The sequence below is a fragment of the Streptomyces sp. NPDC091682 genome (assembly GCF_044756625.1).
Taxonomy (GTDB): domain Bacteria; phylum Actinomycetota; class Actinomycetes; order Streptomycetales; family Streptomycetaceae; genus Streptomyces.
Map to the genome: position 1 here is coordinate 1 of NZ_JBIVTH010000009.1, position 111,577 is coordinate 111,577.

Below are 111,577 nucleotides of genomic sequence, written 5' to 3' on the forward strand. Positions count from 1 at the left end.
GCGGTGCGGCATGTCGCGGTGGTGCTCGGTGGTGCGCGCTCGTCCTGCGGGGACACTCCGGCGTGTCCCCGCCCCACGGCAGGGCTCCGACAGTGCCCCGAAGCCGCCCCACGGCGTACTCCACCAATGGACCGAAGCCCCGCCCCGTGCTCCTGCAGTGCCTCGAAGCCGCCCCGACGCGTGGGGAGCGGGGACGGGGAGGGGTGTCCCCGCAGGACGAGCGCGCAACCACCGCGCACAGCCGAGACCTGCCCGCCTGGCGCGAGCCGAGGAGACACCCCTCCCCGGCACCGCGCACCAGCCCACACCGCGCCGGGATCCCGGCCCGCAGGCAGACCCGGACCCGCCCCGCGGGGCCTAGGTGGGGAGGAGGCGGCCGGAGAGCAGGCCGTGGAGGGTGTGGGCGGCGGCCAGGAGCCAGGCGGTCAGCAGGCCGAGGAAGAGGGCGGTGGCGAGCCAGGCGAAGGCGGTCAGGCCGGTGTGGTGGGCGAGGCCGGTGGCGCCGGTGACGCAGGTGCCGACGGGGAAGGTCAGCGCCCACCAGGTCATCGCGAAGCCCATGCCGCCCCGGGCCGCTCGTACCAGCATGGCGACGGCCAGGGCCAGCCACAGCAGGGCGAAGCCCATCACGGGGACCCCGTAGACGACGGCGAAGGCGCCCAGTGCGCCGGCGTAGGTGCCCTCGATCGACTGGGGGGCGACGTCGGCGAGCTGGTTCACGGCGGTGGTCGACTGGCCGAGGGGGCCCAGGACCAGGAACAGGGTCGGGGTCAGGGCCAGCGGGAGGGGGCCGCCCACGATCAGCCGGCCGAAGATCAGGGGGAGCATCAGCAAGGTGGCCAGCAGGCTGATGCCGAACATGGCGTAGCAGGCGAGCAGCAGGGTCTCGCGGGGCTGGCCGGCGGGCAGGTGGGGTATCAGGAGCGGGCCCAGGGCGGCGGAGACCATCGGTGCGACGAGGGGGAGCAGCCAGACGGGAGTGGCCTGTTTGGGCTCGACCTTGTGCCGTACGACCATCAGGTAGGGCACGGCCACGGCCATGAACAGGCCGATCGCGGTGCCCGCGGTGAAGAGCACGGCGTCCACGGCGACGGCGGCGCCGGTGCCGATGAGGTCCTTGCCGACGACGAGGGCGCCGCCGCCGACGGCCAGCAGCGCCATCGACAGGCACCCGTAGAACGGGGCGACGGCCGGGTCCAAGAGGTGGGCGCGGGCCTGGTCGCGGTGGTGGATCCAGTGCCCGGCCCGGGCCGTGAGCAGGACGGCGAGGAGGATGGCGGACAGACCCCAGAACAGCTGACAGGCCACGCGCTGGCCGGGGAGCTGGTACGGGAGGGTCGCGCCGGCGTTGGCGAGGATCGCCGTGCCCATGACGCAGGCGTACCAGTTGGGGCCGAGGTGCCGCAGTGCGGGGGCCTTGTGGGCCCGGACCGCGGGAGTGGTGTGAGTGCGGGGTCGCACGAGGGTGGTGGCCATGGATCCAGCCTCGCGCCGGGGCGGGCGGGGCGGCAGAGGCCATCTCCCTATGAGGTCATAAACTGATGTTATGGGTAATGAGGAGTGGGTTCCGCTGGCGCACCGGGTGCCGGACCTCGGTGCGCTGGAACTGCTGCTCGCCGTCGCGCGGGTCGGCAGCCTGAGCGGTGCGGCCCGGCGGCTCGGCATCACCCAGCCCGCGGCGAGCAGCCGGATCCGGGCGATGGAGACCCGGCTCGGTGTGGCCCTGGTGGACCGATCGCCGCGGGGGTCGACACTGACGGCCGAGGGCGCGCTCGTCACGGACTGGGCCCGGCGGGTGGTGGAGGCGGCGGAGGCCTTCGATGCGGGTGCGCAGGCGCTGCGCGGACGCCGGGACTCGCGGCTGCGGGTGGCCGCCAGCATGACCATCGCGGAGTACCTGCTGCCTGGTTGGCTGATCGCCCTGCGCGGGCAGCGCCCGGACACGGCGGTGTCCCTGCACGCCGGGAACTCGGCGGTGGTGGCCGAGCGGGTCCTCGCCCACGAGGCCGACCTCGGCTTCGTCGAGGGGCTGACCGTGCCCGAGGGGCTGGATTCGGCGGTGATCGCGCAGGACCGCCTGGTGGTGGCGGTGGCCCCGGGGCACCCGTGGGCGCGCCGCACCCGGGGGGTCGCGGCGGCCGAGTTGGCCTCGACCCCGCTGATCCTGCGCGAGCGGGGCTCGGGCACGCGACAGGTCCTGGACGCCGCGCTGGCCTCGGCCGGCGGGCTTGCCGCGCCGCTGCTGGAACTGGCGTCGACCACGGCGGTGAAGGCGGCGGCGCTGGGCGGTGCCGGGCCGTGCGTGCTGTCGGAGCTGGCCGTGGTGGACGAGCTGGCGGCGCGCCGGCTGGTGGAGGTGCCGGTGTCGGGCGCCGGGCTCGGCCGGGCCCTGCGGGCGGTCTGGCCCGCGGGTGCCCGCCCGGCCGGCCCGGCCCGGGACCTGCTGTCCCTGACCCGGGGTACCCCCTAAGAGAGCGGGCGGACCGTGAGGATCTGTTCGGCTTGGCCGACCGGGCCGTCGGCGTCGTGCAGGACGCTGCTGGTGAGCCCCTGCCCGGACGGGCCGAAGGCCACGGTGGTGTCCAGGCCGGTCCACGGGCCGCGGGGCCGGCGGTGCAGGTGGACGGTCAGGTCGAGGTTCGGGAACATCCACGCGGTGGGGTCCTGCTGGACCGCGATGCCGTTCGCGGTGTCCACCAGCGCCATGTACGAGGCGAGGGCGCCGACCGGCTCGCCCGCGACCAGGGCGACGGACGAGGACACCCAGGCCGCGGCCCGGCCCCGGCGGGAGGGGGGCGTCCGGCGCACCTCGACGGAGGAGACGTAGCCGCCGTTCCACTCCTCGTCCATCGCCCAAACGTCGAGTTCCTCGGGGGCGGGCAGCCGCTCGTGGGGGCTGTCGGCCACGGAGGAGGAGTCCAGGGTGGCCAGCAGCCAGGCGCGGGCGCGGACCACCGGACGGCCGCCGATGACCACGCTCGCTTCCAGGAGCTCGATGGTCCGGCCCGGCCGGAGGGTCTCGACGGTGATCTCGCACTCATCGAGGGCGATGCGGCCGAGGATGTCGTAACTGATCCGCGCGAGCGCCAACGGCTCGGGCCGCTGCGCCAGGTGTCCGTCGATCGCGTGCACCACGAGGCCGGCGAGCGGGCTGAAGTGCTGCTCGTCGGTGTTCCACGCGCCGCCCGCGTGGGCGGTGGGCTTGAAGCTGTGCTCGCCCGTCCGCTCGTAGTAGCTCTCGGGTGCGGCGGCGCCGGTGGTCACGGGATCTGTCTCCTCGGATGGGTGTATTGATCAAGCATCGTAGGAGGTGCCGTTCCTCCCGTCACTGTGATCCGGCGGACACGGGGGCGGGAGTCGTGCGCCCGTTCGGGCGAGGAGGGAACGATTCGCCGCGGCGCGGAGGGTGACCCCGGGCGGACCCGCAGGAAAGGTGGCTCCCGCACGCGTCCCCCCACGAGGAGAACCCTGATGCGTCTTCGCCATGCCGCCCTCGCCGCCTTCGGCGCCTTCACGCTCCTGCTGACCGTCCCGGCCTCGGCCTCGGCCGCCACGGGAGAGTTCCAGTACACGGTCTCCGGCCTCGACGGCAGCCCGCTGAGGGTCGTGCTGGAGGACCCGGCGAGCGGGGAGTGCATCACCCTCCCCGAGGTCGCCGATCCCTCGGCCAGCTCCCCGGCGCACTCCCCGCGCAACCGGACCGACGAGGTGGCGATCGTGTTCACCGAGCCGGACTGCACGGGCAGGGAGTTCAGGCTGCGGCCCCGCACGGGCTACGGCACGGAGCGGCTGGAGCTGCGGTCGGTGCTCTTCGTCCGCCCCGAGTGAGGGACGGCGCCCAGGTTCGGTGCCACGCGGGGAGGCTCAGCTCTCCGAGCTGAGCCGCTTCGTCAGGAGCGAGCCCACGACGATCAGGGCCACGCCCAGCCACCACATGTTGTCGAAGATGAGGACGGCGATCCCGACCGGCACCAGCAGGCCCGCGAGCGGCAGCAACAGGCTGGCCCGGCCGGGTGGTTCGGGGCCCTCGCCGGTGGCCTCGCGCACTGCGCGGGCGCGGACGACGTCCGGGTACCAGGCGGTGAACTTCAGCGCGGCGACGATGGCCAGGATCTGGATGATCCAGCCCGTCCAGATGTTGTTCGGGTTGTGCAGGACCAGGTCGCCGTAGGCGCCCGCGGCGGCCGCCACCAGGAAGGCCATCCCCCACACGCCGGTGATCATGTAGTTGGTCCGCAGGAAGGCCGGAGTGTGCCAGATCGACGGATCCACCTGTTCCCGGGCGTACTGGATCGTGAAGGGCATCCGCACGGCCATCGACCCGAAGGCGATCACGGCGAGGGTGATGTTCGCGACCTCGCCCGCGTACGTCTCCAGCCAGCGCAGGGTCCCGTCGCTCGCCAGGGCTCCGACGACGGCCATCGAGGCGAAGAACACCACGTCGGCCAGTTCCAGGATCTTCCAACTGCTGCCGCGGTTGACCAGGTGGCTCGTCGCGATGAGCGCGACGGCCGTGGCCAGCGCCAGGCCGACCGCGAGCTCGAACCGCCCCGGGCCGACCAGCAGGGAGAAGACGATCCACGGCGCCATTCCGATGACCGGGTTCTCCAGGATCTTGGAGACCGGGCCGGATGCCTTGCCCTCCGCTTCGGTCTGCATCCTTCCAGCCTGCGCGCCCGGCGGAGGACCGGCCATTCGGGACGGGCGTTCACGCACCCCGCCCGTCCCCCGCGCATCGTCGTGCGCGGGGGACGGGCGGGGTACGGAAGCGGGAAGGGCGCGGGCGTCAGCCCACCGGTACCGCGGTGCGGACGGAGGCCGCCTCCACCAGGGCGGACATCACGCGCGTGTCCGTGTCCCGCTCCGGGTGCCACTGCACGCCCAGCACCCAGCGTTCGGGGTCGGGCACTTCGATCGCCTCCACCGTGCCGTCGACCGCGTGGGCCGAGACGACCAGGCCGTGGCCCAACCGGTAGACGGCCTGGTGGTGGTAGGTCGGGACCTGGGCCTCCTCCGGGACCAAGTCCGCGTACCGGGTGCCCGGGACCGGACGGACCGGGTGCCGGGACATGACGCCCGGGGTGTCGACGTGGCCGTCGATGTGCTGGATCAGCGTGCCGCCCAGGGCCACGTTGAGGGCCTGCATGCCCCGGCAGATGCCGAGCAGGGGCAGGTCCGCGTCCAGTGCGGCGGCGATCAGGGCCAGTTCCCAGTGGTCGCGGACCGTGGCGGGGGCACCCGTACGGGAGTCGCGCGCGGCTCCGTAGTGCACCGGGTCCAGGTCCGGACCGCCCGCGACGACCAGGCCGTCCACCCGGCTCAGCACCTCCGCCGCCGACCCGGGCTCGTCCGGCGGGAGCAGCACGGCCGCGCCGCCCGCCGCCTGGACGAGTTCGTAGTACCCGGTCGGTACGAGGGACGTCGGCAGGTCCCACACCCCGTAGCGGGTGGAATCCTCGACGTAGGTGGTGATGCCGATGAGCGGCCTGGGCACGTTCGTAACCTCCAACAGGGGCGGAGCAGGGCAGGAACAGGGTTTCAGTCGCGGGTCAGTTCCGCCTCGGCTTCCGCGAGAGCCGCGAACTCCTCCTCCGGGGCCGAGGCCACCAGGTGGTGCCGGCTGTAGAAGGCGAAGTAGGCCAGGGCGACGGCGTACACGGCCAGGGCGATGAACGCGGCGTCCTTGTCCACCAGGAAGGTGGCGACCAGGGCCGACAGGGCGAGTGCGAAGGCCACCGAGGAGGTCAGGATCCCGCCCGGGGTGCGGTACGGGCGCTCCAGGTCCGGCTCCCGGCGGCGCAGCACGATGTGCGAGAGGGCCATCAGGGCGTAGGAGATGGTGGCGCCGAAGACCGCGATGTTGAGCATGCGGGCCCCGTCACCGGTGGCCGCGGCGAGGGCGAAGCCGATCGCGCCGGGGATGATCAGGCCCAGGTACGGGGCCTTGCGCTTCGAGGTGAGCGAGAGGAAGCGGGGCAGGTAGCCGGCCCGGGAGAGGGCGAAGAGCTGGCGCGAGCCCGCGTAGATGAGGGAGAAGAAGGAGGCCACCAGGCCGGCCAGGCCCGCGTAGTTCACGAAGCGGCTGAGCGCGGTCGGACCGCCGTCCCCTTCCAGGGCCACGACCAGCGGGTTGCCGGCGGCCTTGACGGCGTCGGCGCCCTGGGCGCCGGTCGCGGCGAAGAAGGTGATCAGGGCGAGCAGGGCGAGGATGCCCATGGAGATGGAGAGGGCCTTCGGCATCGAGCGGACCGGGTCCTTGGCCTCCTCGGCCGCCAGCGGTACGCCTTCCACGCCGAGGAAGAACCACATGCCGAAGGGGAACGCGGCCCAGATGCCCAGCACGCCCAGCGGCAGCCAGGAGTTCGAGCCGAAGGCGTCCGCGTCGACGGGGATGTCGTTCAGGCCGGAGGCGTCGAACTCGGTGAAGGCCCCCACGGCGAAGATCAGCAGCGCGGCGACGGCGATCGCGGTCACGACGAGGCTGAAGCGCAGTGCTTCGCCGACGCCCCACAGGTGGACGCCGATGAAGATGACGAAGCAGCCGAGGTATACGGGCCAGCTGGAGGTGAGTCCGAAGAGGCCGAGGGACTCGACGTAGTCGCCGATGAAGATGACGATCGCGGCCGGGGCCAGGATGTACTCGATGAGGATGGCGGTGCCGGTGAGGAAACCGCCCCACGGGCCGAGCGCGCGGCGGGCGAAGCCGTAGCCGCCGCCCGCGGTCGGCAGGATGGTGGACAGCTCGGCGAGCGAGAAGACCAGACAGGCGTACATCGCGCCCATCAGGACGGTGGCGATGGCGAGGCCGCCGAAGCCGCCCTTGTCGAGGCCGACGTTCCAGCCGGAGAAGTCCCCGGAGACGACGTAGGCGACTCCGAGACCGGTGAGGAGCAGCCAGCCGGCGCTGCCGCGGCGCAGCGTCCGGCGCGCGAGGTATTCGTCGGGGCCGTCCCCGCCGTCGGGGGACGTGGTGGGTGCGGGTACGGCGGCGAGCCGTGCCTCGATGTCGTCGGCCATCGTGCGCTCCTGCCTCAGGGCAATGGTTGTGGGGCGTACCTTTGCCGTAGAGGAGTGGAGTGCGCAAGACCTCTGCGTTAAACAGAAGTTACGAAACCCTCTCGGGCGTCCCCGGCGTCGCTCAGGTCAGGAAGCCCCGCAGGAGCGCCGCGGTGCCGCAGCAGTGCTCGCGCATGGTCTCCCGGGCCCCGGCCGCGTCGCCCTCCAGCACCGCCTCCACGAGCGTGCTGTGCTGCTGCTGGGAGTGCTCCAGGTTCCGTACGAGCAGCGGGATGCAGTCCAGCAGGTCGTTGACGGTGGCCCGGACGGCGGCGTACTGGGCCGTCAGGGTGGCGGACCCGGCCAGTTCGCACAGGGTGAGGTGGAAGAGCGTGTCCTGGCGGCGGTAGTCGGCCAGCGGGGCGTCGTGGGTGGCGGCCAGGGCGCCGAGCAGCCGTTCCGCGCCCTCCTCGGTCAGGCCCTGGGAGGCGCACAAACCGGCCGCCCCCACCTCCAGGACCTCGCGGAACCGCAGGACGTCCTCGATGTCCACCCCCGCGACGCGCCGGCGCAGCTCCTCTTCGGCGCCGCCGGCCGGGGTGTCGGGGCGGGACAGCACGAACGTTCCGCCGTACCGTCCGCGCCGGGCCTCCACGAGCCCCTGGTCCTGCAGCACCTTCAGCACCTCGCGCAAGGTCACCCGGCTGATCCCCATGCGCTCGGCCAGCTCGCGCTCCGGCGGCAGCCGTTCGCCGCCCGGCACCAGACCCAGCCGGACCACCTGGAGGATCTGCTGCAGCGCTTCCTCGAAACCGTTGCCCGCCCGCACCTGCCGCAGCACGGGATTCAGTCGCGCGACGGCGTCGCCTTCGCTGGTCGTATCGGTCATCTTGACTTCTCCCCTTCCCAAGCAATGGTTCTATTCAATACCTTAGGCCTCCTCGGCTCACCGAAGGAGAGATTCCAGTGGTAGACCGCAAGCCGCCGCTCGCGCCCGAGGAGCTCCGCTCCCTCGTCGCCAGTGGTGAGATCGACACAGTGGTCCTGGCCTTCCCCGACATGCAGGGGCGGCTCCAGGGCAAGCGGTTCGCCGCACAGTTCTTCCTCGACGAAGTCCTCGAGCACGGTACCGAGGGCTGCAACTACCTCCTCGCCGTCGATACCGACATGAACACCGTCGACGGTTACGAGATGTCCTCCTGGGACCGGGGCTACGGCGACTTCGCCATGCACCCCGACCTCGCCACCCTGCGCCGCATCCCCTGGAACCCCGGCAGCGCCTTCCTCCTCGCCGACCTCGCCTGGAACGACGGCTCGCCCGTCGTCGCCGCGCCCCGGCAGATCCTGCGCCGCCAGCTGGAGCGCCTCGCCGAGGCCGGCTACACCGCGATGGTCGGCACCGAGCTGGAGTTCATGGTCTTCCAGGACACCTACGAGCAGGCCTGGAACTCGGGCTACCGCGACCTGACCCCGGCCAACCAGTACAACATCGACTACTCCGTCCTCGGGACCGGCCGCATCGAACCCCTGCTGCGCCGGATCCGCAACGAGATGCAGACCGCGGGCCTGATCGTCGAGTCGGCCAAGGGGGAGTGCAACCTCGGTCAGCACGAGATCGCCTTCCGCTACGACGAGGCGCTCACCACCTGCGACCAGCACTCCGTCTACAAGACCGGAGCCAAGGAGATCGCCTCCCAGGAAGGTGTCTCGCTCACCTTCATGGCCAAGTTCGACGAGCGCGAGGGCAACTCCTGTCACATCCACCTCTCGCTGGCCGATACCGACGGACGCAACGCGATGGCCGGGGACGGTCCAGGCGGAATGTCACCGGTGATGCGACACTTCCTGGCCGGCCAGCTGGCCGCGCTGCGCGACTTCTCCCTTCTCTACGCCCCGAACATCAACTCGTACAAGCGTTTCCGGCCGGGTTCCTTCGCGCCGACCGCCGTCGCCTGGGGCGTGGACAACCGGACCTGCGCGCTCCGGGTCGTCGGCCACGGCCGCTCCATGCGCTTCGAGAACCGCCTCCCCGGCGGCGACGTGAACCCGTACCTCGCCGTCGCCGGCCTGGTCGCCGCCGGGCTCTACGGCATCGAGAACCGCTTGGAACTTCCCGAGGTCTGCGCCGGCAACGCCTACACCGCCGACTACGCGCACGTCCCCGCCACCCTGCGCGAGGCCGCCGAGCTCTGGGAGAACAGCGAGATCGCCAAGGCCGCCTTCGGCCCCGAAGTGGTGGCGCACTACCGGAACATGGCCCGCGTGGAACTCGACGCCTACGACTCCGCGGTGACCGACTGGGAGCTGCGCCGCTCCTTCGAACGCCTGTAGCCACCGCACTCCACCGAACGAAACTGTGAGGCACCACGTGTCCGATGCGCTGGCCCCCTTCAATCTAGAAGTGTTGAATCCGGCCACCGAGGAAACCGTCGCCATCGTCCCGGCCGCCACACGGGACGATGTCGACGCCGCCGTCGCCCGGGCGGCCGCCGCCCAGCGGGGCTGGGCGGCGGCCGCCCCGGCCGACCGGGCGCGGCTGCTGCGCCGATTCGCCGCGGTCGTCGACGGCCACATCGAGGAACTGGCCCAGCTGGAGGTCCGCGAAGCCGGCCACACCATCGGCAACGCCCGGTGGGAAGCCGGCAACGTACGCGACCTGCTCGACTTCGCCGCCGGGGGAGTGGAACGGCTCTCCGGCCGCCAGATCCCCGTCGCCGGCGGCATCGACGTCACCTTCCTCGAACCCCTCGGCGTCATCGGCGTGATCGCCCCGTGGAACTTCCCCATGCCGATCGCCGCCTGGGGCCTGGCCCCGGCCCTCGCCGCCGGCAACGCCGTCATCCTCAAGCCCGCCGAGACCACCCCGCTGACCGCGCTGCGCCTCGCCGAGCTCGCCCTCGAAGCCGGGATCCCCGAGCACCTCTTCCAGGTGCTCCCCGGCCGCGGGGACGTCGCCGGCGACGCGCTCGTCGAACACCCCGGCGTCGCGAAGATCGTCTTCACCGGGTCCACCCGCGTCGGCAAGCAGATCATGGCCAAGTGCGCCGACCGGGTGAAGCGCGTCACCCTCGAACTCGGAGGCAAGAGCCCCAACATCGTCTTCGCCGACGCCGACCTCGAAGCAGCGGCGGCCGCCGCTCCCATGGCCTTCCTCGACAACACCGGCCAGGACTGCTGCGCCCGCACCCGGATCCTCGTCCAGCGCTCCGCCTACGACCGCTTCCTGGAGCTCGTTGCCCCCGGCATCGCGGCCGTCACCGTGGGCGACCCGCTCGACGAGAAGACCCAGATGGGCCCGTTGATCTCACGGACCCAGCTGGACCGCGTACGGTCCTTTGTCACCGACGACCTCACCGCGATCCGCGGCACCGCCCCCGAGGGCCCCGGCTTCTGGTACCCGCCCACCCTCGTCACGGACGTCGCCCCCACCGCCCCCGTGGCCGCCGAGGAGGTCTTCGGGCCGGTCGCCGTCGTCCTGCCCTTCGAGGACGAGGAGGACGCCGTGCGCCTGGCCAACGCGACCGAGTACGGCCTCTCCGGCTCCCTCTGGACCCGCGACATCGGGCGGGCGCTGCGCGTCTCGCGCGCCGTCGCCGCCGGCAACCTGTCCGTCAACTCCCACAGCAGCGTCCGCTACTGGACCCCCTTCGGCGGCTACAAGCAGTCCGGGCTCGGCCGCGAGCTCGGACCCGACGCCCTCACCGCTTTCACCGAGACCAAGAACGTCTTCATCAGCACGGAGGCCTGAGAACCCATGTCCAGCCAGAACAACGAAGAGATCGTCTGCCGCCGCCTGGTCGGCCGCACCGCCGTCATCACCGGAGCCGGCAGCGGCATCGGCCTGGCCACCGCCCGCCGCCTGGCCTCCGAAGGCGCCAACGTGGTCTGCGCCGACATCGACGAGACCGCGGGCAAGGCCGCGGCCGAAGAGGTCGGCGGCACCTTCGTCAAGGTCGACGTCACCAGCCCCGAGGAGGTCGAGGCGCTCTTCAAGACGGCCTTCGACACCTACGGCTCCGTGGACATCGCCTTCAACAACGCGGGCATCTCACCCCCGGACGACGACTCCATCCTGACCACCGGCCTGGAGGCGTGGAAGCGCGTCCAGGACGTCAACCTCACCTCCGTCTACCTGTGCTGCAAGGCCGCCCTGCCCTACATGCAGCGCCAGGGCCGAGGCTCCATCATCAACACCGCCTCCTTCGTCGCCATCATGGGCGCCGCCACCTCCCAGATCTCCTACACCGCCTCCAAGGGCGGGGTCCTGGCCATGTCCCGCGAGCTCGGCGTGCAGTTCGCCCGCGAGGGCATCCGCGTCAACGCCCTGTGCCCGGGGCCCGTGAACACCCCCCTGTTGCAGGAACTGTTCGCCAAGGACCCCGAGCGCGCCGCCCGCCGCCTCGTCCACATCCCGCTGGGCCGCTTCGCCGAGCCCACCGAGATCGCCGCGGCCGTCGCCTTCCTCGCCAGCGACGACTCCTCCTTCATCAACGCCACCGACTTCCTCGTCGACGGCGGCATCTCCGGCGCGTACGTGACCCCGCTGTAGGTCGCACCGGCGCCACCACGGCGCCGTACGCCGGCCGGGGGGGGCCCCCCCCGGGGGCCCCCCCGGCCCCCCCGGGGGGCCCCCCCCCAAAGGGGCGCCCACAGAGAAAAAATGGCCGCCCCCCCCCCCCCCCCCCCCGGGCCCCCCCCCCCGGGGGGCGGGCCCCGGGGGGGGCCCCCGGCCGGTCCCTCAGGGCTGTCCCGAACTCGAAGGAGCAGCATGCAGAGAAAATGGGCAGCCCCCCTCGCCCTCGTCGCGGTCACCGGATCCGGCCTCCTCGCGGCCCCTCCGGCCGCGGCCGCGCACACCCCTTGTCCCCGGGTCACCATCAGCTCCGGCTGGTACGGGGACAACCAGGCCCGCCTCCAGCGGCTGATCGACCAGTACGGCAGCTGCAACCCGTACCGGCCCAGCCGCACCAAGCCCGTCGCCGTCTTCGACTGGGACAACACCGTCGTCAAGAACGACGTCGGCGACGCCACCATGTTCTGGCTCCTGCGCAACGGCCGGATCCGCCAGCCCGCCGCCGGAGACTGGTCCACCACCAGCCGCTTCCTCACCCCCGCCGCCACGAAGGCCCTGGCCGACGCCTGCGCCGCCCTCGCCCGCCCCGGCACCCCCCTGCCCACCGGAACCCCCGCCGGAACGGCCTGCGCCGACGAGATCAACGCCGTCTACGGCACCGCCGCGACCCGCGCCGGCGCCCCCGCCTTCGCCGGCTGGGACCGCCGCACCACCGAACCCTCCTACGCCTGGCTCCCCCAGCTGATGCAGGGCTGGACCGCCCGCGAGATCCGCGGCTTCGCCGCCGCCGCCCGCACCGAGAACCTTGCCGCGCCCATCGGCAGCACGCAGCAGGTGGGCAGCACCACCGCCACCGGCTGGGTCCGCTACTACGACCAGCAAAAAGACCTGGTCAAGGGACTCCAGAAGGCCGGCTTCGACGTGTGGATCAGCTCCGCCTCCCCCCAGCCCGTGGTCGAGGTCTGGGCCCGGGGCGTCGGCATCACGGCCGACCACGTCATCGGCATCCGCAACACCACCACCCACGGCGGGAAGTTCACCCCCCACCTCCAGGGCTGCGGATCCGTCCGGGACGGCGCCGACACGATGATCACCTACATCGACGGCAAGCGCTGCTGGATCAACAAGGAGGTCTTCGGCGTGCGCGGCGCGGCCGCCGAGAAGGTCCAGCCCGCCGCCCGCCGCCAGGTGTTCGCCGCCGGCGACTCCGACACCGACATCTCGTTCCTGCGCGACGCCACCGCCCTGCGGCTCGTCGTGAACCGCAACAAGAACGAGCTGATGTGCCGGGCCTACGACAACAGCGACGGCCGCTGGATCGTCAACCCCATGTTCATCGAGCCGAAGAAGCAGAAGACCGACCCCTACCCGTGTGCGACGACCGGCTACGTCGACCACGACGGCAGCAAGGGACCGGTCCGGCGGGGCGACGGCAGCGTCGTCCCCGACCAGACGGACGTCGTGTACTAGAGGTGCACTTAGAGGAAGGTGCGCCCCTCACCCCGGTAGGTGGGCGCGCTGGCGGTGACCCGGTCGCCCTCGATCAGGTGCAAGGTGTCGAACCGCTCGCACAGCTCACCCGCCTTCGCGTGCCGGAACCAGACCCGGTCGCCGATCAACAGATCGTCGGCCGGGCTGCCCAGCAGCGGGGTCTGCACCTCGCCCGCGCCCTCCTGGGGGTCGTAGCGCAGCCCCTGGGGCAGGTACGGAACCGGAAGCCGGTCCGCCCCGGCCGCCCCGGAGGCCGGATAGCCGCCCCCGAGCACCGTCACCACACCCACCCCGGGCCTGCGCACCACGGGCTGGGCGAACAGGGCCGCCGGACGCCCGCTGAACGACGTGTAGTTGTCGAACAGCCGGGGCACGTACAGACCCGAACCCGCCGCTATCTCGGTCACCGCGTCCTCGGCGGCCGTCTGCTGCACGCTGCCGGTACCACCGCCGTTGACGAACTCCAGATCCGGCACGACGGCCCGCACGGCCCGCACCACCTCGGCCCGCCGCTCCGCCAGCTCCTTGCGGGCCGCGCCCTGCATCAGCCGGATCGCCCGGGACCGCAGCGGGCGACCTGCCAGCGAGTCCCCGACCCCGGCGACATGACCCTCGTACGCCATCAGCCCCACCACCCGGAACCCCGGACGGTCGGCCACCGCCCGGGCCAGCCCGGCCAGTTGCGCGGGCTCGCGCAGCGGGGACCGGCGCGCCCCGATCCGCACCCGGCCGCCGAGCAGCCGCAGGGACGTGTCCAGCTCCAGACAGACCCGGATCTCCTCGGCGCCGCCGTCCCGGGCAGCGTCGACCAGGTCCAGCTGCGCCGGATCGTCCACCATCACCGTGACCGCGCCGGCCAGTTTGGCGTCGTTCGCCAGCTCGCCGAAACCGGCCCGGTCGGTGGAGGGATAGGCGAGGAGCACGTCCTCGAACCCGGACCGGGCCAGCCAGAGCGACTCGGCGAGGGTGTACGACATGATCCCGGCGAACCCGGGGCGGGCGAGGACCCGTTCCAGGAGCGCGCGGCACCGGACCGACTTGCTCGCGACCCGGACCGGCTTGCCGGCGGCGCGGCGGACGAGATCGTCGGCGTTGGCGTCGAAGGCGTCGAGATCCACGATGGCCAGCGGCGCGTCCAGGTGCGCGGTCGCCCGGTCGTACCGGGCGCGGTCGGTGGCGGGGGAGTTCATGGGCGGCAGCTTGCCAGAGGTCTCTACCGGTGGGTAGGGGTTCCCCGCCCCGCCCTCTCTCCGTTTCCCGGGGCGCCGCCCCGCACCCCGCGCCTCAAACGCCGGCGGGGCTGGAAGGTGCGGTACCCGCAAGCACTGCTTGCCGTCGACGCCGTAGAGTACGGGCAGGCAGCCGTACGGAACGGGGGGCGGAGCCGCCGGATGACCACGACGACACCGCGGACCGCAATCCTGGGCGAGCCCGAACCGACCGCCGAACCCGCGCACGCGGACACGCGCCGCCACCCCGCACGGGTCGTCGCCGCCACGCTCTGCGTCCTCCTCGGCAGCGGCCTCGTCGGCGGGGCCGCCCTCACCACCTGGGCCGAACACCGCGCCGCGGCCCGCCCCCTCCCCGCCGACGCCGCCTACCGCAAGGCCGGGTCGCTGTGGCGGGCCGCCCCCGTCGACAGCCTGCTCCCGCCCGTCCTGACCGGCCCCTCCGCCGGCCCCGGCGGCTCCGACCGCACCTGGACCCGGATCGCGCTCGCCCCCGACGCCGACTGTTCGGCCGCCCTCGCCGCCGACTGGCAGGCCGTGCTGGCCGCCACCGGCTGCACGCGCGTGCTGCGCGCCACCTACACGGACGCCACCCGCAGCTCCCTGATCACCGTCGGCATGGTCTTCACCCCCGCCGACGCCCCCGAGATGACCGCCCTCAAGGGCCGGATCCCCGCCCCGCCCGCGTACGGGTTCACCGACGCGCAGCGCGCTGCCTGGGCCACCTCCGTACTCACCGAGGCACCCGTCGTCGTCTACACCGTCTCCGCGTTCTCCGACGGCCGTCACCCGGACGCACTCCGCCCCGCCGAGGACCTGATGAAGAAGGACGCCACGGGAGCCGCCGCCCAGGCCGGCCTCGGCCACGAGGCCCGGGCGCTCGCCGACCGCGTCGGCCGCGGCCTCGCCTTCCTCGCCGCACCTCCCGCACCGTCCACCACGCCCGCACCGACCCCGACCACCCCGGAGAGCACCCGATGATCTGCCGGGCCTCCGGGCGGGCGGCCACCGCCCTGCTCGCCGCGACCCTCCTCGTGTCCGCCACCGCCACCCCCGCCGCCGCCGACAACATCCGCGACCGCCAGTGGGGGTTGCTGGCCCTGCGAGCCGAGGAGGCCTGGGGCACCACCCGGGGCGCCGGGGTGACCGTCGCCGTCCTCGACACCGGCGTCGACGAATCCCATCCCGACCTCTCCGGCCAGGTCCTCGCCGGCACCGACCTCATCGGTATGGGGGCCGGCCCCGGCGACCGCGCCTGGGCCCGCCACGGAACCGCCATGGCGAGCATCATCGCCGGGCACGGCCACGGTCCCAGCCGCCGCCAGGGCGTCCTCGGCATGGCCCCGCAAGCCCGGATCCTGCCCATCAGGGTGATCCTCGAAGAGGGCGACCCGGGCCGCTCGCAGGCCCGCGACAGCAAGGGCGGGGCCCTCGCCGAGGGCATCCGCTGGGCCGCGGACCACGGCGCCGACGTGATCAACCTGTCCCTCGGTGACGACAGCGACTCCGCCCACCACGAGGCGGGGGAGGACGAGGCCGTCCAGTACGCCCTCGCCAAGGGCGTGGTCGTCGTGGCCTCCGCAGGCAACGGCGGCGAGGCCGGCGACCGCGTCTCCTACCCGGCCGCCTATCCGGGGGTCATCGCCGTCACCGCCGTCGACCGCCGCGGCAAGAAGGCCAAGTTCTCCACCCGCAACTGGTACGCCACCGTCAGCGCCCCCGGCGTCGACGTCGTCATCGCCGACCCCGACCGCTCGTACTACGAGGGCTGGGGCACCAGCGCCGCGGCGGCCTTCGTCTCCGGCACCGTGGCCCTCGTCCTGGCCGCGCACCCCGACCTGACTCCGGCCCAGGTGAAGAAGCTGCTGGAGGCGACCGCCTCCGACTCCCCGGCCGGCGGCCGCGACGACGCCCGCGGTCACGGGCTGGTCGATCCCGTCGCCGCCCTCCAGGCCGCCGAGGGGATGCGCCCGGAGGCTCCGGCGCCCGTGCCCGCCGCGGCCACGAGCACGTACTTCGGCCCCGGCCCCGAACCGGTCCGCCCGCGCGAGCGGGGCGCCCGGCTGGGAGCCCCGGCGGCAGCGGTCGCGGGGGCGGTGCTGTTCGCGCTGGCCGCCGTACTCGCGCGACGCCCGCGCCGGGGCGCGCGGGGCCGTGACCCGGACCCGGACGCGGCACAGTAGGGTCGGGTAACTGTGGCGAACATGGCGAACAAGAACATTCCCGACCCCGGTTTCTCCGATGACGACGGCTCCGCCGATCCCCGGCTGAGCGCGGCCCTGGCCGCCTGGTCCGAGGACCGGACGAAGGAGCCGGAGGTGCTGGCCGCCCTCAAGGGCGCCCGCCTGCTCGTTCCGGTGGTCGCCGTGCTCGGAGAGGTGGAGACCGACCCGGAGACGGGCCTGAGGCGCGAGAAGACCAGCGACATGGCCGTCCCGACCCTACGGGCGGGCGACCGGCGGGCGCTGCCCGCCTTCACCTCGATCGCCTCGCTCGCCCTGTGGGACCCCGCGGCCCGGCCGGTGGCCGTCCCGCTGCACCAGGCGCTGGCCGCCGCCGCGCACGAGAAGGCCGACACCGTGGTCCTGGACCTCGCCGGCCCCGTCACCTACCAGCTCACCGGCTCCGCGCTACTCGCGCTCGCCGAGGGCCGCACCGACGCGGACCCGCTGGCCGACCCCGCCGTGCGGGAGGCCGTACGGGCCGCCGTGTCCGCGGAGCCCGCCGTCCTGCGCGCCCACCTCGGTCCGGGCGGCGCCGGCTCCGACGGCACCCTGGCGATCGTGCTGGCCGGGGGCGCGCAGGCGTCCGCGGCGGCCCGGCGGGTCGCCGAGGCGCTGGCGGCGGACACCACCCTGCGGGCCCGGCTGGTCCGCGGACTGGACCTGGCACTGCTCCCCCCGGACGCGCCGGCCCCGCCCGGCGAGCCCCTGTTCACCCGCTGACCGCGAGCCGCGGCCCCGCGTCCCCCGGACACGACGACGGCCGGTACACCCCGCACGGGGTGTACCGGCCGTCGTCGTACGTCCTCGCGGTACGGGCTCAGCCGAAGACGGGACCCGTGAACTTCTCGCCCGGCCCCTGGCCCGGCTCGTCCGGCACGATCGAGGCCTCGCGGAAGGCCAGCTGGAGCGACTTCAGGCCGTCGCGCAGCGGGGCGGCGTGGAAGGAGCTGATCTCGGTGGCGCTCGCGGTGACCAGGCCGGCCAGGGCCGTGATCAGCTTGCGGGCCTCGTCGAGGTCCTTGTGCTCGGAGTCCGGCTTGTCCAGGCCCAGGTTGACCGCCGCGGCGCTCAGCAGGTGCACGGCCACCGTGGTGATCACCTCGACGGCGGGCACGTCCGCGATGTCGCGGGTCATGGTGTCGTAGTCGGGGGCGCCGTCGGCAGTGGGTTCGGTGGGGGGTGTCGCGTCAGTCATGCGCCCCACGATATGCCGTGCGGCGGGCTTGCGGCACGGGTGCTAGTATGTACTTCGACCGGCCGGACACTTATGTGCCCGGCCCACAAGTGGAGGCTCCGTTCTCCCACCTGACTGCCCTCCGGGGCGGCGGGTCACCGGTCAGGCGGCATCCATCGTTCCGTACGGACGATGGAAAGCTGCCCGAGTCTACGCCCCGCGGTTCGCACGCGGCGGTGTTCCGGTTGTTTTGGAGCCCCTGCCTGTGCCCGGCGGGGCTTTTTTCATTCTCCCGCTGCGGTCGGTCTGACGGAAATACACGTCAGCGGCTGTCTGCCAGGCAGCCGTGTGGTGCTACCGAGGAGGATCCATCAGCACCGAGCCCCGCATCAACGACCGGATTCGCGTTCCCGAGGTACGGCTTGTCGGTCCCAGCGGCGAGCAGGTCGGCATCGTGCCGCTTGCCAAGGCGCTTGAGCTCGCGCAGGAGTACGACCTCGACCTGGTCGAGGTCGCGGCGTCCGCACGCCCGCCGGTCTGCAAGCTCATGGACTACGGCAAGTTCAAGTACGAGTCGGCCATGAAGGCCCGTGAGGCGCGCAAGAACCAGGCGCACACGGTCATCAAGGAAATGAAGCTCCGGCCGAAGATCGACCCGCACGACTATGACACCAAGAAGGGTCACGTCGTTCGGTTCCTCAAGCAGGGCGACAAGGTCAAGATCACGATCATGTTCCGTGGTCGCGAGCAGTCCCGGCCGGAACTCGGCTACCGACTGCTGCAGCGTCTCGCTTCGGACGTCGAGGAGCTCGGCTTCATCGAGTCGAACCCGAAGCAGGACGGCCGAAACATGATCATGGTCCTCGGTCCGCACAAGAAGAAGACCGAGGCGATGGCCGAAGCCCGCGAGGCGCAGGCCGCCCGCAAGGCGGAGCGCCAGGGTGTCGCTCCCACCGAAGGCGAGGCTCCTTCCGAGGACGCCGCCGTCGAGGTCGATGACACCACCGAGGTCGCCTCCGCCGAGGCCACCGACGCCGCTGCCGAAGAGGCTCCGGCCGACGAGGCGAACGCCGAGGCCTGATTCCAGGACACCCGTCCCGGATCACCCGACACAACTGACGCTCCCGTAAGACCGGTCCCGTACCGGACCGGTGGGAGCGCCACCGACGAGGAGATAACGGCGCCATGCCGAAGAACAAGACGCACAGCGGTACCAAGAAGCGCTTCAAGGTCACCGGCTCCGGCAAGGTGCTCCGCGAGCGCGCCGGCAAGCGCCACCTGCTCGAGCACAAGTCGTCCCGTGTCACCCGCCGCCTCACCGGCAACGCGGAGATGGCCCCCGGCGACGCCGCGAAGATCAAGAAGCTTCTCGGCATCTGACGTCTCCGCTCCCCCCACCGGGAGCGGATGCACGTCGAGACCGGGACCCCATCGAATTTTCGGGTCGTGTGAAGACACCCACGGCCCCGCTACAAGGAGTTAAAAAGTGGCACGCGTCAAGCGGGCAGTAAACGCCCACAAGAAGCGCCGGGCGATCCTCGAGGCGGCCTCCGGCTACCGCGGTCAGCGTTCGCGCCTGTACCGCAAGGCCAAGGAGCAGGTCACCCACTCGCTGGTCTACAACTTCAACGACCGCAAGAAGCGCAAGGGCGACTTCCGTCAGCTGTGGATCCAGCGCATCAACGCCGCTGCCCGCCAGAACGGCATGACGTACAACCGCCTCATCCAGGGTCTGAAGGCCGCCAACATCGAGGTGGACCGCAAGATCCTCGCGGAGCTGGCCGTCAACGACGCCAACGCGTTCGCCGCGCTCGTCGAGGTCGCGCAGAAGGCGCTTCCGGCCGACGTCAACGCCCCCAAGGCCGCTGCCTAAGGGCTAGCCGGCCCAGCTCACCCGGGGCCGGCCCCCACGGACCCGCAGGCATTCGCCTGCGGGTCCGTGTGCTTTCCGCGCCGCGCCGCCCCACCCCCGCGCAGCCCCGTCCCGCCCGGAACCCCGAGCCCGGAACCCCGAGAGAGAACCGCACACACCATGGGTCACCCCGACGAGCTGATCTCCCCGCGATCCCCGCGGGTGGCCGCCGCCAGGCGCCTGGCGCGGCGCAACTTCCGCACCAAGGAGCGCCGCTTCATCGCCGAGGGCCCGCAGGCCGTCCGCGAGGCCGTCGAGCACCGCGGTCGCACCGGCGCGTCGACCCTGATCGAGCTGTTCGCCACGGTCGAGGCCGCCGAGCGCTACTCCGGGATCATCGAGGCGGCCCTGGACGCGGGGGCCCGCGTGCACTACGCCTCCGACGAGGTGCTCGCCGAGGTCTCCCAGACGGTCACCCCGCAGGGCCTGGTCGGTGTCTGCCACTTCCTGGACTCCCCGTTCGAGGAGATCCTGAGCTCCCGGCCCAAGCTCGTCGCCGTCCTCGCGCACGTCCGCGACCCCGGCAACGCCGGTACGGTGCTGCGCTGCGCGGATGCCGCGGGCGCCGACGCGGTGGTGCTGACCGACGCGTCCGTGGACCTCTACAACCCCAAGTCGGTACGGGCCTCCGTGGGCTCCCTCTTCCACCTCCCGGTCGCGGTCGGCGTTCCGGTCGAGCAGGCCGTCGAGGGGCTCCGGGCGGCCGGCGTACGGATCCTTGCGGCCGACGGCGCGGGCGCGGACGACCTCGACGCCGAGCTGGACGCGGGCACCATGGGCGGGCCCTCCGCCTGGGTCTTCGGCAACGAGGCCTGGGGCCTGCCGGAGGAGACCAGGGCCCTCGCGGACGCCGTCGTACGGGTCCCGATCCACGGAAAGGCGGAGAGCCTGAACCTGGCGACGGCCGCCGCCGTGTGCCTCTACGCGTCCGCCCGTGCACAGCGGGCGCCCGGAGGGTGCCGCTCTGTGACCCCCAGCTAGTAGTGTGGCGGCCCGGGGGGCCCACTGCGCTACTCGGAGATGTGGGGTACGGGGACATGACCGTCGGTACGAACAGCTCGCCGGGGGCCGGCACCACGGCCGGTCCGCCGTTGCCGGTCGGCCCCTGCGCCCGTACGGGCGGGGCCGCCGATGCCGTGCCCCCCGTACATCCCTCCGAAGCGCTGCGCGGGGTACCGCCACAGGGCGCGGCCCGCGGGGCGGTCCTGGGCGGCGGCGCCCCCGGTGAGGGGCTCGCCTTCGGGATCGACCCCGACTGCCTGCCCGACGGGCTCGTCGTCGCCGACGCCACCGGGCACGTGATCTGCTTCAACCGGGCCGCGGCCCGGATGACCGCGACCGAACCCGCGCAGGCGCTCGGCAGGCGCATCGAGCGGGTGCTCCCGCTGGAGGACCTCGAAGGCCGCCGCTGGTGGACGCTGACCGACCCGTACGGGGGCCTCGCCACCCGCCGCGGGCAGCCCGAGCGGAACCTGCTCCTCCCCGGCGGCCGCGAGGTGCTGGTCTCCGCCAGCTACGTCCGTACGCACCCCACCGGCCCGCTGCGCCGCCTCGTGGTCACTCTGCGCGGTACCGAGGCCCGCCGGCGCACCGAGCGCAGCCACGCCGAGCTCATCGCCACCGTCGCCCACGAGCTGCGCTCCCCGCTGACCTCGGTCAAGGGGTTCACCGCCACCCTGCTCGCCAAGTGGGAGCGGTTCACCGACGACCAGAAGCGCCTGATGCTCGAGACCGTCGACGCCGACGCCAACCGCGTCACCCGCCTCATCGCCGAGCTCCTCGACATCTCCCGCATCGACTCCGGCCGCCTGGAGGTGCGCCGCCAGCCGGTGGACATCGCCACCGCCGTCGGCCGCCACGTGCAGGCGCTCACCGCGAACGGGCAGGACCCCGAGCGGTTCCTCGTGAGCGTCAGCCGCCCGCTCCCCGATCTGTGGGCAGATCCGGACAAGATCGACCAGATCCTCGGCAACCTCCTGGAAAATGCGGTGCGCCACGGAGAGGGAACGGTCACCATCGGTGTGTCGCCGCACGAGAAGGGAACCGCCGTCACCGTGACCGACGAAGGCCCCGGGATCCCCGAGGAGTCGATGGGCCGCGTCTTCACCCGCTTCTGGCGGGGGAGCAAGCGCGGCGGCACCGGCCTGGGCCTGTACATCGTCAAGGGCATCGTGGAGGCGCACGGCGGGACCATCACGGTCGGCCGCGGCCCCGGCGGCGGCGCCGAGTTCCGATTTATCCTGCCCGTGAGCGCCCCCGCGTACCTCACGCAGTAGCCCTGCGGAGCGTCTCGGCAGGCGGCCCACGGGCTCCGCAACCCCCAGCGACCTTTAGACTCGTCCTTTGGCACCTTTGCGTCCTTGTGCCGAGCGCGTCCTGCGCGTCGCGCGGGGGACCCAACCAGCCAGCCATCGGAAGTACGGGAAGAGATGTCGGCACCGAACAAGTCGTACGACCCTGTCGAGGTCGAGGCACTGAAACCGGAAGAGATCGAGCGCATGCGGGACGAGGCGCTCGCCGCCTTCGCGTCCGCCGGCGACCTCGACGCGCTGCGCGAGGCGAAGACCGCGCACATGGGCGACCGCTCGCCCCTGGCGCTCGCCAACCGCGAGATCGGCGCGCTGCCCCCGCAGGCCAAGGCCGAGGCGGGCAAGCGCGTGGGCCAGGCCCGCGGCGCCGTGAACAAGGCCTTCGGGGCCCGCACGGTCGCGCTGGAGGCCGAGCGCGACGAGCGGGTGCTGGTCGAGGAGGCCGTGGACGTCACGCTGCCCTACGACCGCGTCCCCGCGGGCGCCCGGCACCCCCTGACCACGCTGATGGACCGCATCGCGGACATCTTCGTGGCCATGGGGTACGAGGTTGCCGAGGGTCCCGAGGTCGAGGCGGAGTGGTTCAACTTCGACGCCCTCAACTTCACGCCCGACCACCCGGCGCGCCAGATGCAGGACACCTTCTTCGTCCAGGGGCCCGAGGGCACCCAGGGCGACGAGTCCGGCGTCGTGCTGCGCACCCACACCTCCCCGGTGCAGGCGCGCTCGCTGCTGGAGCGCAAGCCCCCCGTCTACATCGTCTGCCCGGGCCGGGTGTACCGCACCGACGAGCTCGACGCGACGCACACCCCCGTCTTCCACCAGGTCGAGCTGCTCGCCGTGGACGAGGGCCTGACCATGGCGGACCTCAAGGGCACCATGGACCACATGGTCCAGGAGCTCTTCGGCGAGGGCACCACCACGCGCCTGCGCCCGCACTTCTTCCCCTTCACCGAGCCGTCCGCCGAGATGGACATGCAGTGCTACGTGTGTCGCGGCGAGTCGGTGGGCAACCCCGACCGCCCGTGCCGCACCTGCTCCAGCGAGGGCTGGATCGAGCTCGGCGGCTGCGGCATGGTCAACCCCAAGGTGCTCGTCGCCTGCGGCGTGGACCCCGAGAAGTACAGCGGATTCGCCTTCGGGTTCGGCATCGAACGGATGCTGATGTTCCGCCACAACGTCGAAGACATGCGAGACATGGTCGAGGGTGACGTTCGTTTCACCCGGCCGTTCGGGAGTGAGATCTGATGCGCGTCCCGCTTTCTTGGCTGCGGGAGTACGTCGACCTCCCCGCGGGTGAATCCGGCCGCGACGTGGCGGCCAAGCTGGTCGACGCCGGCCTCGAGGTCGAGACCGTCGAGCAGCTCGGCGGCGGCCTCAAGGGCCCCCTCGTCGTCGGTCAGGTGCTGACCATCGAGGAGTTGGAGGGCTTCCGCAAGCCGATCCGCTTCTGCACGGTCGACGTCGGCTCCGCCAACGGCACCGGTGAGCCGCAGGAGATCGTCTGCGGCGCCCGGAACTTCGCCGTCGGCGACAAGGTCGTCGTGGTGCTGCCCGGCGCGGTCCTGCCCGGCGACTTCGCGATCGCCTCGCGCAAGACCTACGGCCGCACCTCGCACGGCATGATCTGCTCCGGCGACGAGCTGGGCATGGGCGACGACGGCACGCACGGCATCATCGTGCTGCCGCCCGAGCACGAGGTCGGCACCGACGCGATCGAGCTGCTCCAGCTCGTCGACGAGGTCCTCGACATCGACATCACCCCGGACCGCGGCTACTGCATGTCCATGCGCGGTGTCGCCCGTGAGGCGGCCACCGCCTACGGCCTGCCGCTGCGCGACCCGGCGCTGCTCGACGTGCCCGCGCCGAACTCGTACGGCTACCCGGTCAAGGTCGACGACCCGGCCGGCTGCGACCGCTTCACCGCCCGCACGGTGACCGGTCTCGACCCCGACGCGCGCTCCCCGATCTGGCTGACCCGCCGCCTGCAGAAGGCGGGCATGCGCCCGATCTCGCTCGCCGTGGACATCACCAACTACGTGATGCTGGAGCTCGGCCAGCCGCTGCACGCCTACGACCGCTCGTCCATTGAGGGGACGATCGGTGTGCGTCGGGCTGAGCGGGGTGAAGAGCTGATCACCCTTGACGGCGTCAAGCGCACGCTCGACGCCGAGGACCTGGTGATCACCGACAACAGCGGCCCCATCGGGCTCGCCGGTGTCATGGGCGGCGCCAACACCGAGATCGCCGACTCCGTCACCACTGTGTTTGATCCCTCTGGGTCGACGGGCGCCGTCACCGGTACCACGGACGTGGTCATCGAGGCCGCGCACTTCGACTCCGTGTCGATCTCGCGCACCGCACGTCGCCTGAAGCTGTCCTCCGAGGCCTCCAAGCGCTTCGAGCGGGGCGTCGACCCGCAGGCCGCCGCCGCGGCCGCGCAGCGGACCGTCGACCTGCTCGTGCTCCTCGCGGGCGGTACCGCCGAGGCGGGCGTCACCGAGGTCATCGCCCCGGGCGCGCCGCGCACCATCGCCATGCCCGCGGACCACCCGGACCGGGTGGCGGGCATGGAGTACGGCCGCGAGACCGTCGTGCGCCGCCTCCAGGAGATCGGCTGCGACGTCTACGGCCAGGACGAGCTCGTCGTCACCGTTCCCTCGTGGCGGCCCGACCTCGCAGCGCCCAACGACCTCGCCGAAGAGGTCATCCGGCTGGAGGGCTACGGGAACCTCCCGTCGACCCTCCCGCAGGTGCCCTCCGGCCGCGGTCTGACCGCCCGGCAGCAGTTGCACCGCCGGGTCGGCCGCGCGCTGGCCGGTGCGGGCTACGTGGAGGCGCTCAGCTACCCGTTCATCGGCGAGGGCGTCTTCGACCAGCTCCAGCTCCCCGCGCACGACGTCGCCCGCCAGGTCGTCAAGCTGGTCAACCCGATCTCCGACGAGGAGCCGGCGCTGCGCACCACGCTGCTGCCGGGTCTGCTCGGCGCGCTGCGCCGCAACGACAGCCGGGGCAGCCACGACCTCGCGCTCTTCGAGACCGGTTCGGTCTTCCGGGCCGCCGCCCAGCCGGGCGTCGCCGTACGGCTGCCCGTGGACCGGCGTCCCACGGACGAGGAGATCGCCACCCTGAACGCGGCCCTGCCCGCGCAGCCGCGGTACGCCGCGGTCGTGCTGGCCGGTGCGCGCGAGCAGGCCGGCTGGTGGGGCAAGGGCCGTCCGGCCGACTGGGCGGACGCGGTCCAGGCGGCCCGCGCGCTGGCCGTCGAGGCCGGCGCCGAGCTGGTGGTCCGCCAGGGCCAGTACGGTCCCTGGCACCCGGGCCGCTGCGCCGAACTGGTCGTCACCCTCGGCGGGGTCGAGCAGGTCATCGGCCACGCCGGTGAACTGCACCCGCGCGTGGTCAAGGCGATGGGCCTGCCGGCCCGCACCAGCGCGATGGAGATCGACCTGGACCGCCTCGCGGCGGCGGGTGGCGAGGCCCTCCAGGCGCCGCGGATCTCCTCCTTCCCGGTGGCGACCCAGGACGTGGCGCTGATCGTCGACGCCTCGGTTCCGGCGTCCTCGGTGGAGGCCGCGCTGCGCAAGGGCGCGGGCGAACTCCTCGAATCGCTGAGGCTGTTCGACGTGTTCACCGGTGAGCAGGTCGGCGAGGGCAAGAAGTCCCTGGCCTACGCGCTGCGCTTCCGTGCGGCCGACCGGACCCTGACCGCCGAGGAGTCCACGGCCGCGCGCGACGCGGCGGTGGCCCTGGCGGGCGAGCGGACCGGGGCGGTGCTCCGGGGCGCGTAGCCGCTTCGTACCCGCGTGAGGGGCACGTCCGGACCACCGGACGTGCCCCTCACTCGTTCGGGTGAGAACCCCGGTGGCCCGTGTCCGGGGCACCGGCCGGTCGACACAATCGATCCGGCCGGAGGGGAGTCCTACGGATGATCACGCGCGGGGAGATGCCCCTGGTGCGCCGGGTGTGCGTCCTGGCCTGGGCCGGCGCCGCCGTGTCCTGGGAGTTGTCCAGGCCCGGGCGGTTGGTCCCGAGCCTGGCCACCTGTGCGGCCTTCCTGCTGTTGGCCACCGGGTGCGCGCTGCTCATCCGGCGCGAGCTGTTGGCCGAGCTGGGCCGTGCGCAGGAGATCGCGGGCGCCGCGCAGCGGGTGCTGTTGCGGCCGCTGCCGGTACGGATCGACGGTCTGATGCCGGCCGCGGCGCTGCTCTCGGCGAGCCGGGGCGCGGCGGTGGGCGGGGACCTGTACGAGGCCGTGCCGACGGCGTACGGGATGCGGGTGGTGATCGGGGACGTCCGGGGCCACGGCCTGCCCGCGCTGGGCACGGCCGCCGCCGTGCTCGGGGCCTTCCGCGAGGGGGCGTACGACGAGCCCTCGCTGGACGGTGTGCTGCGGCGGATGGAGCGGGCGCTGGGCCGCCACGTCCGTGACCGGGCGCGGGCCGATCCGCAGTCCCCGGTGGCGGAGGAGTTCGTGACGGTCCTGCTCCTCCAGATCGCCCGGGACGGCATGCTGTTGGCGCTGAACTGCGGCCATCCCTGGCCCTATCTGATCGGTCCGGCTCCGGTCCCGGAACACTGCGGTGCGCGCAGCCGGGGCTCCGCACCGAACCCCGCGCCGCCGTCGGGGCCGGAACGTGCAGCCCGTTCGGCGTGCGAGGACCGGGTCAGAGCGGCGCCCCGTTCCGTGCGGCGGGCTCGGGTGGGGGCGCTGGTCGGCGGCGAGACCTTGCCGCCGCTCGGGGTGGTGCCCGTGCCGGCGGACGTGCGGCCGCGCGCCTGCGGGGAACTCCGGCCCGGGGAGACGCTGTTCCTGTACACCGACGGGGCCGAGGACGCCCGCGACCGGGCCGGTCGGTTCTTCGATCTGGCGGGCGTCCTCGCACGGGGGGCGGCGGCCACGCCCGCGCGGCTGGTGGCGGACGTGCACGCCGCTCTGCTCCGGCACACCGGCGGGCGGCTCGCCGACGACGTCGCCCTACTGGTGCTCCGCAACGACCGGTCCTGACCACCGGCCCCGGACACGCGCGCCGGGCCCGGTGGATGAGCCCGGCGCGCGCTCTCGACCCGGCCCCTGCCGGGGCGCGGCGACCAACCGGGCGCCGGCGGGGCCGGAACGCGCCGCCCGCCTGCCATGGAGTGTCGGGCAGACGGCAGAACGGGCGGCGCGGTGACGGGTCGTCGCACTGTACGAGGGGGAGCCGACGACCCGAGCTACCTCTTGGCGAGGCTCTTCAGTGAAGCGCCTCCAGGGGTCCGTGCGGCAGAGTGCGCATCGCATTTATGCGCGTACTCGGTTCACACCCCGTGTGAACCGTGCACCCACTAGCCTGAGAACGACGAGCCCTTGGAGCGGCCCATGCAGCCCAATGTCCTGCTCGATGCCCTCCTCGCCGAGGCGGGTATGTCCCACGCCGGACTCGCCGCGTACGTGAACCAGGCGGGCCGCACCCGCGGACTCGCCCTGCGCTACGAACACACCGCAGTGACGCGGTGGTTGAAGGGTCAGCGGCCCCGGGGTCAGGTCCCCGACCTGATCTGCGAGGTGCTCGGCGGGCGGCTGCGGCGTCCCCTCGGGCTCGACGACATCGGGCTCGGCGCGGCCGACCAGCCCGTTCCGCTGCACGCCTCGCCGCTCAGCGGGTTCGTGGACCGGGCCGCGGCCCTGTGGCGTTCCGACGTCCAGGCCCGGCCCCAGCTGCTGGCCGCCGGGGCGGTCACCGGGACGCCCGCTGTCATCCCGGTGTGGGAATGGGAGAATCCGCCCGAGGACGCCGACGTCTCCCGCGAGGGTCCGCACCCGATCGGCCCCGAACACATCGAGATCCTGAAGGCCGCCCGCGCCCACTACGAGCTGATGTACCGCCGGGCCGGCGGTCTCGCCACGCGGGACCGGATCGTCCGCTTCCTGGGCAGTGAGACCGCGCCCATGCTGCGCGGGAGCTACTCCGACGACCTCGGCCGCCGGCTGCACCGGGCCACGGGGTCCCTGGTGGCGGTGGCGGGGATCTGCGCGTACGACTCGGACGCGCACGGCCTGGCCCAGCGCTATTTCCACCAGGCCCTGCGCCTGGCCAAGGCGAGCGGGGACCGGGGGCTCGGCGCGTACGTCATCGCGCTGATCGTCAACCAGTCCCTGCACCTGCGGGAGTACCGCCAGGCCGTCGCCTTCGCCGAGGCCGCGCTGCGGGCCGCCGGGCGGCACACCACCCCGGCGCTGGCCGCCGACCTCTACGCGATGCAGGCCAAGGCGTACGCCCAACTCGGCGACACCCCTGCCGCACTGGCCTGCATCCGCAGGGCGGAGGCGGCCGCCGAGCGGATCCGCCCGGGCAGCGAACCGGACGAGACCGGCTACGTACAGCCGGGGCTCGTCAACGTCCAGGTCGCCGAGGCGCTGCTCAGCCTGGGCGATCTGGAATCCGCCCGGGTCCAGGCGACCGCCGCCGTCGGCACCCCGGCGCACGACCGCGGCCGGGTGCACCGACTGGCGATGCTGTGCGAGATCCAGCTGCGCCAGGGGGAGGCGGACCGGGCCGCGGCGTCCGCGGCCGAGATGGCCGAGCGGGCCAAGGGCATGGAGTCGCTGCGGCTGCGCGACCGGCTGCGGGCGGTCCGCGAACAGCTCCTGACCAGCGGTTGTACCGGCGCGGAGGAGACCGCGCGGCTCATCGACGGGGCGCTGCGCGTTCCGCTGTGACGGGCGGAAGTGCTGCCATGTTGCCACCTACTCGAACGGAAGAAGGTGGCACAACCGTGCAGTGGACGAACCTGAGCGAGCAGACCGTGTACAAGAACCGTTGGTTCGACGTGAACCTCGCCGATGTGGAACTTCCGGACGGCCGGCACCTGGACCACTTCGTGATCCGGCTGCGGCCGGTCGCCGTCGCCACGGCCGTCAACGAGGCCGACGAGGTACTGCTGCTCTGGCGGCACCGCTTCATCACCGACAGCTGGGGCTGGGAACTGCCCGCCGGGGTGGTCGAGGACGGCGAGGACATCGCGGTCGCGGCGGCCCGCGAGATGGAGGAGGAGTCGGGCTGGCGGCCCGGCCCGCTCCACCACTTGATGACCGTCGAGCCGTCGAACGGACTGACCGATGCCCGGCACCACCTCTACTGGGCGGACGGGGCCACCCACATCGGGCACCCGGAGGACGACTTCGAGTCCTCGCGCCGGGAGTGGGTCCCGCTGGGGCTCGTGCCGGACATGATCGCCCGGGGGGAGATCCCGGCCGCCAACATGGCGGCCGGGTTGCTCCTGCTGCACCACCTGCGGCTCGGCCGGCCGTAGGGTGGCCGGACGGATCAGCCGTAGGGGTAGAAGCCCGCGCCCGTCTTGCGGCCCAGGCGGCCGGCGTCGACCATGCGCTGGAGCAGCGGGGGAGCGGCGTACAGCGGCTCCTTGTACTCCGCGTACATCGAGTCGGCGATCGACGCGATGGTGTCCAGGCCGATCAGGTCGGACAGCTTGAGCGGGCCCATCGGGTGGGCGCAGCCCAACTCCATGCCGTTGTCGATGTCCTCGCGGCTGGCGATGCCCGACTCGAACATCCGGATCGCGGACAGCAGGTACGGGACGAGGAGCGCGTTGACGACGAACCCGGACCGGTCCTGGGCGCGGACCGCGTGCTTGTTCAGCACGTCCCGCACCAGGGCCTCGGCCCGCTTGACCGTCTCCTCGCCCGTGGTCAACGCCGGGATCAGCTCGACGAGCTTCTGGACCGGGGCCGGGTTGAAGAAGTGGATGCCGATGACCTGGTCCGGCCGCGAGGTCGCGACGGCCAGCTTGACGAGCGGGATCGAGGAGGTGTTGGAGGCCAAGATCGCGTCCGGGCGGGTGATCACCTGATCGAGGATCTGGAAGATCTCCGTCTTGACCTGCTCGTTCTCGACGACGGCCTCGATGACGAGGTCGCGGTCGGCGAACTCGCCGAGGTCGGTGGTGAAGGTGAGGCGGGCCAGGGTGGCGTCCCGCTCCTCCTCGGTGATCTTGCCGCGTTCGGCGGCCTTGGTCAGGGAGTTGTGCAGCCGGGTACGGCCGATCTCCAGGGCTTCGCCGGTGGTCTCGGCGACCTTGACCTCAAGGCCACTGCGGGCGCACACCTCGGCGATACCCGCGCCCATCTGGCCACAGCCCACTACGCCGACCCGTGTGATGTCGGAAGGGAGGTCAGTCACTTCGTGCCTTTCGCAGCTCATCCGTCGGCGGGTCCCCCGTACGATTCCGGCGCCCGCCACGCCCCCCGACGTTACTCCCGACCTTGCGCGGGGCGGCGGGCCGGGGCGGGCATGCTGGGCGGACACCGTGCAATGTCACTCAGTGAAACGGAGTCGTCACATGACGTACATCGACCGACGGGCACTGTTGGCCGGAGCCTTGGGGGTGATCGCCGCCGCCACGGCCGGTTCGGCGGCCGCGGCGCCGCGGGCGTCCGCGAGGGCCTCCGGGGGGCGGGCCACCGTCGACTTCCGGGGGATGTGGATCGCCTCGGTGTCGAACGTGGACTGGCCTTCCGAGAGCGGACTCTCCGCGGCGCGGCAGCGGTCGGAGCTGCTCGCCCTCCTCGACGCCGCCGTCGAGCGCCGTCTGGGCGCGGTGGTCCTCCAGGTCCGGCCGGCGGCGGACGCCCTGTGGCCCTCGAAGCTGGAGCCCTGGTCCCAGTGGCTGACCGGGAAGCAGGGGGCCGATCCCGGTTGGGACCCGCTGGGCACGGCCGTCAAGGAGGCGCACGCCCGGGGGCTGCAGCTGCACGCCTGGTTCAACCCGTTCCGCGTGGCCAACCACACCGACCTCGACCGGCTGGTGTCCACGCACCCGGCGCGCCGCAATCCCGGCTGGACGGTGGAGTACGGCGGCAAGCTCTACTACAACCCGGGCCTGCCCGAGGTGCGGCGCTTCGTCCAGGACGCCATGTTCGACGCGGTCTCCCGCTACCCGCTGGACGCCGTGCACTGGGACGACTACTTCTACCCGTACCCGGTGGCGGGGGAGTACTTCGACGACGACGAGGCCTTCGAGGAGTACGGGGCGGGCTTCGCCTCGCGCGCCGCCTGGCGCCGGGGCAACATCGACACCCTGGTCCGCGAGATGTCCGCGCGGCTGCGGGCGCTGAAGCCGGCGGTCCGCTTCGGGATCAGCCCGTTCGCGGTGTGGCGCAACTCCGACCGCGACCCGACCGGTTCGCCGACCCGGGCGGGCCTCGGGACGTACGACGACCTCTACGCGGACACCCGCAAGTGGGTCAGGGAGGGCTGGATCGACTACATCGTGCCGCAGGCCTACTGGCACATCGGTCACCCGACCGCCGACTACGCCGACATCGTGCCCTGGTGGGCGCGGACCGTCGCCGGGACGAAGGTGGACCTGTACGTGGGGGAGGCCCTGTACCGCTGCGACGAGGACAGCCCCACCGAGGCCTGGCGCGATCCCGGGGAGCTGTCGAAGCACCTGACGTTCGCCCGCGGCTACCCGGAGGTCCGCGGCCACGTCTACTTCTCGGCGAAGCAGGTGGCCGCGGACCCCAACGGAGCGATGGCCCGGGTGGTCGCCGACCACTACGGCACGGCGGCGTCCCGGCGCTGATTCAGTGAGTGGGCTCGGAGGGGTGGCGGACCGTGCAGTCGGGTCCGGGAGCCATGAGTGCCTCGTGTCCGTCCTGGAAGCGGACCCGGTACGGGGGGGTTCCGTTCTCGCCCAGGACCTGGGTGATCTCGCCCACCTTGTCGTGCTGTCCGACGATCCTGCCGTGCTGCACCAGCTGGTCGCCCTCGGTCGCGCGCATAACTGACCTCCTCGGTGGCGGTCCGATCCGGTGCTTGCAGTTTAGGTCGTCATGCGGCTATTTGACCCGTTGGGTCACCGCGATGCAGACGAGGACGGCGCAGGCGGCGGCCGGTGCGGCGGGGGAGAGGTGCTCGCCCAGCAGCGCCACCGACCAGACGAGGGTCAGCAGCGGCTGGGCGAGCTGGAGCTGGCTGGCTCGCGGTGCGCCGATCTCGGCCATGCCCCGGTACCAGACGTACAGGCCGAGGAAGGTGGAGCCGGCCGCCGCCCAGACCAGCCCGGCGAGCCCGTGGAAGCCGAGGTGCACCGGCTCGTGCGCGAGCCCGACCGCGGAGCCGGCCAGGCTGAGCGGCAGGCACAGGACCAGCGCCCAGCCGATCACCTGCCAACCGGGCAGCAGTCGGGCGAGGCGGCCGCCCTCCGTGTACCCGGCGGCGCACACCAGGAGCGCGCCGAACAGGTACGCGTCGCCCGCCGAGAGGGCGCCGCCGCTCTGCGCGAGCGTGAACGCGATCACGACCGCGGCCCCGGCGAGGGCCGCGGCCCAGAAGGCGCGCGAGGGGCGGGCTCCGGTGCGCAGCGCGGACAGCGCGGCGGTGGTGAGCGGCAGGAGGCCGACCACCACGGCGGCGTGCGAGGTCGTGGAGGTCGTCAGCGCGAGGGTGGTGAGCATCGGGAAGCCGACGACCACTCCGGCGGCGACGACGGCGAGCCCCGCCCAGTGCTCACGGGCGGGCAGCGGGACCCGCCGGGCCAGCAGGAAGCCCCCGGCGATGGCGGCGGCGAGGACGCTCCGCAGCGCGACCAACGACCACGGGCCGAAGCTCTCCAGTCCCCAGGCGGTGGCGGGGAAGGTCAGCGAGAAGGCGACGACGCCGAGCAGGGCGAGGGCGGTACCCCGGCGCACCGGGTTCTTGACCGCTATCGTGGTCGGGAGAGTAGCGCTATTCTGTGCTGTCATGTATGAGCGTAGCAGTGTGGCGGAGCTCGCCGAATCCTTGCGGTCCGAACTCAACCGCTACTCGGTGGGTGGAAAGCTCCCGTCGAGTCGAGCCCTGGTCGAGCGCTACCGGGTCAGCCCGGTCACCGTCTCCCGGGCCCTTGCGCAGCTCGCCGCCGAGGGCCTCGTCGTCACCCGGCCCGGTGCAGGGGTCTTCCGTGCCGCACCGCGTACGGCGGCCCCCGCCCCCGGGGACACCTCCTGGCAGGAGGTCGCCCTCAGCGCCGAGGGTGCCGGGGACGTCGTCCCGCGCTCGGTGGACGCCTCCGGGGTGCTGGCCTGCCTGGCCGCACCGCCGCCGTCGGTGATCGCCCTCAACAGCGGGTACCTGCACGCCTCCATCCAGCCCGAGCGGGCCATGGCCGCCGCGCTCGCCCGGGCCGGACGGCGTCCCGGGGCCTGGGACCGGCCGCCGGTGGAAGGGCTGCCCGAGCTCCGCGACTGGTTCGCCCGCGAGATCGGCGGGGCGGTCGGGGCCGCCGACGTGCTGGTGACCGCGGGCGGGCAGAGCGCGCTGACCACCGCCCTGCGGGCGTTGGCCCCGCCCGGCGCGCCGATCCTGGTGGAGTCCCCGACCTACCCCGGGCTGCTGGCCATCGCCCGGGCCTCCGGTTGCCGGCCCGTGCCTGTACCGGTGGACGCCGAGGGGGTCCGGCCGGAGCTGCTGGCCGCCGCCTTCGAAGCGACCGGCGCGCGGGTGTTCGTCTGCCAGCCGCTCTTCCAGAACCCGACCGGAGCGGTGTTGGCTCCGGGGCGGCGGGCCGAGGTGCTGCGGATCGCGCGGGCCGCCGGGGCCTTCGTGGTCGAGGACGACTACGCCCGCGCCCTCTCCCACGACGACCGCGGGCCGCTGCCCGCGACCCTGGCCGCCGAGGACCACGACGGGGTGGTCGTGCACGTCAGGTCCCTGACCAAAGCCACCTCGCCCAGCCTGCGGGTCGGCGCGCTCGCCGCCCGCGGCCCGGTGGTGGACCGGCTGCGCGCCGTCCAGGTCGTGGACTCCTTCTTCGTGCCCCGGCCGCTCCAGGAGGCGGCGCTCGAACTCGTCGGCGCGCCCGCCTGGCCGCGCCACCTGCGCACGGTGGCCGCCGAACTGCGCCACCGGCGGGACGTGCTCGCCGGCGCGCTGCGGCGGGAGCTGCCCGGCCTGACCGTGCCCCATCTGCCCTCGGGCGGCTATCAGCTGTGGGCCAGGATGAGCGAGGGCGACGACGGATCCTTCGCGACCACGGCCCTGCGCGCCGGAGTGGCGGTGGCTCCCGGCCGCCCCTACTTCTGCGCCGAACCCCCGGCCCCGTACGTCCGCCTGAGCTTCGCCGGGGTTTCCGGCCCGGGCGAACTGGTGGAGGCCGTCCAGCGGCTGCGCACCGGCCTCGCGGACGGCTTCGGTCCGCACGCTTGACCCACCGCGCTGTGCGGATCACCATCGCCGCATGCATGTTCGGGTTTCGCTCGTCGCCGCAGCCCGTAGTTCCTCGCTGCTCGCCGAGCGCTTCGACGACGACCGCCCGTTGGACGGACCCGGCTGGCGGTCGGTGGAGTCCGCCGCGCAGGGCCTCGTACCCCTGGGCGCGGCCGAGCTGCGCTACTGCTCGCCGACGCCGCGCAGCCGCGCCACGGGCGAGGCCCTCGGGTACGCGCCCCTCGCCCAGCCCGCACTGCGCGAGTGCGACATGGGCCGCTGGCGGGGGCTGACCCTGGCCGAAGTGACCGCCCACGAGCCCGGGGCGGTGGAACTGTGGCTCACCGATCCGCGGTCCGCCCCGCACGGCGGCGAGTCCCTGCTCGACTTCATCTCCCGCATCGGGGGCTGGCTCGACACCCGGCCGGCCGACGACGGGGGCGCGATCGTCGCGGTCGCGGAGCCCTCGGTGGTCCGGGCGGCCCTGGTGTACGCACTGAAGGCGCCCCCGCTGACCTACTGGAACGTGGACGTCCGGCCGCTGTCCACGATGACCCTCACCGGCTGGTCCGGTCACTGGCACCTGTGCCTGCAGGCCCCGGCGTGAACCGGTCGGGCCGGTCGCCTAGCCTGCGGGAATGACCGAGATACACATCACCACGCTCGCCGAGCGGCCCGAACTGGCCGACCGGCTCGGGGACATGGACGACCCGTGGCCCGAATTCGCCGGCCACGACGCCCTCGCCTGGCTGCTGTACCCGCGGATGACGACCGAGCTGGCGGACTACGTCCTGGTCGCCACGGACGGGGACGCGGTGGTAGCCCGCGGCTACAGCGTGCCCTTCGCCCTGCACCTGGCCGGCCGCGACGGGGTGCTGCCCGCGCAGGGCTGGGACCGCGTGCTCATGTGGGCCTTCTCCGACCTGCACCGCGGGGTCCGGCCCGACACGGTGAGCGCGATCGAGATCACCGTGTCCGGCGACCGGCAGGGCGAGGGCCTCTCGGGACGCATGCTGGCCGCGATGCGGGACAACGCCCGGGCACGCGGCTTCGCCGAGGTGGTCGCGCCCGTCCGACCCAGCGGAAAGCCGGCCGAGCCGGACACCCCGATCCACGCGTACGCGTACCGGACCCGCGAGGACGGGCTCCCGTACGACCCGTGGCTGCGCGTCCACGTCCGCGCGGGCGGCGTCATCGACTCGGTGGCGCCGCTGTCGATGACGGTCACCGGCTCGCTCGCCGAGTGGCGCGAGTGGACCGGGCTGCCCTTCGACACGGCCGGACCCGTGCGCGTACCGGGCGCCCTGGTGCCCGTGCGGTGCGATCCGGAGCAGGGCTATGCGGTCTACGTGGAGCCGAACGTATGGGTCCGGCACCGCCTCGTCGACGGGACGGAGTCCGTCCGGCCGTAGGGGCCGCGGCCGGGCGCCGGTCTCCGACGGCCCGACCGGTCCCGGCCGCACCCGACGCTACCGGCGGAATCGCCGCCGCGGCCGGGTCTTTCCTGCTAGACATCTCCTGGAAGCCCCGTGTGCCGGATCCTTTTGTACAACCCTCCCTCCGAGATCGAAGGCGTTGCATAAACGTGCGTAAGTACGTATAGTCATGCCATCGATGAGGAGGGTCCGATGGTGGTACGTGTAGCGGTGGCCGGAGCGAGCGGGTACGCGGGCGGAGAAGTCCTGCGCCTCCTGCTCTCGCACCCCGAGGTGGAGATCGGCGCCCTCACCGGCAACTCCAACGCCGGACAGCTCCTCGGCTCCCTGCAACCGCACCTCGTACCGCTCGCGGGACGCACCCTGGAGGCGACCACCCCCGAGGTCCTCGCCGGCCATGATGTCGTCTTCCTCGCCCTCCCGCACGGCCAGTCCGCCGCCGTCGCCGCCCAGCTCGGCGAGGACGTCCTCGTCGTCGACATGGGCGCCGACCACCGGCTCAAGGACTCCGCCGACTGGGACGCCTTCTACGGCGCCCCGCACGCCGGTACCTGGCCCTACGGACTCCCCGAACTGCCCGGCGCACGCGAGGCGCTGACGGGGACCAAGCGCATCGCGGTCCCCGGCTGCTTCCCCACGGCCGTCTCCCTCGCGCTCTTCCCCGCCTACCAGGGGAAGTTCGCCGAGCCGGAAGCCGTGGTCGTCGCCGCCACCGGAACCTCCGGTGCGGGCAAGGCCCTCAAACCGCACCTGCTCGGCGCCGAGGTGATGGGCTCGGTGACTCCGTACGGCGTCGGCGGCGGACACCGCCACACGCCCGAGATGGTGCAGAACCTGAGCCCGCTCGCGGAAGAGCGCGTCAGCGTCTCCTTCACGCCGACCCTCGTGCCCATGGCGCGCGGCATCCTCGCCACGTGCTCGGCCAAGGCGCTCCCCGGCACCACCGCCGCATCGCTGCGCGCCGCGTACGAGAAGGCCTACGCCGACGAGCCCTTCGTCCACCTGCTGCCCGAGGGCCGGATGCCGTCCACCAAATCCGTCCACGGTTCCAACGCCGTCCACGTCCAGGTCGCCTACGACGAGTCCGTCCGGCGGATCATCGCCGTCAGCGCCATCGACAACCTGACCAAGGGCACCGCGGGCGGCGCGGTGCAGAGCATGAACATCGCCCTGGGGCTCGACGAGGGCCTGGGTCTTTCGACGATCGGAGTCGCACCGTGAGCGTCACGGCAGCACAGGGATTCACGGCAGCCGGCATCGCCGCCGGGATCAAGGCCAACGGCAACCCCGACCTGGCCCTCGTGGTCAACAACGGGCCGAGTCTGGCCGCCGCGGGCGTCTTCACCTCCAACCGCGTCAAGGCCGCGCCCGTGCACTGGTCCGAGCAGGTCCTGCGGGGCGCCGCCGTCAGCGCGGTCGTCCTGAACTCCGGTGGCGCCAACGCCTGCACCGGCCCCAAGGGCTTCCAGGACACCCACGCCACCGCGGAGAAGGTCGCGCAGGTGCTCGGCGGGGACTTCAACGCCGGGGAGATCGCGGTGGCGTCCACCGGCCTGATCGGCGTCCTGCTCCCCATGGACAAGCTGCTCCCCGGCATCGAGACGGCGGCCGCGGCCCTGTCCGCGGACGGCGGCGAGGCCGCCGCCATCGCCATCAAGACCACCGACAGCGTGCACAAGACGGCCACCGTCTCGCAGGGAGGCTGGACCGTCGGGGGCATGGCCAAGGGCGCGGGCATGCTCGCCCCGGGCCTGGCCACCATGCTCGTCGTCATCACCACCGACGCCGACCTGGACAGCGCCACCCTGGACAAGGCGCTGCGCGCCGCCACCCGCACCACCTTCGACCGGGTCGACTCCGACGGCTGCATGTCCACCAACGACACGGTGCTGCTGCTCGCCTCCGGAGCCTCCGGCCAGGTACCGGCGTACGAGGAGTTCGCCGAGGCCGTCCGCAAGGTCTGCGACGACCTGGCCCGCCAGCTCATCGGCGACGCCGAGGGCGCCAGCAAGGACATCCGCATCGAGGTCATCGGTGCGCTCACCGAGGACGACGCGGTCGAGGTCGGCCGGTCCATCGCCCGGAACAACCTGCTCAAGTGCGCCATCCACGGCGAGGACCCGAACTGGGGCCGGGTGCTCTCCGCGATCGGCACCACCAAGGCAGCCTTCGACCCGGACCGGCTGGGCGTCGCCATCAACGACGTCTGGGTCTGCCGCAACGGATCGGTCGGCGACGACCGCGACCTGGTCTCCATGAAGGGCCGCGAGGTCCGCATCACCGCCGACCTGTCGAACGGCAGCGAGTCCGCAGTGATCTGGGGCAACGACCTGACCGCCGAGTACGTCCACGAGAACAGCGCCTACTCCTCATGAGCGACGAGAAGGCCGGCCAGCCCGGCACCTCCGGCGGCACCGCCCGCAAGCACACCGCCCTGCCCAAGGCGGAGATCCTCATCGAGGCCCTGCCGTGGCTCACCCGCCACAACGGCAAGGTCGTCGTCATCAAGTTCGGCGGCAACGCCATGATCGACGAGGACCTCAAGGCCGCCTTCGCCCAGGACGTGGTCTTCCTGCGCCAGGCCGGCCTGAAGCCGGTCGTCGTGCACGGCGGCGGCCCCCAGATCAACGCCCAGCTCGACAAGCAGGGCCTGGTCAGCGAGTTCAAGGCGGGGCTGCGCGTCACGACCCCGGAGGCCATGGACGTCGTACGGATGGTCCTGGCGGGCCACGTCCAGCGCGAGCTGGTCGGACTGCTCAACCAGCACGGGCCGCTGGCCGTCGGCATGACCGGCGAGGACGCCCGCACCATCATCGCGACCAAGCACAGCCCGGAAATCGACGGCGAGGTCATCGACATCGGCCGGGTCGGGGAGATCACCTCCATCGACACCGGAGCCATCGAGGCCCTGCTGGAGGACGGTCGGATCCCGGTCATCTCGTCTATCGCGGGCAGCGCCGACGACCACCACGTCTACAACGTCAACGCCGACACGGCGGCCGCCGCGCTCGCCGCGGCGCTGGGTGCCGAGACGCTGATGGTGCTCACCGACGTCGAGGGCCTCTACGCGGACTGGCCGCACAGCGACGAGGTCATCAGCAAGCTCACCGTCAGCGAGCTGGAGAAGCTGCTGCCCGAGCTGTCCAGCGGCATGGTGCCCAAGATGGAGGGCTGCCTGCACGCCGTGCGCAACGGCGTCAACACCGCCCGCGTGCTCGACGGGCGGGTCCAGCACTCGATCCTGCTGGAGATCTTCACGGACTCCGGCATCGGCACGATGGTCGTGCCCGACCACCAGTCAGGGGGAACGGAATGACGAAGGGCACCGGCAACCAGGAGTACGGCGCACGCTGGCGGGGGGCGCTGGCCAACAACTACGGCACCCCCGCGGTCGCGCTCGTACGCGGCGAGGGCGCCCAGGTCTGGGACGCCGACGGGAAGCAGTACACCGACTTCGTCGGCGGCATCGCGGTCAACGCCCTCGGGCACGCCCACCCCGCGATCGTGGCGGCCGTGACCGAGCAGATCTCCACGCTCGGCCACGTCTCCAACCTCTTCATCTCCGAGCCGGTCGTCGCGCTCGGCGAGCGGCTGCTCCAGCTCTTCGGCCGCCCCGGCAAGGTCTTCTTCTGCAACTCGGGCGCCGAGTCCATCGAGGCCGCCTTCAAGATCGGCCGGCTGACCGGGCGGACCCACATGGTCGCCACCGACGGCGGTTTCCACGGCCGGACCATGGGCGCGCTCGCGCTCACCGGCCAGCCGAAGAAGCAGGAGCCCTTCCGGCCGCTGCCGGGCGACGTCACCCACGTTCCGTTCGGTGACGTGGAGGCGCTGCGGGCCGCCGTCACCGAGGAGACCGCCCTCGTCGTCATCGAGCCCGTCCAGGGCGAGAACGGCGTCGTCGTACCCCCCGCCGGATACCTGACGGCCGCCCGCGAGATCACCCGCGCCACCGGCACCTTGCTCGTCCTCGACGAGGTCCAGACCGGCATCGGCCGGTGCGGCCAGTGGTTCGAGCACCAGGCCCACGAGGACGTCGAGCCCGACATCGTCACCCTCGCCAAGGGGCTGGGCGGCGGTCTGCCCATCGGCGCGGTGGTCGCCTTCGGCCCCGTCGCCGACCTGCTCCAGCCGGGCCAGCACGGCACCACCTTCGGCGGGAACCCGGTCGCCTGCGCCGCCGGCCTCGCCGTCATCGACACGATCGCCACGGGCGGGCTGCTCGACCAGGTCAAGGCCCGGGGCGAGCGGCTGCGCTCCGGGATCGAGGGTACGGGCCACGTCCTGGTCTCCCACGTCCGCGGCTCCGGCCTACTGCTGGGTATCGTGCTGACCGAGCCGCTCGCCGCCCGGGTGCAGCAGGCGGCTCAGGACGCCGGCTTCCTGGTCAACGCGCCCGCCCCCGACGTCGTACGGCTCATGCCCCCGTACGTACTCACCGAGGCCGAGGCGGACGCGTTCGTCCGGGCCCTGCCCGGCATCCTTGACGCAGCAGGCGGGGACGGATCCGGAGAATGAGACGACGATGAGTCAGGCGCAGGACAACGAGCAAGGCGGCCAGGCCGTCCCGCAGACCCGCACCGCGCGTCACCGCCGGATCGTGGACATCCTCAACCGGCAACCGGTCCGCTCCCAGAGCCAGCTGGCCAAGCTGCTCGCCGACGACGGGCTGAGCGTCACCCAGGCGACGCTCTCGCGCGACCTCGACGAGCTGGGCGCGGTGAAGATCCGCAACACCGGCGGCGAGCTGATCTACGCGGTACCCAGCGAGGGCGGCTTCCGCACCCCGCAGGCCCCGCTCGGCGAGTCCGCGAAGGAGGAGCGCATGCGGCGCCTCTCCGGGGAGCTGCTGATCTCGGCGGAGGCCTCCGCGAACCTCGTGGTCCTGCGCACCCCGCCGGGCGCGGCGCAGTTCCTCGCATCGGCGATCGACCAGGCCGAACTCCGCGCGATCCTCGGCACGATCGCGGGCGACGACACCCTGATGCTGATCAGCCGGGACCCGGCGGGCGGCCAGGCCCTGGCCGACCACCTGCTGCGGCTGGCGCAGAAGGAGAGCTGAGCGGGCCGGACCGGTGGGCAGGTCCGGGGCGCCGGAATTCCCGGTGCCGCGGCGGCGTTCGCCGACATAGCCTCAAGGCGTGCGCCAATTCGCCCTCGCCATACTGGTGTCCGCCGTGACCGCCGCCGTCTACGGGCCCGTCGCCCTGCTGTGGTGGCGCCGCGCGCGGGTCCGCAGCCGGACGCTCCGGCTCGTCGCCGCCGTAGAGCCGGAGCCGTACCACATGGCCCTGTTGCGGCAGGAGGCGACCGAGGCGGCCGCGGCCGAACTGGTCCTCGCCGGGTACCTCCGGATCGACGAAGAGGGTGCCGCGTTCCTGACCGAGCAGGGCCGTGAGCCGGCCCGGGCCCCCGCCCACCCGCTGCCCGCAGCCCTGCTGGAGGCCGTACGCCGACACGATCCCGAGCCCGTGTCGGTCGGCTGGATCGACCGGAGCGACGAGCCGTACCTGGAGCGCCGCAGCGCGTACCGGAGCGAACGGGCGGCCCTGCTGCCCGAGCTCCCGCGGATGCCCGACGGCCGGGGGAACGCGTTCCTGGCCTGCATCAGTTGTGTGGGCATCGCCCTGGTGATGTTGTTCTGGCTCCTCGCGAGCGCGCTGCTGGTGACCGGTCGCCCGCAGGGTCTGCGGGAATGGGCCTGCGCCGCGGTGGCCGCCCTCGGTCTCGCGGCGCTGCTGCTGGCCGAGAAGGCCGGCAGGGTGGTCCGGGAGCACACGGAGTGCGGCGACCCGCTCGGTGACCTGATCCGCGCCGAGCCGCACCCGGCCTTCGCGGCGTTGGACGAACGGCAGCGCTCCCTCGTCCTGCGGAGCGTCGAAGACCGCGGCAGCTGGCGCGGCGTCGACCGGATCGTCGAAGAGGTCGACGACGAGGACCACGACGACGAAGACGAGGACGACGAGTGGCTGGACGACAAGGTCTGGTGGGAGGACGCGTACGAGTACCGGGCCGCCGACGAGGACGAGCCCGGGGCCCCGGGACGACCTAGTAGCGGGTGACGGCGAGCGTCCCCTCCGCCGTGCCGATGGCGATGTGCGGACGGCGGCGCGGGTCCGCCCAGCGCAGGATCGCCCGCATGGCCCGCTCGGGCACGGACACGCAACCGGCCGTCGCGCCCTTGCCGTTCACGTGCAGGAAGATCCCGGCGCCCCGACCGCGGACCGGCCGGTCGTAGTTGAAGGCGATCACCAGCGCGTGCGCGTACTGCTCGTCGTACGTCACCAGGTGCTCGGCCTCGCCCGGCGCGCAGTCCGCGGGCAGCGGCTCGACCCAGCGGTTGTAGTGGGCGGACGCGTTGTCCTGGCACCACCAGGAGTCGCGGCCCACCTGCCGGTAGACGTGGTCCGTGCCCACCGGTGCCCGCCGGATCCCGAAGGCGTAGGGGAGCTCGAAGAGGCCCGTGGGCGTGGTGCTGGTGCCCTGGGTCCGGGTCGCCCCCTCGGTGAGCCCGTTCGCGCCGAAGCGGGCGGGCGCGCTCCCGGACCGGTGCCAGCGCCCCGCCCATCGCTGCCACCAGATCACCTGACCGGTCGTGGATCCGGGCGTGGGCGCGACGGCGGTGATCAGCTGGCTTCCCCCGCCGGTGTCGGCCAGCCGGTCGGGCAGGGGTGCCTGCGAGGGGGCCTGCGGAAGCAGGGTCGTGACGACGAGTGAGACGGCGACTACAGCGGTACGCAGCACATGTCAGACGGTACGGGGCGGAAGGGGCAGCGGCAGCGCAGGCAGGCCGTCGACGCTCGATCCGATGAACTCCTTCTTCTCGCAGTAGGCGGCGAACTCCTCGTCCGTCTTGCGGCCGAAGTACTCCGCGTGCAGGGTCCGCTCGCCCTGGTACTCCATCAGGGGGACGGCGTACCCGCAGACATCGGCGATCCGGCGGGCGTGGACCAGGATGACCGCTCGCGCGGACGGCCCGTCGGCGTCACCGAAGAGGGCGATCAGTTCGCCCCAGCGCGGATCGTCGCGGAAGACCGCCTCGCCCTCGCCGTGGATCCGCACGATGTTGGGCGGCCCGGAGAACGCGCACCACATCAGGGTGATCCGTCCGTTCTCCCGGACGTGGGCGATGGTCTCGGCGCCGCTGCCCCCGAAGTCCAGGTAGGCCAGGGTCTGTTCGTCGATGACGACGAGGGTTCCGGCGCGGCCCTTGGGGGAGAGGTTGACGTGACCGTCACCCGTGAGCGGGGCGGTCGCGGTGAAGAAGATCGGCTGGGCCTCGATGAACGCGCGCAGCCGGCCGTCTATTCGATCGTGAAGTTTTCCCATGGGATCAGTATCCGTCCGAGGGGTCCGGCCGGGCCGGAAGCCCGAGCCGTGCGCGCATCTGGCGCATGACGTAGCCGCTGAACAGGTGCGTGCACCGGTCCAGGAGGGCGCCGACCTCCGGATCGCGAAGCGGTAGGTCAGGCTGCCGGTACGGGGACCACATGCTCTGGACGCGCTGTGCGGCGATCGTCCGCAGGGCCGGGTCACGGTCCGTCAGCAGCTCCGTGGAGGCGCGCAGTCCGGCGACCCCGCCCCGGGCGAACAGGAGCCGGTAGGCGGCCCGACGGGTGTGCGACGGCCGCTCGGGCGCGATGCGGTCCATCAGCCAGTCGACCGGCAGGAGCAGGGCGGAGGCGCTCAGGCTCCGGGCCACCTCGCGGGCCACCGCGGGCGACGGATCGTCCAGCAGCGCCCGCAGCAGTTCGATGTCCGTGGTGTCCAGCAGGCGCAGCCCGGCGACGGCCGCGGCCCGTACCCGACCGTCGGGGTGCTCCAGCAGCACGCGCAGCAGCGGCGCGTCCTCGCGGCGGGCGCACTCGGCGAAGCCGGTCACCGCGTACGGGGTGGCGCGGGCGGGGTCGGCCAGCCGTTCGCGGCACACGGTGTACGGGTCGCCGCCGCCCTGGCGCACCAGCCAGCGGGCGCAGGCCCGGACCAGCCCGGAGCGGTCGTCGAAGTGTCCGACGGCCTCGGCGGTCCGGCCGGCCCCGCGCAAGGCGGTGACCCCGGCGGAGCGGACCATCGGGCTGCGCCCGCCGAGCAGGGCGTCGACCGCCCTGTCGTCCGGCCCGTCGGCGGCCAGGGCGGCCAGCGCCCCGGCCGTCCAGAGTCCGCCCGTCACCGGATCCTGCTCGCCGGCCGCCAGCCGGGCCAGTTCCCGTACGTCCAGCAGTCCGGCATCGAGGGTCAGCCGTGCCGCGAACCGGCGGCTCAGCGGGTCCGCGCTCCCGCGCAGCTCGCCGAGGAGGGCGCGGTCGCCGTCCAGGGCGGCTTCGAACCGTTCCAGCGCCCACGCGCCCTGCTCGCGCCGGCCCAGCCGCATGACGAGCGGTGTCAGCCGCAGCACGGTGCCCGCGGGGTCGTCCGCCAGGGCCGCGGCCAGGACCCGCCGGGCCTGCTCCCGTACGGCCGGCACCCAGTCCGTGCACCGGATCAGGACGAGTTCCAGCAGCAGCGGCGACGGCGTCCGCAGGGCCGCCTCGCGGATCCGGCCGTTGGCGTGGCACAGCTTCACGGCGTCCGGCGTTTCGAGGGGGCTCGTGTACGACCAGTGGTGGGTCCGCCGGACCTCGTGGTCGAAGGCGATCCACTCGGCCGCCGGGCCCCCCGGCAGCGGCAGCCGTTCCTTCGTGTCCGTGTCCATATGCCCTCCCCTGTGGTTGTCAGGGCTGATCGTAGGGAGGCGGGCGGCTGTCGCGCCTCCCATATAGCCGCAGGTCAGGCCGGGCCGGTGGGGGATGCACAGGAAGCCCCCGAGAGGCTGATTGACGAAACATACGGAGTAGTGCATAGTTATGCCTGTCGTTGAATGCACCGTAAGGAGAAACCCGTGACCGAGCGCGTCGTACTCGCCTACTCGGGCGGCCTGGACACCTCCGTCGCCATCGGTTGGATCGCCGAGGAGACGGGCGCCGAGGTCATCGCCGTGGCCGTGGACGTCGGCCAGGGCGGCGAGGACCTGGACGTCATCCGCAAGCGCGCGCTCGACTGCGGTGCGGTCGAGGCCGAGGTCGCCGACGCCTCCGACGAGTTCGCCAACGAGTACTGCCTCCCGGCGATCAAGGCGAACGCCCTCTACATGGACCGGTACCCGCTGGTCTCGGCCCTCTCCCGGCCGGCCATCGTCAAGCACCTGGTCGCCGCCGCCAAGAAGCACGGCGCCACGACCGTCGCCCACGGCTGCACCGGCAAGGGCAACGACCAGGTCCGCTTCGAGGCGGGCATCGTCGCCCTCGCCCCGGACCTCAAGTGCATCGCCCCGGTCCGCGACTACGCCATGACCCGGGACAAGGCCATCGCCTTCTGCGAGGAGAAGCAGCTCCCGATCGCGACCACCAAGAAGTCCCCGTACTCCATCGACCAGAACGTCTTCGGGCGCGCCGTCGAGACGGGCTTCCTGGAGGACATCTGGAACGCCCCGATCGAGGACATCTACGAGTACACCTCGAACCCGGCCCTGCCGCGCGAGGCCGACGAGGTCGTCATCTCCTTCAAGGAGGGCGTCCCGGTCGCCATCGACGGCAAGCCCGTCACCGTGCTGCAGGCCATCCAGCAGCTCAACGACCGCGCCGGAGCCCAGGGCATCGGCCGGATCGACATCGTCGAGGACCGCCTCGTGGGCATCAAGTCCCGTGAGGTGTACGAGGCCCCGGGCGCGATCGCGCTGATCACGGCCCACCAGGAGCTGGAGAACGTCACCGTCGAGCGCGAGCTGGCCCGCTACAAGCGGCAGGTCGAGCAGCGCTGGGGCGAGATGGTCTACGACGGCCTGTGGTTCTCCCCGCTCAAGCGGGCCCTGGACGGCTTCATCAACGAGGCCAACCAGCACGTCACCGGTGACATCCGGATGACCCTGCACGGCGGCCGCGCCGTCGTCACCGGCCGGAAGTCGGACGAGTCGCTGTACGACTTCAACCTGGCGACCTACGACTCGGGCGACACCTTCGACCAGTCCAAGGCCCAGGGCTTCATCGAGATCTTCGGGCTCTCCTCGAAGATCGCGGCCCGCCGCGACCTCGCCTGACCGACCGGCAGTCCGTACCGCCTCCCCGTTACCTCCGCGGCGGGGAGGCGGTTGCACATCCGGAGCCCTTCGGGCCCCGGAGCCTTACCAGCAGTCAAAGCCATGCAGTCTTGAGGAGCAGTAGCTGTGAGCAGCAACAAGGGTGACGTCCGGCTCTGGGGCGGCCGGTTCGCCGACGGTCCTTCGGAGGCGCTGGCCCTGCTGTCGGCGTCGGTCCACTTCGACTGGCGCCTCGCGCCGTACGACATCGCGGGCTCCCGCGCCCACGCCCGCGTGCTCCACAAGGCGGGCCTGCTCACGAGCGAAGAGCTCGACCGCATGATCGCCGGACTCGACCAGCTCGAAGCCGACGTGGCGGACGGCTCCTTCACCGGCACCATCGCCGACGAGGACGTGCACACCGCCCTGGAGCGCGGTCTGCTGGAGCGGCTCGGCGCCGAGCTCGGCGGCAAGCTGCGCGCCGGCCGGTCCCGCAACGACCAGGTGGCGACCCTCTTCCGGATGTACCTGCGCGACCACGGCCGGATCATCGGCGGCCTGATCGCTGACCTCCAGGACGCGCTGGTCGGCCTCGCCGAGACGCATCACGACGTGGCCATGCCGGGCCGGACCCACCTCCAGCACGCCCAGCCGGTGCTCTTCGCCCACCACGTCCTGGCACACGTGCAGTCCCTGTCCCGGGACGCGGAGCGGCTGCGCCAGTGGGACACCCGCACCGCGGTCTCCCCGTACGGCTCGGGCGCCCTGGCCGGCTCCTCGCTGGGGCTGGACCCGGAGCAGGTCGCCGCCGACCTGGGCTTCGAGCGGGGCTCGGTCGGCAATTCGATCGACGGCACGGCCTCGCGCGACTTCGTCGCCGAGTTCGCCTTCATCACCGCGATGATCGGGATCAACCTGTCCCGGATCGCGGAGGAGATCATCATCTGGAACACGAAGGAGTTCTCCTTCGTGACGCTGCACGACGCCTTCTCGACCGGCTCGTCGATCATGCCGCAGAAGAAGAACCCGGACATCGCGGAGCTGGCGCGCGGCAAGTCGGGCCGCCTCATCGGCAATCTGACGGGCCTGCTCGCGACCCTGAAGGCGCTGCCCCTGGCGTACAACCGGGACCTCCAGGAGGACAAGGAGCCCGTCTTCGACTCCTGCGACACCCTCGAGGTCCTGCTGCCGGCCTTCACCGGCATGATGGCGACCCTCACGGTCAACCGGGAGCGGATGGAGGAGCTGGCCCCGGCGGGCTTCTCGCTCGCCACCGACATCGCCGAGTGGCTGGTCAAGCAGGGCGTGCCGTTCCGGGTGGCCCACGAGGTGGCCGGCGAGTGCGTCAAGGTCTGCGAGGGCGAGGGCATCGAGCTGGACCAGCTGACGGACGAGCAGTTCGTGAAGATCTCGGAGCACCTGACTCCCGAGGTCCGGACCGTGCTGAACGTCAAGGGCGCCCTGGCCTCGCGGAGCGGCCGCGGCGGCACCGCCCCGTCGGCGGTCGCCACCCAGCTCACCGAGCTGAAGGCCGACCTGGTCATCCAGCACGCCTGGGCGGCCCACAAGCAGTAGGCGCCCCCACTGCGTCCGCCGCCCTGCGGCCCGCACGCCCGTAGGACCCGGATCCGGGTCCGGGCCTGTACGTCCGCACGCGGCGGAATGCCCGGAGGGGCGGCAGGAGCCCTGTGCTCCCGCCGCCCCTCCGGCGCTTGCCGCAGCCGCCGGGCGCCCTCACCGGCCACTGCCCGGCCTCGGGGAAGTCGCCCGTGCGCCGCCGCGCCTCACGCGACCCACGCCGCCAGCGCGTCGAAGTCCGCGCGGACCAGTCCGATCCGCTCGTCGATGCGCATCAGCAGGGTCTGCGCCGGGTGGCGCTGGTCGACGTACTCGCGGTCCATCGCCGTGATGTCGTCGTCGATCCAGGCGAACGGTCGCTCGCCCGCGTATTCGAGGACGTACTGGGTCTTCCAGAACGTGCCGCGCGGCGCCCGGCCGTGCATCACCGGCCAGTCGATGAAGGGGAGCCTCGGCAGCCCCAGGTGCGGGGCTATCCAGTCGTTGGCCTCGTCCTTCCACGTGGTGGCCCAGACCAGCTCGTAGGCGTCCGCGAGGGCGAGCAGCTGAGCCCCGTGGTCGTGGTTGAGCCACACCCGCAGCGGCTTGGCCCGTTCCGCCTCCGTCCAGCCCGTCGGGCGCATCCGGTGGGTGCGGTAGCCCTCGGGGCGGCGCTGGGCCTTGGCCGCGTAGGGGTTCAGCGGCCCGTCGACGTCGATCAGCAGGAGTGGCTTCATTGCGGCAGGATTCCGTTCCGGCTGCCCCTCGGACAGCTCATTTTTCGACTTAATGAGACACTGACGTCTCATTCGGGGTATGTTTGTCTCATGGCCATGGATCGTGACCAGGTGCTCCGCGCTGCGGCCGCCCTGCTTTCCCGCAAGTCGACCGCCACGATGGACGAGGTCGCCCGCGCCGCCGGCATTGGGCGCGCGACCCTCCACCGGCACTTCGCCGGACGCGACGCCCTCGTACGGGCCCTCGAAGAACTCGGCATCCGGGAGTTCGAGGTGGCGTTCGACAACGCCCGCCTCGACGAGGGCACGGCGCTGGAGGCGATCAGACGCCTCGTCGCCGAGTCCGAGCCCAACGCCCAGCTGCTGGCCTTCCTCGTCACCGAGAACCAGCTGTTCGAGGGCGACGAGGTCAACGAGGGGTGGGCCCGGCTCGATGCCCGCGTCAGCGCGCTCTTCCGGCGCGGCCAGGAAGAGGGCGACATCCGGATCGACCTGAGCCCCGCGTGGCTCACCGAGGCGCTCTACGCGCTCGTCGGCGCCTGCGCCTGGGCCGTGATGGACGGCCGGGTCGCCGCCAAGGACTTCCAGTACATGATCATCGAGCTGTTGCTCGGTGGCGCCAGACGGAGTGTGGAGAAATGAGCAGCACCCAGCAGCTGAACGGCCCGACCGGGACGGAGACCAGGAGCCGCGGCCGCTGGCTCGCCCTGGGCGTGCTGGTGCTCGCCGTGCTGCTCGTCGCCGTCGACGCGACCGTACTCGGCCTCGCCACGCCCGCGCTCTCCGAGGACCTCAAGCCGTCCGGCACCCAGCTGCTGTGGATAGGCGACATCTACTCCTTCGTCATCGCCGGACTCCTGGTCTCCATGGGCAGCCTCGGTGACCGCATCGGCCGCAAGAAGCTACTGCTCACCGGCGCCACCGCGTTCGGTGCCGTGTCCGTGCTCAACGCCTACGCGAGCAGCCCCGAGATGATGATCGTCGCCCGGGCCCTGCTGGGCGTGGCCGGTGCGACCCTGATGCCGTCCACCCTCGCGCTGATCCGCAACATCTTCCACGACCCCAAGGAGCGCAGCCTCGCGATCGGCATCTGGGGCGCCACCGCCTCGGCCGGCGCGGCCGTCGGCCCGGTCGTCGGCGGAGCCCTGCTCCAGCACTTCTGGTGGGGCTCGGTCTTCCTGATCAACCTCCCCGTGATGATCGCCCTGGTCGTCGTCGGAATCAAGCTGCTTCCCGAATCCAAGAACCCCGTCGCCGGCCCCTGGGACCTCGTCAGCGTGGGCCTCTCCCTCGTCGGCGTGATCAGCGTGGTCTACGCCGTCAAGGAAGTCGCCACCCACGGCGTGACCTGGGAGGTCGCGGCCACCGCGGTACTCGGCGCGGGCTCCCTGTACGCCTTCGTGCGCCGCCAGTTCGGCCTGGCGTCCCCGCTGCTCGACATGCGGCTCTTCAAGCACCGCGGCTTCTCCGGCGCGGTCCTAGCCGACCTGCTCACCGTTTTCGGCCTCTCCGGGCTGGTCTTCTTCCTCTCCCAGTTCCTGCAGCTCGTCCAGGGCCGCGACCCGCTGGAGGCGGGCCTCGCCGAACTGCCCGCCGCCATCGGCGCGGTGGTCACCGGCCTGATCGCGGGCCGGTACGCCCGCCGGTACTCGGTGCGGTCCATCGTGGCCGGCGGACTCGGCGCCATCGGCGCGGCCCTCGCCGTGCTCACCCTGATCCACAAGGAGAGCGGCTACCCGCTGCTCGGCGCGGCCCTGCTCGTCGTCGGCCTCGGTGCCGGATTCTCCTTCACCGTCACCGCCGACGTGATCCTCTCCAGCGTGCCCAAGGAGCAGGCGGGCTCGGCCTCCGCCGTCTCCGAGACGGCGTACGAACTCGGCGCCGCCCTCGGCATCGCCCTGCTCGGCTCCATCGTCACCGGCGTCTACCAGAGCTTCACCGCCCCGGCCTCGGTCGCGGGCCCGGTCGCCGACGCCGCGCACGAATCCCTCGGCGGGGCCGTCGAGGCCGCCAAGGCACTGGACCCGCACACCGCCCAGGTGATGGTGGGCGCGGCCCAGGACGCCTTCGTCGACGGGCTGCGGCTCGCCTCCGGCGTCGGTGCGGCCGTACTGCTGGCCACCGCCGTGGCCGCCTGGTTCCTGCTCAAGGGCCAGCGGCTCCAGGACGGCCTCGAGCACTGACCGCCCGCCGAACGGGTGCCTTTCCGGCTAGAGTTGACAGGTCGTCGAAGTGCGGGACACCATCCCGGCGATGGAGATCAACGATCTGACCCCGGCGGAACGCCGCGTCTGGGAAGCCTTCCCGCGCGGCGACGGGGTCGACTTCCGGCACGCTCCCGAGGACAGCTCCGTCGACGGGGCCGACTGGGGTCCCGACCGCACCCTGCGCGCCGAGGTGCTGCGAGCGATCCTGCTGGGAGCCGGCCCCGTCGTGCAGGGCCGGATCCCCGGTCTCAAGATCAAGGGCGCGAAGATCGTGGGCAAGCTCGACCTGCGCTACGCCGTGATCGACCACCCCATCCGGCTGCGCGACTGCTGGTTCGAGCGCAAGCCCCTGATCTACGGGGCCCAGCTGCGCGCCCTGGTCCTCGGCTACTCCACCCTGCCCGGCCTGACGGCCTCCACGGTGCGCGTCGAGGTGGTCCTACGGCTCTCCTGCTGCCGGATCGCCGGGCCCGTGCGGCTCCAGGGCGCCAAAATATCCGGGGGGCTCTTCCTCCAGGGCGCCGTGATCGGCCCCACGGCCGGCGAGGAGGCGGACGAGCCCCCGCTCCAGCTCAACCACATCGAGGTCGACACCGACATCATCGCGAACGACCTGACCGTGCACGGCCAGCTCCGCCTCAACGGGGCCACCGTCGGCGGCCAGATCCAGCTCGACCGCGCCCGGCTGCTGGCTCCCGGGGGGATCGCCCTGCACGCCGAGAACCTGACCGTCGGCACCGACCTGCGCGCGCACCGGATGCAGGCCCGCGGCATGGTCAACCTCACCGGCTCCCGGATCCCGGGCCAGGTCAACCTCACCCGCGCCGACCTCGCCAATCCGGACGGGACCGCTCTGCGCGCCTCCAGCTGCGCCATCGGCGAGCTGTGGCTGCGCCGCTGCGACCCGGTCCGGGGCGACGTGAACCTGCGCCGGTCCACCGTCGACCTGCTCCACATCGACCCGCAGGCCTGGCCCGAGCGGATCGCCATCGACGGCCTGACCTACCGCACCCTCGCCCCGCACCTGCCCGCCGAGCAGCGACTGCCCGCCTTGGAGCGGGAGGAGTCCGGGTACCTCACGTACGCCTACGAACAGCTCGCGGCGGCCTACCGCACGGCGGGTGACGAGGCGGCCGCCCGGACCGTCCAGCTCGCGAAGCTGCGCAGGCACCGCCACACCCTGCCCCAGGCCGCCCGGGCGTGGGGGCTGCTCCAGGACGTCACCGTCGGCTACGGCTTCCGGCCGCTGCGTGCGGCGGGATGGCTGCTGGCGTTACTGATGACCGGGTCGATCGCGTACGGCATCGACCCGCCGCGCGCCCTGAAGGCGGGGGAGGCACCGGACTTCAACCCGGTCTTCTACACGATCGACCTGATGGTGCCGATCGTCGGTTTCGGCCAGGAGGGGGCCTTCGCGCCGGGCGGCCTGCACCAGTGGCTGTCGTACCTGCTGATCGTGACCGGCTGGATCCTCGCCACCACCACGGCGGCGGGCGTCAGCCGGTCACTCCAGCGTCAGTAGGCGCGGCGCGGGTCAGGCGGCCTTCGCCTTGGTGGCGTACATGTCGACGTACTCCTGGCCCGAGAGGCGCATGACCTCGGCCATCACCGAGTCGGTGACGGCGCGCAGCACGTAGCGGTCGCGGTCCATGCCCTCGTAGCGGGAGAACTCCATCGGCTCGCCGAAGCGGACGGTGACCCGGCCCGGGCGCGGCATGCCGGCGCCGCCCGGCTGGAGCTTGTCGGTGCCGATCATGGCGAACGGCACCACGGGGGCGCCGGTCATCAGGGTGAGGCGGGCGATGCCGGTCCGGCCGCGGTAGAGGCGGCCGTCGGGGGAGCGGGTGCCCTCGGGGTAGATGCCGAAGATCTTGCCCTCTTCGAGGATCCGGCGCCCGGTCATCAGGGCCGCCACGCCGCCGTTGGCCCCGTCACGGTCGACGGGGATCATGCCGGAGCCGCTGAAGAACCAGGCCATGGCGCGGCCCTTGATCCCCTTGCCGGTCACGTACTCGTCCTTGCCGATGAAGTGGACCGTGCGGTCGCACACCAGCGGCAGGATCATGGAGTCGATGAAGGTGAGGTGGTTGCCCGCCAGAATCACCGGTCCGGACCCGGGGATGTTCTCGATGCCCTCCACGCGGGTGCGGAACATCATGCGCATGACCGGTCCGACAGTGGCTTTGATGAGCTTCGTACGGAACAACGTGGGCCCTCCGGCATCGAAAAGCGGTTCGCGCACCCACCACACGGCGGTAGCGCAGGTGAGGACGATACTCGCGGGTCAGCTCCGAGCGCACATCGGGTTCACGTGTCGGATACGCAGTGTTGACGCACGTTTCCGCCACGTTCCCCGGATGTGCCGTCGTCGCACGCCCCGCAGTCACCCCTATTTGCCTACCATCGGCACGCCGATCGCGGGCCGCGACACGGCGATCACGAAGAGGAGTGGCACTCATGACACAGGGTGGGGCAGCGCGGCGCACGGTCCTGGGGGCGGCCGTCCTGGCGGCGGGGACCGGGATCACGGGACTCGCGGCGGGTTCCGCCGCCGCGGACGACGGCTACGGCCACGGCGACGGCCGCGGAAACGGTGACGGGGGCCACCGGGACCTTCCCCACCCGACGGTCATCGGCCATCGCGGAGCCAGCGGGTACCGTCCGGAGCACACGATCGGTTCCTACCAGCTCGCCCTCGACCTGGGCGCCGACGTCATCGAGCAGGACCTCGTCCCGACCAAGGACGGCCACCTGGTGTGCCGCCACGAGAACGAGATCGGCGGGACCACCGACGTCGCCGACCACCCCGAGTTCACCGCGCGGCGCACCACGAAGTCCGTCGACGGGGTCGCCGTCACCGGCTGGTTCACCGAGGACTTCACCCTGGCCGAGCTGAAGACCCTGCGCGCGAAGGAACGCATCCCCGCCGTCCGCCAGCGCAACACGCTCTACGACGGCCAGTGGGCCGTGCCCACCTTCGAAGAGGTGCTCCGCTGGGCCGACCGCGAGGGCAAGCGGCGCGGCAGGCGGGTGTGGCTGCACGTCGAGACCAAGCACCCCAGCTACTTCCGGGGTCTGGGCCTCGGCCTGGAGGAGCCCCTCGCCAAGCTCCTGCGCCGCTACGGGCGCGACGGACGCAGCGCCGCCGTCTTCCTCCAGTCCTTCGAGCCCTCCAGCATCCAGCGGCTCTCCCGGCTGGTCTCCGCGCCCCGCGTGGTCCTGCTCTCCGCGGCCGCCACCCGCCCCTGGGACTTCGAGGTGGCCAAGGACCCGCGCACGGTCGCCGACCTGGTCAAGCCCGAGGGCCTGAAGTGGATCGCCGGCTTCGCCCAGGGCATCGGCCCGACCATGGACCTGATCCTCCCGCGCGACGCGGCCGGCAAGCTCGGCGCCCCGACCACCCTGGTGAAGGACGCCCACGCCCGGGGGCTGTTGCTGCACCCCTACACCGCGCGCAACGAGAACAGCTTCCTGCCCGCCGAGTACCGCAAGGGGACCGACCCCACCGCGTACGGGGACGCCCTCGGTGCCTTCCGGACCTACTTCGAACAGGGCATCGACGGGATCTTCACCGACAACCCGGACACCGGGCTGCTCGCGGCGGAGGCCTTCCGCCCGGGCCGACGCCCCGTCAACCGCTGAGCGCGGCTGCCCGTACGAGTGGGCCGGGCCCGGTGGGGAAACCGTCCGGCCCGGTCCGCTCGTCCCGCCCGGCATGGACCTGCTGAAGGCTGACTACGTCGACAAGCTCGGCCCGCTCCTCTCCGCCGAGGCGGCCGCGGAGGCCCCGGGCACCGGAATGGACGCGGCCGACCTGGAACAAGCCGTCTGGGTCAGGCTGCTGGAGAGCGGCCGGCACGCGCCCGATCCGGCCGAACCCGCGGAGCCGGCGCGGTGGCTGCGCCGGGCGGTCCGGGCGGAGGCCCGCCTGGCCCGGCGCCGGGCCAGGCGGGAAATCCCGTACGGCCACCGCCAGCACCCTGTGGACGGGAGCGCACCGGCCGGCGCAGCCCCCGCGGCCGAGCCCGAAGACGCCCTCCTGCACGGCGAGGAGAACCGCGCACTCCGATCGGCGGTCGCCCGTTTACCCGGCCGCTGTCCCGAGCTGATGAAGGCACTTCTTTCGCCCAGAGACCTCACTTACCGTGAAATCGCAGGAGAGTTGGGTATCTCACAAGGAAGTTTGGGGCCCGTCCGTTCCCGTTGCCTGGGATGTCTGCGCAGAATGCTGGCTGCAGAGGTTGCGGCTCCTGGCCTGCGGGGAAAGGAGCGGTAGACCAACGGGCTACCAGGTGAGCTGGAGGCATGCGCACATGGGCATGAGCGTGACCATTTCGGCGGCGGCTGCCGAGGACGCTGAGCAGATCTTCAAACTGCAGTACCTGGCCTTCCAGCGGGAGGCCGAGCTGTACGGCAACTACCTCATCCAGCCGCTCACCCAGTCCCTGGACTCCCTCAAGGGGGAACTGGCGACGGACACCGTCCTGGTGGCCCGGCTCGGCGACGAGATCGTCGGAACCGTGCGCGGCAACGTCGACGAGGACGGCACCGGCAAGATCGCCAAGCTCTGCGTGCACCCCCGACTGCAGGGTCACGGCCTCGGGGCGCGCCTGCTGCGCGCGGTCGAGGAAGCCCTGGCGGGCCCCGGCCGCACCGCCCGCTTCCGCCTGCACACCGGACACAAGAGCGAGGCGAACCTGCGCCTCTACCGCAAGGCCGGCTACGTCAAGGTCGGCGGCCGCACCGCGTCCGACGGCGTCCAGCTGGTGATCCTGGAGAAGGAAGCCAAGGACCCGACGGACTTCACGGTCAGCGCGTAGCCGCCCCTCAGCGCTTGCGCAGCCAGAGCATCCCGGTGATCGGCAGGATCACCGGGATGAACAGGTAGCCCATCCCGAACTGGGACCACACGGTCGTGTCGGGGAAGGACTCGGGTCGCACCAGGGTCCAGGTCCCCACGGCCAGCACACCGGCCAGCTCGGCGGCGCAGCAGACCAGCGCCGCCCTGCGGGCCTTCTCGCCGCCGCGCACGAGCGAGTACGTGATGAACGCGTAGACCAGCGCGGCCACGGCGGACAACGAGTACGCCAGCGGAGCCCGGTCGAACTCGGTGGAGATCTGGAAGGCCGAGCGGGAGACCGCGCCCACCACCATCACCCCGTACAGCCACACCAGCAGCAGACCGGGCCCGGAGACCAGCCGCCCCCGCCCGGAGGTCGTGGTGGCGGCGCCGGTGGCGTCCGTCCTGTCGGAGTCAGGCACCGGTGGTTCCCCAGATGTCGTAGAGCCGTACTTCGAGGACGGCGAGCACGACGGCGCCGGCGGCCACCGTGATCGATCCCCACTTGGTCCGCTCGCTCAGCGAGAGCACCCCGGCGGCCGGGACCGCGGCGAACGCGCCCACCAGGTAAGCCACGAAGATCACCGTGCCCTCGTCGGGCTTCTCGCCCTGGGCCAGCTTGACCAGGCCGATCACCAGCTGCGCCAGGACCAGCACGGTCACGACGGCCATGCCGATGAAGTGCCAGTCCTTGGTCGGCTGGTCCCGCCATGCGGCGTGGCCGCACCAGGCGGCGAGGGCGAGTGCGGCCACGCCGATGGCGACCGTCAGGGCGTCGAGCATGCAGCGAGGGTATTACGGGCCATAAGACCCGGTGCGCGCACCCCTGTCTCCCGGAAGCCCGCGCACGGCCCGCGCACGGCCCGCGCCGCACCCGCGCTCCACCCGTGCGCCGCACCCGCGCGCTGTCCTCGTGCACGGCGCGGCGACCGTGGTCTTGACCACAGCGGGCCGGGTCGCCGCACTCCGGACCGGGCGGGCCGGACGGCCCCGGCATGCCGCGTCGGCGCAGGTCGGCGGCGGGGACTCGGCCTCGGACGGGAGGGGTGGCCTTGACCGGTGTCGTCCGGTATGTGGTCGAAATGCGTCCGCTATTCGGACGTCTTTGATCGGTCAGGGGATACGTCTGCTTTACTGGGGCCCATGACCACGACGAGCAGCCGCACCCTTGCGACCGAGGCGACGATGACGCCCGGTGCTCGTTGTATGTGTCGAATGTGCGCCTTCTGAGGGCCCCTTCCTGAGCCTCGCGCCCCGAAGCGAGACCAGCCGCGCCACCACGTCACCAGCTGATGAACAGCACGGCTCGCTCCTGCCCCGCGCACGTGTCGACACCGTCATTTTCTGACGGTTCGTCCCGTATCGCGTCCCCAGATTGTTTGCCCCGTGCCGGCAGCCCGCTGCGCCGCGCACTCGACAGCGACGGAAATCCTGTGATCACCACATCAGGCCTCACGAAGGTCTACCAGTCCCGTGGCCGCGAGGTCACCGCCCTGGACGGCGTCGATCTCCACGTCCGCGAGGGCGAGGTCTACGGAGTCATCGGCCAGAGCGGCGCAGGCAAATCCTCCCTGATCCGCTGTGTCAACCTGCTGGAGCGCCCCACCACCGGCACGGTGACCGTGGACGGCGTCGACCTCACCGCCCTCGCCGGCCGCGGCCGCCGCGCGGGCAAGGAGCTCCGCCAGGCCCGCAGCCGCATCGGCATGGTCTTCCAGCACTTCAACCTGCTGTCCTCGCGCACCGTCCAGGCCAACGTCGAGCTGCCCCTGGAGATCCTCGGCATCTCCGGCCGCGAGCGCTCCCGCAAGGCCCTCGAACTCCTCGACCTGGTCGGCCTCGCCGACAAGGCCAAGGCCTACCCGACCCAGCTCTCCGGCGGCCAGAAGCAGCGCGTCGGCATCGCCCGCGCCCTGGCCGGCGATCCCAAGGTGCTGCTGTCCGACGAGGCCACCAGCGCCCTGGACCCCGAGACCACCCGCTCCGTCCTCGGGCTGCTGCGCGACCTCAACCAGCAGCTCGGCCTCACCGTGCTGCTCATCACGCACGAGATGGACGTGGTCAAGACCGTCTGCGACTCGGCCGCCCTGATGAAGAACGGCCGGATCATCGAGTCCGGCACCGTCGCCGAACTCCTCGCCACCCCCGGCTCCGAGCTCGCCGGCGAACTCTTCCCGGTCACCGGCACCGCCACCGGCCCCGACCGCACGGTCGTCGACGTCACCTTCCACGGCGAAGCCGCCGTCCGGCCGGTCATCTCGCAGCTCTCGCGCACGTACAACATCGACATCTCGATCCTCGGCGCCGCGATGGACACCGTCGCGGGCCGGCAGATCGGCCGCATGCGCATCGAACTGCCCGGCGGTTACGAGGACAACGTCGTGCCGGTCGGCTTCCTGCGCGAGCAGGGCCTCCAGGTCGACGTCATCGACGAGATCGACAACGAACTGGCCGAGCTGGTCAAGGACGGTGCCAAGTGACCTGGTCCGAAATGCAGCCCCTGCTCACCCAGGGCACCTACGACACCCTCTACATGGTGCTGTGGTCCACCCTGGTGACCGTGCTCGGCGGCCTGCCCATCGGCATCCTGCTGGTCCTCACCGACAAGGGCGGCCTCCTGCAGAACCAGCCGCTCAACAAGGTCCTCGGCGTGATCGTGAACATAGGCCGCTCGCTGCCGTTCATCATCCTGCTGATCTTCCTGATCCCGGTCACCACGGCGGTCGTCGGCACCTTCATCGGCCCCACCGCCATGATCGTCCCGCTCGCCATCGGCGCCGTCCCCTTCTTCGCCCGGCTCGTCGAGACCGCCGTCCGCGAGGTGGACCACGGTCTCATCGAGGCCGTCGAGTCCATGGGCGGCGGCATCCCCACCCTGGTCGGCAAGGTGCTCCTCCCGCAGGCCCTGCCCTCCCTGGTCGCCGGTGTCACCACCACCGTCATCACCCTTGTCGGCTACTCGGCCATGGCCGGCGCCGTCGGCGGCGAAGGACTGGGCTCCAAGGCCATCACCTACGGCTTCCAGCGCTTCGAGACCGGCTTCATGATCGCCACCGTCGTGGTCCTGATCGCCCTCGTCACGGTGATCCAGCTGCTCGGCGACGGGGCGGTCCGCCTCCTCGCCCGCCGCGGCAGGGCCGCCTGAAAAGACTTTCCCCCCAACAGAGCCCGCACTTGTCGTGCTTGGGCCGCCACCCCAGCAAGTCATCCGTACTTGTTCAGCAAGAAAGGCACTCTTCGTGCGTAAGAACATCAAGCTCACCGCCCTCGCCGCCACGGCCACCGCGCTCGCCCTCGGCCTCACCGCCTGCGGCAGCTCCTCGGACCCGTCGTCGGCGAAGGCCGACGGCGGCAAGGCCGACGAGAGCAAGCCCCTCGTCATAGCCGCCTCCCCGAGCCCCCACGCCGACGTCCTGAACTTCGTCAAGGACAAGCTCGCGGCCAAGGAAGGCCTCAAGCTGGAGGTCAAGGAGTTCACGGACTACGTCCTGCCGAACACCGCCACCGAGCAGGGCCAGGTCGACGGCAACTACTTCCAGCACAAGCCGTACCTCGACGACTTCAACAAGAAGAACAACACCCACGTCGTGCCCGTCGCGAACGTGCACCTGGAGCCCCTCGGCCTCTACTCCAAGAAGATCAAGGCCATCGGTGACATCAAGGCCGGCCAGACCATCGCCGTCCCCAACGACACCACCAACGAGGGCCGCGCGCTCCAGCTGCTCGCCGCCAACAACCTGATCACCCTCAAGGAGGGTGTCGGCACCAGCGCCAAGCTGTCCGACATCACCGACAAGAAGGGCCTGGAGTTCAAGGAGCTGGAGGCCGCCACGGTCCCGCGCGCCCTGAACGACGTGGACGCCGCGGTCATCAACGGCAACTACGCCCTCGAGGCCAAGCTCTCGCCCGCCAAGGACGCGCTGATCCTCGAGAAGGCCGAGGGCAACCCCTACGCCAACTTCCTCGCGGTCAAGGACGGCAACCAGAACGACCCGCGGATCCAGAAGCTGGCCAAGCTGCTGAACTCCGACGAGGTCAAGAAGTTCATCGAGGAGAAGTACCAGGGCTCGGTCATTCCGGCCTTCGGCGCCCCGGCCGCTTCCTGAACCGGTATCTCCTGATCCGGTTCCTCCCGAACCGGTCATGAATCTCGGCCCCGCACGCACCTGACGGCGCGCGGGGCCGAGCTCTGCCCGCTTCCGGGCAACCCGACCCTGCACATCACCCGGTCGATGCTGCATGCTGTGGCCTACGAACCGCACGCACGGTCCCGCACGAACGGTCCCGCACCGCGGTCGCATCGCACCACGGTCGCACCACGGTCTCAGGCATGGAGCTGCGCATGACTACCACCTTCCCGGACGTCACCATCAGCACGGACCGGCTGGTGCTGCGCCCCTTCGAGGAAGAGGACGTCACCGCGCTGACCGAGATGATGAACGACGAGCACGTCACCGCCTGGACCGGTGTGCCCCACCCCTACACCCGCGCCGAAGCGCACGCCTGGGCCACCCGGCACTCCCACGCGGAACGCACCGAGGGCCGCGGCATCGTCTTCGCCGTCACCGAGTTCCTCACCCAGCGCCTCGTCGGCATCGTGCACCTCCAGGGCACCAACTGGCACACCCGCGCCACCGAGGTCGGCTACGTCACCGCCCCCTGGGCCCGCGGCGAGGGCTACGCCAGCGAGTCCGTCCTGGCAGTCGCCCAATGGCTCTTCCGCGCCCAGGGGTTCGAGCGGCTCGAACTGCGCACCGCCGCCGACAACACCGCCTCGCAGCAGGTGGCCCAGAAGATCGGCTGCATCAGCGAGGGCGTCCTGCGCAACGCGTGGATAGTGCGGACGCAGACGGTCGACGGCGGTTGGGTCGACACCCGCACCGACCTCATCGTCTGGAGCCTGGTCCCCGAAGACCTCGACGAGGTCGACGGCTACGACAGCTACGGCAGCTACGACGGATACGCCCGCAGCACCGCCTTCCCGCACCGGGCCGACGCGAACGGCCACCCCGTCGGCGCCGACTGGAACTGAACTGATGACCGGGTAGTCTCACCGTGCCCGCCCCGACGAAACTTCGCCCGCCCCCCGGCTACCGCTGGGCGGTGCCCCCTGCCAGACCAGGAGACTGACGACGATGGCCGACCGGGTCACGGTGATCGGCTGGGACGGTTCGCCCCTGACCGCGGGCGCCCGGTCCGCGCTCTCCGCCGCCACCCTCGTGGCCGGCGCCGCGCACCACCTCGCCCTCCCCGAAGTACCGCCCACCGCGGAGCGCATCCGCCTGGGCAGTGTCGGCCTCGCCGCACGCCGCATCGCCGGCCACCGCGGCACCGCGGTGGTCTTCGCCGACGGGGACCCGGGCTTCTTCGGCGCCGTACGCGTCCTGCGCGCCCCGGAGCACGGCCTGGAGGTCGAGGTGTTCCCGGCCGTGTCCTCCGTGGCCGCCGCCTTCGCCCGCGCCGGCATGCCCTGGGACGACGCGCAGGTGGTCGTCGCCCACCCCCGCACCCTGCGCCGCGCGGTCAACGTCTGCCGCGCCCACGCCAAGGTCGCCGTCCTCACCTCACCCGGCGCCGGCCCCGCGGAACTCGCACTGCTCCTCGAAGGAGTGCACCGCACCTTCGTCGTCTGCGAGGAACTCGGCACGGACCGGGAGCAGGTGAGCGTCCTCACCTCCGACAAGGCCGCCGACCACAGCTGGCGCGACCCGAACGTCGTCATCGTCATCGGGGGCGGGGGACCGGCCCCCGCCGAGGCGGGCTGGCTCCTCGGCCAGAGCACCGCCCGGTCCGTCGACCGCGGCTGGGCCGGGCCGCAGGCCGACGCGGGAGAAGGCGAGTCCGCCCAGCTCCGCGCGGCCCAACTCGCCCGGCTCGGCCCGCGCACCGGCGACCTCCTCTGGGACATCGGCGCCGGATCCGGCGGCGTGGCCGTGGATTCGGCCGCCCTCGGCGCCGCCGTCATCGCGGTGGACGCCGACCCGGCCGCCTGCGACCGCGTAACTGCCGCCGCCCGCGAGCGCGGAGTGCAGCTGCAGGCCGTCGCCGGGCGGGCGCCGCAGGTACTGGAGAACCTGCCCGAGCCCGATGTCGTCCGCGTCGGCGGTGGCGGCGCCGCCGTTGTCGCGGCCGTCGCCGAACGCCGTCCCGAACGGATCGTCAGCCACGCCTCCACCCGCGACGAGGCGGAGGCGATCGGCAGGGCACTCACCGAACACGGTTACGCCGTCGAGTGCGCGCTGCTCCAGTCCGTCGCCCTGGACACCCGGACCTGGGCCGAACAGGACCGTTCCGTGGTGTTCCTCCTGGCAGCGCAACGCCCCGCCACGCGCTGAGCCGAGGGCCGGGGTAGGCTGGCCGATCGTCGTACCGCTTCGGACCATTCGGGCATCGCGACACCACCGGGACGCGCGACGTGGCGCAGTCCACAGAGGACCGTGACGGTTATGGCCGTCACGGTGGCCGACGGGCGCGACAATGCTTACTGGTTGTCGTGCAGGCGCATGCGAGACGAGCTCGTCGCACCGCAACCCCGCAGGCAAACCGCTCGGCGGCCTCGTGGGCGACCGGGCGATCGAAGAGGCAACACCGATGGGCGAGGGGTAAGCATGACTGACACCGGCCAGGTCCCGGGCGAGGGTCTCCCGGACAGTGCGGGCATGGTGGATCAGCAGAGCGTCCCCGCTCCGGTCCAGATCCCGGCACCGATTCCCGCTGGCTACGCCTTCCAGGACCTCATGGACAACCCGGCCGAGCCGGAGGACGAGGAACTGCTGCTGATGCCGAGCGGCCAGGGTGCGTGGAGCGACCCGCAGGTCGTCCCGCAGGCCCCCGCCTTCCCCGCCGCGCCCCAGCTCGGCGAGGTACAGATGTACCCGGACCCGTCCTACGCCGCCGAGCCCGCCTACCCCGAGGCCCCGGTCGCGTACACCGAGTTCCCCCCGCCCGTGTTCCCCGACGGCGGCTACAGCGCGGGCGCGCACGAGACGGGCGGCCGTGACTCCGGCGCGCTCGACCTCGGCGGGCTCGTCGTACCGCCCCCGGCGGTCCCCGTCGCCCCGGCGGCCCCCGTCCGGCGCCCCCTGCACATGGGTCCGCCCGTGCCCGAGGCCAACGGCGGAGTCGTACGCTCCCTCGCCGACCGGGGCCCGGCCGCCGCGCCCGCCCAGGCCGTCCCCATGGCCGCCGTGAGCACCCCGTCGGCGCCCCTCCCGCTGCGCCAGGCAGGACCTCCGACCACGGGACCCGAGTACCTGGACGTCCCGCGCGCCGAGGCCGCCCCGGTCCCCGCGGCCCAGCCGGGCGAGATCCCGCCGCAGGCCGGTGCGCCGTGGACGCCGGAGCCGGTGGCGGAGCCCGCCCCGGCACCCGCCGAGGCCGTGGCGCAGCCCGTGGAGCCGGAGCCCGTCCCGGCCCTCGCGGAACCGGCGGTCCAGCCCGAGCCGGTGGCGGCCGAGCCGCTGCAGCCGGAGCCCGTCGCGGTCGAGCCGGAGCCCGTCGCCGTCGTCGAGCCGGAGCCGGAGCCGGTCGTGGTCGTCCCGGAGCCCGTCGCCGTCCAGCCGGAGCCGGTCGTGGCGGAGCCGGCCGAGGCCGCGGCCGGGGAGCCCCAGGCCCAGCCCGAGCCGGTGGCCGCCGTGGTGCCCGAGCCGGTCCAGCCGGAGCCCGTTGCCGAGGTCCAGCCCGCGGCCGAGCCGGAGCCGGTGGTCCCGGCCGAGCCGATCGCGGCCCCGCCGGTTGCGGTGGAGCCGCAGGCCGAGCCGGTGGCCCCCGTCGAGCCGGTGGCCGCCGTGGTGCCCGAGCCGGTCCAGCCGGAGCCGGGCGCCGAGGCGCAGCCGGCACCGGAGCCCGAGTCCGAGCCGCAGCCCGAGTCCGTGCCCGAGCCGGCGGCCGTGGAGCCGCAGCCCGAACCCGAGTCCGCGCCCCAGCCCGACCCGGTGGCCCAGCCCACCCCGGTGGCCCAGGCCGAGCCGGTGGCCGTGGAGCCCCGGCCCGAGGAGGCCGCCCCGGCCGAGCCCGCAGCCGCGGAATCCGCCGAGCCCGCCGCGGGCGAGGCGGCCCCCGGCTACGCCGACGCCGAGCGCGAGGCCGTCCTGCGCGTCATGCGCGAGCGCCGCGACATCCGCAAGGGCTTCCGGACCGACCCGATCCCGCACGAGGTGCTGCTCCGCGTCCTGGAGGCGGCCCACACCGCCCCCAGCGTCGGCCACTCGCAGCCGTGGGACTTCGTCGTCATCCGCTCCGCCGAGACCCGCCGCACGATGCACGAGCTCGCCCAGCGCCAGCGCGAGGCGTACGCGAAGTCGCTGCCCAAGGGCCGGGCGAAGCAGTTCAAGGAACTCAAGATCGAGGCCATCCTCGACACCCCGGTGAACATCGTCGTCACCGCCGACCCCACCCGGGGCGGACGCCACACCCTCGGCCGGCACACCCAGCCGCAGATGGCCCCGTACTCCTCGGCCCTCGCCGTCGAAAACCTCTGGCTCGCCGCGCGCGCCGAAGGCCTCGGGGTCGGCTGGGTCAGCTTCTTCGACGAGCGCGAGATGGTCCGCGAGCTGGGCCTGCCCGAGCACCTCGAGGTCGTCGCCTACCTCTGCGTCGGCTACGTCGACGAGTTCCCCGAGGAGCCCGAGCTGGCCCAGGCCGGCTGGTCGCAGCGCCGCCCGCTCTCCTGGGTGGTCCACGAGGAGACCTACGGCCGCCGCGCGCTGCCCGGTGAGGAGCCGCACGACCTGCTCTCGGAGACGGTCGCCAGCATCCGTCCGCTCGACGCGAAGGCCCTGGGCGAGGCCTGGGAGCGCCAGAAGCGCATGACCAAGCCCGCAGGGGCCCTGGGCATGCTGGAGATCATCTCCGCCCAGCTGTCCGGCCTCTCCCGGGTCTGCCCGCCGCCGATCCCGGAGCCGGCCGCGGTCGCGATCTTCGCCGGTGACCACGGCGTGCACGCCCAGGGCGTCACCCCGTGGCCGCAGGAGGTCACCACCCAGATGGTGGCCAACTTCCTTGGCGGCGGAGCGGTCTGCAACGCCTTCGCCAACCAGGTCGGCGCCGAGGTCTGCGTGATCGACGTCGGCGTCGCGGGCGACCTCCCCGCCACCCCCGGCCTCCTGCCCCGCAAGGTCCGCCCCGGCACGGCCGACCTCTCCACCGGCCCGGCGATGACCCGCGAGGAAGCCGTCGCGGCCATCGAGGTCGGCATCGAGACGGCCCGCGACCTGGTGGCGGCCGGCAACAAGGCCCTCCTCACCGGCGAGATGGGCATCGCCAACACCACGGTCTCGGCGGCCCTGATCTCCGTCTTCACCGGCGTGGACCCGGCCGAGGTCACGGGCCGCGGCACGGGCATCAACGACGAGACGCACGCCCGCAAGGTCGAGGTCGTCCGCCGCGCCCTGGAGCTCCACCAGCCCGACCCGGCGGACCCGATCGGCGTCCTGGCGGCCATCGGCGGCCTGGAGCACGCGGCCATCGTCGGCCTGCTCCTCGGCGGTGCGTCGCTGCGCACCCCGGTGATCCTGGACGGCGTCAGCGCCGGAGCCGCCGCCCTGGTGGCCCGCGCCATCGCCCCCGAGTCCCTGTCGGCCTGCATCGCGGGCCACCGCAGCGCCGAGCCGGGCCACGTCGCCGCGCTCAACAAGCTGGGCCTGCGCCCGCTGGTCGACCTGGACCTCCGCCTCGGCGAGGGCACGGGCGCCCTGCTCGCCCTCCCCCTGGTCCAGAGCGCGGCCCGCGCGATGCACGAGGTCGCCACGTTCGACTCGGCGGGCGTGACGGAGAAGTAGCCCCGGTCTCCCGGGGCTCCGCCCCGGACCCCGCGCCTCAATCGCCGGCGGGGCTGATTCAGCCCGGCGATCGGATCTGCCGTGGGGCGGGGACACTCCGGGACGTCCCCGCAGGCCGAGCGAACCCACCGCCGGTCGGCAGGCCGGTCCGGCTCGGGGTTCGCGAGCCGAGGAGACGTCCCGGAGGGGCACCGTCCCACCGCGAAGCCGTCCCACAGCCCCGCCGGCGTGTGAGGCGCAGGGCCCGGGGCGGAGCCCCGATCCGTGACCGGCACCCACGCACGACACGAGGCCGACCCCGCACATCGGGCCCGGCGGGAGCCAGGCGCAGCCCCGTCCGCGCCTCGGGACGGCCCGCGCCGTATGGTGGACCCGCACCAAGAATCCGCACGTCAGCACACCGCCGCTCCAGAGCCGCAGCGGCACGACAGAACGACCGCCGCACCAGGAGCCGCACCGCCATGGCCGAAACCCCCGCCTACCCCGTCGGTCTCCGACTCGCCGGCCGCCGCGTCGTCGTCATCGGCGGCGGACAGGTCGCGCAGCGCCGCCTTCCCGCACTCATCGCGGCCGGCGCCGACGTCCTGCTCATCTCGCCCTCCGCCACCCCCTCCGTGGACGCGATGGCCGAGACCGGCGAGATCCGTTGGGAGCGCCGCCGCTACCGGGACGGTGACCTCGCCGACGCCTGGTACGCGCTGATCGCCACCCAGAACCGCGAGGACAACGAGCGCGCCTCCGCCGAGGCCGAGCGCGAGCGCGTCTGGTGCGTCCGCGCCGACGACGCCTCCGCCGCCACCGCCTGGACCCCCGCGACCGGCCGCGTCGAGGGGGTCACCGTCGCCGTGCTGACCGGCAACGACCCCCGCCGCTCCGCGGCCGTGCGCGACGCCGTCGTGGAGGGCCTGCGCGACGGCACCCTCACCGCCCCGGCCCACCGGCACAAGGCCACCCCCGGCGTGGCCCTCGTCGGCGGCGGCCCGGGCGACCCGGACCTGATCACCGTGCGCGGCCGCCGCCTCCTCGCCGAGGCCGACGTGGTCATCGCCGACCGGCTCGGCCCCCGCGACCTGCTCGACGAGCTTCCGCCGCACGTCGAGGTCATCGACGCCGCGAAGATCCCGTACGGCCGGTTCATGGCCCAGGAGGCCATCAACAACGCCCTGATCGAGCACGCCCGGGCCGGCAAGGCCGTGGTCCGGCTCAAGGGCGGCGACCCGTACGTCTTCGGCCGCGGCATGGAGGAGCTCCAGGCCCTCGCCGAGGTCGGCATCCCCTGCACCGTCGTCCCCGGCATCTCCAGCTCCATCTCGGTGCCCGGCGCCGTCGGCATCCCGGTCACCCACCGCGGTGTGGCGCACGAGTTCACCGTGGTCAGCGGCCACGTCGGCCCCGACGACGCGCGCTCGCTCGTGGACTGGGCCTCCCTCGCCAAGCTCACCGGCACCCTGGTGATCCTGATGGGCGTCGACAAGATCGGCCTGATCGCCGAGGCGCTCGTGCGCCACGGCCGCTCCGCGGACACCCCTGTCGCGGTGATCCAGGAGGGCACCACCGCCACCCAGCGCCGGGTGGACGCCACCTTGGCCACGGTCGGCGAGACCGTGCGCGCCGAAGAGGTCCGTCCGCCGGCCGTCATCGTCATCGGGGAGGTCGTCCGCGTCAACGGCCCGGGCGACCCCACCCCGCCCACCACCAGCGCCTGACAGGCCGTTGGCACCACACCCAGGACAAGGCAGTATCACCCTGTGGCTGATCTCATCACCGTCAACGACCCCGACGACCCGCGCCTGCGCGACTACACGGGCCTGACCGACGTCGAACTCCGGCGCAGGCGCGAGCCCGCGGAAGGCCTCTTCATCGCCGAGGGCGAGAAGGTCATCAGACGCGCCAAGGACGCCGGGTACGAGATGCGCTCGATGCTGCTCTCCGCCAAGTGGGTCGACGTCATGCGCGACGTCATCGACGAACTCCCGGCCCCGGTCTACGCCGTGACCCCCGAGCTCGCCGAGCGCGTCACCGGCTACCACGTGCACCGCGGGGCCCTGGCCTCCATGCAGCGCAAGCCGCTGCCCACGGCCGAGGAACTGCTCTCCACGACCCGCCGCGTGGTCGTCATGGAAGCGGTCAACGACCACACCAACATCGGAGCCATCTTCCGCAGCGCCGCCGCCCTCGGCATGGACGCGGTGCTGTTGTCGCCCGACTGCGCGGACCCGCTCTACCGCCGCTCGGTGAAGGTCTCCATGGGAGCGGTGTTCTCCGTCCCCTACGCCCGCCTCGAGGCCTGGCCGAAGAGCCTGGACTCGGTGCGCGAGGCGGGCTTCAAGCTGCTCGCCCTCACCCCGCACGAGAAGGCCACGGCGATCGACGTGGCCGCGCCGCAGTCCCTGGAACGGGTCGCGCTGATGCTCGGTGCCGAGGGCGACGGCCTGTCCACGCCCGCGCTGGTCGCCGCTGACGAGTGGGTGCGCATCCCCATGGCCCACGGCGTGGACTCGCTGAACGTGGGCGCGGCGGCCGCGGTCGCCTTCTACGCGGTGGCCCAGGGCCGCGCCTGACCGGGCACGACCGGGCATGACCGGGCCTAGAGCTTCTGGGCCGCCGCGATGCCCAGCGCCACGATCAGCGTCACCACGACGAACACGATCAGCCGCTGGCGCATCAGCTTCGGATCCGGCCGCGAGGGGCGCCGTCCCGTCCCCGTCGTCCTGGGGGCCGGACGGCCGCCCGTACGCCCCGAGGTCGGCCGGGAGGTCGGCCCGCTGGGGTGCTGCGGGTTGCGGGAGGACGAGGGCCGCGAGTGCGGACCGCTCGGCGGGCCGCCCTGTGCCCGGGGCGCGGTGGAGCCGCCCGTACGGCGCTCCGTACGCCGGCCGGGGTACTCCTCGGCCACGCCGATCCGCTCGGCCTCGGGCAGCCGTCCGGTCGGCCGCTCGGCCCGGGCCCGCTGGGCCGGCGGACGCCCGTCGGAGAGCCCCTGCGCCTCGCGGGCCGCGATCTCCTTGAGCCGCATCGACAGCTGGAGCGTGCTGGGCCGCTCCTCGGGGTCCTTGGCGAGGCAGGCCCGCACCAGGGGCGCCAGAGCGTCCGGCACGCCCTGGAGGTGCGGCTCCTCGTGCACCACGCGGTACAGCATGACCTCGGAACTGCCGTGCCCGAAGGGCGAGTCGGCGGTGGCCGCGTAGGCCAGGGTGGCGCCCAGGGCGAAGACGTCGGTGGCCGGGGTGACGGCGGCGCCGCGCACCTGCTCGGGTGCGAGGAACCCGGGGGAGCCGACGGCCGTACCCACATGGGTGAGGGTGCTCGCCCCGGTGGCCCAGGCGATGCCGAAGTCGATGATCCGGGGGCCCTTGGGCGACAGCAGGATGTTCGAGGGCTTGAGGTCGCGGTGCACGACCCCCGCCTCGTGGACGGCTACCAGGCCCTCGGAGAGCGCGGCGCCCACGGCGGCGATCTGCGCAGCCGTCAGGGGGCCTTCCTCGGCCACCTTGTCGTGCAGCGAGGGACCGGGCACGTACTGGGTCGCGAACCAGGGGCGCTCGGCCTCCAGGTCGGCGGCCACCAGGCGTGCGGTGCACCCGCCCCGGATCCGCCGGGCGGCGGACACCTCGCGGGCGAACCGCGAGCGGAACTCCTGGTCCTCGGCCAGATCCGGCCGGATGACCTTGAGCGCGACGCGCTGCCCCCGCCGGTCCGACCCCAGGTAGACCACGCCCATGCCGCCGGCGCCGAGCCGCCGGTGCAGTCTGAACGAGCCGACGACACGCGGGTCCTCGCGCCGGAGCCGCATCATCGCCATGTCCACCCCGCTGACCGGTCGTCCTGTTGACGTGGCACAGCTTACGGACCATCCGGCATGCGTGCTCAGAGGCCGCGCCCTCGCCGGGGGATTCGGTTGTCAGTGCGCCACAGCACACGTGAGGGGGCGTCGGCGCTGCGGTCCGGGAGCGCTCCCGGGGTGGCCCACGGGGCCAAGCAGCCCTCGCGCCAAGGGGATTGGCGCCCGGGAGCGGGGTCGGACCCGCTGCGGCGCGTCCGTGGGCGGCTCCCGGCCGAGTCGATCTTGTCGGGGCTCGGTGGGCGGACACGCGGCGACAGGTGGTGACGGAAGTGAGCGAAGTCACTACCCTCCGGTCATCCCCTCCGGGAAGACCCCCATAGCGGCGGAGCGGTCTCCACCCAGGGGAGTACGCGGGAGGGGCCCCGTCATCCTCCTGGAGGCCCGGCAATGGGTACGAGGGCATGAGGTCAGGAGCCGCCCACCGGCCTAGTGTTGAAGACAAGCGGCGGGTGGCGCACTCGTCCCCCGAGGTCACGAGCCCGCCGCTGCCAGACGACAGGGAGAGGACCATGGCGGACGTCGCACGGCAGGGACGCAAGGCATTCGCGTTCAACGGCCACGAGTCCGGTACCCGCCACCCCCTGGTGGCCGCGGCCATGGTGCTCCCCCTGGCCGCCCTGTTGCTCTTCCTCTTCGGAGGGTTCGAGCAGCTGGCGGCGCAGGCGTCGTCCGTAGGTGTGATGCTGGGGCGCTGAGCGGCGCCCCCGGTCCGGAAGAGCGGTCCGGACCGGGACATCGGCCTGTCGAACCCCGTGGGGACGGGGGAGCGGCGGACGGACGGCAGGTGAAGGGTGCTGCCCGTACGACTGGGGAGTCGGACGGGCAGCACCCTTTTTCATGTGCCCCGGCGCTTCGTGCTCCCGTGCCTTCGTGTTCCCGTGCCGCCGTGCTCCTGTGCCTTCCGTGCGCTGCATGCTCCCGGGCCGTCCGCGTGCCCGGCCCACCCGTGCGGGGGAACGCGAAAGCCCCGACCGTGAAGACGGTCGGGGCTTTCAGGTGGTGCGCGATACTGGGATTGAACCAGTGACCTCTTCCGTGTCAGGGAAGCGCTCTCCCGCTGAGCTAATCGCGCGGGCTCCGCAGCTCGAAAGCCGCAGGTGCAACAAGGTGGTGCAGGTGCTGCGTGCGCGATACTGGGATTGAACCAGTGACCTCTTCCGTGTCAGGGAAGCGCTCTCCCGCTGAGCTAATCGCGCGGGGATCCTTGCGGATCAGTGGACGATACTGGGATTGAACCAGTGACCTCTTCCGTGTCAGGGAAGCGCTCTCCCGCTGAGCTAATCGTCCTTGGAGGTGGAGACGGGATTTGAACCCGTGTAGACGGCTTTGCAGGCCGTTGCCTCGCCTCTCGGCCACTCCACCATGGAGCTGCAGGGGTTCTCGGGAAGATCCCCCACTTCGAGCGGACGACGAGACTCGAACTCGCGACATCCACCTTGGCAAGGTGGTGCTCTACCAACTGAGCTACGTCCGCAGGTCACCGTGTTCGCTCCGGGGTTTTTCCCCTTCGCTCCCTGGCGACGTGTTGAACTCTAGCGGATTACCGGGCCAGCTCAAAAACGCGTTTCCGCAGCGTGCTGCCGCTCGATCACCACAGGTCACCCCGTCGTCACCGCACCGGCGCCGTGTCGTCACCGGTCATAGACTCGCAGCCGTGCACGACCTGCCTCCCATGGCCCGCTTCGGCGGCCTCCTCGCGACCGACCTCCGAGACGTCACCAGCGATCCCGCCGCCCTCGACTCCACCGGCTTCTGGGCGGTGTCCGCCGACTTCGAAGGGCGGCTCGTCTGTGCGCGCTTCGGCGACGTACGCCGCGAGCCGGTCCCCGCGCCCGTTCCGGGCGCCTGGCGCGGACCCGACGCCGACCGGTGGACCTCCTCCCTCGACCGCGCCGCGTACGTGGCCGGCGTACGGCGCGTCCGGGAACACATCGCCGCCGGCGAGGTCTACCAGGCCAACCTCTGCCGGGTGATGTCCGCGCCGCTGCCCCACCCCGACCGCGCCGACGTCGACGCCCTCACCGCACTCCTCGCGCGCGGCAACCCCGCCCCCTTCGCAGGAACGATTCGCCTGGCCGCCCACGGCGTCGAGATCGCCACCGCCTCGCCCGAGCTGTTCCTGCGCCGGTCCGGCCGGCACATCGAGTCCGGCCCCATCAAGGGGACCGGCCGCACCGTCGACGACCTGCTCCCCAAGGACCACGCCGAGAACGTGATGATCGTGGACCTCGTGCGCAACGACCTCGGCCGGGTCTGCGCGACGGGCTCCGTCGCCGTCCCCGAACTGTGCGCCGTCGAGGAGCACCCGGGCCTCGTCCACCTCGTCTCCATCGTGAGCGGCGAACTCGCCGACGGCGCCGGCTGGCCCGAGCTGCTCGCCGCCACCTTCCCGCCCGGTTCCGTCACGGGCGCCCCGAAGTCCTCCGCCCTGCGGATCATCGAAGCCCTGGAAACCGTCCCGCGCGGCCCCTACTGCGGAGGCATCGGCTGGGTGGACGCGGACCGGCGCACCGCCGAGCTCGCCGTCGGCATCCGTACCTTCTGGATCGACCGCGAAGCCGCCGGCGGCCCCCGACTGCTCTTCGGCACCGGAGCGGGCATCACCTGGGGCTCCGACCCCGACCGCGAGTGGGCGGAGACCGAACTCAAAGCCGCCCGGCTCCTGCGCGTGGCCATGGGCCACGAGGTGAGCGGTGGTACGCAGGGGACGAACGACACGATCGGAAGGACCGCACCATGAAGATCTGGCTCGACGGAGCCCTGACCGAGGTCGACAGCGCGAAGGTGTCCGTCTTCGACCACGGTCTGACCGTGGGCGACGGCGTCTTCGAGACGCTGAAGGCCGAGCGCGGCCGCGCCTTCGCGCTCACCCGGCACCTGGAACGGCTCACCCGCTCGGCCCGGGGCCTGGGCCTGCCGGACCCCGACCTCGACGAGGTCCGCCGCGCCTGCGCCGCCGTACTGGAGGCCAACCCGCTGGAGCACGGCCGGCTGCGCATCACCTACACCGGCGGGGTCTCCCCGCTCGGCTCCGACCGGGGGGACGCCGGGACCACCCTGATCGCCGCCGTCGCGGACTCCCCCCGCCGCCCGGACACCACCGCCGTCGTCACGGTGCCCTGGGTCCGCAACGAGCGTTCCGCCGTGGCCGGGCTGAAGACCACCTCGTACGCCGAGAACGTGGTCGCCCTCGCCGCCGCGCACCGCGCCGGGGCCTCCGAAGCGCTCCTCGCCAACACCCTCGGCCGGCTCTGCGAGGGAACCGGCTCCAACGTGTTCGTCGTACTGGACGGGGAACTGCACACCCCGCCGCTCGAATCCGGCTGCCTGGCGGGCATCACCCGGGCCCTGATCGTCGACTGGGCCGGCGCCAAGGAGACCGACCTGCCCTTCGAGGTGCTGGAGCGGGCCGAGGAGGTCTTCGTGACCTCCTCGCTGCGCGATGCCCAGGCGGTGCTGCGGATCGACGACCGCGAGCTGGGAGCTGCGCCCGGACCGGTCACGGCCGAGGTGATGCGGATCTTCGAGGTGAAGGCGGCCGCGGACATCGACCCGTAACGGGCGCCCGGCGGCCAGGAGGGCTGTCGCGGCGGCCGCGGGGCGGGTAGAACTCAAGGGATGACCACCACCCTGCGGCCGTCCGGGCCGCTCCAGCACACGGCCGACGGCGCGCGTTCGCGCCCGTACGAGATCCGGGTCAACAGCAGGCGGGTCGGCACCTTGGTGATCGCCTCGGACACCCCCTTCGGGCCGACGGTCGGCGAGATCCGCCACCTGGACGTCGAGCAGGGCGACCGGCGGCGGGGGAGGGCCACCGTGGCCGCGCTCGCCGCCGAGGAAGTGCTGCGCGGCTGGGGCTGCCGCCGGGTCCGCGTCTCGGTCCCGGCGGACTCGGAGGCGGGTCTGTGCATGGCGGAGGCCCTCGGGTACGCCGAGTACAGCCGGTACATGGCCAAGGACCTGACGGCCGAGCCGCCCGCCCTCCCCGAGGGGGTGCTGGGCCGCCCCATGACGGACGCCGAGTACGAGGGCTGGTACGCCCGGGCCGTCGATTCCTACGCCGCGAAATGGAGCGGCCGCGGCATGTCCGCCGAGGCCGCCCGCGCCAAGTCGGTCGCCGACCACGAGAGCCAGCTGCCCCGGGGCCTGGCCACCCCGGGAGCGGCCTTCGTCGTCCTGGAGGCCGCCGGGGTGCCCGTCGGACACGTGTGGCTCGCGCCGCGCGGGGCGGGCTCGTACGTCTACGACATCGAGGTCCGGGCCGAACACCGGGGACACGGGTACGGCCGCCACCTGATGGAGCTGGCCGAGCACACCGCCCTCGCCGCCGGCCACCGCCTGCTGGCGCTCCAGGTCTTCACCGACAACACCCCGGCCCTGAGGCTCTACGTCTCCCTCGGCTACCGGCCCACCGACTTCAACTACGCCAAGGACCTGATCTAGGCCGTCTCTTCCGGATCTTGCCTCGCCAAGATCCGGAAGAGACGGCCTAGTGCCGTGACAGCACTAGGCGCTCTCCCCGGCGTCCGCCAGCAGGCGGTCGGCGATCTCCTCGATACGGGCGCGCAGGCCGTCCTGGCTCTTGCCGCCGTCGAGGCGCTGCCCGTCGATCTCGTACGTCGGGGTGCCGGTGACGCCGATCGCCTTGCCCTCGGCCTGGTCGGCGTCGACGATCAGGATGTGCCGCCCGTCGATCAGGGCGGTGTCGAACTCCTCGACGTCGAGCCCCAGTTCACGCGCCACGTCCAGGAGGACCGGCTCGCCGCGCTCGGCCAGCTCCGCGGTGCGCGCCAGCACGGCCTCCGCGTAGGGCCACCCCCGGCCCTGCTCGACGGCCTCCTCGGCGGCCTGCGCCGCGGCGAAGGAGTGCTTGTGCTTCTCCAGGGGGAAGTGGCGTAGCCGGATGTCCAGCCGGTCGCCGTAGCGGGCCCGCAGGGCGCGTACGTCGTCCAGGGCGCGGTGGCAGTCCGGGCACTGCAGTTCGCACCAGACGTCGAGGATCACGGAATCGGTCATGCGGACAGTCTCCCAGCCCCCGCCCGCCCCACCGACCGGGACCCGGGCGGGCTGACCCGGACCCAGGGAGGAGGCGCGACCCGGAGATGTCCCGGAGATCCGTCCGGGCGGGCCCCGGGACCTGGCCGGAGCGGCGGCGGCCGGTGCAGGATGGATAGGGACAGATCGCCCGATCGCCGAGAGCCCGGAGGGCCCCATGCTTGCCGAGACCATTTGCTCCGCGGTGTCCGTGGCGGGCCTGGGCATCGCCGCGGTCACCGCCTACCGCAAGCGCTTCCTGTCCGCCGCGCGGATCACCGCGTACGCGCTCGTACCGGTCGCCCTGGTGATGACGGGGTTCGTGGAGTGGGTGTCCGGGATGGTCTTCAACCCGACCGTCTGGGCCGGCTTCGGACTGTTGGGGGTGTCCTGGCTGCTCTTCATGACCACCCGCGCCGTCGAACGCCGCGGCCTCACCGCGTCCGAGGAGCCCGGGGCACCCGGGAAGCCGAAGAAGAAGGTCAAGGGGAGCCCGGCCGCCGGGGCCGTCGCCCCGGCCGCCTCCGCACCGTCCCTGGGGGCCGGCCGGGCCGGTGCGCAGCCCCAGTCCGCCGCTCCCGCGGATGACTTCTCCGACATCGAGGCCATTCTCAAGAAGCACGGGATCTGAGCACGGGATCCGGCCCGGACCGGGTATCGACCACAAGATCGAGCGAACTCCCGCCCGGATGTTGGCGTGTTGAGGGCTGGTCGGTGGTGCGCTGCGCCATCATCGCCCCGACATGTTCGACACATCGCACGGTGACCCGCCGGTACCCGCCCCTGCAGTGGAGGAGCCGCGAGGCTGTCTCTTCGCGCTCTCCCAACCACCCCTGATGATCTTCCTAGCGGTGATCGGCATCCTGCTGCTGCTCGCCGCCGTGCACGATCTCTTCCTGCTCTGACGCCCCCGCGTCGGCCTCCTTGCGCCGGGCCCGGTACGCCGCCACGTGCAGCCGGTTCCCGCAGGTCCGGCTGTCGCAGTAGCGCCGGGAACGGTTGCGGGACAGGTCGACGAAGGCCCGTCGACAGTCCGGGGCCTCGCAGCGGCGCAGCCGATCCTGTTCGCCGGAGACCACGATGAAGGCCAGCGCCATGCCGCCGTCGGCCGCCAGGTGGTCGCCCACCGACGCGCCCGGTGCGAAGTAGTGCACGTGCCAGTCGTAGCCGTCGTGGTCGGTCAGCTGCGGGGTGGTGCCGGCCGTGGCCACGAGCTCGTTGATCAGTATCGAAGCCGCACGCGGGTTCGGGGAGGCGAAGACCTGGGCGAACTTGCCGCGCACGGTCCGGACGCCGGCCAGGTCGCGGGCGCTGAGCTCGCCGACGTCGCTGATCGAGTACTCCTGGACGAATCCGCGCAGCTCGCCGATGTCCGAGAGCCCGTCGGGCTGGTCGGCCTCGGCCGCGGTGTTCACCAGCGCGACGACGACGTCGAGCGCGCGACGGGTGTCGTGGGGGATCTGCACGGGGTCTCCCTCAGGGGCCGGGCCTGCGACGACGGGAGCCGTCGCCGCTGCCGCCCGACAATAGCGGGTCCCGAACAGCAGGCCGGCGCCGTCCGCGCGGGTGGCTTCCGCGGGAACAGCGCCGGCACTGCCGTATGTGGTTGTCCGACCCGCACCGTCGCCCCGAGTCGGACGGTGTCGAGCGGCTGGGGGCCTGGCTCAGCTTTCGGCCAGGATGTGGGAGAGCTCCTTGTCGAGGTCGAAGTGCCGGTGCTCGGTCCCGGGTGGAACCGCGGCGTCCGTCCGCTTGAGGAACGACTCGAGTGCTCGGGCGGGTGCTTCGAGCAGCGCTTCTCCCTCCGGTGAGCTCAGGGCGATGCAGACGACGCCCTGACCGTGGCTGCGGGACGGCCAGACGCGGACGTCGCCGGTACCGGTGGGCCGGTGGAGACCCTCCGCGAGGAGGTCGCGGGCGAACACCCATTCGACCGTCTCCTCGGCGCCGGTGTGGAAGGTGGCGTGCACGGCGTAGGGGTCGGCCGTGTCATACCGCAGGCCCGCGGGAACAGGCAGTGAGGACTCGCTCGACACAACGAGGCGCAGGTGCAGCTCGCAGCTGACCGTGGTGTTCATAAGCGCCAGGGCCTTTCGCTCAGTGTGCGCTCGGGGATTCGCACGTCGGCGAAATCGACATGCCACCTACGGTGCCGTTGTAAACCCCTCTGACCGTTTTGCGGACCTCTGGGTCCCTCGGACGGCGGATCCAAACCCGCATTCCGGTGTGCATCGAGCTCCGGTAGATTCGACTCCATGAATACGGGGAGTGACCGCGGAACCCGAGGGTCTGCCGCTGACGAAGCCACCACGGAAGCCACCACCGGATCGGCCGCGGACAAGACCGCGGACGAGACCGCGGAGGCCACCGAGCAGGCGCCGCACGTATCGAAGGCCCCGGCCTTCATCAAGTCGAACAGGAGCCTGCATCTGAGCTGGCAGGTCGGCGTCTTCATCGTCGGCCTCGCGGTGATCGCCGCCGGCGTCGCGATGCTCGTGCTGCCCGGCCCCGGCTGGGTCGCGATCTTCGCGGGCCTGGCGATCTGGGCCACCGAGTTCGCCTGGGCCCACCTCGTGCTGCGCTGGACGAAGCGGAAGGTGACCGAGGCCGCACAGAAGGCGCTCGACCCGAAGGTCCGCCGTCGCAACATCATCTTGACCAGCGCGGGCCTCGTCATCGCGGGCGCACTGATCGGTTTCTACCTGTGGAAGTACGGGCTCGTCCTGCCCTGGAACCTCAAGGACCAGTGATGGTCAAGGAGCACCGCTGACATGCGGTAATGTTTGCGGTGCGTCCGGGCGATTAGCTCAGTGGGAGAGCACTTCGTTCACACCGAAGGGGTCACTGGTTCGAACCCAGTATCGCCCACCCGGACCGGAGGCCCGGAGACTTTCACAGTCTCCGGGCCTCCGGCGTTTCACCGGAGCCGGCCGATCGCGGCCCGCAGTCGGCGGGCGTCGCGCAGCCGCCGCTCGTACGTCGCTCCCACCGCCAGCAGCAGCAGGCCCGCCAGGGCCGGCGGCACCCAGCGCGGGAGCGCCCCCGCGACCTGCACCACGTACGGGGCCAGCTCGTGCACCGCCACCGCCGCCAGCACGGCACCGCCGAGCAGGAGCGGAGCCTGGAGCCGCCACCGGGCGCCCAGCAGGGTCACCACCAGCGCGGCCGCCCCCAGCAACAGCGGGCGCAGCCAGCCCGCGTCCCCCCAGGCCGCCAACAGGCTCGGCACCAGCGTTGCCGCCAGACCCGGGCCGTACGCCGTCCAGGACGAGGCCTGCGGGTCCCGACGGCGCCGCAGCAGACCCACCATGAGGGCGGGCACCGTCACCGGCAGCGCGTAGGCCTCCGGTGCGCTCACCCCCGCCTCGGCCAGCCGCACCCAGGTCGCCGCCGCGAACAGGGCCCCCGCCGCCCAGCCCAGCACCCGCCGGTCCGGCCGCACCGCGGCGCCGGCGCAGACCACCCCGGCCAGCGCCAGGACCAGCGCCAGGGTTCCGGCCCGCCCGGCCGACAGGCCCACCGCCACGGCGCCCGCCACGGCCGCCGCGATCTCGACGGGCAGCCGGACCCCGCCCAGCCGCGGCCCGAGGGCCGCCGCCAGCGCCGGGACCGCGAGCACCGGCAGCGCCCACCACACCACCGCCAGGTCCGACACCGCTCCCGCCGCCACCAGGACGCCAGTGGCGTACCCGACCGCGCACACGGCCGCCCCGGCCCGGACCGGGCGCGGAGCCGCCCCGTACGCCGCTGCCGCCGCGCAGCCCGCGCCCAGCAGACCCCAGACCGCGAAGGTCGCCGCCCGACCGTCCAGCGCGCCCAGGGACACGTTCGCGGCGCCCGTCAGGGCACACACGGCGGCCGTGGTCCGGGCCCCGCGCGCCGGGGAGCGCAGGGCGAGGACGCCCGCCGCGCCCGTCACCGCGAGCTGCGCGGCGAGCACCGCCACCACCGGGAACCCGAGCAGTACCGGGGCCGCGAACAGCCCCGCCCAGGCCGAGGCCACCGCCACCACCAACGGCTCCGGCCGGGACAGCGCCCGCGCGAGCCACCCGGCCGCCCCGGCCGCGATCAGCAAGGTCAGCGCGACCGCCGCCCCCGGCACGTACGGGTCCCGCGCCGGGGTCGTCGCCGCCCACACCTCGTCCAGCACCCGCAGCGGGGCCACCAGGGCCGCGACCGCCGCGCCACCCGCCCACAGCGCCGCGAGCGACGCCACCGCGACACCGGCCCGGGCCGACCCGTTCCGGACCGCCGCCGGGAGCGCGCCGGCCCGCAACGCCGCCAGCAGCGGCAGCGCCAGCAGCAGGTGCACCAGCACCGTCCACGCCGGGTCCAGCCCGGGCCGGGCCAGCCCGCCCAGGCCGGCCACCGCCGCCAGGGCGCCGGTCAGCGCCGCGGCCGAGGCGCGCGGCTCCCGCCAGGCCGCCGCCACCCCGAGGGTCGCGCCGGCCAGCAGCAGCGCAGCCGGGGCCAGGGCCTGCGCCGCCGACCCGGCCGACCACGACTGGGCCACCCCGATCAGCAGCGCGCCCGCGCCCGTCACCGCCGCCGGGATCGCCGCCGCCCTGACCCGCACGGCGAGCGCCGCATCCAGTACGGCCGTCGCCAGCAGCGCCCAGCCGAGCGCCTGCGGGCCCGGCCGTACGGCCAGAGCAGCCAGCGGCAGCGCGAACTGCGCCGCCAGCACCGCGGCCGGCAGCGGGATCCGCAGCTTCCGCAGCCCCGAGCCGTAGCCGGCCCACGCGGCCGCCAGCACGGCGGCCGCCCCCGCCGCGTAACCGGTGCCGTCCGTGTCCGGCATGCCGACCGCGTACAGCGCGTACGCATCGAGCACCGTCAGCAGCAGGCCGACCGCCGCGACCGACTCCGCCGTCGACCGCAGCCCGCGGCGCAGCAGGAGCACGGGCGTGCCCAGCGCCGCCGCCGTCACCGCGGCGAGCACCGCCGAGCGTCCGGCGATCCCCATGGACCCCCAGCTGACCAGCGTGAACGCGAGCGCCGCGACCGCCAGCAGTACCGCGCCCAAGGTGAGCAGCACGTTCTGCGCGCTCGGCGCGGAGGCCTCCTTCGCGGGACCGGCGGGGCCGGTGGGCCCGCCGGTCGCGGCCGGGCCCCAGCGGACCGGGGCGGGCACCCTGCCGGGCTGGCGCAGCAGCCGCAGCAGCCAGTCCCGGCGGCCCAGCAAGTACAGCCGCCGGGCATCGAGTTGGGCCAGCTCACGGTCGATGAGCGCCAGCTCTTCGGCGGGCGGCAGAGGCGTGTTCATATCCGGAGTGTGGCGGCGGTCACGCAGTCAGGACATGGGCGTGCGTACTCAGATGTGCCCTGAGTAGGTACCTGACGTACGGCCCGCGGGCCCCATCGGGAGAAGCGGTTTGAACCAGCCCCGAGCCTTCTGTATTGTTCAGTCCGTTCCCGGGCGATTAGCTCAGCGGGAGAGCACTTCGTTCACACCGAAGGGGTCACTGGTTCGATCCCAGTATCGCCCACCGGGACAGGCCGGTCCGTCACTGACGGACCGGCCTTCCGCATTCCGGGCGCCTTCGAACACCGCTCCTACGCCGCCGTCGACAGGTCCGGTCGCAGCGGCCAGTGCGGATCCACCGGCTCCGGCGTCCCCTGGCGCGCGAACCACGCCTGCAGACCCCGCGCCTGCGCCGCGTGCCACACCGCCTGGAGGGTGTGCAGCTCGGCCGGCGTCAGCCGCTCCAGCCGGGCCGCGAACCGCCGCCCCACCGCCCGGACGAGTTCCAGCGAGGCCGTCGCGTCCGCCGCCGCGTCGTGCGCGCCCTCCAGCTCGATCCCGTAGTGCGCGCACAGGTCCGTCAGCGTCCGACGGCCCTTGCGGTAGCGGTCCAGGTGCTTGTCCAACACCCGCGGGTCCAGCACCGTCAACGGCCGGTCGTCCAGGTACCGCGACAGCGAGGACGCCCGGTGCCGGCGCAACTCCCGGTCCAGCAGCGTCAGATCGAACGGCGCGTTCATCACCACCACCGGCCGTCCGGCCACCTGCTGCTCCCCGAGCGCCCGGGCTATCTCCTCCACCACCGGGGCGGGCCAGCGCCCGTGACGCTGCAGGTGCTCGTCGGTCAGCCCGTGCACTTCCGTAGCGCCCGGGGGCACCGGAATCCCGGGATTGACCAGCCAGCGCGTGGTGCGGACCCGGCCGCCCGCACACTCCTGGACGATGAGCGCGGCGGACACGATCCGGTCCTGCTCGACGTCCACCCCGGTGGTCTCCGTGTCGAATGCGGCCAGCGGGCCCTCGTACCAGCGTGTCATGGCGAACTCCTCGTCCCCGAGCGGCGGGTGGGGCTTCCTGGACACACGACCCCGCCGCATCGGTGATACCCGGGCTGTTTGCCCCGTACGCCGTTTGCGGGCAGTCGGGTGCGGAGACAACTTCCCTGGGGGACCGTACGCATGACCGGTCGTCACCCCGCACCGCTCGCGGCAGAGCCCGCAAGGCATGGGGGAGCCGGCGCCATGGCGCTCACACAGCCCGAACCGGGCGGGGTGCTGCACGAGGGGACAGGTCCGCGGACCGGAGCCCTGCGCGGCACGCTCGCCACCACCGCCTGCATGGAGACCCTCCAGGTGGGATACCTGCACGCCGTCGCGGCCGCCGCCGGGTGCTCGCTCTCCCAGCCCTTCCCCGACAACGGCATCGACTGGCACGTCTCCCACGGAGCGCCCGAACACGTCGTCGACGACGAGGTCACCATCAAGGTGCAGCTCAAGGCGACCTACCAGATACCGCCGCGGCCGGCCGGGGCCACCTTCGGGTTCACCCTCGACAACGAGCACCTGGTGAAGCTGGCCCGGACTCCCGTCGCCGTCCACAAGATCCTCGTCGTGATGCTCGTGCCGAGGGACCGCGACCAGTGGCTCGCCGCCGGGCACGACCGGCTCGACCTCAGGCACTGCTGCTACTGGACCAACCTCGCCGGACACCCCGTGACCGGCCGGCGCCGCACCACCGTACGGATCCCGACCACGCGGATCTTCGACGACCGTGCGCTGTGCGAGATCATGACCCGGGTCGGGTCGGGAGGGACACCCTGATGAACCTGCACTCACCGCACCTCGAACCGCTCCCGTCCCCGCGGTACGCCCCGGGCGGTCCCGATCCCGCGCAGGTCGACCCGCAGGTGCTGGGAGCGCTGCTGCACCGGCACGGATGGCTGCGGCGCGGCGGCGCGGCCGGCCGGTACGGCCGCTGGACCCCGCCCGGCCGCTCGGGCACCAGCCTGCTCGTCCCCGAGAGCCGCACCTTCCCCGACTGCACGGACCTGCTGGAGGAGGCGCTCACCGCCCTGGCGCACGGCGGACTGCCCTCGGCGCGCGAGGTGCTCCTCGGACTGAGCGTGCCCAGCGACGAGATCCGCTGGGACCGGGAGATCCCGGAGGGGCCCCACGGGTACCGGGGCGAGGCCTCCTGGTCCGTGCAGGAGCAGCTGCGCTCGGCCGCCCGCCGGCTCCTGCTCGCGGGGGCCCTCGCCGACCGGGCCCGGGCCGGCTACTACGGGGCCCGGTACCAGGCGCAGGCCGAGCGCGCCCTGGACGGGGTCCTGGTGGGGCCCTCTCCGGGCGGACGCCGGCTGACCGCGTACGTTCCCGTGGACGGCGGCCGGGGACCCGTGACCCGGCTGCACCACGCCCTGCACGCGGCCCGCGAGGCGGTGGACTACCAGCGGGCCACCGGAGGCATGGAGGCCTTCGACGCGGCGGTGGCCGCCGGGGTCAGCCGGGAACTCGCCGAAGCGCTCATCGCCCTGGTCCGGGGCTCGGAGGGGGCCCGGATCACCCTGGCCTGGGCGCCGGCGGCCGGGGTCCCGGCCGGCTGTGCGGCCCGCCCCGAGCCGGTGGAGTTCTCCCCGGGCGACCTGCCCGTGCTGCGCGAGGCCGCCGCCCGCTACACCCGCGCGGAACCCGCCGTACCGGTCCGGCTCGCCGGGGCCGTGGTGCGGATGCGGCGCAAGGCCGCCGGGGGAGGCGGAACCGTACGGCTGCGGGTGCTGGCCGGGGCGGAGGTCCCGTACGTCCGGGCGGCCCTCGACGAGGAGGCGTACCGCATAGCGGGCCACGCCCACCTGGTGGGCCTGCCGGTCCGGCTCACCGGACGACTGCAACGCCGCGGCGGCTTCCGGCGGCTGTCCGACGCGGCGGACGTGACGCCCGTACCGATGGACGAGGTCGAGCGGGACCGGCTGATGAAGTCCCTGGACGCGGCCTTCGACCCCGAGGACGTGCTGCCGTCGGACGACTGAGGGGTGGCGCGGGGCGGCAGCGATCGGGGACGCTTCGCACGATGACCGGAACCGGTGCCGTCGACGAGAGCGAAGGGTGAAGCGTGACGAGGCAGCAGGGGGGATCGGTGGTACTTCGTCCCAGGTCGTGGAAGCTCTTGTCGAGGGTTCTTCCTCCGGTGCTCTACACGGGCGGGGCGATCTGCGTACTGAAGGGAGCCGCGGTTGGCGGCGCCGGGGAGGCCTGGTACGTAGCCGCTGTTCTGCTGGCTCTCGTCGCCTTCATCCAGCGACTCCTTTCGTCGCGCGTGCTGCTCGGCTCGACCACCCTGACCGTCGTCAACCCCGTCTTCACGTACTCCTGCCCTCGGGAGTCCGTGCGCTGGGCGTCCGTCCGTGATGACGGTGGTCTGGAAATCCATCTCCGAGACGGACACGTCGTCGATGTATTCGCGTTCGGGGGGTCTCTGATCAGTCGAGTGGTCGGCAGCGGGCCGAAAGCCGCGGGTGAGATCTGGGGCTGGCTGAACGGGGCGCGCGAGGGAACCGGGGACGGAGCCGACATACCGCGGAGGGCGTGGACGAGAACGCCGTTCCCGGAGCTCGTGTCTGCTCTGGCAGCCCTCTTCGTCGGGGTCGGTCTGGTCCTCCGCGTCATCGCTTAGAGCGCCGGGTCGCCGCGGACTCCGGGACTTCGGTGGTGGAGCGATTCACCGGGCCCGGCCCGGTCGCGGGACAGTCTTGGCGGGCTCAGCGGTAGGCGGTGGCGCGGACGGTGTCGCCGCACAGGGCGAACTGGCCGCCGTCGGAAGGGGCCACCTGGAAGCCCACGCCCGCGGCGCCGATCACCAGCGTGGGGGCGACGGTCGGGTCTGCGCCGGAGGCGCAGTAGCCGTCCGCCTCGCCGAGGACCGGGGTGAAGGTCAGGACCGTCGAGGCGGTCCCGCCCGGGGGCAGCAGCACCGGCCGGGCCTCGCCCCGGGGGACGACGCGCAGCGGCTTGTTCTGGTCCGGAGAGCCCTGGCCCGCGAGGGCGACCGTCGGGAAGCCCTGCAGCTGACAGGTCGGGCCGTTGTTGGCCACCGTGAACCGCACGTGCGTGGTGTCGGGACGCTCCGCGCCCAAGTCCGAGAGCAGGTCCCCGGTGCACGCGGGGGCTGGCGCCGCCACCGCGGGGGTACCGACGAGCAGTCCGCCCGCCAGCAGGGCCGTTGCGGCGCCCAAGGCAGCCGCCTTCCTGGTCACGCTCATGGGTGTCACCTCATGCCAGGTCGGAAGATCCCCTTCCACCATCCCACGAGGTGCCCGTGGCGGCCCGGCCGAAGGAAGCCATGATCAGCCCCGGGACGGGGGAGAAGTCGCGGCCGCGGGTGAAGCCCAAGCGTTCGTACAGGGCCACCGCGGGGGCGTTCGCCGCGCCCGTGGTGACCTCGACCAAGCGGCCGGGGAACAGCTCGGTCAGGGCGTGGCGCAGCAGCAGGGAGGCGACGCCGCGGCGGAACCAGGACGGGGCCACGCACAACCGGTCGATGGAGATGCCTTCGGGTGTTTCCTCCCAGGCGAGGAAACCGGCCGGCTCTCCGTCCTCGGCGACGGCACCCACCCAGTTCAGCGGTAGGGCCCGCATCCCGGCGAGGCCCTCGCCCAGCGCCGGGATGCCGTCGAAGCCGATCAGCTCCGCCTCCACCGCGTAGGCGGCCCGCCCGATCCGGTGCACGGCTGCCGCGATGGCGTCGTCGGTGAGGTCCAGCGTGCGTATCTGTGGCATGCGGGCCACGCTACCGGCGGCTCACCCCGACAGGCCCGGAGTTTCGGGTGGGGCGGGGCCACGGCTTCGCGGCGCGGCGCGGCGGTGCCCCATGGCCCGGGGTGCGGGGGACCCGCTGAGCAGGCCCGGGTGGTAACCGTTTAGCGGCGCAGCCACTCCGCTCGGTACGATTCAGGCGCGCGGCGTTCGCCCGCGCACCCCCTGAGTCAGGAGAGACCGGTGTCAGACGTCCGTGTGATCATCCAACGCGATTCCGAGCGGGACGAGCGCGTGGTGGCCACGGGCACTACGGCGGCCGAGCTCTTCGCCGGCGAGCGCACCATCGTCGCCGCGCGCATCGCGGGCGAGCTCAAGGACCTCGCCTACGAGGTGCAGGACGGCGAGACCGTCGAGCCGGTGGAGATCTCCTCCGAGGACGGCCTCAACATCCTGCGCCACTCGACCGCGCACGTCATGGCGCAGGCCGTGCAGGAGCTCTTCCCCGAGGCCAAGCTGGGCATCGGCCCGCCGGTCCAGAACGGCTTCTACTACGACTTCGACGTCGCCCGCCCCTTCACCCCCGATGACCTCAAGGCCATCGAGAAGAAGATGCAGGAGATCCAGAAGCGCGGCCAGCGCTTCTCCCGCCGCGTGGTCACCGACGAGGCGGCCCGCGAGGAGCTCGCCGACGAGCCGTACAAGCTGGAGCTCATCGGCATCAAGGGCTCCGCGTCCACCGACGACGGCGCGAACGTCGAGGTGGGCGGCGGCGAGCTGACCATCTACGACAACCTGGACGCGAAGACCGGCGACCTGTGCTGGCGCGACCTTTGCCGCGGTCCCCACCTGCCCACCACCCGCACCATCCCGGCGTTCAAGCTCATGCGCAACGCGGCCGCCTACTGGCGCGGCAGCGAGAAGAACCCGATGTTGCAGCGCATCTACGGCACCGCGTGGCCGTCGAAGGAAGAGCTGAAGGCCCACCTCGACTTTCTCGCCGAGGCCGAGAAGCGCGACCACCGCAAGCTCGGCAACGAGCTCGACCTCTTCTCCATCCCGGACGAGATCGGCTCCGGCCTCGCCGTCTTCCACCCGCGCGGCGGCATCATCCGCCGGGTGATGGAGGACTACTCGCGCAAGCGGCACGAGGAGGAGGGCTACGAGTTCGTCTACTCCCCGCACGCCACCAAGGGCGCCCTCTTCGAGAAGAGCGGCCACCTGGACTGGTACGCGGAGGGCATGTACCCCCCCATGCAGCTCGACGGTGGTACCGACTACTACCTCAAGCCCATGAACTGCCCGATGCACAACCTGATCTTCGACGCGCGCGGCCGCTCCTACCGCGAGCTGCCCTTGAGGCTGTTCGAGTTCGGTACGGTCTATCGCTACGAGAAGTCGGGCGTCGTCCACGGCCTGACCCGCGCCCGCGGCTTCACCCAGGACGACGCGCACATCTACTGCACCCGCGAGCAGATGGCGGAGGAGCTCGACACGACCCTCACCTTCGTGCTGAACCTGCTGCGCGACTACGGTCTGACCGACTTCTACCTGGAGCTGTCCACCAAGGACCCGGAGAAGTTCGTCGGCTCGGACGAGGCCTGGGAGGAGGCGACCGCGGTCCTCGCGCAGGTCGCCGAGAAGCAGGGCCTCCCGCTGGTCCCGGACCCGGGCGGCGCCGCCTTCTACGGTCCGAAGATCTCGGTGCAGTGCAAGGACGCCATCGGCCGCACCTGGCAGATGTCGACCGTGCAGCTCGACTTCAACCTGCCGGAGCGCTTCAACCTGGAATACACCGCGCCCGACGGCTCGCGCCAGCGCCCGGTCATGATCCACCGCGCGCTGTTCGGTTCGATCGAGCGGTTCTTCGCCGTGCTGCTGGAGCACTACGCGGGCGCCATGCCGCCGTGGCTGGCCCCGGTCCAGGCGGTCGGCATCCCGATCGGCGACGGGCACGTCGAGTACCTGCAGGAGTTCGCCGCGGCGGCGAAGAAGCAGGGCCTGCGGGTGGACGTGGACGCCTCCTCCGACCGCATGCAGAAGAAGATCAGGAACCACCAGAAGCTCAAGGTCCCGTTCATGATCATCGTCGGTGACGAGGACATGGCCGCGGGCACCGTCTCCTTCCGCTACCGCGACGGGTCGCAGGAGAACGGCATCCCGCGTGACCAAGCGCTGGCGAAGCTCGTTGACGTGGTGGAGCGCCGCGTACAGGTGTGACTCTGGTCCCCGCCGACGCGGGGATGGCCCCCTCTAGCCGTAGAACGGCGGCCAGCTCATGGTCTGCTCCCCGCCGCTGCGGGGTTCGGCCCCCGGAAAGTGATCACTTTCCGGGGGCCTTCTTCGTCCGCCAGGCCAAGGTCATATGCTTGCCGCCATGACGACTCAGCCGGAGCAGCAGATCGGTGTGGGCACGCAGGACGCGTTCCAGCGACTGTGGACGCCCCACCGGATGGCCTACATCCAAGGGGAGAACAAGCCGACCGGCCCGGAGGCCGGGGACGGCTGTCCCTTCTGCGGGATTCCGGAGATGTCGGACCAGGACGGCCTGATCGTGGCGCGCGGTCGGCACGTCTACGCGGTGCTCAATTTGTACCCCTACAACGGTGGGCACCTCATGGTCGTCCCGTACCGGCACGTCGCCGACTACACCGAGCTGGACGGGCCGGAGACGGCCGAGCTCGCCGACCTCACCAAGCGGGCGATGGTCGCGCTGCGCAAGGCCTCGGGCGCGCACGGGTTCAACATCGGCATGAACCAGGGCGCGGCCGCCGGCGCCGGCATCGCCGCGCACCTGCACCAGCACATCGTGCCCCGCTGGGGCGGGGACACGAACTTCATGCCGGTCGTGGGCCACACCAAGGTGCTGCCCCAACTCCTGGCGGACACCCGCCAGATGCTCGCCGACGCCTGGCCCGTCGACTGAGGTCCGTCCCGTGAGGACCGGTCAGGTCGGGTCCGGGCGGCGCCGCCGCCAGGTTTCCACCTCGGCCTCGACGTCGAACTCCGTCAGGCCCAGGGGCGGGCCCGGCGGGGGCCTGCGCAGGGCCGCGGCGATCTTCTTGTTGATCTCCGTGAGGAGGTCCCGCACCTGGCGTTCGGAGCGGGCCGCCCGGACCTCCTCCGCGGCGTCCTCGGCCTCCTTGCGCAGCGCGAGCGCCGGCGGCAGGACGGCGAAGCCCTCGCGGTGCAGCTTGTCCTTGATCCACCACTGCTCGTCGTAGGGCGCGTCCAGCGAGGCCAGCGGCTTGCCGTAGCCGGGCAGGCTCTCGAAGTCGCCCCGCTCGGTGGCCTGTCGGATCTGCCGGTCCACGAAGGACTCGAAGCTGACGCCCGGTGGTTTGCGCTCGGTCATGGTCCCTCCTCTGACGTCACCCCAGCCTACCCACGCGTGCCTGCGCGCCCCCGTGCGTCACGCGTCGTAGACGTCGGCCTTGCGCGGGGACGGCTCCTGGACGAGCCCGCTCATGATCGAGGAGCGGTTGGTGAAGCGGTCGGTGTCGACGCCGTTCTCCTCCAGCACCTTGAAGGTCGCCGCGTGGATCGACCGCAGGACCGGTGCCACCGTGCGCAGGGCGTCGTCCGCCATGAAGCGGTGGCGCCACATCGAGCTCGCCCAGACGTGGCGCAGGCCGAAGGGCTCGGGCAGGATCAGCTTGCCGCCGAAGAACTCGAGGAGCGGCGGGTACCAGGTCAGCGGGGCCCGCACGGCGAGGCGCACCACCTCCTGGGCGTCCACCAGCGGCAGCGGGCGCTCCACGGTCTCCCAGAAGCGGATGCTCTTGGGCACCTCCACGGTCGGAGCCGCGGACTTGCTGGTGAACAGTCCGTGTACGGGGCCCAGGGCGTGCGCGGTGACGTCCACGCGCAGCGTCTTGTAGAGCACGGTGACCGTGACCAGCATGTTGATGACCAGCTGGCCGTCCCAGAGCGGGTACTGGATGCCCAGGTAGTGCCGGTTGCCGGCGCTGAACTGCTGCTCGTTGCAGATCCGGGTGATCTCGTGCGGCTTGATGAGGAAGGCGTCCACGTTCTCGCCGGTGGGGCGGGCCACCTCGGCGGCGCCCTCGCCGATCGGGGTGACGATCCAGTGCTGGATCGCGGCGGCCGGGAAGCCGCCGGTGTGCAGGGGGCCCCGCTCCAGCTTGCGGAGCTGGGCGTCGATCCCGCGTATGACGTCCCAGCTGCGGAAGGGATGGATCTCCATGCCCTCGCTCTTGGGGGCCAGTTCCTCGGCCATCTGCCAGCTGCCCCATCGGGTGCCCATGCCCAGGATCCCCTTGGGCCCGGCGTAGAAGACCTGGTTGCTGCGGTCCTCCGCGGTGAGCTTGGCGAGCTGGTGGCGCAGGTCCTCGCGCGCCTTCTCGTCGGGGTTGCCGGGTACGGCCTCGGGGATCTTGGCGCCGACCCCGCCGCCCGACAGCAGTCCGTCCCAGCGGGCGCGCAGGTCCCGGGCGGTGGCCTCGCAGGTGCGGCGGGCGAGCAGCCAGCCCAGGGCCGGGGCGATGATCATGCCGCGGGCGTACAGGCCGAGGAAGCCGGTCAGCGGCAGCTTGAACATCAGGACGGCCGCTACCGCGCCGATGCCGACCAGGACCACGGTGCCGATCCAGGAGCTGTGCTTGCCCTCCTTGGCGGCCAGGGTCTTGCGGAGCTGGAAGAGGCCCAGCCACAGCAGCAGGCCGGGCAGGAACAGCACGCCGCAGACCAGCATGATCAACCGGAGCCTTCGGTCGCGTTCCTTGCGGATGTGCGAGGCGGCCAGGCAGTGCTCCACCACCGTCTGCGGATCGGCGCCGAAGGACTGGATGAGGGGCTTGCGGCCCGGTCCGAGGGCACGGGCCTCCACGGCCCGGCAGAAGGCCTCGCCGAGGCTGGGTTCGAAGAGGGAGATCTTGGGCGGTTTGATCGTCGCCGGGTGGTTCTCGTTGTTGGCGGTGAGTATCTTCTCGAGCTTGCTGTCCTTGCCGCCGTCCCGGTACGCGGCCGAGGCGAGGGCGTTGGTCGCCGCCGTCTGCCCGCCGCCCCCCTGCAGCGGAACCTGCGCTCCGGGCCTGAAGTCGAATCCGTCGTCCGCCACCGCTGCCCCCATCGCTGTGCGTTCCTGCTCTTTTGGTGCGCCGAAGAGCCTATCGGCGGATCTCACCCCATGGTCATGGGACAGGGAAATGCCGCCCACCGCAAACTGGTTGGGTGGGCGGCCGACCCTGTGCTACACCAATCAACTTCCCTTCTCGGCCTGTTCGCGCACCTTTTCCGCGATCTGCGGCGGCATCGGTTCGTGGCGTGCGTACGCCCGCGCGAAGCGGCCCGTGCCGTGCGAGACGGAGCGGAGCTCGACGGCGTAGCGGCCGATCTCGATCTCCGGGATCTCGGCGCGGACCCGGGTGCGCCCCGGCGTGGCCTGGTCGGTGCCCACGACACGGCCGCGGCGGCCGGCCAGGTCGCTCATGACGGGGCCGACGTACTCGTCGGGGACGACGACGGCGAGCTCGGCGACCGGTTCGAGGAGGTCGATCCGGGCCTCGGCGGCGGCCTCCCGCAGGGCGAGGGCGCCGGCCGTTTGGAAGGCCGCGTCGGAGGAGTCCACCGAGTGCGCCTTGCCGTCGAGGAGGGTGATGCGCACGTCGACCAGCGGATAGCCGGCGGCGACCCCGCGGGCCGCCTGGGTCCGTACGCCCTTTTCCACGGACTGGATGAACTGGCGGGGCACGGAGCCGCCGACGACCTTGTCGACGAACTCGATGCCGCTGCCGGGCGGGAGCGGTTCCACCTCGATCTCGCAGATGGCGAACTGGCCGTGGCCGCCGGACTGTTTGACGTGCCGGCCGCGCCCGGCGGCCTTGGCCCCGAAGGTCTCGCGCAGGCTCACCTTGTGCGGGACGGGGTCGACCTGCACGCCGTAGCGGGTGCGCAGCCGCTCCAGGGCGACGTCCTGGTGGGCCTCGCCGAGGCACCACAGGACGACCTGGTGGGTGTGCGGGTTCTGCTCCAGCCGCATGGTCGGGTCCTCGGCGACGAGCCGGGCCAGGCCCTGGGACAGCTTGTCCTCGTCGGCCTTGCTGTGCGCCTCGATGGCGAGGGGGAGCAGGGGGTCGGGCATGGTCCACGGCGCCATGAGGAGCGGGTCGTCCTTGGCGGAGAGGGTGTCGCCGGTCTCCGCGCGGGTCAACTTGGCCACGCAGGCCAGGTCTCCGGCGATGCACCGGGTGAGGACGCGCTGCTGTTTGCCGAAGGGGGAGGAGAGGGTGCCGACCCGCTCGTCGACATCGTGGTCCTCGTGACCGCGGTCGGCGAGGCCGTGCCCGCTGACGTGGACGGTCTCCTCGGCCTTCAGGGTGCCGGAGAAGACGCGTACGAGGGAGACCCGGCCGACGTAGGGGTCGGAGGAGGTCTTGACGACCTCGGCGACGAGGGAGCCGTCGGGATCGCAGGTGACGTCCGGGCGGGCGGCGCCGTCGGGGCGGGTGACGGTGACGGCGGCGCGCTCCAGGGGGGTGGGGAAGCCGCCGGTGACCAGTTCCAGGACTTCCACGGTGCCCAGGCCCTGGCGGGCGCCGTCGGCGGCGGGGGCGGCCATCAGGACGGGGTGGAAGGTGCCGCGCGCCACCGCCCGCTCCAGGTCGTCGACGAGGGTCTTGAGATCGATCTCCTCGCCGCCCAGGTAGCGGTCCATGAGGCTCTCGTCCTCGCTCTCGGCGATGATCCCCTCGATCAGCCGGGCGCGGGCGTCGGTGATGAGGGCGAGCTCGGCCGGGTCCGGGTCGCGCTCCACGCGCGTGCCGGAGGCGTACTCGTAGACGCGCTGGGAGAGCAGGCCGAGCAGGCCGGTGACGGGGGCGTGCCCGTCGGGGCCGGGCGGGCCGTGCAGGGGGAGGTAGAGGGGGATCACCGCGTCGGGGTCGTCGGCGCCGAAGATCTCGCCGCAGACGGTGGTCATCTGCGCGTAGTCGGAGCGGGCGGCTTCCAGGTGGGTCACGACGATGGCGCGGGGCATGCCGACGGCTTCGCACTCGTCCCAGACCATGCGGGTGGCGCCGTCGATCCCGTCCGAGGCCGAGACGACGAAAAGGGCCGCGTCCGCGGCGCGCAGACCGGCCCTGAGTTCCCCGACGAAGTCGGCGTATCCGGGGGTGTCCAGGATGTTGATCTTGATTCCGCCCCATTCGACGGGGACGAGGGACAGTTGGACGGAGCGCTGCCGGCGGTGCTCGATCTCGTCGTAGTCGGAGACGGTGGCGCCGTCCTCGACCCGGCCGGCCCGGTTGACCGCTCCTGCGGTCAGGGCGAGGGCTTCGACCAGCGTGGTCTTGCCGGATCCGCTGTGGCCGACCAGCACGACGTTCCGAATGGACGAGGGGCGGTCGGCCGTCAGTGCCCTGCCGGCGGCTCCGGCTTGGTGTGATGTGGCTCCCATGATGCTCGTGCCTCCCGGTGGTGACGGTGAGGAGGGTCGGGTGGTGTGGGGGATAGGTGTCCGGATCGGGTGTCCCGGCCGCCTCCGCGGAGGCGGAACGCGGGATTCTTCGAGCTTTGCACTGGTGTCACATCCCGTCCATACGTCGTACCGGGGAGGTACCGGGGGCCCACCGGAGGCGGTCCGGGGCGTGAAGTACGTCTTACGTGACACGAACCGGTGGGTGCGCGGCGTTCGCGCGGTGGCGTGCTGGCTACGATGGGCCAGCCGGTGGCCGTGGTGGCCGTGCGGCCCAGCGACCCTCCGGGAAGGCCATGCTGAACAAGTACGCGCGTGCATTCTTCACGCGTGTTCTCACGCCATTCGCCGCATTTCTGCTCCGGCGGGGGGTGAGCCCGGACGCGGTCACCCTGATCGGCACGGCCGGAGTGGTGGCCGGCGCGCTGTGGTTCTTCCCCCGCGGCGAGTTCTTCTGGGGCACGATCACGATCACCCTCTTCGTCTTCTCCGACCTGGTGGACGGGAACATGGCCCGCCAGGCCGGTGTCTCCAGCCGGTGGGGAGCCTTCCTCGACTCCACCCTCGACCGGGTGGCGGACGCGGCGATCTTCGGCGGCCTCGCGCTCTGGTACGCGGGCAACGGGAACGACAATGCACTGTGCGCGGTGGCGATCTTCTGCCTGGCCAGCGGTCAGGTGGTCTCGTACACCAAGGCGCGCGGCGAGTCGATCGGGCTGCCGGTGGCCGTCAACGGGCTCATCGAGCGGGCCGAGAGGCTGGTGATCTCGCTGGTCGCGGCCGGCCTGTCCGGGCTGCAGACCTTCGGTGTGCCGTCCTGGATCGGCGTGCTGCTGCCGATCGCGCTGTGGATCGTGGCGGTGGGCTCGCTCGTCACCCTGATCCAGCGGGTGGTCACCGTGCGCCGCGAGTCGGCCGAGGCCGACGCGGCGGCCGCGTCCGCCGAAGGCGGCGCGGCCTGATGGGCGCCATACAGGACAAGCTGGTCGACTCGCTGTACGGACTCGGCTGGGCCGGTGTCAAGAAGCTGCCCGAACCGGCCGCCGTGGCCCTGGGCCGGCGCATCGCCGACTTCGCGTGGAAGCGGCGCGGCAAGAGTGTGCTGCGGCTGGAGTCGAACCTGGCCCGGGTGGTGCCCGACGCCGGTCCGGAGCGGCTGCGCGAGCTGTCGCAGGCGGGCATGCGCTCGTACATGCGGTACTGGATGGAATCCTTCCGGCTGCCGACCATGGACCCGGAGCGCTTCAGCACCGACGTCGAGTTCCGGGACGAGCACCTGCTGCGCGAGGCCCTCGACTCCGGGCGCGGCGTGGTCGTGGCCCTGCCGCACCTCGCCAACTGGGACCTCGCCGGGGCTTGGGCCATCGGTCACATGGAGGCGCCCTTCACCACGGTCGCCGAGCGGCTGAAGCCCGAGACCCTCTACGACCGCTTCGTGGCCTACCGGGAGAGCCTGGGCATGGAGGTCCTGCCGCACAGCGGCGGCGCCGCCTTCGGCACCCTCGCCCGGCGGCTGCGCTCCGGCGGCCTGGTCTGCCTGGTCGCGGACCGGGACCTGTCGGCCTCCGGGGTCGAGGTGGACTTCTTCGGCGCCACGGCGCGCATGCCGGCCGGGCCGGCGCTGCTGGCCCAGCAGACCGGCGCGGTGCTGCTCCCGGCGACCCTGCACTACGGCGACACGCCGAAGATGTACGGCCGGATCCACCCCGAGGTAGAGGTACCGAAGACCGGGACCCGGACCGAGAAGACCACCCTCATGACCCAGGCGATGGCGGACGCCTTCGCCTGGGGCATCGCCGAGCACCCGGAGGACTGGCACATGCTGCAGCGGCTGTGGCTGGACGACCTGGAGGAGCGCCCGTAGTGAAGATCGGCATCGTGTGCCCGTACTCGTGGGACGTGCCGGGTGGCGTCCAGTTCCACATCCGGGACCTGGCGGAGCACCTGATCCGCCTCGGCCACGAGGTGTCGGTGCTCGCCCCGGCGGACGACGAGACCCCGCTGCCGCCGTACGTGGTCTCGGCCGGGCGGGCGGTGCCGGTCCCGTACAACGGCTCGGTGGCCCGGCTGAACTTCGGCTTCCTGTCGGCGGCCCGGGTACGGCGCTGGCTCCACGACGGCACCTTCGACGTGATCCACATCCACGAGCCGGCCTCGCCCTCGCTGGGGCTGCTGTCCTGCTGGGCGGCGCAGGGGCCGATCGTGGCGACCTTCCATACCTCGAACCCCCGGTCCCGGGCGATGATCGCGGCGTACCCGATCCTGCAGCCGGCCCTGGAGAAGATCAACGCGCGGATCGCGGTGAGCGAGTACGCGCGGCGCACGCTGGTGGAACACCTGGGTGGCGACGCGGTCGTCATCCCCAACGGCGTCGACGTGGACTTCTTCGCCAAGGCCGAGCCCAACCCCGACTGGTCGGGGCAGACCCTGGGCTTCATCGGCCGGATCGACGAGCCCCGCAAGGGCCTGCCGGTGCTGATGGCGGCCTTCCCGAAGATCGTGGAGGCCTGCCCGGACGTACGGCTGCTCGTGGCGGGCCGCGGCGACGAGGAGGAGGCGGTCGCCTCCCTGTCCGCGGACCTGCGCAAGCGGGTCGAGTTCCTCGGCATGGTCTCGGACGAGGACAAGGCGCGGCTGCTGCGCAGCGTGGACGTGTACGTCGCCCCGAACACCGGCGGCGAGAGCTTCGGCATCATCCTGGTCGAGGCCCTGTCGGCGGGCGCGGCCGTGCTCGCCTCCGACCTGGACGCCTTCGCCCAGGTCCTGGACCAGGGCGGGGCGGGCGACCTCTTCGCCAACGAGAACTCCGACGCGCTGGCGACGGCGGCGATCGCCCTGCTGCGGGACCCGGAGCGCCGGGCCGGGCTCAGCGCCCGCGGCTCGGCGCACGTGCGCCGCTTCGACTGGTCCACGGTCGGGGCGGACATCCTGGCCGTCTACGAAACGGTGACGGACGGCGCCGCGGCGGTGGCCGCGGACGAACGCGTCCCGCTCCGCACCCGCCTGGGCTTCTCGAAGGACACCACGTCCTCCTGAGGATTCTCCTGAGGGGTCACCACCCGGCGGAGACGACCTGATCGGGCCGGCCGCCGGGGGCGACGGCCACCTCGTGGACCACGCCGTCCGAGGTGGTCAGCCGGATCCGGTCGGGGGCCGTCCAGACGGCCTCGCGGAGCTCGTTGCCGGTGGCGTCGCCGTTGAAGTAGCCGACGGCCCAACGGCGCTCCCGGGGCCAGCTGCCCTGCTGGACGTACACATACCACAGCGGGTCGATCATGGCCGAGCCCTCTTCGACGACCAGGCGACGGTCGTCCCGTCCGGGGGCCGTCAGGCTCTGCGTCTGCTCCTGCCCACCGGCCAGCATGGCCAGCATGGTGGCGAGGCTCATGACCATGACTCCGAGAATGGCCACCGGGAGTCCCAGGGCGAGGCGCGTCGCCGTCTTCCGTGCTCCCAGCAGGATCCCCCCGACCAGGGCGACCAGCGTCACCCAGCCCATGGCGACGAAGTGGCCGTGCACCTGGTTCATCACGACGAGCCCGCCGTCCGAACCGCCCCAGACGTGGGCGGCCAGGGTGGCCGCCACGAGTGCGGCGGCCACCGCGAGCAGTGCGCGTGCCGTTGTTCTGCGGTGCGGCTTCATATGTCCTGTCCCCCCGATGTTTATGGATCATGGACCTTACTGGTCCGGGGGCGGCCCGGACCAGGCCCGATGGGGGCCGGGGCCGCGCGGAGCGGTAGGGTCGCGCAGCGTGATCGAAACCCTTGTCTGGATCGCCCTGGCTCTCGGAGTCATCGGGGTCTACCTCAGCTGGACCGCCGGCCGGCTCGACCGGCTGCACTCGCGGATGGACGCCGCGCGGGCCGCGCTCGACGCCCAGCTCGTGCGGCGGGCCTCCGTCGTGCTGGAGGTGGCCACCTCCGGGGTGCTCGACCCCGCCTCCTCCCTGGTGCTCTACGAGGCCGCGCACGCCGCCCGGCAGGCCGAGGAGGACCACCGCGAGGTGGCCGAGAGCGAACTCAGCCAGGCACTGCGGGCGGTCTTCGCCGATGCCGACCAGGTCGACGTGCTCAAGGCGGCCCCCGGTGGGGCCGAGGCCACGGAGGAGCTGGCGGCGGCCGTCCGCCGGGTTCCGATGGCGCGGCGCTTCCTCAACGACTCGGTACGGGCCGCCCGCGCGCTGCGTCGGCACCGCAAGGTCCGCTGGTTCAGGCTGGCGGGACACGCGCCGTTCCCGCTCGCCTTCGAAATGGACGACGAGCCCCCAGTGGATCTTGCAGACCGGCCGACCTAGGCCTTCGAGGGGCTTCCAAGGGCCGCGAGGGACAAATCAAGGAGCCACAGGCTCCACATTGGCCCTTGTAGTGGACTGATCCCCTGGGGTTTCCTCAGCCGAGTAGTACGAGCAGTACCCCGTCTTCCTTCCGAGTGAGGTCAATCCGTGAGCACGCTTCCCACCTCCCCCCAGTCCGCCGAGTCGGCGATCGGCACCTCGCGCGTCAAGCGCGGCATGGCCGAGCAGCTGAAGGGCGGCGTGATCATGGACGTGGTCAACGCCGAGCAGGCGAAGATCGCCGAGGACGCCGGCGCCGTGGCCGTCATGGCCCTGGAGCGGGTTCCGGCCGACATCCGCAAGGACGGCGGCGTCGCGCGCATGTCCGACCCGAACATGATCGAAGAGATCATCGAGGCCGTCTCGATCCCGGTCATGGCCAAGTCCCGCATCGGCCACTTCGTCGAGGCCCAGGTCCTGCAGTCCCTCGGTGTCGACTACATCGACGAGTCCGAGGTCCTGACCCCGGCCGACGAGGTCAACCACTCCGACAAGTGGGCGTTCACCACCCCCTTCGTCTGTGGCGCCACCAACCTGGGCGAGGCCCTGCGCCGCATCGCCGAGGGCGCGGCCATGATCCGCTCGAAGGGCGAGGCCGGCACCGGAAACGTCGTCGAGGCCGTTCGCCACCTGCGCCAGATCAAGAACGAGATCGCCCGCCTGCGCGGCTACGACAACAACGAGCTGTTCGCCGCCGCCAAGGAGCTGCGCGCCCCGTACGAGCTCGTCAAGGAAGTTGCCGAGCTCGGCAAGCTCCCGGTCGTGCTGTTCTCCGCCGGTGGCGTCGCCACCCCGGCCGACGCCGCGCTCATGCGCCAGCTCGGCGCCGAGGGCGTCTTCGTGGGCTCCGGCATCTTCAAGTCGGGCGACCCGGCCAAGCGCGCCGCCGCCATCGTGAAGGCCACCACCTTCTACGACGACCCGAAGATCATCGCGGACGCCTCCCGCAACCTGGGCGAGGCCATGGTCGGCATCAACTGCGACACCCTCCCCGAGGCCGAGCGCTACGCCAACCGCGGCTGGTAATCCGATCATGACGAACACCCCCGTGATCGGTGTCCTGGCCCTCCAGGGCGACGTGCGGGAGCACCTGATCGCCCTGGCCGCGGCGGACGCCGTGGCCAGGCCGGTCCGGCGTCCCGAGGAGCTCGCCGAGGTCGACGCCCTGGTGATCCCCGGCGGCGAGTCCACCACCATGTCGAAGCTCGCCGTGCTGTTCGGCATGCTGGAGCCGCTGCGCGAGCGCGTGGCGGCCGGGATGCCCGTGTACGGCACCTGCGCCGGCATGATCATGCTCGCGGACAAGCTCCTGGACGGCCGTGAGGACCAGGAGACCCTGGGCGGCATCGACATGATCGTCCGCCGCAACGCGTTCGGCCGCCAGAACGAGTCCTTCGAAGCGAAGGTCGACTTCGCGGGCATAGCGGGCGGTCCGGTCGAGGGCGTCTTCATCCGCGCGCCCTGGGTCGAGTCCGTCGGCGCCGCCGCCGAGGTGCTCGCCACGTACGACGGCCACACGGTCGCCGTGCGCCAGGGCAACGTCCTCGCCACCTCGTTCCACCCCGAGCTGACCGGAGACGACCGCGTTCACGCGTACTTCGTCGACATGGTGCGCGCGGGGCTGTAACGGGCTCCCGGTAGGATCGGAGACGAACACTGTTGGTGACGCGAAGGAGACAGGCAGATGTCCGGCCACTCTAAATGGGCTACGACGAAGCACAAGAAGGCCGTGGTTGACGCCAAGCGCGGCAAGCTCTTCGCGAAGCTGATCAAGAACATCGAGGTCGCGGCCCGTATGGGCGGTGCCGACATCGATGGCAACCCGACGCTCTTCGACGCCATCCAGAAGGCCAAGAAGAGCTCGGTCCCGAACAAGAACATCGACTCCGCGGTCAAGCGCGGCGGTGGGCTCGAGGCCGGCGGCGCCGACTACGAGACGATCATGTACGAAGGCTACGGTCCGAACGGTGTCGCGGTGCTCATCGAGTGCCTCACCGACAACCGCAACCGTGCCGCGTCCGACGTGCGCGTCGCCATGACCCGCAACGGCGGTTCGATGGCCGACCCTGGCTCGGTCTCGTACCTGTTCAACCGCAAGGGCGTCGTCCTGCTGCCCAAGGGCGAGCTCTCCGAGGACGACGTCCTGGAAACGGTGCTCGACGCGGGTGCCGAAGAGGTCAACGACCTCGGCGACAGCTTCGAGATCATCAGCGAGGCCACCGACATGGTCGCGGTCCGCACCGCGCTCCAGACGGCCGGCATCGACTACGACTCGGCGGACTCCAACTTCCTGCCGACCATGCAGGTCGAGCTGGACGAAGAGGGCGCGCGCAAGATCTTCAAGCTGATCGACGCGCTGGAGGACAGCGACGACGTGCAGAACGTCTTCGCCAACTTCGACGTCTCGGACGAAGTCATGGAGAAGGTCGACGCCTGACCGAGCGTCAACGGTGGGCCGACGGGGACACCCCGTCGGCCCACCGTCGTTTCCGTCCCCGGCACTCTCGGCGCGCCCCTCTGCCCGGCGGGTCGGTCCGTGCTGTCGGTGCACTGTCACAGGCGGCCGGTAGCCTGCACACCTGCGCGAAGAAGGAGGTGGCGGTGGTGCGAGTGCTCGGTGTTGACCCCGGGCTGACGCGGTGCGGTGTCGGCGTCGTCGAGGGGGTGGCCGGACGGCCGCTGACCATGCTCGGCGTGGGAGTCGTACGGACGCCCGCGGACGCCGAGTTGGGCCACCGGCTCGTCGCCATCGAGCAGGGCATCGAGGAATGGCTCGACGCTCACCGGCCCGAAGTCGTCGCGGTGGAACGGGTGTTCAGCCAGCACAACGTCAGCACCGTGATGGGCACCGCCCAGGCGAGCGCCGTCGCGATGCTGTGCGCCGCCCGCCGCGGAATACCGGTCGCCCTGCACACCCCCAGCGAGGTCAAGGCCGCCGTCACCGGCAGCGGCCGGGCCGACAAGGCCCAGGTCGGCGCCATGGTCACCCGGCTGCTGAGGCTGGACGCACCACCCAAACCGGCGGACGCCGCCGACGCCCTCGCCCTCGCCATCTGCCACATCTGGCGGGCCCCCGCCCAGAACCGCCTCCAGCAGGCGGTCGCCCTGCACGCCTCGAAAGGCCGTACCCGATGATCGCCTTCGTCAGCGGCCCGGTCGCCGCACTCGCCCCCACCCTTGCCGTCATCGAGGTCGGGGGAGTGGGCATGGCCGTGCAGTGCACGCCCACCACCATCGCCGGCCTGCGGATGGGGGAGCAGGCCCGGCTGGCCACCTCCCTCGTCGTGCGCGAGGACTCGCTCACCCTGTACGGCTTCGCCGACGACGACGAGCGCCAGGTCTTCGAGATCCTGCAGACCGCCAGCGGGGTCGGACCGAGGCTCGCCCAGGCGATGCTCGCCGTGCACAGCCCCGACGCGCTGCGGCTGGCCGTCTCCACCGGCGACGAGAAGGCGCTCGTGGCGGTGCCGGGCATCGGCAAGAAGGGCGCCCAGAAACTACTCCTCGAACTGAAGGGCAAGCTGGGGGCTCCACTGGGTAGCAGCGGCCTCGTGGGCGCGCAGCGCGCCGCGGCCTCCGGGCCCGCCCCCTGGACCGAGCAGCTCTCCGCCGCCCTGATCGGCCTCGGCTACGCCTCGCGCGAGGCGGAGGACGCGGTCGCGGCGGTGACGCCGCAGGCCGAGGCCGCCATCGCCGCCGGCGGTTCGGCCCCCGTTCCGCAGCTCCTGCGGGCGGCCCTCCAGTCCCTGAACCGGGCCCGCTGACCCCTGCGCCCGCGTTCGGCCCCGCCGGCGATCGAGGAGCGGGTCCGGGCAGCGCCCGGGAACGGCGAAGGGGCGGGGCGGGGGGAACGCCCCGCAGGGACCGGCCGCAGGCGACCGACCACCGTACGAACCGAGAAGGCAGACTGACAGCGTGAACTGGGAAGACGAGAGCGACGACCGGATCGTGGCGGCCGCCGCCGACGGCGAGGACACCGCCGTCGAGGCGGCGCTGCGCCCCAAGGACCTCGGCGAGTTCGTCGGCCAGGAGAAGGTCCGCCAGCAGCTGGACCTCGTCCTGAAGGCCGCCAAGCAGCGCGGAGCCACTGCCGACCACGTCCTGCTCTCCGGCGCGCCCGGCCTCGGCAAGACCACCCTTTCCATGATCATCGCGGCCGAGATGGGCGCGCCCATCCGCATCACCTCCGGCCCCGCCATCCAGCACGCGGGGGACCTGGCGGCGATCCTCTCCTCCCTCCAGGAGGGCGAGGTCCTCTTCCTCGACGAGATCCACCGCATGTCCCGGCCCGCCGAGGAGATGCTCTACATGGCCATGGAGGACTTCCGCGTCGACGTGATCGTCGGCAAAGGACCCGGTGCCACCGCGATCCCGCTGGAGCTGCCGCCCTTCACCCTGGTCGGCGCCACCACCCGGGCCGGACTGCTGCCCCCGCCGCTGCGGGACCGCTTCGGCTTCACCGGGCACATGGAGTTCTACGCCCCCGAGGAGCTGGAACGCGTCATCCACCGCTCCGCCCGCCTCCTCGACGTGGAGATCGACACCGCCGGCGCCGCCGAGATCGCCGGCCGCTCCCGCGGCACCCCGCGCATCGCCAACCGGCTGCTGCGCCGCGTCCGCGACTACGCCCAGGTCCGGGCGGACGGCGTGATCAACCGCGAGGTGGCCGGTACCGCCCTCCAGGTGTACGAGGTGGACGGGCGCGGCCTCGACCGACTGGATCGCGCCGTTCTCGAAGCCCTGCTCAAGCTCTTCGGCGGCGGACCCGTGGGCCTGTCCACCCTCGCCGTGGCCGTCGGCGAGGAGCGGGAGACCGTGGAGGAGGTGGCGGAACCCTTCCTGGTCCGCGAGGGGCTGCTCGCACGTACCCCCCGGGGGCGGGTGGCGACGCCCGCCGCATGGGCCCACCTGGGGCTCGTCCCCCCGCAGCACGGCGGGAGTGGATCAAGCGGACAACAGGGCTTGTTCGGGGCCTGACGGCGCGGAGGTTCGACCCCTCAGGAACTGCGGTGCCATGCTGGGCGTTGTTCCATCGGTGCGGACTCGCCTAGACTCCGCCGATGCCGACCCTTCGGGTCGGTGTGCCCACCCCCGTAGAAAAGGCCGCCGTCCGCGTGCGGTCGTGCGAAGGATCTCCGTCCCGTGAATCTCGTGACACTCCTCCCGTTCATCGTGCTCATCGGGGCGATGTTCCTGATGACCCGCTCCGCGAAGAAGAAGCAGCAGGCAGCCGCGCAGATGCGCGACCACATGACGCCCGGCACCGGCGTCCGCACCATCGGCGGCATGTACGCCACGGTGAAGGAGATCGGTGACGACACGGTCACCCTGGAGCTGGCTCCCGGCGTCCACGCGATCTTCGCGAAGAACGCCATCGGTGCCGTTCTGGAGGACGCGGAGTACAACCGCATCGTCCACGGCATCGACGACGACGAGGCGACCGACACGCCGGTCGTCCCGGACGACGCCTCCTCGCTGACCGATGCCCCGAAGACGGACCTCACCAAGGGCGAGGACGAGGCTCCGGGGCTCGACCTGGGCAAGAAGGACGAGGACGCGCCCAAGGGCGACGGCGAGCCCAAGGACGGCAAGTCCGACGGCGAGGCCGGCGCGAAGTAACGCGCCGCGGGGGACCGTGGAGGCGCCCGACCGGCGACCGGCACGGTCCCCGTCTGTGACACTTCTGCGGGGGGCAGGGGTCCCCACCACACATTTCGTGGCCGTCCCCGCGCTGACCCGGCGCGGGACGGTTGGACAGGGAGAAACGACAAGGTGGCAGCACCGAAGAAGGGCCGGCGGCCCACGGGGGCTCAGGGGAGGCCGGGGCGCGCCCTGGCGATCATCCTGATCGCGATGGTGGCGCTCACCGCTGGGATGTTCCTCTCCAAGCAGACGACTCCCAGGCTGGGCATCGACCTCGCCGGCGGCACGAGCATCACGCTCAAGGCCAAGAGCGAGCCCGGCAAAGAGAGCGCCATCAACGAGACCAACATGAACACGGCGGTCGGCATCATCGACCGCCGCGTCAACGGTCTCGGCGTGTCCGAGGCGGAGGTCCAGACCCAGGGTCGCGACCACATCATCGTGAACATCCCCAAGGGGACGAACGAGCAGCAGGCGCGCGAGCAGGTCGGTACCACCGCCCAGCTGTACTTCCGCCCGGTGCTCGCCTTCGCGGACGGCTCCCCGGCCGCTCCCGAGGGCACTGCGAGCCCGAGCCCGAGCCCGTCCGCGAGCGGCTCCGGCGCTCCCAAGGCCGGAGACGGCAAGACCAGCCCCTCCGCCAGCCCGTCGTCCAGCGCCACTTCCCAGGGCCGTGCGCTCAGCGAGGCCCTCAAGGCCCCGGCCGCGCCCACTCCCTCGCCCTCGGCGAGCGAGTCGAAGAAGGCAGACGACACCAAGGCCCCGTCGCCCTCCGCATCCGCCTCCGCGCCGGCGACCGGCGACGAGGCCGCCGCAGCGGCCCTCCAGGCCAAGTTCGCGGCGCTGGACTGCAACGACGAGGCGCAGCGCGCCGCCGCCGGCGCGGGCGCCAAGCCCGAGGAGCCGATGGTCGCCTGCGGCCAGCGCGGTACCGCCTGGGGCAAGTGGATCCTCGGTCCGGCCCAGGTCAACGGCCAGGACGTGAAGGACGCCAAGGGTCAGATCGATCCCCAGCGCGGCCAGTGGATCGTCACCATGCAGTTCACCGACAAGGGCGCCGACAAGTTCGCCAAGATCACCGGTGAGCTGGCCACCAAGCAGATGCCGCAGAACCAGTTCGCCATCGTGCTCGACGGGCGGGTCATCTCCGACCCCTCCGTGAGCCAGGCGCTGACCGGCGGCAACGCCGAGATCTCGGGCGGCTTCACCCAGCAGTCCGCGCAGGACCTGGGCAACATGCTCTCGTACGGCGCCCTGCCGCTCACCTTCACCGAGGACAGCGTCACCACCGTCACCGCCGCGCTCGGCGGCGAGCAGCTGAAGGCCGGCCTGATCGCCGGCGCCATCGGCCTGCTCCTCGTGGTGATCTACCTGCTGGTGTACTACCGGGGCCTGGCGTTCATCGCCATCGTCAGCCTCATGGTCTCCGCGATCCTGACCTACACGATCATGTCGCTGCTCGGAAAGGGCATCGGTTTCGCGCTGAACCTGCCGGCGGTCTGCGGTGCGATCGTGGCGATCGGCATCACGGCGGACTCGTTCATCGTGTACTTCGAGCGCATCCGCGACGAGATCCGCGAGGGGCGCACACTGCGTCCGGCCGTCGAGCGCGCCTGGCCGCGCGCCCGTCGCACGATCCTGGTCTCCGACTTCGTGTCGTTCCTGGCCGCCGCGGTGCTGTTCATCGTCACGGTGGGCAAGGTCCAGGGCTTCGCGTTCACACTGGGTCTTACGACCCTGCTCGACGTGGTCGTGGTGTTCCTCTTCACCAAGCCCGTCATGACACTGGTGGCGCGTACGAAGTTCTTCGCCAGCGGTCACCCGTGGTCCGGGCTGGACCCGAAGCGGCTGGGCGCCAAGCCTCCGCTCCGCCGGTCCCGCCGTACCGGTTCCGCCCCCGCCCCCGTCGACGCAAAGGAGGCGTGAGAGATGTCGAAGCTGGGAGATCTCGGCGCCAAGCTGTACCGCGGTGAGGTCGGCTACGACTTCGTCGGCAAGCGCTTTCTCTGGTACGGCGTTTCCATCCTGATCACCATCACGGCGATCGTCGCCCTGGCCGTCCAGGGCCTCAACATGGGCATCGAGTTCAAGGGCGGTGCCGTCTTCACCACCTCGAAGTCCTCCATTTCCGTGGCCAAGGCGACGGAAGTAGCGGAGAAGGCCTCGGGCCACGACGCGATCGTCCAGCAGCTCGGCACCGGCGGCCTGCGCATCCAGATCTCCGGTCTGGACACCGCCGCCGCGACCGACGTCAAGAAGACCCTCGCCGCCGACCTCAAGGTCAGCGAGGCCGACATCAACGCCGACCTGGTCGGCCCCAGCTGGGGCGAGCAGATCGCGAACAAGGCCTGGACCGGTCTCGGCGTCTTCATGGTCCTCGTGGTGATCTACCTGGCCATCGCCTTCGAGTGGCGGATGGCGGTCGCGGCGCTGATCGCGCTGATCCACGACCTCACCATCACCGTCGGTGTGTACGCGCTCGTCGGCTTCGAGGTCACGCCGGGCACGGTCATCGGTCTGCTGACGATCCTCGGTTACTCCCTCTACGACACCGTCGTCGTCTTCGACGGTCTCAAGGAGGGCTCGAAGGACATCACCAAGCAGACCCGCTGGACGTACAGCGAGGTCGCCAACCGCAGCATCAACGGCACCCTGGTCCGCTCGATCAACACCACGGTCGTCGCGCTCCTCCCGGTCGCCGCGCTGCTGTTCATCGGCGGTGGCTTCCTGGGCGCCGGCATGCTGAACGACATCTCGCTGTCGCTGTTCGTCGGCCTCGCGGCCGGTGCGTACTCCTCGATCTTCATCGCGACCCCGCTGGTCGTCGACCTCAAGGAGCGCGAGCCGGCGATGAAGGCGCTCAAGAAGCGGGTGCTCGCCAAGCGGGCGGCCGCGGCGGCCAAGGGCGAGTCCCCGGACGAGGCCTACGCGGCCGAGGACGAGCCGCAGGTCGTGGCGCAGGGCCGGCCGGGGCGGCGACGTTGACCGCGCCGCTGTCCGAGGACGCCCGGGAGCTGCTCCTCAGCCGGATCAAGGACGTGGCGGACTATCCGAAGCCGGGCGTGATGTTCAAGGACATCACCCCGCTGCTGGCGGACCCCGAGGCGTTCGCCGCGCTGACGGACGCACTGGTGGAGCTGGCCGGCCGGTACGGCGCGACGAAGATCGTCGGCTTGGAGGCGCGCGGGTTCATCCTCGCGGCTCCGGTCGCCGTGCAGGCCGGGATCGGCTTCGTGCCGGTGCGCAAGGCCGGAAAGCTGCCGGGCGCGACGCTCGCGCAGTCGTACGAGCTGGAGTACGGCACCGCGGAGATCGAGGTCCACGCCGAGGACCTGTCGGCCGGTGACCGGGTCATGGTCATCGACGACGTGCTGGCCACCGGCGGTACGGCCGAGGCCTCGCTCTCGCTGATCCGGCGGGCCGGTGCGGAGGTCGCGGGCGTGGCGGTGCTGATGGAGCTGTCCTTCCTCCCCGGGCGGGCCAAGCTGGCGCCCGCGCTGGGCGAGGCTCCGCTGGACGCGCTGATCGTGGTCTGAGTTCTGTTCTGCCGAGGCGGCGGGCATCCGGGAGGTTCCGGGTGCCCGCCGCTTTCGTGTGCGGCGCCGCTGCCGGGGGGCGCCCCCGGACCCGCGCGCCTCAAATGCCGACGGGGCTGACGAGATCCGCGGCTCATCCCCGCACACCGGCGGGGCCTCGGGGAACGGGGTGACGCAACGCTCGCTACCATGGGTTGTCCGGACCGGACACGGGCACCGGATCCTCCCCCAGACGCCGTTCGGGGGGACCCCCGTGAGGAGCGCTCTTGCCAGACGAGGTCCAGCCAATCTCCGCCGCGCAGCCCGACCCGCAGGCCGAGCAGACCACGGCGGCCCCCGCCACGCCCCCGCCGGCCCCGCCGGTGCCGCCGGTCAAGCCCGCGCCGTCGAAGTCCGCCGGGTCCTCCAACCGGGTGCGCGCCCGTCTCGCCCGGCTCGGCGTGCAGCGCTCGAACCCGTACAACCCGGTGCTGGAGCCGTTGCTCCGCATAGTCCGCAGCAACGACCCGAAGATCGAGACGTCGACGCTGCGCCAGTTGGAGCAGGCCTACCAGGTGGCCGAACGTTGGCACCGCGGCCAGAAGCGCAAGAGCGGCGACCCGTACATCACCCATCCGCTCGCGGTGACCACCATCCTCGCCGAGCTCGGCATGGACCCCGCCACCCTCATGGCCGGTCTGCTGCACGACACCGTCGAGGACACCGAGTACGGCCTCGAAGACCTGCGCCGTGACTTCGGCGACGCCGTGGCCCTCCTCGTCGACGGCGTCACCAAGCTGGACCGGGTGAAGTTCGGCGAGGCCGCCCAGGCGGAGACCGTCCGCAAGATGGTCGTGGCGATGGCCAAGGACCCGCGCGTCCTGGTCATCAAGCTCGCCGACCGGCTGCACAACATGCGCACCATGCGCTACCTCAAGCGGGAGAAGCAGGAGAAGAAGGCCCGCGAGACCCTCGAGATCTACGCCCCGCTGGCGCACCGGCTGGGCATGAACACGATCAAGTGGGAGCTCGAAGACCTCTCCTTCGCGATCCTCTACCCGAAGATGTACGACGAGATCGTGCGCCTGGTCGCCGAGCGCGCGCCCAAGCGCGACGAATACCTCGCCGTCGTCACCGACGAGGTGCAGGTCGACCTCAGGGCCGCCCGCATCAAGGCCACCGTGACGGGCCGCCCGAAGCACTACTACAGCGTCTACCAGAAGATGATCGTCCGCGGCCGTGACTTCGCGGAGATCTACGACCTGGTGGGCATCCGCGTCCTCGTCGACACCGTCCGGGACTGCTACGCGGCCCTGGGCACCGTGCACGCGCGATGGAACCCGGTCCCCGGCCGGTTCAAGGACTACATCGCGATGCCCAAGTTCAACATGTACCAGTCGCTCCACACGACGGTCATCGGACCCAGCGGCAAGCCCGTCGAGCTGCAGATCCGCACCTTCGACATGCACCGCCGCGCCGAATACGGCATCGCCGCGCACTGGAAGTACAAGCAGCAGACCGTCGCCGGCACCTCCAAGGTCCGCACCGACGTCCCGCAGGCCGCCAAGGGCAGCGCCGGCCAGGACACGGTCAACGACATGGCCTGGCTGCGCCAGCTGCTGGACTGGCAGAAGGAGACCGAGGACCCGGGCGAGTTCCTCGACTCGCTGCGCTTCGACCTCTCCCGCAACGAGGTCTTCGTCTTCACCCCCAAGGGCGACGTCATCGCGCTGCCCGCCGGAGCCACCCCCGTGGACTTCGCGTACGCCGTCCACACCGAGGTCGGCCACCGGACGATAGGGGCCAGGGTCAACGGCCGGCTCGTCCCGCTCGAGTCCACGCTCGACAACGGCGACCTGGTCGAGGTCTTCACCTCCAAGGCCGAGGGCGCCGGCCCGTCCCGCGACTGGCTCGGCTTCGTCAAGTCACCGCGGGCCCGCAACAAGATCCGCGCCTGGTTCTCCAAGGAGCGCCGCGACGAGGCCATCGAGCACGGCAAGGACGCCATCGCCCGGGCCATGCGCAAGCAGAACCTGCCGATCCAGCGCATCCTGACCGGCGACTCGCTCGTGACCCTCGCGCACGAGATGCGCTACCCCGACATTTCCTCCCTGTACGCGGCGATCGGCGAGGGCCACGTGGCCGCGCAGGGCGTCGTACAGAAGCTGGTGGCGGCCCTCGGCGGCGAGGAGGCGGCCAACGAGGACATCGAGGAATCGATCCCGCCGGCGCGCGGCCGCAAGCGGCGCACCAACGCGGACCCGGGCGTCGTCGTCAAGGGCGTCGAGGACGTGTGGGTCAAGCTGGCCCGCTGCTGCACCCCGGTACCGGGCGACCCGATCATCGGCTTCGTCACGCGCGGCAGCGGCGTATCGGTTCACCGCGCGGACTGCGTCAACGTCGACTCGCTCTCCCAGCAGCCCGAGCGGATGCTCGAGGTCGAGTGGGCGCCCACCCAGTCCTCGGTCTTCCTGGTCGCCATCCAGGTCGAGGCCCTGGACCGGTCCCGGCTGCTGTCGGACGTCACCCGGGTCCTCTCCGACCAGCACGTCAACATCCTCTCGGCGGCCGTCCAGACCTCCCGCGACCGGGTGGCCACCTCCCGGTTCACCTTCGAGATGGGCGACCCCAAGCACCTGGGGCACGTCCTGAAGGCCGTCCGGGGCGTCGAGGGCGTCTACGACGTCTACCGCGTGACCTCGGCCAGGCGGCCGTAGGCACGCCGCCGTGGGTACACCACACGAAGGGCGGCCCCGGTACGCGTTCCGCGTACCGGGGCCGCCCCTTTGGTGAAGACCGCCCGAGGCACCGGTTCCGGCGCCGGGGGCGGCAATCAGCGCAATCAGCCGCCGAACTCCTCCAGGCCCTTCAGGGCCTGGTCCAGCAGGGCCTGGCGGCCCTCCAGCTCGCGCGACAGCTTGTCGGCCTTGGCGTTGTTGCCCGCCGCGCGTGCCGCGTCGATCTGCTCACGCAGCTTGTCCACCGCCGCCTGGAGCTGGCCCGTCAGACCGGCCGCACGGGCCCGCGCCTCCGGGTTCGTACGACGCCACTCGCCCTCCTCGGCCTCCTGGATCGCCCGTTCGACCGAGTGCATGCGGCCCTCGACCTTCGGCCGGGCGTCCCGCGGCACGTGACCGATGCCCTCCCAGCGCTCGTTGAGGGAGCGGAACGCGGCACGGGCCGCCTTCAGGTCCGTCACGGGCACGAGCTTCTCGGCCTCGTCGGCCAGCTCCTCCTTGAGCTTCAGGTTCTCGATCTGCTCGGCGTCACGCTCCGCGAAGACCTCGCTGCGGGCCGCGAAGAACACGTCCTGCGCACCGCGGAACCGGTTCCACAGGTCGTCCTCGGACTCGCGCTGCGCCCGGCCCGCCGCCTTCCAGTCGGCCATCAGCTCGCGGTAGCGGGCCGCCGTCGGACCCCAGTCGGTCGACTTCGACAGCGACTCGGCCTCGGCGACCAGCTTCTCCTTGACCTTGCGGGCATCCTCGCGCTGCGCGTCCAGCGAGGCGAAGTGCGCCTTGCGGCGCTTGGAGAAGGCCGAGCGCGCGTGGGAGAACCGGTGCCACAGCTCGTCGTCCGACTTGCGGTCCAGCCGCGGCAGCCCCTTCCAGATGTCCACCAGGGCGCGCAGCCGCTCACCCGCACTGCGCCACTGGTCGCTCTGGGCCAGCTGCTCGGCCTCGACGACCAGCGCGTCCTTGGCCGCGCGGGCCTCGTCCGTCTGCTTGGCCTTCGCTACCTTGCGCTCCTCGCGCCGGGACTCCACGGTCGTGACCAGCTTGTCCAGCCGCACGCGCAGGGCGTCCAGGTCACCCACGGCATGGTGCTCCTCCACCTGCGTACGCAGGTGGTCGATCGCCGTCTGGGCGTCCTTGGCGGACAGATCAGTGGTCCGCACCCGCTTTTCGAGGAGGCCGATCTCGACCACCAGGCCCTCGTACTTGCGCTCGAAATAGGCCAGGGCCTCCTCAGGGGTGCCGGCCTGCCACGATCCGACGACCTGCTCGCCATCGGAAGTACGCACGTACACGGTGCCCGTCTCGTCGACTCGGCCCCACGGGTCGCTGCTCACAGCGCCTCCTCCACCTGATGCCTTGCGAGGGGTTCACCCCCTGGGCATCGTCCACAGTTTCCTGGGGCGGGCAGCGCCCGCCCTGCACAACGCCAACATAGGCGACCGCCGGGCCGGCTGTCCGCATCACGCACGACGCAATATCGGCGTACGGGATGCGGGCCGGCCGGGCCCGGGGTCGGCGCACCGGGTCAGTTCTGCGTGACCGTGCCCTTCTCGATCTTCACCTCGGTCTTGGGAGCGCCGTCCTGGCCGCCGTCGACCGTACCGGCCTTCGCGATCTCCTCGAGGACCTTGAGGCCGGCCGCGTCGATCTTGCCGAACGGCGTGTACGTCGGCGCCAGCGGGCTGTCCTTGTAGACCAGGAAGAACTGGCTGCCGCCCGAGCCCGGCTGGCCCGTGTTCGCCATCGCCACCGTGCCGGCCGGGTAGACGACCTGGCCGTTCGCGTCGGCCTTGCCCAGCGAGTCCAGGTTCTCGTCCGGGATGTTGTAGCCCGGGCCGCCGCGGCCGGTGCCCTCAGGGTCGCCGCACTGGAGCACGAAGATCCCGCCGGCCGTCAGCCGGTGGCACTTGGTGTTGTCGAAGTAGCCCTTGTCGGCGAGCGACTTGAAGGAGTTCACGGTCTGCGGGGTCTTGGCCGCGTCCATCGCGAAGTTGATGTCACCCGCGCTGGTCTTCAGCGCGAAGGTGTACTTCGCCTTCTGGTCGATCGCCATCTCCGGCGAGGGGGACTGCTTGGGCGCGGGCTCGCTCGCCGATGCCGAGGGGTTCGCGGACGGGTCCGCGGCCTGGTCCTTCTTGTCCTTGTCGAAGACACCGCCCACGATCAGGCCGACCAGCGTCGCGATCACCACGGCCACGGCCGCGCCGATCACCGCCGCACGCTGGCGCCCCTTCTTCCGGGCCTCGGCGCGGCGCTTCTGCTGGCGCTCGTACTTCTCCCTGGCGAGCTGTCGCCGCCGCTGATCGCTCGTGACCACCGGGTCGTCTCCTTGTACGTGTCTGATACTGCTGTCCGGGCTGGGCTAAGGCCGTACCGTATATGGGTTCGCTGTGTAATGAGCGGCGCCGGTAGGCTCTGAGCAGCAGGATTCCTGTCTACGACCTCCCGCCTGATGATGATTGAGGACGAACGTGCTGATTGCCGGGTTCCCCGCAGGCGCTTGGGGCACCAACTGCTACGTGGTCGCCCCCGCCGCCGGTGAGGAGTGCGTCATCATCGACCCGGGCCATCAGGCCGCCCGGGGCGTCGAGGAGACGCTGAAGAAGCATCGGCTCAAGCCCGTCGCGGTCGTGCTGACCCATGGCCACATCGATCATGTGGCCTCGGTGGTCCCGGTGTGCGGAGCACACGACGTACCGGCCTGGATCCACCCCGAGGACCGCTACATGATGAGCGACCCGGAGAAGGCCCTCGGCCGCTCCATCGGGATGCCGCTCATGGGCGAGCTGACCGTGGGGGAGCCGGACGACGTACGAGAACTGGCCGACGGCGCCACCCTGAAATTGGCCGGAATGGACTTCTCCGTGACGCACGCGCCGGGCCATACCAAGGGGTCGGTGACCTTCCGGATGCCCGAGCTGGCCGACGTCCCGCCGGTCTTCTTCTCGGGCGACCTGCTCTTCGCCGGCTCCATCGGACGCACCGACCTGCCCGGCGGCTCCCACGCCGAGATCCTCGAATCGCTGGGCCGCGTGTGCCTGCCGCTCGACGACTCGACCGTGGTGCTGTCCGGCCACGGTCCCCAGACCACCATCGGCCGCGAGCGCGCGACCAACCCGTACCTTCGGGAAGTCGCCGCCGGGCTCGGAGACGGCACCGCCGCTCCACGACGAGGAATGTGACGAGAGTTTCGTGAGCACTTTCAAGGCCCCCAAGGGCACGTACGACCTGATCCCGCCGTACTCGGCCAAGTACCTGGCGGTCCGCGACGCCATCTCCGCCCCGCTGCGCAAGGCCGGGTACGGCTACATCGAGACGCCGGGCTTTGAAGACGTGAACCTGTTCGCCCGAGGTGTCGGCGAGTCCACCGACATCGTCACGAAGGAGATGTTCACCCTCACCACCAAGGGTGGCACCAACCTCGCCCTGCGCCCGGAGGGCACCGCCTCCGTGCTGCGCGCGGCCCTGGAGGCCAGCCTGCACAAGCAGGGCAACCTCCCGGCCAAGCTCTGGTACTCGGGCTCCTACTACCGCTACGAGCGACCGCAGAAGGGTCGTTACCGCCACTTCTCGCAGGTGGGTGCCGAGGCGATCGGCTCCGAGGACCCAGCCCTGGACGCCGAGCTGATCATCCTGGCCGACCAGGCCTACCGCACCCTCGGGCTGTCGAACTTCCGCATCCTGCTGAACTCGCTCGGCGACAAGGAGTGCCGCCCGGTCTACCGCGAGGCGCTCCAGACCTTCCTGCGCGGCCTCGACCTCGACGAGGAGACCGTCCGCCGGGCCGAGATCAATCCGCTGCGCGTGCTCGACGACAAGCGGGCCGAGGTGCAGAAGCAGCTCGTCGGTGCCCCCGTGCTGCGGGACTACCTGTGCGACGCCTGCAAGGCGTACCACGAGGAGGTGCGGGAGCTGATCACGGCTGCCGGCGTCGTCTTCGAGGACGACGAGAAGCTGGTGCGCGGACTGGACTACTACACCCGCACCACCTTCGAGTTCGTCCACGACGGTCTGGGCGCGCAGTCCGCGGTGGGCGGAGGCGGCCGGTACGACGGACTGTCCGAGATGATCGGCGGACCGGCCCTGCCCTCGGTGGGCTGGGCGCTCGGCGTGGACCGCACGGTCCTGGCCCTGGAGGCCGAGGGCATCGAGCTGGACATCCCGGCGACGACCACGGTCTTCGCCGTGGCCCTCGGAGAGGCCAAGGCGACCGTGTTCGGCCTGGTGACGCAGCTGCGCAAGGCGGGCGTCGCGGCCGACATGTCCTACGGCGGCAAGGGCCTCAAGGGCGCCATGAAGGACGCGAACCGGAGCGGTGCCCGCTTCGCGGTCGTGGT

The 111,577-nt window shown here is 72.2% G+C and carries 105 protein-coding genes and 7 tRNA genes (1 of these 112 cut by a window edge); 75 read left to right on the forward strand and 37 right to left on the reverse strand.

Annotated elements, in window-relative coordinates; translation table 11 throughout:
* Nucleotides 1-357 precede the first annotated feature (357 nt).
* On the reverse strand, nt 358-1,476 hold the full coding sequence (locus ACIQK6_RS21235; protein ID WP_329103814.1) for a TDT family transporter: 1,119 nt from the start codon (nt 1,474-1,476) through the stop codon (nt 358-360).
* 70 nt (nt 1,477-1,546) lie between these two features.
* Here ACIQK6_RS21235 and ACIQK6_RS21240 point away from each other — a divergent pair, with 70 nt between their 5' ends.
* On the forward strand, nt 1,547-2,470 hold the full coding sequence (locus ACIQK6_RS21240) for a LysR family transcriptional regulator (protein ID WP_329103816.1): 924 nt from the start codon (nt 1,547-1,549) through the stop codon (nt 2,468-2,470).
* On the opposite strand, the gene ACIQK6_RS21245 is transcribed toward ACIQK6_RS21240, so the two are convergent.
* Entirely contained in the window at nt 2,467-3,264 is a 798-nt protein-coding gene (locus tag ACIQK6_RS21245) for a thioesterase family protein (protein ID WP_329103818.1), read from the reverse strand. The genes ACIQK6_RS21240 and ACIQK6_RS21245 overlap by 4 nt on opposite strands.
* 207 nt (nt 3,265-3,471) lie before the next feature.
* Here ACIQK6_RS21245 and ACIQK6_RS21250 point away from each other — a divergent pair, with 207 nt between their 5' ends.
* Nucleotides 3,472-3,828 carry a hypothetical protein gene (locus ACIQK6_RS21250; RefSeq protein ID WP_329103820.1) on the forward strand — a complete coding sequence of 119 codons (357 nt, stop codon included), beginning with the start codon at nt 3,472-3,474 and terminating at the stop codon, nt 3,826-3,828.
* 36 nt (nt 3,829-3,864) lie between these two features.
* On the opposite strand, the gene ACIQK6_RS21255 is transcribed toward ACIQK6_RS21250, so the two are convergent.
* The 4 genes from ACIQK6_RS21255 to ACIQK6_RS21270 form a co-directional block, all read right to left on the reverse strand.
* A complete protein-coding gene (locus ACIQK6_RS21255; RefSeq protein ID WP_329103822.1) occupies nt 3,865-4,659 on the reverse strand; it encodes a hypothetical protein in 795 nt (264 codons plus the stop codon).
* Between the two features lie 127 nt (nt 4,660-4,786).
* Nucleotides 4,787-5,494, reverse strand: a complete 708-nt coding sequence (locus tag ACIQK6_RS21260; RefSeq protein WP_402695264.1) for a gamma-glutamyl-gamma-aminobutyrate hydrolase family protein — start codon at nt 5,492-5,494, stop codon at nt 4,787-4,789.
* 44 nt (nt 5,495-5,538) lie between these two features.
* The gene (gene eat, locus ACIQK6_RS21265; RefSeq protein ID WP_329103825.1) at nt 5,539-7,017 is read right to left on the reverse strand and encodes an ethanolamine permease; all 1,479 of its coding nucleotides are present in this window, start codon (nt 7,015-7,017) and stop codon (nt 5,539-5,541) included.
* 121 nt (nt 7,018-7,138) lie between these two features.
* Nucleotides 7,139-7,885, reverse strand: a complete 747-nt coding sequence (locus ACIQK6_RS21270; protein WP_329103827.1) for an FCD domain-containing protein — start codon at nt 7,883-7,885, stop codon at nt 7,139-7,141.
* A 77-nt stretch (nt 7,886-7,962) separates the two neighbouring features.
* On the opposite strand from ACIQK6_RS21270, the gene ACIQK6_RS21275 reads away from it, so the two are divergent.
* The 4 genes from ACIQK6_RS21275 to ACIQK6_RS21290 all read left to right on the forward strand — a co-directional run bounded on the left by ACIQK6_RS21275 (nt 7,963) and on the right by ACIQK6_RS21290 (nt 13,039).
* Nucleotides 7,963-9,327, forward strand: a complete 1,365-nt coding sequence (locus tag ACIQK6_RS21275) for a glutamine synthetase family protein (protein WP_329103829.1) — start codon at nt 7,963-7,965, stop codon at nt 9,325-9,327.
* A 70-nt stretch (nt 9,328-9,397) separates the two neighbouring features.
* A complete protein-coding gene (locus ACIQK6_RS21280; RefSeq protein WP_402695265.1) occupies nt 9,398-10,744 on the forward strand; it encodes an aldehyde dehydrogenase family protein in 1,347 nt (448 codons plus the stop codon).
* Between the two features lie 6 nt (nt 10,745-10,750).
* A complete protein-coding gene (locus ACIQK6_RS21285) occupies nt 10,751-11,545 on the forward strand; it encodes a 3-oxoacyl-ACP reductase (RefSeq protein ID WP_327386322.1) in 795 nt (264 codons plus the stop codon).
* A 219-nt stretch (nt 11,546-11,764) separates the two neighbouring features.
* Nucleotides 11,765-13,039 carry a haloacid dehalogenase-like hydrolase gene (locus tag ACIQK6_RS21290; protein WP_329103833.1) on the forward strand — a complete coding sequence of 425 codons (1,275 nt, stop codon included), beginning with the start codon at nt 11,765-11,767 and terminating at the stop codon, nt 13,037-13,039.
* Between the two features lie 8 nt (nt 13,040-13,047).
* On the opposite strand, the gene ACIQK6_RS21295 is transcribed toward ACIQK6_RS21290, so the two are convergent.
* The gene (locus ACIQK6_RS21295) at nt 13,048-14,250 is read right to left on the reverse strand and encodes an amino acid deaminase/aldolase (protein ID WP_329103835.1); all 1,203 of its coding nucleotides are present in this window, start codon (nt 14,248-14,250) and stop codon (nt 13,048-13,050) included.
* Nucleotides 14,251-14,451: 201 nt separating this feature from the next.
* Here ACIQK6_RS21295 and ACIQK6_RS21300 point away from each other — a divergent pair, with 201 nt between their 5' ends.
* Genes ACIQK6_RS21300 through ACIQK6_RS21310 form a run of 3 tightly spaced genes read left to right on the forward strand, consistent with a single transcriptional unit; the run spans nt 14,452 to nt 17,234 of the window.
* Nucleotides 14,452-15,270 carry a hypothetical protein gene (locus tag ACIQK6_RS21300; RefSeq protein WP_329103838.1) on the forward strand — a complete coding sequence of 273 codons (819 nt, stop codon included), beginning with the start codon at nt 14,452-14,454 and terminating at the stop codon, nt 15,268-15,270.
* On the forward strand, nt 15,267-16,472 hold the full coding sequence (gene mycP, locus ACIQK6_RS21305; RefSeq protein ID WP_329103840.1) for a type VII secretion-associated serine protease mycosin: 1,206 nt from the start codon (nt 15,267-15,269) through the stop codon (nt 16,470-16,472). The genes ACIQK6_RS21300 and mycP overlap by 4 nt, the downstream gene beginning before the upstream one ends.
* Nucleotides 16,473-16,493: 21 nt before the next feature.
* A complete protein-coding gene (locus ACIQK6_RS21310; RefSeq protein WP_329103842.1) occupies nt 16,494-17,234 on the forward strand; it encodes an SseB family protein in 741 nt (246 codons plus the stop codon).
* 97 nt (nt 17,235-17,331) lie between these two features.
* Here ACIQK6_RS21310 and ACIQK6_RS21315 read toward each other — a convergent pair whose 3' ends face one another.
* Nucleotides 17,332-17,709, reverse strand: coding sequence for a DUF1844 domain-containing protein (locus ACIQK6_RS21315; RefSeq protein ID WP_030012387.1), 378 nt, complete (start codon nt 17,707-17,709; stop codon nt 17,332-17,334).
* Between the two features lie 325 nt (nt 17,710-18,034).
* Here ACIQK6_RS21315 and infC point away from each other — a divergent pair, with 325 nt between their 5' ends.
* From infC to ACIQK6_RS21365, 10 genes are all read left to right on the forward strand, one after another.
* Nucleotides 18,035-18,769, forward strand: coding sequence for a translation initiation factor IF-3 (gene infC / locus ACIQK6_RS21320; protein ID WP_329103844.1), 735 nt, complete (start codon nt 18,035-18,037; stop codon nt 18,767-18,769).
* A 104-nt stretch (nt 18,770-18,873) separates the two neighbouring features.
* A complete protein-coding gene (gene rpmI, locus ACIQK6_RS21325; RefSeq protein WP_030012385.1) occupies nt 18,874-19,068 on the forward strand; it encodes a 50S ribosomal protein L35 in 195 nt (64 codons plus the stop codon).
* Nucleotides 19,069-19,174: 106 nt separating this feature from the next.
* A complete protein-coding gene (gene rplT, locus ACIQK6_RS21330; RefSeq protein ID WP_007263143.1) occupies nt 19,175-19,561 on the forward strand; it encodes a 50S ribosomal protein L20 in 387 nt (128 codons plus the stop codon).
* A 159-nt stretch (nt 19,562-19,720) separates the two neighbouring features.
* Nucleotides 19,721-20,581, forward strand: a complete 861-nt coding sequence (locus ACIQK6_RS21335; RefSeq protein ID WP_329103847.1) for an RNA methyltransferase — start codon at nt 19,721-19,723, stop codon at nt 20,579-20,581.
* Between the two features lie 56 nt (nt 20,582-20,637).
* Nucleotides 20,638-21,876, forward strand: a complete 1,239-nt coding sequence (locus ACIQK6_RS21340; RefSeq protein WP_402695266.1) for an ATP-binding protein — start codon at nt 20,638-20,640, stop codon at nt 21,874-21,876.
* Nucleotides 21,877-22,029: 153 nt separating this feature from the next.
* The gene (gene pheS, locus ACIQK6_RS21345; protein ID WP_030012061.1) at nt 22,030-23,157 is read left to right on the forward strand and encodes a phenylalanine--tRNA ligase subunit alpha; all 1,128 of its coding nucleotides are present in this window, start codon (nt 22,030-22,032) and stop codon (nt 23,155-23,157) included.
* Nucleotides 23,157-25,700 carry a phenylalanine--tRNA ligase subunit beta gene (pheT, locus tag ACIQK6_RS21350; RefSeq protein ID WP_329103852.1) on the forward strand — a complete coding sequence of 848 codons (2,544 nt, stop codon included), beginning with the start codon at nt 23,157-23,159 and terminating at the stop codon, nt 25,698-25,700. The genes pheS and pheT overlap by 1 nt, the downstream gene beginning before the upstream one ends.
* Nucleotides 25,701-25,837: 137 nt before the next feature.
* The gene (locus tag ACIQK6_RS21355) at nt 25,838-26,917 is read left to right on the forward strand and encodes a PP2C family protein-serine/threonine phosphatase (RefSeq protein ID WP_402695267.1); all 1,080 of its coding nucleotides are present in this window, start codon (nt 25,838-25,840) and stop codon (nt 26,915-26,917) included.
* Between the two features lie 351 nt (nt 26,918-27,268).
* On the forward strand, nt 27,269-28,609 hold the full coding sequence (locus tag ACIQK6_RS21360; protein WP_329103855.1) for a transcriptional regulator: 1,341 nt from the start codon (nt 27,269-27,271) through the stop codon (nt 28,607-28,609).
* Nucleotides 28,610-28,665: 56 nt separating this feature from the next.
* The gene (locus ACIQK6_RS21365; RefSeq protein ID WP_402695268.1) at nt 28,666-29,202 is read left to right on the forward strand and encodes an NUDIX hydrolase; all 537 of its coding nucleotides are present in this window, start codon (nt 28,666-28,668) and stop codon (nt 29,200-29,202) included.
* Between the two features lie 14 nt (nt 29,203-29,216).
* On the opposite strand, the gene ACIQK6_RS21370 is transcribed toward ACIQK6_RS21365, so the two are convergent.
* The gene (locus tag ACIQK6_RS21370) at nt 29,217-30,110 is read right to left on the reverse strand and encodes a 3-hydroxybutyryl-CoA dehydrogenase (protein WP_327386335.1); all 894 of its coding nucleotides are present in this window, start codon (nt 30,108-30,110) and stop codon (nt 29,217-29,219) included.
* 139 nt (nt 30,111-30,249) lie between these two features.
* Between ACIQK6_RS21370 and ACIQK6_RS21375 the strand changes: the two genes are divergently transcribed.
* On the forward strand, nt 30,250-31,494 hold the full coding sequence (locus tag ACIQK6_RS21375) for a family 10 glycosylhydrolase (RefSeq protein WP_329103857.1): 1,245 nt from the start codon (nt 30,250-30,252) through the stop codon (nt 31,492-31,494).
* A 1-nt stretch (nt 31,495) separates the two neighbouring features.
* On the opposite strand, the gene ACIQK6_RS21380 is transcribed toward ACIQK6_RS21375, so the two are convergent.
* Both ACIQK6_RS21380 and ACIQK6_RS21385 read right to left on the reverse strand, forming a co-directional pair.
* Nucleotides 31,496-31,693 (reverse strand): DUF1918 domain-containing protein, encoded by a 198-nt coding sequence (locus ACIQK6_RS21380; RefSeq protein WP_030010502.1) that lies wholly within the window; start codon nt 31,691-31,693, stop codon nt 31,496-31,498.
* A 57-nt stretch (nt 31,694-31,750) separates the two neighbouring features.
* The gene (locus ACIQK6_RS21385) at nt 31,751-32,656 is read right to left on the reverse strand and encodes a DMT family transporter (RefSeq protein WP_329103859.1); all 906 of its coding nucleotides are present in this window, start codon (nt 32,654-32,656) and stop codon (nt 31,751-31,753) included.
* On the opposite strand from ACIQK6_RS21385, the gene ACIQK6_RS21390 reads away from it, so the two are divergent.
* The 9 genes from ACIQK6_RS21390 to ACIQK6_RS21430 all read left to right on the forward strand — a co-directional run bounded on the left by ACIQK6_RS21390 (nt 32,655) and on the right by ACIQK6_RS21430 (nt 41,595).
* Complete coding sequence (locus ACIQK6_RS21390) at nt 32,655-34,097, forward strand: PLP-dependent aminotransferase family protein (RefSeq protein ID WP_402695269.1); 1,443 nt, start codon at nt 32,655-32,657, stop codon at nt 34,095-34,097. The genes ACIQK6_RS21385 and ACIQK6_RS21390 overlap by 2 nt on opposite strands.
* A gap of 31 nt (nt 34,098-34,128) precedes the next feature.
* Entirely contained in the window at nt 34,129-34,704 is a 576-nt protein-coding gene (locus ACIQK6_RS21395; protein ID WP_329103863.1) for a histidine phosphatase family protein, read from the forward strand.
* A gap of 31 nt (nt 34,705-34,735) precedes the next feature.
* Nucleotides 34,736-35,509 carry an N-acetyltransferase gene (locus ACIQK6_RS21400; protein WP_329103865.1) on the forward strand — a complete coding sequence of 258 codons (774 nt, stop codon included), beginning with the start codon at nt 34,736-34,738 and terminating at the stop codon, nt 35,507-35,509.
* Between the two features lie 216 nt (nt 35,510-35,725).
* Nucleotides 35,726-36,754, forward strand: coding sequence for an N-acetyl-gamma-glutamyl-phosphate reductase (argC, locus tag ACIQK6_RS21405; RefSeq protein ID WP_329103867.1), 1,029 nt, complete (start codon nt 35,726-35,728; stop codon nt 36,752-36,754).
* Nucleotides 36,751-37,908: a bifunctional glutamate N-acetyltransferase/amino-acid acetyltransferase ArgJ gene (gene argJ, locus ACIQK6_RS21410; RefSeq protein ID WP_329103869.1), complete on the forward strand. Its 1,158-nt coding sequence runs from the start codon at nt 36,751-36,753 to the stop codon at nt 37,906-37,908. Before argC ends, argJ begins: the two co-directional genes overlap by 4 nt.
* Complete coding sequence (gene argB, locus ACIQK6_RS21415; RefSeq protein ID WP_329103871.1) at nt 37,905-38,849, forward strand: acetylglutamate kinase; 945 nt, start codon at nt 37,905-37,907, stop codon at nt 38,847-38,849. The genes argJ and argB overlap by 4 nt, the downstream gene beginning before the upstream one ends.
* Nucleotides 38,846-40,051, forward strand: coding sequence for an acetylornithine transaminase (locus tag ACIQK6_RS21420; protein ID WP_329103873.1), 1,206 nt, complete (start codon nt 38,846-38,848; stop codon nt 40,049-40,051). The genes argB and ACIQK6_RS21420 overlap by 4 nt, the downstream gene beginning before the upstream one ends.
* A 7-nt stretch (nt 40,052-40,058) precedes the next feature.
* On the forward strand, nt 40,059-40,595 hold the full coding sequence (locus ACIQK6_RS21425) for an arginine repressor (protein ID WP_030010023.1): 537 nt from the start codon (nt 40,059-40,061) through the stop codon (nt 40,593-40,595).
* Between the two features lie 79 nt (nt 40,596-40,674).
* The gene (locus tag ACIQK6_RS21430; protein WP_329103875.1) at nt 40,675-41,595 is read left to right on the forward strand and encodes a hypothetical protein; all 921 of its coding nucleotides are present in this window, start codon (nt 40,675-40,677) and stop codon (nt 41,593-41,595) included.
* Here the strand turns inward: ACIQK6_RS21430 and ACIQK6_RS21435 are convergent.
* From ACIQK6_RS21435 to ACIQK6_RS21445, 3 genes are read right to left on the reverse strand one after another with little or no spacing between them, the layout of a single operon-like run.
* Nucleotides 41,582-42,274: a L,D-transpeptidase gene (locus ACIQK6_RS21435; protein ID WP_402695347.1), complete on the reverse strand. Its 693-nt coding sequence runs from the start codon at nt 42,272-42,274 to the stop codon at nt 41,582-41,584. The genes ACIQK6_RS21430 and ACIQK6_RS21435 overlap by 14 nt on opposite strands.
* A 6-nt stretch (nt 42,275-42,280) precedes the next feature.
* Nucleotides 42,281-42,862 (reverse strand): pyridoxamine 5'-phosphate oxidase family protein, encoded by a 582-nt coding sequence (locus ACIQK6_RS21440; RefSeq protein ID WP_329103877.1) that lies wholly within the window; start codon nt 42,860-42,862, stop codon nt 42,281-42,283.
* A 4-nt stretch (nt 42,863-42,866) separates the two neighbouring features.
* A complete protein-coding gene (locus ACIQK6_RS21445; protein WP_402695270.1) occupies nt 42,867-44,225 on the reverse strand; it encodes a HEAT repeat domain-containing protein in 1,359 nt (452 codons plus the stop codon).
* 186 nt (nt 44,226-44,411) lie between these two features.
* Here ACIQK6_RS21445 and ACIQK6_RS21450 point away from each other — a divergent pair, with 186 nt between their 5' ends.
* Both ACIQK6_RS21450 and argH read left to right on the forward strand, forming a co-directional pair.
* A complete protein-coding gene (locus tag ACIQK6_RS21450; RefSeq protein WP_030009472.1) occupies nt 44,412-45,605 on the forward strand; it encodes an argininosuccinate synthase in 1,194 nt (397 codons plus the stop codon).
* A 126-nt stretch (nt 45,606-45,731) separates the two neighbouring features.
* Nucleotides 45,732-47,159: an argininosuccinate lyase gene (gene argH / locus ACIQK6_RS21455; protein ID WP_329103881.1), complete on the forward strand. Its 1,428-nt coding sequence runs from the start codon at nt 45,732-45,734 to the stop codon at nt 47,157-47,159.
* Between the two features lie 209 nt (nt 47,160-47,368).
* Here the strand turns inward: argH and ACIQK6_RS21460 are convergent, their stop codons facing one another.
* On the reverse strand, nt 47,369-47,878 hold the full coding sequence (locus ACIQK6_RS21460; protein WP_402695271.1) for an HAD domain-containing protein: 510 nt from the start codon (nt 47,876-47,878) through the stop codon (nt 47,369-47,371).
* A 90-nt stretch (nt 47,879-47,968) separates the two neighbouring features.
* On the opposite strand from ACIQK6_RS21460, the gene ACIQK6_RS21465 reads away from it, so the two are divergent.
* The 3 genes from ACIQK6_RS21465 to ACIQK6_RS21475 all read left to right on the forward strand — a co-directional run bounded on the left by ACIQK6_RS21465 (nt 47,969) and on the right by ACIQK6_RS21475 (nt 51,607).
* The gene (locus ACIQK6_RS21465) at nt 47,969-48,520 is read left to right on the forward strand and encodes a helix-turn-helix domain-containing protein (protein WP_329103885.1); all 552 of its coding nucleotides are present in this window, start codon (nt 47,969-47,971) and stop codon (nt 48,518-48,520) included.
* The gene (locus ACIQK6_RS21470; protein WP_402695272.1) at nt 48,517-50,061 is read left to right on the forward strand and encodes an MFS transporter; all 1,545 of its coding nucleotides are present in this window, start codon (nt 48,517-48,519) and stop codon (nt 50,059-50,061) included. Before ACIQK6_RS21465 ends, ACIQK6_RS21470 begins: the two co-directional genes overlap by 4 nt.
* A gap of 70 nt (nt 50,062-50,131) precedes the next feature.
* Nucleotides 50,132-51,607: a membrane-associated oxidoreductase gene (locus tag ACIQK6_RS21475; protein ID WP_402695273.1), complete on the forward strand. Its 1,476-nt coding sequence runs from the start codon at nt 50,132-50,134 to the stop codon at nt 51,605-51,607.
* 12 nt (nt 51,608-51,619) lie between these two features.
* Here the strand turns inward: ACIQK6_RS21475 and ACIQK6_RS21480 are convergent, their stop codons facing one another.
* Nucleotides 51,620-52,249 (reverse strand): 1-acyl-sn-glycerol-3-phosphate acyltransferase, encoded by a 630-nt coding sequence (locus ACIQK6_RS21480; protein WP_033222645.1) that lies wholly within the window; start codon nt 52,247-52,249, stop codon nt 51,620-51,622.
* A 293-nt stretch (nt 52,250-52,542) separates the two neighbouring features.
* Between ACIQK6_RS21480 and ACIQK6_RS21485 the strand changes: the two genes are divergently transcribed.
* From ACIQK6_RS21485 to ACIQK6_RS21495, 3 genes are all read left to right on the forward strand, one after another.
* The gene (locus tag ACIQK6_RS21485) at nt 52,543-53,727 is read left to right on the forward strand and encodes a glycerophosphodiester phosphodiesterase (protein WP_329103892.1); all 1,185 of its coding nucleotides are present in this window, start codon (nt 52,543-52,545) and stop codon (nt 53,725-53,727) included.
* Between the two features lie 73 nt (nt 53,728-53,800).
* Complete coding sequence (locus ACIQK6_RS21490) at nt 53,801-54,361, forward strand: sigma-70 family RNA polymerase sigma factor (RefSeq protein WP_329103894.1); 561 nt, start codon at nt 53,801-53,803, stop codon at nt 54,359-54,361.
* Between the two features lie 37 nt (nt 54,362-54,398).
* Nucleotides 54,399-54,905: a GNAT family N-acetyltransferase gene (locus ACIQK6_RS21495; protein WP_329103896.1), complete on the forward strand. Its 507-nt coding sequence runs from the start codon at nt 54,399-54,401 to the stop codon at nt 54,903-54,905.
* A gap of 7 nt (nt 54,906-54,912) precedes the next feature.
* Here the strand turns inward: ACIQK6_RS21495 and ACIQK6_RS21500 are convergent, their stop codons facing one another.
* Nucleotides 54,913-55,347 (reverse strand): hypothetical protein, encoded by a 435-nt coding sequence (locus ACIQK6_RS21500; RefSeq protein ID WP_329103898.1) that lies wholly within the window; start codon nt 55,345-55,347, stop codon nt 54,913-54,915.
* Complete coding sequence (locus ACIQK6_RS21505; protein ID WP_329103900.1) at nt 55,340-55,708, reverse strand: hypothetical protein; 369 nt, start codon at nt 55,706-55,708, stop codon at nt 55,340-55,342. The genes ACIQK6_RS21500 and ACIQK6_RS21505 overlap by 8 nt, the downstream gene beginning before the upstream one ends.
* 650 nt (nt 55,709-56,358) lie before the next feature.
* Here ACIQK6_RS21505 and ACIQK6_RS21510 point away from each other — a divergent pair.
* The 8 genes from ACIQK6_RS21510 to ACIQK6_RS21545 all read left to right on the forward strand — a co-directional run bounded on the left by ACIQK6_RS21510 (nt 56,359) and on the right by ACIQK6_RS21545 (nt 67,265).
* A complete protein-coding gene (locus tag ACIQK6_RS21510; RefSeq protein ID WP_329103902.1) occupies nt 56,359-57,405 on the forward strand; it encodes an ATP-binding cassette domain-containing protein in 1,047 nt (348 codons plus the stop codon).
* Nucleotides 57,402-58,070, forward strand: a complete 669-nt coding sequence (locus ACIQK6_RS21515; protein WP_329103904.1) for a methionine ABC transporter permease — start codon at nt 57,402-57,404, stop codon at nt 58,068-58,070. Before ACIQK6_RS21510 ends, ACIQK6_RS21515 begins: the two co-directional genes overlap by 4 nt.
* A gap of 94 nt (nt 58,071-58,164) precedes the next feature.
* Nucleotides 58,165-59,031, forward strand: coding sequence for a MetQ/NlpA family ABC transporter substrate-binding protein (locus tag ACIQK6_RS21520; RefSeq protein WP_329103906.1), 867 nt, complete (start codon nt 58,165-58,167; stop codon nt 59,029-59,031).
* Between the two features lie 236 nt (nt 59,032-59,267).
* Entirely contained in the window at nt 59,268-59,957 is a 690-nt protein-coding gene (locus ACIQK6_RS21525) for a GNAT family N-acetyltransferase (protein ID WP_329103908.1), read from the forward strand.
* A gap of 103 nt (nt 59,958-60,060) precedes the next feature.
* A complete protein-coding gene (cbiE, locus tag ACIQK6_RS21530) occupies nt 60,061-61,260 on the forward strand; it encodes a precorrin-6y C5,15-methyltransferase (decarboxylating) subunit CbiE (RefSeq protein WP_329103910.1) in 1,200 nt (399 codons plus the stop codon).
* Between the two features lie 273 nt (nt 61,261-61,533).
* Complete coding sequence (gene cobT / locus ACIQK6_RS21535) at nt 61,534-64,704, forward strand: nicotinate-nucleotide--dimethylbenzimidazole phosphoribosyltransferase (RefSeq protein WP_402695274.1); 3,171 nt, start codon at nt 61,534-61,536, stop codon at nt 64,702-64,704.
* Between the two features lie 461 nt (nt 64,705-65,165).
* Nucleotides 65,166-66,410, forward strand: a complete 1,245-nt coding sequence (gene cobA, locus ACIQK6_RS21540; protein WP_329103915.1) for a uroporphyrinogen-III C-methyltransferase — start codon at nt 65,166-65,168, stop codon at nt 66,408-66,410.
* Nucleotides 66,411-66,452: 42 nt separating this feature from the next.
* Entirely contained in the window at nt 66,453-67,265 is an 813-nt protein-coding gene (locus ACIQK6_RS21545; RefSeq protein ID WP_329103917.1) for an RNA methyltransferase, read from the forward strand.
* Between the two features lie 26 nt (nt 67,266-67,291).
* On the opposite strand, the gene ACIQK6_RS21550 is transcribed toward ACIQK6_RS21545, so the two are convergent.
* On the reverse strand, nt 67,292-68,506 hold the full coding sequence (locus tag ACIQK6_RS21550) for a serine/threonine-protein kinase (RefSeq protein WP_402695275.1): 1,215 nt from the start codon (nt 68,504-68,506) through the stop codon (nt 67,292-67,294).
* A gap of 551 nt (nt 68,507-69,057) precedes the next feature.
* Here ACIQK6_RS21550 and ACIQK6_RS21555 point away from each other — a divergent pair.
* A complete protein-coding gene (locus ACIQK6_RS21555) occupies nt 69,058-69,243 on the forward strand; it encodes a hypothetical protein (RefSeq protein WP_329103921.1) in 186 nt (61 codons plus the stop codon).
* 302 nt (nt 69,244-69,545) lie between these two features.
* Here ACIQK6_RS21555 and ACIQK6_RS21560 read toward each other — a convergent pair.
* The 5 genes from ACIQK6_RS21560 to ACIQK6_RS21580 all read right to left on the reverse strand — a co-directional run bounded on the left by ACIQK6_RS21560 (nt 69,546) and on the right by ACIQK6_RS21580 (nt 70,022).
* Nucleotides 69,546-69,620, reverse strand: a tRNA-Val gene (locus ACIQK6_RS21560).
* 52 nt (nt 69,621-69,672) lie between these two features.
* Nucleotides 69,673-69,744 (reverse strand) — tRNA-Val (locus ACIQK6_RS21565).
* A 19-nt stretch (nt 69,745-69,763) separates the two neighbouring features.
* A tRNA-Val gene (locus tag ACIQK6_RS21570) sits at nt 69,764-69,835 on the reverse strand.
* A gap of 1 nt (nt 69,836) precedes the next feature.
* A tRNA-Cys gene (locus ACIQK6_RS21575) sits at nt 69,837-69,910 on the reverse strand.
* 39 nt (nt 69,911-69,949) lie between these two features.
* Nucleotides 69,950-70,022, reverse strand: a tRNA-Gly gene (locus ACIQK6_RS21580).
* Nucleotides 70,023-70,202: 180 nt separating this feature from the next.
* On the opposite strand from ACIQK6_RS21580, the gene ACIQK6_RS21585 reads away from it, so the two are divergent.
* The 3 genes from ACIQK6_RS21585 to ACIQK6_RS21595 are packed head-to-tail and all read left to right on the forward strand — an operon-like array spanning nt 70,203 to nt 72,991.
* The gene (locus ACIQK6_RS21585; protein ID WP_402695276.1) at nt 70,203-71,288 is read left to right on the forward strand and encodes a chorismate-binding protein; all 1,086 of its coding nucleotides are present in this window, start codon (nt 70,203-70,205) and stop codon (nt 71,286-71,288) included.
* The gene (locus ACIQK6_RS21590; RefSeq protein WP_329103923.1) at nt 71,285-72,106 is read left to right on the forward strand and encodes an aminodeoxychorismate lyase; all 822 of its coding nucleotides are present in this window, start codon (nt 71,285-71,287) and stop codon (nt 72,104-72,106) included. The genes ACIQK6_RS21585 and ACIQK6_RS21590 overlap by 4 nt, the downstream gene beginning before the upstream one ends.
* Nucleotides 72,107-72,166: 60 nt before the next feature.
* Complete coding sequence (locus tag ACIQK6_RS21595) at nt 72,167-72,991, forward strand: GNAT family N-acetyltransferase (RefSeq protein ID WP_329103925.1); 825 nt, start codon at nt 72,167-72,169, stop codon at nt 72,989-72,991.
* A 63-nt stretch (nt 72,992-73,054) separates the two neighbouring features.
* Here ACIQK6_RS21595 and ACIQK6_RS21600 read toward each other — a convergent pair whose 3' ends face one another.
* Nucleotides 73,055-73,564: a DsbA family protein gene (locus ACIQK6_RS21600; protein ID WP_402695277.1), complete on the reverse strand. Its 510-nt coding sequence runs from the start codon at nt 73,562-73,564 to the stop codon at nt 73,055-73,057.
* A gap of 196 nt (nt 73,565-73,760) precedes the next feature.
* Between ACIQK6_RS21600 and ACIQK6_RS21605 the strand changes: the two genes are divergently transcribed.
* Nucleotides 73,761-74,213, forward strand: a complete 453-nt coding sequence (locus tag ACIQK6_RS21605; protein WP_402695278.1) for a hypothetical protein — start codon at nt 73,761-73,763, stop codon at nt 74,211-74,213.
* A 214-nt stretch (nt 74,214-74,427) separates the two neighbouring features.
* Here ACIQK6_RS21605 and ACIQK6_RS21610 read toward each other — a convergent pair whose 3' ends face one another.
* A complete protein-coding gene (locus ACIQK6_RS21610; RefSeq protein ID WP_329103931.1) occupies nt 74,428-75,048 on the reverse strand; it encodes a CGNR zinc finger domain-containing protein in 621 nt (206 codons plus the stop codon).
* Between the two features lie 198 nt (nt 75,049-75,246).
* On the reverse strand, nt 75,247-75,660 hold the full coding sequence (locus ACIQK6_RS21615) for an SsgA family sporulation/cell division regulator (protein ID WP_030011909.1): 414 nt from the start codon (nt 75,658-75,660) through the stop codon (nt 75,247-75,249).
* A 177-nt stretch (nt 75,661-75,837) separates the two neighbouring features.
* On the opposite strand from ACIQK6_RS21615, the gene ACIQK6_RS21620 reads away from it, so the two are divergent.
* Entirely contained in the window at nt 75,838-76,332 is a 495-nt protein-coding gene (locus tag ACIQK6_RS21620; protein WP_402695279.1) for a TIGR02611 family protein, read from the forward strand.
* Between the two features lie 46 nt (nt 76,333-76,378).
* A tRNA-Val gene (locus ACIQK6_RS21625) sits at nt 76,379-76,450 on the forward strand.
* A 49-nt stretch (nt 76,451-76,499) separates the two neighbouring features.
* Here ACIQK6_RS21625 and ACIQK6_RS21630 read toward each other — a convergent pair.
* Nucleotides 76,500-78,848, reverse strand: a complete 2,349-nt coding sequence (locus ACIQK6_RS21630; protein ID WP_402695280.1) for an SCO7613 C-terminal domain-containing membrane protein — start codon at nt 78,846-78,848, stop codon at nt 76,500-76,502.
* A 151-nt stretch (nt 78,849-78,999) separates the two neighbouring features.
* On the opposite strand from ACIQK6_RS21630, the gene ACIQK6_RS21635 reads away from it, so the two are divergent.
* Nucleotides 79,000-79,071 (forward strand) — tRNA-Val (locus ACIQK6_RS21635).
* A gap of 67 nt (nt 79,072-79,138) precedes the next feature.
* Here the strand turns inward: ACIQK6_RS21635 and ACIQK6_RS21640 are convergent.
* Entirely contained in the window at nt 79,139-79,864 is a 726-nt protein-coding gene (locus ACIQK6_RS21640) for a 3'-5' exonuclease (protein ID WP_327740041.1), read from the reverse strand.
* A gap of 204 nt (nt 79,865-80,068) precedes the next feature.
* Between ACIQK6_RS21640 and ACIQK6_RS21645 the strand changes: the two genes are divergently transcribed.
* The 3 genes from ACIQK6_RS21645 to ACIQK6_RS21655 all read left to right on the forward strand — a co-directional run bounded on the left by ACIQK6_RS21645 (nt 80,069) and on the right by ACIQK6_RS21655 (nt 82,496).
* Nucleotides 80,069-80,647 carry a DUF4365 domain-containing protein gene (locus tag ACIQK6_RS21645; protein ID WP_329103941.1) on the forward strand — a complete coding sequence of 193 codons (579 nt, stop codon included), beginning with the start codon at nt 80,069-80,071 and terminating at the stop codon, nt 80,645-80,647.
* Nucleotides 80,647-81,852 carry a hypothetical protein gene (locus ACIQK6_RS21650; RefSeq protein ID WP_329103942.1) on the forward strand — a complete coding sequence of 402 codons (1,206 nt, stop codon included), beginning with the start codon at nt 80,647-80,649 and terminating at the stop codon, nt 81,850-81,852. The genes ACIQK6_RS21645 and ACIQK6_RS21650 overlap by 1 nt, the downstream gene beginning before the upstream one ends.
* Nucleotides 81,853-81,935: 83 nt before the next feature.
* On the forward strand, nt 81,936-82,496 hold the full coding sequence (locus ACIQK6_RS21655) for a hypothetical protein (RefSeq protein ID WP_329103944.1): 561 nt from the start codon (nt 81,936-81,938) through the stop codon (nt 82,494-82,496).
* An 85-nt stretch (nt 82,497-82,581) separates the two neighbouring features.
* On the opposite strand, the gene ACIQK6_RS21660 is transcribed toward ACIQK6_RS21655, so the two are convergent.
* Both ACIQK6_RS21660 and ACIQK6_RS21665 read right to left on the reverse strand, forming a co-directional pair.
* Nucleotides 82,582-83,082, reverse strand: a complete 501-nt coding sequence (locus ACIQK6_RS21660) for a DUF4232 domain-containing protein (RefSeq protein WP_329103946.1) — start codon at nt 83,080-83,082, stop codon at nt 82,582-82,584.
* A gap of 10 nt (nt 83,083-83,092) precedes the next feature.
* A complete protein-coding gene (locus ACIQK6_RS21665) occupies nt 83,093-83,599 on the reverse strand; it encodes a GNAT family N-acetyltransferase (RefSeq protein ID WP_402695281.1) in 507 nt (168 codons plus the stop codon).
* A gap of 219 nt (nt 83,600-83,818) precedes the next feature.
* On the opposite strand from ACIQK6_RS21665, the gene thrS reads away from it, so the two are divergent.
* Nucleotides 83,819-85,795 carry a threonine--tRNA ligase gene (gene thrS, locus ACIQK6_RS21670; protein WP_329103949.1) on the forward strand — a complete coding sequence of 659 codons (1,977 nt, stop codon included), beginning with the start codon at nt 83,819-83,821 and terminating at the stop codon, nt 85,793-85,795.
* A 145-nt stretch (nt 85,796-85,940) separates the two neighbouring features.
* Nucleotides 85,941-86,501, forward strand: coding sequence for an HIT domain-containing protein (locus tag ACIQK6_RS21675; protein ID WP_329103951.1), 561 nt, complete (start codon nt 85,941-85,943; stop codon nt 86,499-86,501).
* Nucleotides 86,502-86,522: 21 nt separating this feature from the next.
* Here ACIQK6_RS21675 and ACIQK6_RS21680 read toward each other — a convergent pair whose 3' ends face one another.
* From ACIQK6_RS21680 to ACIQK6_RS21690, 3 genes are all read right to left on the reverse strand, one after another.
* Nucleotides 86,523-86,930, reverse strand: coding sequence for a DUF1992 domain-containing protein (locus tag ACIQK6_RS21680; RefSeq protein WP_329103953.1), 408 nt, complete (start codon nt 86,928-86,930; stop codon nt 86,523-86,525).
* 57 nt (nt 86,931-86,987) lie between these two features.
* A complete protein-coding gene (locus tag ACIQK6_RS21685; protein ID WP_329103955.1) occupies nt 86,988-88,667 on the reverse strand; it encodes a hypothetical protein in 1,680 nt (559 codons plus the stop codon).
* Nucleotides 88,668-88,796: 129 nt separating this feature from the next.
* Complete coding sequence (locus ACIQK6_RS21690) at nt 88,797-90,992, reverse strand: elongation factor G-like protein EF-G2 (protein ID WP_402695282.1); 2,196 nt, start codon at nt 90,990-90,992, stop codon at nt 88,797-88,799.
* Between the two features lie 314 nt (nt 90,993-91,306).
* Between ACIQK6_RS21690 and pgsA the strand changes: the two genes are divergently transcribed.
* Genes pgsA through ACIQK6_RS21705 form a run of 3 tightly spaced genes read left to right on the forward strand, consistent with a single transcriptional unit; the run spans nt 91,307 to nt 94,046 of the window.
* Nucleotides 91,307-91,972: a phosphatidylinositol phosphate synthase gene (pgsA, locus tag ACIQK6_RS21695; RefSeq protein ID WP_329103959.1), complete on the forward strand. Its 666-nt coding sequence runs from the start codon at nt 91,307-91,309 to the stop codon at nt 91,970-91,972.
* Nucleotides 91,972-92,874, forward strand: a complete 903-nt coding sequence (locus tag ACIQK6_RS21700) for a phosphatidylinositol mannoside acyltransferase (protein WP_329103961.1) — start codon at nt 91,972-91,974, stop codon at nt 92,872-92,874. The genes pgsA and ACIQK6_RS21700 overlap by 1 nt, the downstream gene beginning before the upstream one ends.
* Entirely contained in the window at nt 92,874-94,046 is a 1,173-nt protein-coding gene (locus ACIQK6_RS21705) for a glycosyltransferase family 4 protein (RefSeq protein WP_329103963.1), read from the forward strand. The genes ACIQK6_RS21700 and ACIQK6_RS21705 overlap by 1 nt, the downstream gene beginning before the upstream one ends.
* 16 nt (nt 94,047-94,062) lie before the next feature.
* Here ACIQK6_RS21705 and ACIQK6_RS21710 read toward each other — a convergent pair whose 3' ends face one another.
* On the reverse strand, nt 94,063-94,653 hold the full coding sequence (locus ACIQK6_RS21710) for a hypothetical protein (RefSeq protein ID WP_329103965.1): 591 nt from the start codon (nt 94,651-94,653) through the stop codon (nt 94,063-94,065).
* 109 nt (nt 94,654-94,762) lie between these two features.
* Here ACIQK6_RS21710 and ACIQK6_RS21715 point away from each other — a divergent pair, with 109 nt between their 5' ends.
* The 12 genes from ACIQK6_RS21715 to ACIQK6_RS21770 all read left to right on the forward strand — a co-directional run bounded on the left by ACIQK6_RS21715 (nt 94,763) and on the right by ACIQK6_RS21770 (nt 107,219).
* The gene (locus tag ACIQK6_RS21715) at nt 94,763-95,305 is read left to right on the forward strand and encodes a membrane protein (protein ID WP_030010553.1); all 543 of its coding nucleotides are present in this window, start codon (nt 94,763-94,765) and stop codon (nt 95,303-95,305) included.
* Nucleotides 95,306-95,452: 147 nt separating this feature from the next.
* A complete protein-coding gene (gene pdxS / locus ACIQK6_RS21720; protein ID WP_030706266.1) occupies nt 95,453-96,370 on the forward strand; it encodes a pyridoxal 5'-phosphate synthase lyase subunit PdxS in 918 nt (305 codons plus the stop codon).
* Nucleotides 96,371-96,377: 7 nt separating this feature from the next.
* Nucleotides 96,378-96,971, forward strand: coding sequence for a pyridoxal 5'-phosphate synthase glutaminase subunit PdxT (gene pdxT, locus ACIQK6_RS21725; RefSeq protein ID WP_327386385.1), 594 nt, complete (start codon nt 96,378-96,380; stop codon nt 96,969-96,971).
* A gap of 57 nt (nt 96,972-97,028) precedes the next feature.
* Entirely contained in the window at nt 97,029-97,781 is a 753-nt protein-coding gene (locus ACIQK6_RS21730; RefSeq protein WP_329103969.1) for a YebC/PmpR family DNA-binding transcriptional regulator, read from the forward strand.
* Between the two features lie 167 nt (nt 97,782-97,948).
* Entirely contained in the window at nt 97,949-98,479 is a 531-nt protein-coding gene (gene ruvC / locus ACIQK6_RS21735; RefSeq protein WP_329108103.1) for a crossover junction endodeoxyribonuclease RuvC, read from the forward strand.
* The gene (ruvA, locus tag ACIQK6_RS21740; protein ID WP_329103971.1) at nt 98,476-99,108 is read left to right on the forward strand and encodes a Holliday junction branch migration protein RuvA; all 633 of its coding nucleotides are present in this window, start codon (nt 98,476-98,478) and stop codon (nt 99,106-99,108) included. Before ruvC ends, ruvA begins: the two co-directional genes overlap by 4 nt.
* Before the next feature lie 151 nt (nt 99,109-99,259).
* Complete coding sequence (gene ruvB, locus ACIQK6_RS21745) at nt 99,260-100,321, forward strand: Holliday junction branch migration DNA helicase RuvB (RefSeq protein WP_329103973.1); 1,062 nt, start codon at nt 99,260-99,262, stop codon at nt 100,319-100,321.
* A 165-nt stretch (nt 100,322-100,486) separates the two neighbouring features.
* Nucleotides 100,487-100,963 (forward strand): preprotein translocase subunit YajC, encoded by a 477-nt coding sequence (gene yajC / locus ACIQK6_RS21750; RefSeq protein WP_329103975.1) that lies wholly within the window; start codon nt 100,487-100,489, stop codon nt 100,961-100,963.
* Between the two features lie 153 nt (nt 100,964-101,116).
* Nucleotides 101,117-102,913: a protein translocase subunit SecD gene (secD, locus tag ACIQK6_RS21755; RefSeq protein WP_329103977.1), complete on the forward strand. Its 1,797-nt coding sequence runs from the start codon at nt 101,117-101,119 to the stop codon at nt 102,911-102,913.
* A 3-nt stretch (nt 102,914-102,916) separates the two neighbouring features.
* A complete protein-coding gene (gene secF, locus ACIQK6_RS21760) occupies nt 102,917-103,972 on the forward strand; it encodes a protein translocase subunit SecF (RefSeq protein ID WP_329103979.1) in 1,056 nt (351 codons plus the stop codon).
* Entirely contained in the window at nt 103,969-104,523 is a 555-nt protein-coding gene (locus tag ACIQK6_RS21765) for an adenine phosphoribosyltransferase (RefSeq protein WP_329103981.1), read from the forward strand. The genes secF and ACIQK6_RS21765 overlap by 4 nt, the downstream gene beginning before the upstream one ends.
* A 266-nt stretch (nt 104,524-104,789) precedes the next feature.
* Entirely contained in the window at nt 104,790-107,219 is a 2,430-nt protein-coding gene (locus ACIQK6_RS21770) for a bifunctional (p)ppGpp synthetase/guanosine-3',5'-bis(diphosphate) 3'-pyrophosphohydrolase (protein ID WP_329103983.1), read from the forward strand.
* Between the two features lie 125 nt (nt 107,220-107,344).
* Here ACIQK6_RS21770 and ACIQK6_RS21775 read toward each other — a convergent pair whose 3' ends face one another.
* Nucleotides 107,345-108,574: a DUF349 domain-containing protein gene (locus tag ACIQK6_RS21775; RefSeq protein ID WP_329103985.1), complete on the reverse strand. Its 1,230-nt coding sequence runs from the start codon at nt 108,572-108,574 to the stop codon at nt 107,345-107,347.
* Between the two features lie 191 nt (nt 108,575-108,765).
* The gene (locus ACIQK6_RS21780) at nt 108,766-109,557 is read right to left on the reverse strand and encodes a peptidylprolyl isomerase (RefSeq protein ID WP_329103987.1); all 792 of its coding nucleotides are present in this window, start codon (nt 109,555-109,557) and stop codon (nt 108,766-108,768) included.
* 154 nt (nt 109,558-109,711) lie between these two features.
* Between ACIQK6_RS21780 and ACIQK6_RS21785 the strand changes: the two genes are divergently transcribed.
* Together ACIQK6_RS21785 and hisS are read left to right on the forward strand one after the other, a co-directional pair.
* A complete protein-coding gene (locus ACIQK6_RS21785) occupies nt 109,712-110,422 on the forward strand; it encodes an MBL fold metallo-hydrolase (protein ID WP_402695283.1) in 711 nt (236 codons plus the stop codon).
* Between the two features lie 10 nt (nt 110,423-110,432).
* Nucleotides 110,433-111,577, forward strand: the 5' portion of a protein-coding gene (gene hisS / locus ACIQK6_RS21790) for a histidine--tRNA ligase (RefSeq protein ID WP_329103990.1). Its footprint extends 115 nt past the window's final position; only the first 1,145 of its 1,260 coding nucleotides appear in the window; its start codon is at nt 110,433-110,435; its stop codon lies off the right edge, out of view.

What these genes read in the sequence shown, in the direction of transcription:
- ACIQK6_RS21235 (WP_329103814.1), bottom strand. Translation starts at nt 1,476, where the DNA reads ATGGCCACCACCCTCGTGCGACCCCGCACTCACACCACTCCCGCGGTC.
- ACIQK6_RS21240 (WP_329103816.1), top strand. Translation starts at nt 1,547, where the DNA reads ATGGGTAATGAGGAGTGGGTTCCGCTGGCGCACCGGGTGCCGGACCTC.
- ACIQK6_RS21250 (WP_329103820.1), top strand. Translation starts at nt 3,472, where the DNA reads ATGCGTCTTCGCCATGCCGCCCTCGCCGCCTTCGGCGCCTTCACGCTC.
- ACIQK6_RS21255 (WP_329103822.1), bottom strand. Translation starts at nt 4,659, where the DNA reads ATGCAGACCGAAGCGGAGGGCAAGGCATCCGGCCCGGTCTCCAAGATC.
- eat (WP_329103825.1), bottom strand. Translation starts at nt 7,017, where the DNA reads ATGGCCGACGACATCGAGGCACGGCTCGCCGCCGTACCCGCACCCACC.
- ACIQK6_RS21270 (WP_329103827.1), bottom strand. Translation starts at nt 7,885, where the DNA reads ATGACCGATACGACCAGCGAAGGCGACGCCGTCGCGCGACTGAATCCC.
- ACIQK6_RS21285 (WP_327386322.1), top strand. Translation starts at nt 10,751, where the DNA reads ATGTCCAGCCAGAACAACGAAGAGATCGTCTGCCGCCGCCTGGTCGGC.
- ACIQK6_RS21290 (WP_329103833.1), top strand. Translation starts at nt 11,765, where the DNA reads ATGCAGAGAAAATGGGCAGCCCCCCTCGCCCTCGTCGCGGTCACCGGA.
- ACIQK6_RS21295 (WP_329103835.1), bottom strand. Translation starts at nt 14,250, where the DNA reads ATGAACTCCCCCGCCACCGACCGCGCCCGGTACGACCGGGCGACCGCG.
- ACIQK6_RS21300 (WP_329103838.1), top strand. Translation starts at nt 14,452, where the DNA reads ATGACCACGACGACACCGCGGACCGCAATCCTGGGCGAGCCCGAACCG.
- mycP (WP_329103840.1), top strand. Translation starts at nt 15,267, where the DNA reads ATGATCTGCCGGGCCTCCGGGCGGGCGGCCACCGCCCTGCTCGCCGCG.
- ACIQK6_RS21310 (WP_329103842.1), top strand. Translation starts at nt 16,494, where the DNA reads ATGGCGAACAAGAACATTCCCGACCCCGGTTTCTCCGATGACGACGGC.
- ACIQK6_RS21315 (WP_030012387.1), bottom strand. Translation starts at nt 17,709, where the DNA reads ATGACTGACGCGACACCCCCCACCGAACCCACTGCCGACGGCGCCCCC.
- rpmI (WP_030012385.1), top strand. Translation starts at nt 18,874, where the DNA reads ATGCCGAAGAACAAGACGCACAGCGGTACCAAGAAGCGCTTCAAGGTC.
- ACIQK6_RS21335 (WP_329103847.1), top strand. Translation starts at nt 19,721, where the DNA reads ATGGGTCACCCCGACGAGCTGATCTCCCCGCGATCCCCGCGGGTGGCC.
- ACIQK6_RS21340 (WP_402695266.1), top strand. Translation starts at nt 20,638, where the DNA reads ATGACCGTCGGTACGAACAGCTCGCCGGGGGCCGGCACCACGGCCGGT.
- pheS (WP_030012061.1), top strand. Translation starts at nt 22,030, where the DNA reads ATGTCGGCACCGAACAAGTCGTACGACCCTGTCGAGGTCGAGGCACTG.
- pheT (WP_329103852.1), top strand. Translation starts at nt 23,157, where the DNA reads ATGCGCGTCCCGCTTTCTTGGCTGCGGGAGTACGTCGACCTCCCCGCG.
- ACIQK6_RS21355 (WP_402695267.1), top strand. Translation starts at nt 25,838, where the DNA reads ATGATCACGCGCGGGGAGATGCCCCTGGTGCGCCGGGTGTGCGTCCTG.
- ACIQK6_RS21360 (WP_329103855.1), top strand. Translation starts at nt 27,269, where the DNA reads ATGCAGCCCAATGTCCTGCTCGATGCCCTCCTCGCCGAGGCGGGTATG.
- ACIQK6_RS21370 (WP_327386335.1), bottom strand. Translation starts at nt 30,110, where the DNA reads ATGAGCTGCGAAAGGCACGAAGTGACTGACCTCCCTTCCGACATCACA.
- ACIQK6_RS21375 (WP_329103857.1), top strand. Translation starts at nt 30,250, where the DNA reads ATGACGTACATCGACCGACGGGCACTGTTGGCCGGAGCCTTGGGGGTG.
- ACIQK6_RS21380 (WP_030010502.1), bottom strand. Translation starts at nt 31,693, where the DNA reads ATGCGCGCGACCGAGGGCGACCAGCTGGTGCAGCACGGCAGGATCGTC.
- ACIQK6_RS21390 (WP_402695269.1), top strand. Translation starts at nt 32,655, where the DNA reads ATGTATGAGCGTAGCAGTGTGGCGGAGCTCGCCGAATCCTTGCGGTCC.
- ACIQK6_RS21385 (WP_329103859.1), bottom strand. Translation starts at nt 32,656, where the DNA reads ATGACAGCACAGAATAGCGCTACTCTCCCGACCACGATAGCGGTCAAG.
- ACIQK6_RS21395 (WP_329103863.1), top strand. Translation starts at nt 34,129, where the DNA reads ATGCATGTTCGGGTTTCGCTCGTCGCCGCAGCCCGTAGTTCCTCGCTG.
- ACIQK6_RS21400 (WP_329103865.1), top strand. Translation starts at nt 34,736, where the DNA reads ATGACCGAGATACACATCACCACGCTCGCCGAGCGGCCCGAACTGGCC.
- argC (WP_329103867.1), top strand. Translation starts at nt 35,726, where the DNA reads ATGGTGGTACGTGTAGCGGTGGCCGGAGCGAGCGGGTACGCGGGCGGA.
- argB (WP_329103871.1), top strand. Translation starts at nt 37,905, where the DNA reads ATGAGCGACGAGAAGGCCGGCCAGCCCGGCACCTCCGGCGGCACCGCC.
- ACIQK6_RS21420 (WP_329103873.1), top strand. Translation starts at nt 38,846, where the DNA reads ATGACGAAGGGCACCGGCAACCAGGAGTACGGCGCACGCTGGCGGGGG.
- ACIQK6_RS21425 (WP_030010023.1), top strand. Translation starts at nt 40,059, where the DNA reads ATGAGTCAGGCGCAGGACAACGAGCAAGGCGGCCAGGCCGTCCCGCAG.
- ACIQK6_RS21440 (WP_329103877.1), bottom strand. Translation starts at nt 42,862, where the DNA reads ATGGGAAAACTTCACGATCGAATAGACGGCCGGCTGCGCGCGTTCATC.
- ACIQK6_RS21445 (WP_402695270.1), bottom strand. Translation starts at nt 44,225, where the DNA reads ATGGACACGGACACGAAGGAACGGCTGCCGCTGCCGGGGGGCCCGGCG.
- ACIQK6_RS21460 (WP_402695271.1), bottom strand. Translation starts at nt 47,878, where the DNA reads ATGAAGCCACTCCTGCTGATCGACGTCGACGGGCCGCTGAACCCCTAC.
- ACIQK6_RS21465 (WP_329103885.1), top strand. Translation starts at nt 47,969, where the DNA reads ATGGCCATGGATCGTGACCAGGTGCTCCGCGCTGCGGCCGCCCTGCTT.
- ACIQK6_RS21470 (WP_402695272.1), top strand. Translation starts at nt 48,517, where the DNA reads ATGAGCAGCACCCAGCAGCTGAACGGCCCGACCGGGACGGAGACCAGG.
- ACIQK6_RS21475 (WP_402695273.1), top strand. Translation starts at nt 50,132, where the DNA reads ATGGAGATCAACGATCTGACCCCGGCGGAACGCCGCGTCTGGGAAGCC.
- ACIQK6_RS21480 (WP_033222645.1), bottom strand. Translation starts at nt 52,249, where the DNA reads ATGCGCATGATGTTCCGCACCCGCGTGGAGGGCATCGAGAACATCCCC.
- ACIQK6_RS21485 (WP_329103892.1), top strand. Translation starts at nt 52,543, where the DNA reads ATGACACAGGGTGGGGCAGCGCGGCGCACGGTCCTGGGGGCGGCCGTC.
- ACIQK6_RS21490 (WP_329103894.1), top strand. Translation starts at nt 53,801, where the DNA reads ATGGACCTGCTGAAGGCTGACTACGTCGACAAGCTCGGCCCGCTCCTC.
- ACIQK6_RS21495 (WP_329103896.1), top strand. Translation starts at nt 54,399, where the DNA reads ATGGGCATGAGCGTGACCATTTCGGCGGCGGCTGCCGAGGACGCTGAG.
- ACIQK6_RS21505 (WP_329103900.1), bottom strand. Translation starts at nt 55,708, where the DNA reads ATGCTCGACGCCCTGACGGTCGCCATCGGCGTGGCCGCACTCGCCCTC.
- ACIQK6_RS21525 (WP_329103908.1), top strand. Translation starts at nt 59,268, where the DNA reads ATGACTACCACCTTCCCGGACGTCACCATCAGCACGGACCGGCTGGTG.
- cbiE (WP_329103910.1), top strand. Translation starts at nt 60,061, where the DNA reads ATGGCCGACCGGGTCACGGTGATCGGCTGGGACGGTTCGCCCCTGACC.
- cobT (WP_402695274.1), top strand. Translation starts at nt 61,534, where the DNA reads ATGACTGACACCGGCCAGGTCCCGGGCGAGGGTCTCCCGGACAGTGCG.
- cobA (WP_329103915.1), top strand. Translation starts at nt 65,166, where the DNA reads ATGGCCGAAACCCCCGCCTACCCCGTCGGTCTCCGACTCGCCGGCCGC.
- ACIQK6_RS21550 (WP_402695275.1), bottom strand. Translation starts at nt 68,506, where the DNA reads ATGGCGATGATGCGGCTCCGGCGCGAGGACCCGCGTGTCGTCGGCTCG.
- ACIQK6_RS21555 (WP_329103921.1), top strand. Translation starts at nt 69,058, where the DNA reads ATGGCGGACGTCGCACGGCAGGGACGCAAGGCATTCGCGTTCAACGGC.
- ACIQK6_RS21590 (WP_329103923.1), top strand. Translation starts at nt 71,285, where the DNA reads ATGAAGATCTGGCTCGACGGAGCCCTGACCGAGGTCGACAGCGCGAAG.
- ACIQK6_RS21595 (WP_329103925.1), top strand. Translation starts at nt 72,167, where the DNA reads ATGACCACCACCCTGCGGCCGTCCGGGCCGCTCCAGCACACGGCCGAC.
- ACIQK6_RS21600 (WP_402695277.1), bottom strand. Translation starts at nt 73,564, where the DNA reads ATGACCGATTCCGTGATCCTCGACGTCTGGTGCGAACTGCAGTGCCCG.
- ACIQK6_RS21605 (WP_402695278.1), top strand. Translation starts at nt 73,761, where the DNA reads ATGCTTGCCGAGACCATTTGCTCCGCGGTGTCCGTGGCGGGCCTGGGC.
- ACIQK6_RS21615 (WP_030011909.1), bottom strand. Translation starts at nt 75,660, where the DNA reads ATGAACACCACGGTCAGCTGCGAGCTGCACCTGCGCCTCGTTGTGTCG.
- ACIQK6_RS21620 (WP_402695279.1), top strand. Translation starts at nt 75,838, where the DNA reads ATGAATACGGGGAGTGACCGCGGAACCCGAGGGTCTGCCGCTGACGAA.
- ACIQK6_RS21630 (WP_402695280.1), bottom strand. Translation starts at nt 78,848, where the DNA reads ATGAACACGCCTCTGCCGCCCGCCGAAGAGCTGGCGCTCATCGACCGT.
- ACIQK6_RS21640 (WP_327740041.1), bottom strand. Translation starts at nt 79,864, where the DNA reads ATGACACGCTGGTACGAGGGCCCGCTGGCCGCATTCGACACGGAGACC.
- ACIQK6_RS21645 (WP_329103941.1), top strand. Translation starts at nt 80,069, where the DNA reads ATGGCGCTCACACAGCCCGAACCGGGCGGGGTGCTGCACGAGGGGACA.
- ACIQK6_RS21650 (WP_329103942.1), top strand. Translation starts at nt 80,647, where the DNA reads ATGAACCTGCACTCACCGCACCTCGAACCGCTCCCGTCCCCGCGGTAC.
- ACIQK6_RS21660 (WP_329103946.1), bottom strand. Translation starts at nt 83,082, where the DNA reads ATGAGCGTGACCAGGAAGGCGGCTGCCTTGGGCGCCGCAACGGCCCTG.
- ACIQK6_RS21665 (WP_402695281.1), bottom strand. Translation starts at nt 83,599, where the DNA reads ATGCCACAGATACGCACGCTGGACCTCACCGACGACGCCATCGCGGCA.
- ACIQK6_RS21675 (WP_329103951.1), top strand. Translation starts at nt 85,941, where the DNA reads ATGCTTGCCGCCATGACGACTCAGCCGGAGCAGCAGATCGGTGTGGGC.
- ACIQK6_RS21680 (WP_329103953.1), bottom strand. Translation starts at nt 86,930, where the DNA reads ATGACCGAGCGCAAACCACCGGGCGTCAGCTTCGAGTCCTTCGTGGAC.
- ACIQK6_RS21685 (WP_329103955.1), bottom strand. Translation starts at nt 88,667, where the DNA reads ATGGGGGCAGCGGTGGCGGACGACGGATTCGACTTCAGGCCCGGAGCG.
- ACIQK6_RS21690 (WP_402695282.1), bottom strand. Translation starts at nt 90,992, where the DNA reads ATGGGAGCCACATCACACCAAGCCGGAGCCGCCGGCAGGGCACTGACG.
- pgsA (WP_329103959.1), top strand. Translation starts at nt 91,307, where the DNA reads ATGCTGAACAAGTACGCGCGTGCATTCTTCACGCGTGTTCTCACGCCA.
- ACIQK6_RS21700 (WP_329103961.1), top strand. Translation starts at nt 91,972, where the DNA reads ATGGGCGCCATACAGGACAAGCTGGTCGACTCGCTGTACGGACTCGGC.
- ACIQK6_RS21710 (WP_329103965.1), bottom strand. Translation starts at nt 94,653, where the DNA reads ATGAAGCCGCACCGCAGAACAACGGCACGCGCACTGCTCGCGGTGGCC.
- pdxT (WP_327386385.1), top strand. Translation starts at nt 96,378, where the DNA reads ATGACGAACACCCCCGTGATCGGTGTCCTGGCCCTCCAGGGCGACGTG.
- ACIQK6_RS21730 (WP_329103969.1), top strand. Translation starts at nt 97,029, where the DNA reads ATGTCCGGCCACTCTAAATGGGCTACGACGAAGCACAAGAAGGCCGTG.
- ruvA (WP_329103971.1), top strand. Translation starts at nt 98,476, where the DNA reads ATGATCGCCTTCGTCAGCGGCCCGGTCGCCGCACTCGCCCCCACCCTT.
- secF (WP_329103979.1), top strand. Translation starts at nt 102,917, where the DNA reads ATGTCGAAGCTGGGAGATCTCGGCGCCAAGCTGTACCGCGGTGAGGTC.